This window comes from Duganella sp. sic0402 (genome assembly GCF_019219065.1).
Taxonomy (GTDB): domain Bacteria; phylum Pseudomonadota; class Gammaproteobacteria; order Burkholderiales; family Burkholderiaceae_D; genus Rugamonas.
The window spans coordinates 170,654-284,520 of sequence record NZ_JAHUWK010000006.1 but is presented as its reverse complement, the minus strand read 5'-3'; the positions used below and the strand labels follow the sequence as shown (position 1 = coordinate 284,520).

Sequence of the window (113,867 nt, the reverse complement as noted above, 5' to 3'; positions counted from 1 at the left end):
TGCGCGCGCTGCTGAGCGCAATGGACAAGGTGCAGCGCCGTCCGCGCATCGTGCTGGGCGATTTCAACGATACCGTGGACGCGGTCACCACCCACATCGTCATGGGCGCCGGCGCGGCCTGCGAGCCGGGCGAGGAATTGCACGGCCAATTGTTCGACTGCCGCCAGATCCAGTCCGGCCGCGAGCGACGCCGCGACGCCGGCTACACCATCGCCCATGACGGCCGCCACGCCACCATCGACCATGTGCTGGTGTCCGAGGAATTCCATCCCGCCTCGCGCCACGCCATCGGCGAGGTGGTCGATGTGGCCTACCTCAACCAGCACCTGGTCGACAGCACGCCGGCCGCCTCCGACCACGGGCAAGTGCTGGTGACGCTGCGCCTCGCCCCCCGCCATGCCGGCGCAGGCCAGCATCCATAGAAAGTCCCGCACACGTTCTATAGGTTCCGGCCTGCGCCGGAACGACACCTGTTTTCTACACTTCAGGCGCGGTTTTGCGCCGACTATCGCATTTCTCTGGCCGTGACGCTTGGAACTTCCTAAAGTGTCACCATGCGCATCCCTTCAGGCTAGAAAAACGATATGAAACTGGAAACTTTACCCCCTATCTCGCACCCGACCACGCGCGCCCCGCGCTGGCGCCTGCCGGCCGCCGCGCTGGTGGTGGTGGCCATTGCCGGTGGTAGCTGGACTGTGCTCCGCAGCAAGCCTGCGTCCGCCCCAACCTCTGCCCCTGCTGCTGCAGCAGCTGAGAAAAAGGATGTCTTTGAATTATCGAGCGGCGACATTGCCGCCGTCGACGCCCGTTCGCTGGCGGTCAGCCTGCCCTTTTCCGGCTCGCTGGCGCCACTGAGTTCCGCCACGATCAAGTCCAAAGTCTCTGGCGTGGTGGAAGCCACCACGCTACAGGAAGGCATGGCGGTGCAAGCCGGCCAGGTGCTGGCGCGCATCGACCAGGCCGACCTGCGCGCGCGCCTGCAACAGCAGCACGCCATGCTGGACGAAGCGCAGGCCAAGCTGGCCATGGCCAGCAAAAACGCAGCCAACAGCCAGGCGCTGCTGAGCCAGAAATACATCTCGCAAAACGCCTATGACGCAACGCAGAACACGGTCGACCTGGCGCGCGCCAACGTCAAGTCGGCGTCGGCCATGGTCGAGCTGGCGCGGATTGCGCTCAACGATGGCGTGATCAAGGCGCCGATCGACGGTGTGGTCAGCAAGCGCCATGTGCAGGCCGGTGAAAAGCTGGCGCTGGACATGCCGGTGTACAGCATCGTCAACCTGTCGCAACTGATCCTGGAAGCGCAGGTGCCGGCCTCGGAAATCCCGCGCGTGAAAGTCGGCCAGGATGTGAAGTTCCGCGTTGACGGCTTTGCGCAACGCGATTTCCACGGCCAGGTGGCGCGCATCAACCCGTCCACCGAAGCCGGCTCGCGCGCCATGCTGGTCTACATCGCCGTGAAGAACGAAGACAGCGCGCTGCGCGCCGGCATGTTCGCCAAGGGCAGCATCGTCACCGACCGTTCGGCGGTCGCGCCGATAGTGCCGCTGGCCGCACTGCGCAATGACAAGCAGGGCCGGCCGATTGTCTACAAAGTCGAACAGGGCAAGCTGGTGGCGCAGCCGGTCAAGGTCGGGCTGCGCAACGAGGACGAGGGCTACGCCGAAGTCAGCGAAGGGCTGACGCAAGGCGCGCACGTCATCGTCTCGCGGCTGGACAGCCTGAAGCCCGGCGCCGCCGTCAAGCTGCCGCCGTCGGCGCAGGCCAAAGCCGTTGAACCGTCGAAGGGCTGAGCATGTGGATCACTAAAGTCAGCATCCAGAATCCGGTCTTCGCCACCATGGTGATGGTGGCGCTGATGGTGCTGGGCCTGTTCTCGTACCGCGGCCTGGGGCTGGAAGCCATGCCCAATGTCGACATTCCCGGCGCCGCCATCGAAGTGCAGTATCCGGGCGCCTCGCCGGAGGCGGTGGAAAACGATATTACCCGCCCGATCGAGGAAGCGGTCAACACCGTCAGCGGCATCAAGACGCTGCGCGCCAACTCGTGGGAAGGCCGCGCCGGCGTCTATGTCGACTTTGAACTGTCGACCGATATGGACCGCGCCATGCAGGACTTGCGCGACAAGGTGGCGCAGGTGCGGCCGCGCTTCCCGCGCGAAGCCAAGGACCCGTTCATCGTCCGCTTCGAGGGCGAGAACGCGCAGCCCATCGCCACCATCGGCCTGACCGCCAGCGAGCACTCGCTGCGCGACCTGTCGACCATGGCCGACCAGATTATCGCCAAGCGCTTCCAGGGCGTGGCCGGCGTCGGCCAGGTGCGCGTCAACGGCATGGCGGCGCGCCAGATCCTGATCCAGCTGCGCCCCAACGACCTGACCGCGCAGGCGGTCGGCGTGGACGAGGTGCTGGCCGCGATCCAGAACACCAACACCAACCTGCCGGCCGGCTTCATCAGCTACGGCGCCAGCGAGCGGCTGGTGCGCGTCGAAGGCAAGATGAAAGACCCGCGCGACTTCAACAAGATCATCGTGGCGCGCCGCGCCAACGGCCCGGTCTACCTGGAACAGGTGGCGACAGTGGAAGACGGCGCGCAGGAGGAGCTGTCGATCTCGCGCATCGACGGCGTGCGTTCGGTCACGCTGGACATCACCAAGGTGCAGGACGCCAATGTGGTCGAAGTCGGCCGGCGCATCCAGCAGGTGGCCGCCGATTTGAAGAAAACGCTGCCGGCAGATATCAAGGTCGAGGTGCTGAACGACGAATCGGTCAAGGTACAGGCGCAGCTGGACAACGTCAAAAAGACCATCATCGAAGGCGCGGTGCTGACCATGGTGATCGTGTTCTTCTTCCTGCACTCGTGGCGCTCGACCATCATCACCGGCCTGACGCTGCCGATCTCGGTGCTGGCCAGCTTCATCGCCATGAAGGCCTTCGGCTTCACGCTGAACTTCCTGACCTTGATGGCGCTGTCGCTGTGCATCGGCCTGCTGATCGACGACGCCATCGTGGTGCGCGAGAACATCGTGCGCCACCTCGGCATGGGCAAGAACCACCGCAAGGCGGCCGCAGACGGCACCAATGAAATCGGCCTGGCGGTAATGGCCACCACCTTCGCGATTGTGGCGGTGTTCATACCGGTGGCCTTCATGGACGGCATCATCGGCCGCTTCTTCCTGCAGTTCGGGATTACGGTGGCGGTGGCGGTGCTGGTGTCGCTGTTCGTCTCGTTTACGCTGGACCCGATGCTGTCCTCGGTGTGGCCCGATCCTGAACAGGACCGCTTCAAATACCTGCCGTGGCTGGGCCGCGTGATGCACTGGCTGGAAGGCGGCGTCGAATGGCTGCACGTGGTCTACGGCAAGGTGCTGGCGCTGGCGCTGCGCTGGAAAAAGATGACGCTGCTGCTGGCCTTTGCGCTGTTCGCCGGCAGCATCCTGCTGGTGCCGAAAATCGGCGGCGAGATGATGCCGGAGCAGGATAACGGCTGGGTGCATTTCATGATCAAGACGCCGGTCGGCTCCAGCCTGGAATACACCGACAACAAGATCCACCAGGTGGAAGCGGCGCTCAAGGAATTCCCGGAAATCGCCAGCGTGATTACCGTGGTCGGCACCTGGGATGGCCGCAACACCGCGCAGCTGGACATGAAGCTGCTGGACCGCCAGCATCACAAGCGCCGCAGCCAGCAGCAGATGGAGGCGGCGATCCGCGCGCGCCTGAACCAGATTGCCGGCATCACGCTCAGCATGGGCCAGAAACCGATCTTCATCGCCATCCTTGGCACCGACGAAGCCAAGCTGGATGACGTGGCGCACCGGCTGATGGACAAGATGCGCAAGATCAAGGGCGTCGCCGACCTGGAATACAGCCAGGAAGGCGCCAATCCGTCGACCAATATCAAGATCAACAACGAACTGGCCAGCGACCTGGGACTGACCACGCAGCAGATCGGCAACGCGCTGCGGCCTTTCGTGGCGGGTGACACCACCTCGCACTTCCTGGCCGCCGATGGCCAGAACTACGAAGTCAATGTGCAGCTGCCGAAGTCGGGCCGGCAGAAGGTAACCGACCTGGCCGACCTGTCGCTGGCATCCAGCAAGCCGGGGCCGGACGGCCGGCCGATCATGGTGCCGCTGCGCCAGGTAGTGGAATTCGTGCCGGCGTTCAGCCCGCAGGTGCTGAAGCGCCAGGCGCTGCAGCGGCGGGTGGCGGTGTATGCCAGTACCGAAGGCCGTCCGGGCGGCGACGTCGACAGCGACGTGAAGAAGGCCATGAAGGAAATCGAGCTGCCGGCTGGCGTGCGTTTCGATGTCGGCGGCAATGCGCAGGAAATGCAGGCGTCGATGACCTCGGCCATGATCGCACTGGGCATCGCGGTGATCTTCATCTACCTGGTGCTGGCCTCGCAGTTCGGCAGCTTCCTGCAGCCGGTGGCGATCATGATGTCGCTGCCGCTGTCGCTGATCGGCGTGCTGGTGGCGCTGCTGGTGACCGGCAGCACGCTGAACATCTTCTCGGTGATCGGCTTCATCATGCTGATGGGCCTGGTGACCAAGAACGCGATCCTGCTGGTCGACTTCACCAACCACGCGCAGCAACAAGGCCAGGGCCAGCTGGAAGCCATCATGAACGCTGGCCAGGTGCGGCTACGGCCTATCCTGATGACCACGCTGGCGATGGTGTTCGGCATGCTGCCGATGGCGATTGGCATGGGCGAAGGCGGCGAGACGCAGGCGCCGATGGGCCGTGCGGTGATCGGCGGCGTGATCACCTCCACCCTGCTGACGCTGGTGGTGGTGCCGGTGGCTTACACCTACCTCGACAACTGGGGCCGCCGCGCCGCCCGCTGGTTCAAGCGCGGCCACGCCGAAGAGGAGCACTCGCTGCGCGAGGTGGCCTAGCTAGCGTCGCTCCCGCGCAAGCGGGAGTCCATGCACGGCCAGCTCAGCCCGGATTCCGGCGTACGCCGGAATGACGATTACTCGTCGTCGGCGGCGAGGCCGGAGGGCTCGCCGTCGGCGATGTCGGCCTCGCCCTCCTCGGCCAGGCCGGGGTTATTCTTCAGCTCGGCCTTGCGCCGATTTTTCTCTTCCTGCTTTTTCTTCTTTTCCAACTCGCGCTGCCGCTTTTCATATGCAAAGTTTGTTTTTGCCATTTGTTGCTCCTTTAAAGCGTTGCACTGCACAAGCTGCATTATGAACCAAGTTGCTCATCCACGAGGGTGATGTTGCGCATGCAAATGCTTTAAACGCTCACGCGCCACGTGCGTATAGATCTGCGTGGTGGAAATATCCGTATGCCCCAATAGCAATTGAACAACACGCAAGTCGGCGCCATGGTTCAGCAAGTGGGTGGCAAATGCATGGCGCATGGTGTGCGGCGACAACGGCGCCGTAATCTCCGCCTTCAGCGCATGCTTTTTAATTAACACCCAGAACATCTGCCGCGTCATGGCCGAACCGCGCCCGGTGACAAACAAGGCGTCGTCCTGCTGGCCGTTCAGAATGATGCCACGCGCGTCCTTGACGTAGCGCTCGATCCACAGCCGCGCCTGCTGGCCAAACGGCACCAGCCGGGTCTTGCTGCCCTTGCCGGTGACGCGCAGCACGCCATCGTTCAGGCTCAGCTCCAGCATCTTCAGGTCCACCAGTTCCGACACCCGCAGGCCGCTGGCATACATCAGTTCCAGCATGGTGCGGTCGCGCAACCCTAAGGGGGTATTGACATCCGGCGCGGCCAGCAAGGCCTCGACCTGGGCTTCGCTGAGCGTATGCACAAAGCGCTGCGGCTGCTTGGCCGAGGCCAGCTTCAGGCTAGGGTCTTCGCTGATGCGCCGCTGCCGCAGCAGCATCTGGTAGAAGCGCTTGATCACCGACAGCCGCCGGTTGGACGAGGTGGCCTTGCCGCTGTCCTGGTGGCGCGCGGCGATATAGCCCTGGATGTCGTGCGCCGCCACCGCCAGCAGGCCGGCCACGCCGGGCCGCATCTGCTCCAGCCATTTGGCGAACAGACGCATGTCGCGCCGGTAGGCTTCCAGCGTGTTCTTCGACAGCCCGTCCTCCAGCCACAGGCTGTCACAGAACTCGTCGATCAGAGCAAGGTTGTCTGCTGCCATGCGTATTCGCTCGAACCTTCGTGCGCCAGCAGCCAGCGCTTGATACCTAGCAGGTAGCCGTTCGGATCATCGCTGTTGGAGAAGCCGCCCAGGCCGCTGGCGGCGGTCACCCGGTGGCATGGCACCACCACCGGGAACCAGTTGGCGCCGCAGGCCTGGCCGACCGCGCGTGCCGCCGAGCCGAGGTGCTTGGCCAGCTCGCCATAGGTACGGGTGCTGCCGCGCGGAATCGCGCACAGCTCGTCCCAGACCTTTTGCTGGAACGCGGTCCCAGCCCGTTTCAATGGCAGCGTGAACTGGTAATCGGCGTCCTCGCAATATTTCTGCACCTGCAACACCGCCAGCTCAGCCGTCGCGTCCTGCGGCTGCTTCGCCTCAAAATGGGGCGGCAGGTAGCACAGCTCGGTAATCACGCCGGCCGCCGTGCGCACCCCGAGCTTCCCAAACGGCAACTCCGCCACTGCGCTGAACAGCTCACTGCCTTGTTGTATTTTCATCACAGTTACTTGCACCAAAAAAGGACTAATCCGGCTTTTTAGTTGTTGGGATGCACCATTTTGTTGCATCGCTACTACAGCAAAAAACCACGCTGTCCGCATTGTAAATGGCCCCGGCAAAAAAAAACGCACCCGAAGGTGCGTTTTCAAATCCTGCTTCACGTTCCCGGTCACTTGCCTGGTTCCGTAGCGCGCTTGTGGCGGCCTGCAGACCCTATAACAGCGACATTCTGTAAAACGTGTGTCTCCTCGATCTATTGCCGGTATTCGTTACCGTTTCTATACACACTCCCCACTTACAATTCTGGGCTCTTGCTACCGGGTCGCATATCGTTATGCATGTTTCCCTGAGAGCGACGCCATCATAACGTATTCGTTAAGCTTTTTCTCAACTTTTTTCTGGCGTCGCGCGGAACTACTTTAAGAGTAAATCAAATTTGGCAGCCACAGCGAAATTTGTGGTATGTAGGTGACCGCCACCAAAAACGCCAGCATGGTAAGCAGCCATGGCCACACCGCGATGGTCAGTTCGGTGATACCCATCTTGGTGATGCCGGAGGCGACATACAGGTTCAGGCCCACCGGTGGATGGCACATGCCGACCTCCATATTCACCACGATCAGGATGCCGAAGTGGATGGGGTCGATGCCCAGCTTCATCGCCACCGGGAACAGGATGGGTGCCATGATCAGCACGATCGACGACGGCTCCATCACATTGCCCGCCAACAGCAGCAGGATATTCACCACCAGCAGGAAGCTGATCACGCCCAGGCCCTGGCCGGTGATCCATTCCGCCATCATCTGCGGGATGTTCTCGCTGGTCATCAGGAATGAGAACAGCACGGCGTTGGTGATGATGTACAGCAGCATCGCCGACATCGCCGCCGAATCCAGCAGCACCTTGCCCACCTGCTTCAGCTTCAGGTCCTTGTAGACGAACACCGCGATGACGAAGGCGTACACCGCCGACACCGCCGCCGCCTCGGTCGGCGTGAACATGCCGGTGTAAATACCGCCCATGACGATGACGATCAGGATCAGGCCCCAGGCGCTCTTGCGGAAGGTGCCCCAGCGCTCGCCCCAGCTGGCCCTGGCCATGCGCGGGTAGCCATGCTTGCGCGCCAGATACCAGGTGGTCAGTCCGAGCAGGAAGGCCAGCATCAGTCCCGGCACCACGCCGGCCATGAACAGCTTGCCGACCGAGGTGTTGGTGGTCACCGAATACATCACCATCACAATCGACGGCGGGATCAGGATGCCCAGCGCACCCGAGGTGGTGATGACGCCGGCGCCGAAGCGCTTGGGATAACCCTGGCGCACCATCGCCGGCAGGATGATCGAGCCGATCGCCACCACCGTCGCCGGCGACGAGCCGGACACCGCCGCAAACAGCGCGCACGCCATCACCCCGGCCAGCGCCAGCCCGCCGTGCCAGTGCCCCACCATCGAGCTGGCGAAGTTGATCATGCGCCGCGCCACCCCGCCGTGGGTCAGGAAATTCCCCGCCAGGATGAAGAACGGAATCGCCATGATCTCGAACTTCTCGATGCCGGTGAACAGCTTCAGCGCCACCGATTCAATCGGCACCGTGGTCATGGTGAACAGGAAGGTCAGCACCGTCAGGCCGAGCGAGATCGAGATCGGCATCCCGGTCAGCATCAGCGCCAGCAGCAGCACAAAGATAATCAGCGCGTTCATGCCTTGGCTCCTTGCTTGATTTCCTCATCCAGGCCCTCAACGTGGGCGTGGTCATGCTTGGGCAGGTCGCCGGTGCGCAGGAAGTGCACCATCACCTGCAGGAAGCGGAAGCACATCAGGTAGGAGCCGGCCGGCACCGCCAGGTAGACGATCCACATCGGCATTTCCAGGTCGGCCGAGGTCTGCTCGGTATGGCCGATCTCCCAGACGAAGCTGGCGCCCAGCGTACCGACGATGCCGGTGAACAGTGCGCCGGCCAGCAGGCCGAAGACGATAAACTTGTTGCGCAGCGGGGTGTTCATGCGGTTGATCAGCACGTCCACGCCGACGTGGATGCCGGTGCGCACGCCGTAGGCCGCGCCAAACTTGGCCATCCACACAAACATATAGATGCAGGCTTCCTGGGTCCAGCTTAGATTCATTTGCAGCAGGTAGTCCTGCAAGCCGGGGATGGGGAATCCGGACAGATAGCGGTGGATCACCGCGACAAAAATCAGAAGTGTCGCTGCGGCCATCAGGGACGCAATAAGCCACTCTTCGAGATGATCGAGGAATTTCATGGTTTGTCTCCAGATTATAAGTAACGGGGCGATCTGGCGCCGCCCCGTGGCAAGCTGATTACTTTGCTGCTTCTTTATTGATGGCCGAAATCAGGCCAGCGCCGATACGGCTTTCCATCTGCTGCTGCACCGGCAGCATGGCCTTGCGCCATTCGGCCTGCTCTTTCACGCTAAGCGTGTAGATTTCAGTCTTGCCGGTTTTCTTGATCGCTTCCAGCGCCTGGTCGTTGTCGCGCTGGGCGATGGCTTTCTCAAAGGTAGTGGCTTCCTTCATGGCCTTGTCCAGCGCCGTGCGGATATCGGCCGGCAGGCCGTCCCAGAACTTCTTGTTGACGATCACCGCATAGCCCAGGTAGCCGTGGTTGGACACGGTCACATACTTCTGCACCTCGTGCATCTTCTGGGTGTACATATTCGATGGCGGATTCTCGGTGCCGTCCACCACGCCGGTCTGCAGTGCCTGATACACCTCGGAGAAGGCCAGCACCTGCGGATTGGCGCCCAGCGAGCGCATCTGCGCGTCCAGCACCTTGGACGACTGGATGCGCATCTTCAGGCCCTTGAAATCGGCCGGGTTGCGCAGCGGCTTGTTGGCCGACATCACCTTGAAGCCGTTATCCCAGTAGGCCAGGCCGGTGATGCCTTTCGACTCCAGCTTCTTCAGCAGCGACTTGCCGATCTCGCCTTCGGTCACGTTGTACAGCGCGGTCTTCGACGGGAAAATATACGGCAGGTCGAAGGCTTCGAATTCTTTGACGCCCAGCGGGCCGAACTTGGCCAGCGACGGCGCCAGCATTTGCACCGCACCCAGCTGCAGCGCTTCCAGTTCTTCCTTGTCCTTGTACAGCTGGCTGTTAGGATAGACCTCGACCTTGACGCGGCCGTTGGTGGCCTTCTCCGCCAACTGCTTGAAGCGCTCCGCCGCCTGGCCTTTCGGCGTGTCGGTGGCGACCACATGGCTGAATTTGATGACGATGGGCGCTTGGGCGCAGGCGTTGAAGCTCAAGGCGGCGCTCAGGACGAGCAAAACGTGTTTCAGTTTCATGAAGTCTCCTATTGAGTTTAAAGTTAAACTTATTCTATTTTGAACGATTCTTATAAAGCAGTGCAAGAGTGGCAATTGTGGTTAACCACAATGACCGCGTTGCCGCGACCCGCTACCCTGACCGCCCATGACGTCATCCCACTCTAACACCAGCGCGCCGCAGCGCCGCCCGTTTTCCAGCACCTCGCTGCGCTGGCTGCTGCCCATCATGCTGGTGTTGTTTTTTCTGGCGATCCTGATCTGGCTGCCATGGCAGGCGCGCCAGATGGAGAGCAACGAGCGCCAGGAACAGCTGATCGCCGACACGCTGTGGGTCGAGCAAACCATCCGCTTCCAGATGGCGCGCGACGAGGAAAGCCTGCGCACGCTGGGCGTGGAAATCTCCACCGGCCACCTCGGCACCAAGGAGCTGCACAACCGCATGGCGCGGCTGCTGAAGAACGGCCATGAACTGGTGCGGGTGATCTGGCTCAAGCCCGGCGGCGAACTGGGCGCCACCAGCGATCCGCTGCCGAATCCGGTGCAGCTGTCGCCAGCTTCGCAGAACACCGCCGATATCACCCGCAAGACGCGCCGGCCGATGTACACCCAGCCGGAAGTACAGGCGCAGAACGCCAGCGCCGCGCCGTCCGCCGTGCTGATGGATTATCACGTGCCACTGTTCCGCGGCGACGAGTACCTGGGCGACCTGGTGGCCACCTTCCAGACCAGCGCGCTGCTGGACGAGATGGTGCCGTGGTGGTTCGCGCAGGACAACCAGGTGTCGCTGGTGGACCGCGACGACAAGGTGCTGGCGCGCCGCGCCGCCGCCGGCCCTGGCCACGGCGTCTACACCCACAAGCGCGCGCTCGATCTGCCGGGCGCCTCGGTCACGCTGGTGACCGACAGCGTCAAGAGCGAACCCAAGCTGCTGCCCAATCTGCTGGTCGGCTCGGTGATCGTGCTGTCGCTTGGCCTGCTATGGAGCTTGCTGGCGCTGTGGGGACACATTTCCAAGCGGCTGGCGGCAGAAGGCGCGCTGCGCCAGCAGATGTCGTTCCGCACCGCGATGGAAAACTCGCTGGTGACCGGCTTGCGTGCGCGCGACCTGGAAGGCCGCATCACCTATGTCAATCCGGCCTTCTGCCAGATCGTCGGCTATCCGGCCGAGGAAATCGTCGGCAAGCTGCCGCCCATGCCTTACTGGGCCACCGAGGCGATGTCGGAATACGAGGCGCGCTTCGCCTCGGTCCTGGCGGGCAAGGTGACGCCGCAGTTTGAAACCTTCTTCCAGCGGCCCAACGGCGAGCGGGTGCCGGTGCTGGTGTTCGAGGCGCCGCTGGTGGACAACAACGGCAAGCAGACCGGCTGGATGGGTTCCATCCTCGACATCTCCGACCGCAAGCGCATCGAGGAAGTCAACCGCCAGCAGCAGGAAAAGCTGCAGGCGTCGGCGCGGCTGGCGACCATGGGCGAGATCGCGTCGATGCTGGCGCATGAGCTGAACCAGCCGCTGGCCGCCATTTCCAGCTACACCACCGGCGCGCTGAATGTGCTGGACCGTGCGCCGGACGACAAGCCGCTCGACCGCGCCATCCTCAAGCCGGCGCTGGAACAGGCCAGCGCGCAGGCACAGCGGGCCGGCCAGATCATCCGCAGCGTGCACGAATTCGTCAAGAAGCGCGAGCCGCTGCGGCAGGCGGTGGCCATCCCATCGCTGCTGGACGGTATCCGCGCGCTGATCGAACTGCAGGCGCGGCAGAGCTATGTCTCGTTCCGCACCGAGATCCCGGCCGACCTGCCGCCGGTACGCGCCGACCGGGTGATGATCGAACAGGTGCTGCTCAACCTGACCCGCAACGGCATCGAAGCGATGCAGCATGTGCAGCCGCAGCGGCGCATCCTGAAGGTGGTGGCGGCCTATGACGCCGATACCGCCCAGGTCAGCGTGGCAGTGATCGACCAGGGGCACGGCATACCGGAGGAAGTGGCGGCGCGGCTATTCTCCCCCTTCTTCTCGACCAAAGCGGAAGGCATGGGAATGGGCCTCAACATCTGCCGGACTGCGATAGAATTCCATGGCGGCGCACTGACATTCCGCGCCAACCCGCAAGGCGGGACTATATTTACCTTCGTGCTGCCGGCAGCCACGGATCAGGAGACTTCATAAATGCTGCATATCGTCGACGATGAAGCGGTCGTGCGCGACGCGCTGACCTGGCTGGCCACTTCCCGTGGGATTCCGGCGCGCGCCTACGAATCGGGCACCGCTTTCCTGCAACAGATCGATAAAGGCGAATTCGACGCCGATGGCGACTGCGTGCTGCTGGACGTGCGCATGCCGGACATGAACGGCGTGGCCGTATTCGACCAGCTGCTGGCGCGCGGCGTGGCGCAGCGCATGCCGGTAATTTTCCTGACCGGCCACGGCGACGTGCCGATGGCGGTGGACACGCTGAAACGCGGCGCCTTCGATTTCTGCGAAAAGCCGTTCAACGACAACCAGCTGATGGACCGCGTGCAGGAAGCGCTGGCCAACTCGCGCAGCGCCGGCGAAACCGCCGCCGTCCACGCCCGCCTGGCGACACTGTCAACCCGCGAACGCGAAGTGCTGGACCTGATCCTGGCCGGCAAAATGAACAAGGTGGTGGCCGATCAGCTGGGCATCAGCATGCGCACCGTCGAAGTCCACCGCGCCCACATCTTCGACAAAATGCAAGTCAAAACCGCCGTCGAGCTGGCCGGTTTGCTGAAGTAGACGATCATCACTCACCGTGATGGCGCGATTAAAAAATATGCAAGAAAAATTTCGCTCGGACATACTCAGCAACGATAACAACCGGGTAATTCTTGAGCGTTGGGAGGCTTTAGCGCTTCCGGATGGTTGGTTGGTCGCTGGCTGCTTATTTCAGACGGTGTGGAATATACAAGCCGGGCGCGCTCCTGATGCGGATATCAAGGACTACGATTTATTTTATTTCGACGCCAGTGACCTGAGCGAAAAAGGTGAACGTCGCGTGCAAGAACGGGTTGAGGAAGTATTGGCCGACCTGATGGTGCCGATTGAAGTTAGCAACCAGGCCCGGGTACATACGTGGTACGAGTCATACTTCGGCCATCCATACCCGCCGCTTCGCAGTGCGCGTGATGGAATCGACAGGTTCCTCATCCCCGCCACTTGTGTAGGGGCGAGACCCGATGCCATCTATGCCCCGAATGGGCTGCAACTGCTTTACGACGGCATGCTGAGCATGAACTCGCTGACTCCGCATTCAGCGCTTTTTGAAGCCAAGGTGGCCTCGTATCGTTCTCGCTGGCCATGGCTTCTAACCAAGGAGGCCAGTGCGCTACCAGCGTCCAGGACAGCTTAGATGTTGTGTTCACTGATCGTTACAGATTGGCCGTGTTCGGCGGCGGATTCAACCGGTCGGCGCAACATATCGTTCAAATCGTTGAGCCGGCGTGTCGAGCGCTCCCTGAGATACATTCGACAAATCGCGCCCCTTTGGAAAATACTGCCTCAACAATCCGTTCGTGTTCTGGCCGCGCCACACCGGCACCCGCTGTGGCGAACTAAAGCGAAGAAGTAATTAGCCCTTCTGCGTAGCAATCCATTCATCGATCACCTTTTCCAGCACCGACAGCGGCACGTTGCCGGTTTCCAGCACGGTGTTGTGGAAGGCTTTGATGTTGAACTTGGCGCCCAGCGCCTGCTGTGCCTTGGCGCGCAGATCGAGGATGCGGATCATGCCGATCTTGTACGAGCAGGCCTGTCCCGGCATCACCACATAACGGTCCACCTCCGCCGGCGCGATGCCGTAGTCGATACCCTGCTGGCGCGTCCACTTCATCGCGTGCAGGCCGGTGTCCACTACCAGCCGGCGCGCGCGGAACAGTTCCGCGTCCAGCTGGCCCAGACGGCCAACCACATCATCGCCATACCAGCCGTTTTCTGCCGCCAGCTGCTCGGCATACAGCGCCCAGCCTTCGCCATAAGCCGAGCCGACGCCGAACACGCGGTCACGGCGATAGCGCGGCAAGCCGGTGTTTTCCTGCTGTAGCGCGACCTGGAAGTGGTGGCCCGGCACGCCTTCGTGGTACACCAGCGTGCGCATGCCAACGATGCGGAACACCGGTCCCGGCATCGGCGCCCAGAAGATGCCAGGCCGCGTGCCATCCTTGGCCGGACCAGTGTAATGCGCGGCTGCCGTCTTCTCGGTGAACAGCGGCTCGCGGCGCACTTCCACCGGCGCTTTCGGCGTGATGTCGAACAGGTCTTTCGCGCGCACTTCGGAATCGCGCAGCAGCTCGGCATAGCGCGCCAGCAACTGCGGACGCGGGTCCGCTTCCTTCGGCTGCTGGTCCTGCTCCAGCTTCTCCATGCGCTGCTTGATCGTGCCGTCGGTGTAGCCAATCGACACCAGCAGACCATTCATCTCCTTCTCGATGCGCGCCACTTCACGCAGGCCGATCTCGTGGATCTGCTGCGGCGTGTAATCGGTGGATGTCATTTGGCGCAGCAGCACCGCGTAGGCCTTGTCGCCGTTCGGTAAACGCCACAGGCCTGCATCGTTATTGGTCTTCGGCAGCTGCTCCTGCAGCAGCGCGCGGGTGCGCTGGAACACCGGAATGATGGCGCGCGTGACGATGGTGGTGGCCTCCGCCGCAAACCTGGCCTGCTGATCGGCCGGCAGATCCTTCACGTTCGCCATGCGCTGCACCAGCGACGCCACAAACACATTCTTCTCCGGCGCGCCGTCCAGGAAGCGGTCCAGCTGGCCGATCGACGCCTGGGTGATAAAGGTCGGCATCAGGATGCCATTGGCCGCCGCACCGCGCGCCTGCACGATGCCGGTATCGATCTTGCCCGCCACCGCGTTCAGCCGCACCAGGTAGTTCTCGATGTCGCGGCGGTTGCGGATCGGATGCTGCTGCGACAGGAAGTTCACGATCTGCACATGCAGGCCGGTGAACTGGTTGAACACAAAGTTGTAGTCGCGGTAAGGATAGCCATCTACCGTGCCCTGCAAGCTCCAGGCGATGGTCGCCGCGCTGGCGCGCTGCTGCGGCGTCAGCCTGGACTGGTCGATCCTGGACAGCTGCGCCAGCGACTTCTTCGCCTCCGCCACTTCGGCCGCGCGGAACACCACCGTGTTCGGCGTCAGCTTGCGGTCCAGGCCATCCTGCTCGGCGGCGCCGAAGTACTGCTTCAGCGTCGCCTGCTCCGGATCATTGCGCACCTTGGCGGCGGCGACCTTGTCGGCCCAGCCGTCGAAGTCCACGCCATGCGCGGCCAGGCTCAGGGATGCGCCCGCCAGCAGCGCGAAGAGTTTTGCATTCATTGTGCCTCCTGATTGATGTGTGGCGATTATACAAAGCAGGCGAAAAAATAAATACATAAGCGCTTATGTATTGTGTTACAGTTAAACCATGAGACAAGGACTTGGAACCCAATTGCGCCATCTGATCGACTTGCTGGACGGCGCCGTCAGCGCCTCCTACGAGGAAGCCGGCATCGATTACCGCCCGCGCTACACGCCGGTCATGCGGGCGCTGGAAGGCGGCCAGCCGCATACCGTCAGCCAGATCGCGGTAGCGGCCGGCATCACCCAGCCGGCCGCCACGCAAACGGTGGCGCTGATGATCAAGGAAGGCCTGCTGGACGCCGCCCCCGGCGAACGCGACGCGCGCCAGAAGGTGATCCGCCTCAGCGCGCGCGGCCAGCAACTGCTGCCGCAGCTGCGCCTGTGCTGGCAAGCCACGCGCGCCGCCGCCGACAGCCTCGATGGCGACCTGCCCTACCCTTTGTCCGAAGCCCTGGCGGCGGCCATCACCGCGCTGCAGAACCAACCATTCGGCGAACGCATACGCAGCGCGCGTACCGCCATCACCAGCAATAAGGAGGCATCATGAGCATCGCCCACGCTGTTCGCCCCTTCCCTTCGTTCTTTTCGCGCCTGTTCGCGCATCCCGCCGCCCGCGTGGTGCTGGGCATCCTCGCCACGGTGCTGCCGATCACGCTGACCATGCTGCTGGCGGATATCCTGGTCCCCAAGCCACTGCGCGTCGTATGGCCGATGCTGCTGGCGACCGTGCTGAGCGTGGCCGCCTACCGCTGGTTCGTCATCACCACTGAAAAACGCCAGCCCAGCGAATTGTCGCTGCATGGCGCGGCGCGGGAAACCGGCATCGGCGTGGCGCTCGGCGCGGCACTGGGCCTGACGGTGGCCGGCATGCTTGCCGCCGCCGGCGCCTTCACCATCACCGGCAGCAGCGACAGCTTTGGCTTCTTGCTGAAGTCCGTGCCGGAGCAAATCATGGTGGCATTTTTTGAAGAGATCATGTTCCGCGCGGTGGCGTTCCGCATCGTCGAACAACGCTGGGGCACGCGCGCCGCACTGGTCGCCTCGATGCTGCTGTTCGCGCTGGCCCACCTGTCGAACGACAATGTCAGCGTGATGGGCATCGCCATGACCTGCATCGCTTCGCTGGTGTTCAGCGCCTGCTATATGAAAACGCGCCGCGTGTGGCTGCCGATCGGCGCACACTTCGCCTGGAACTCCACCTACGACGGCCTGTTTGCGGCGCCGGTGTCGGGCCACGCAGCGCGCGGCTGGCTGCAAGTGAGCACCTCCGGCCCGGAATGGCTGACCGGCGGCAGCTACGGCGTGGAAGCCTCGGTGGTGACCTTAGTCGTGTGGGGCGTGGTCGCCGTGCTGATGCTGCGCCAGCGCCCAGCCAACGTGCTCGCGCACTAACTCGGATGGATGCTCGCGGCGCGCCTCCAGCGCCGCGATGATCGCCGCATCGCCCCTGGCGCCCGCCGCCGCCGCATTTCCCAGCCCGACCGCGATATTGCGCAGCCAGCGCTCATGGCCGATGCGGCGTATCGGGCTGCCTTCCATATTGCGGTTGAATTCTTCCTCAGTCCACGCAAACAATTCGATCATCGAAGCGCTGCCCAGGCCATGGCGCTCGTCAAAGTCCGGCAGCACGGCACGCTGCGCGAACTTATTCCACGGGCAGGCGGTCTGGCAATCGTCGCAGCCGTAGACGCGGTTGCCGATCAGCGGACGGAACTCCAGCGGGATCGCATTCTTCAATTCGATGGTCAGGTAGGAGATGCAGCGCCGCGCATCCATGCGCCCCGGCCCGAGGATGGCTTGCGTCGGGCAGGCGGTAATGCAAGAGCTGCACTGGCCGCAGTGCGCGCCGGTCGGCTGGTCCACCGGCAGCGGCAGGTCGACCAGGAATTCGCCCATGAAGAACATCGACCCGGCAGTGCGCGACAGCAGCAAGGTGTGCTTGCCGCGCCACCCCAGACCGGCCTTCTCGGCCAGCGGCAGCTCCATCACCGGCGCCGAATCGGTGAACACGCGGTAGCCGAAATCGCCGATCTCGGCCTTCACCTTGTCGGCCAGCTGCTGCAGGCGCGCGCGCAGCACCTTGTGATAGTCGCGGCCGCGCGCGTAGACTGAAATCACCGCCGCATTGGGATCGGCCAGGCGGGCCGCCTCGCGGTCGCGCCAGTCATGTTCGCCCTCGGTTTGCGTGTCCCTCGGCAGATAGTTCATGCGTGCGCTGACCACGCGGATGGTGCCCGGCACCAGCTCGGCGGGACGCGCGCGTTTCATGCCGTGGCTTGCCATATAGTCCATTTCGCCGTGCATGCCGGCGTCCAGCCAGGCCTGCAGGCCGGCTTCGGCGTGACTCAGGTCGACGTCGGTGATACGGATTTCGGCGAAGCCCAGCTCCACACCCCAGCGCTTGATGCTGAGGGCAAGTTCGGCTAAATTGGTTTCAGACAGGGACATCTTGGCGTAGCTAGCGGTTAAAATGGCTGGCGATCCAACCAACATGACATTTTAATTGATGCAGCACTTTACAGCCCATCTACACGACGAAGCAGGCACCGCCGCCCTTGGCACGGCGCTGTCGCGCGCGCTCTTGCCCGGCCTGGCGATCCATCTGCACGGCGATCTGGGCGCCGGCAAAACCGCCCTCACCCGCGCACTATTGCACGCCGCCGGCCACGTGGGCACGGTCAAAAGCCCTACCTACACGCTGTCCGAACCATACAGCATCCAGCTCGACAGCCGCGCTGTCAGCGTGATCCACTTCGACCTGTACCGCATGGGCAGCCCGGAAGAATTCCTCGATGCCGGCTTCCGTGAAGACTTCAACGGGGATAACATCTGCATCGTCGAATGGCCGGAAAAAGCCGAAGGCGTACTGCCGCCGCCGGACCTGAATGTGTTTTTGACTGTGTCAGGCCACGGTCGTGATGTAGAATTGCAGGCGTCTACCGCCTTGGGTAACTCATGCCTTCAACGCCTCAAATTCGCTCCCAACATGTGAGCCGCCGCACCGTCCTGAAGGCCGGCGCAACCCTGCTGCTCTCCGTCACTGCCGCGTCGCGCGCGCATGCCGCGCAAATTCTCGCCGTGCGCGTCTGGCCGGCCGACGACTATACCCGCGTCACGCTGGAAAACGATACCGACCTCAAAGCCACGCACTTCATCGTCAAAGACCCGGAACGCATGGTGGTCGACATCGAAGGCCTGGACCTGAATCCGACGCTGAAAAGCCTGGTCGCCAAGATCCAGTCCAACGATCCCTACATCAAGCAGGTGCGCGTGGGCCAGAACCGGCCCAACGTGGTGCGGCTGGTGTTCGACCTGAAAGAAGAAATCAAGCCGCAGGTGTTCACGCTGCCGCCAGCTGGCACTTACAAGCACCGGCTGATCTTCGACCTGTATCCGGTGAAGGAAGTCGATCCTATCGCCGCCATGATCGAAAAAGGCGACTGGACCACGCCACCGGCCGATGGGGCGGCCGTGCCAACGCCAAAAGAACAGCTGGCGGAACTCAAGCCGGACCTGAAGGCCGAGCCGCGCGAGGAGCTGAAGGCCCAGGTCAAGATCGCCGAAGCACAGACCAAGGCCGCTGAAAAAATCGAGAAGCCGGGCAAGATGGTGCGCATGATTACCATCGCGCTCGACCCCGGCCACGGCGGCGAAGATCCGGGTGCCTCGGGCCGCAACGGCAGCCGCGAAAAAGACATCGTGCTGTCCATCGCCAAGCGCCTCAAGACCAAGCTGGAAGACCTGCCCAACATCCGCGTGATGCTGACCCGCGACGGCGACTACTTCGTCCCGCTCGGCACACGCGTGGAAAAAGCCCGCAAGGTGCAGGCCGATTTGTTCGTGTCTATCCACGCCGACGCCTTTGTGCAGCCGACCGCGCGCGGCTCGTCGGTGTTTGTGCTGTCGGAAAAAGGTGCGACCTCCACCGCCGCGCGCTGGCTGGCGGACAAGGAGAACGCGGCCGACGCCATCGGCGGCGTCAACCTGAAGAATCACGACAAGCAACTGGCCAGCGTGCTGCTCGACCTGTCCACCACCGCACAGATCAACGACAGCATGAAAGTAGGCCGCGCCGTGCTGGGCGAAATCGGCGGCATCAACCGCCTGCACAAAGGCTCGGTCGAGCAGGCCGGCTTTGCGGTGCTGAAAGCGCCGGACATTCCATCGATCCTGATCGAGACCGCCTTCATCTCCAACCCGGAGGAAGAAGCCAAGCTGCGCGATGAGGATTACCAGAACAAACTGGCGGACGCCATCGTCACCGGCATCCGCCGCTACTTCGCAAAAAATCCACCGCTGGCAAAAAACCGGCTGACCTGAAAGAGAGATCCATGGCTGTAGTGAAGATGACCGAATACGGCGCGCTGCCGGCAGTACAACTCACCGCCGCCGATGGCGCGCAGGCGATCGTGTCGCTGTTTGGTGCGCATCTGCTGTCGTGGAAGACCGCCGATGGCAAGCAGCGCCTGTTCGTCAGCGCGCAAACGCCGCTGGACGGCAGCAAGGCGATACGCGGCGGCGTGCCGGTCATCTTCCCGCAGTTTAATGTGCGTGGCCCCGGCCTGCGTCACGGCTTCGCGCGCGTCAGCAACTGGCGCCTGACCGGCCAGGGCGGCGACGGCGGCAGCTCTTTCCTCGAATTCAGCCTGGCGCCCGGCGACATCTCGGCTGAACACGCGCAGGCGTGGCCGCATGATTTCGCCCTGACCCTGCGCTTCACGCTGCAAGGCGATGCGCTGGAGATGGACTTCCGCGCCCACAATCCGGGGGCGGAGGCTTATCCATTTGGCGTGGCGCTGCACACTTACTACGATGTCGGCCAGCTGGACGCGACCAGCATCAGCGGCCTGCAAAACCAATCCTTCCTTGACCATCACAACAACACCCGCGTGCAGGATACGCCGGCGCTGCATTTCACCGAGAAGCACGATCGCATGTACGACGCCACGCCGGGCGTGACGCTGAACACGGCCGACGCCACACTGCGTCTGGAGCAGACCGGCTTTGAACAATGGGTGGTGTGGAATCCGGGCCAGGAAGATGCGCAAGCCCTGGTCGACCTGGCCGATGAGGAATATCAGCGCTTCATCTGCATCGAGCCGGCGCGCATCTACCAGCAGCCGCTGGCGGCCGGCGCCACCTGGACCGGCAAGCACCGCATCACAGTGTAATTACTGCGATTCCTTGATGATGCGGCCGTTGCTCGGCTGCGTCGGGCGCGCGTTCAGCGGATACAGGCGGCTGAACAGCGCCATCTGCGCCGGGGATGCCTGCACCGGCTCCTTCATCACCAGCCACAGCACGCCTTCCTGGCATGGCGGCGTCGACATCGAACCCATGAAGGTGTAGTAGTCGCGCCGCGCCGGTATCAGGTCCATCGGATCCAGCGTGATCGACGGTGCAGCCGTATCGAATTTTTCCAGCGGCAGATTATTCCACACCGTCTGTATCACCGGCTGCTGCTTGCCACGTTCCAGCAGCAGCGCCAGCATGGCAATGCGGCCCTCGCCGTCCTTGTGCACCAGGTGCATCACCATCTCGAAGCCCTTGCCGTTGATGCGCTCCTCGGACGGACGATGGAAGTGGAACTGGATCAGCTCATAAGTGCGGTTGCCAACCGTGATGAAATTGCCATTGCCGACCATGACCTGCACGGTATGGCCGTTGTCGGTCACATTGAATGACGACGGGTGATAGTCAAAGGTGATCTGCTCCAGATCCACCTTCATGCCGTCGCGGATATCGATCGGCGACTGGCGGTTGCCATTGCCGCACTTGGCCCAGGCAGGATTGATCTTGCCCCAGTTGGCCGGGCCAGCCTCGCCCTCGTATGACCAGACATTGCTGTACACCTTGGGCGCAGCGGCGACTGCGGCCGCCTTGGCTTCCGCTGCTTTCTTGGCCTTGGCGGCAGCGGCGACGCGCGCCTGCTGATTGGCGCGCATGGCGGCCAGGCGCTCCTGAATGCGTGCCGACAGGTCGGCCTCGGCCTGCTGCTCTTCTTCGCGCTTGCTCAGCTTGCGCGCAGGTGCGCTGGAAGACGAGGAAGCCGATGCAGCGGACGCGGACGAGCCCGAGCTACCGCTCGCACCACCTGGAAGCGCGGTTTTCGTCGATGGCGAAATCAGCGGATCTTTTTCAGCGCTAACGGCTGCGGAAACGACGCAGCAGCAGGCCAACAGGGTGAGGAGGGTACGCATGGGCTATCCAGAAGTGACATTACACTCTGGTATACGGATGCATTTGGGCAAAACTTGAGGGTAAGGCAGGACAGTCGCTGGAGAAAAGTAGCAAAACGTCACGCTGCGGCGGCCGCGCAGCATGACTTGATGCGGGTTTCAGCGGCTTTGCAGGCGGCGGGTTAGTTTATACAGGCCGCCGATAATCATCGGCACAATCGCCAGGCCCACGCCGACCAGCACGATTTCGGTCAGGTGCTCGCGCACGATAGGGATGTTGCCGAAGAAGTAGCCGGCCATGGTCAGCAGCACCACCCACAGGATGGCGCCAGCGAAGTTATACAGCTGGAAGCGGGCAAACGTCATGTCCGACACGCCGGCCACGAACGGCGCGAAGGTACGCACCACCGGCACGAAGCGCGCCAGCACGATGGTCTTGCCGCCGTGCTTTTCGAAGAATTCATGGGTCTTTTTCAGTGCATCTTTGTTCAGCCAGCGGTAATCGTGGGTGAACATGCGCTGGCCGACCTTCTCGCCTATCCAGTAATTACAGGTGTTGCCGGTGATGGCGGCGGTGGTCAGCAGGAACATCAACAGCGGCAGATTCATTTCGCCGACTGCGCACAGCGCGCCAGCAATGAACAACAGGGTATCGCCAGGGAAGAAGAACAGGACCACCAGGCCGGTCTCTGCGAAGATAATGGCAAACAGCACCACGTAGATCAGCGTCCCGTATTGCTGGATCAGCACATCCAGGGTTCTATCGACATGAAGAATCATGTCAAAAAATTGCATAAAATCCATATTCTTCCCATAAAGTAAGCGCCGGAATCATACACCACCCAAAGGCCACATGGGCTTGGCAGAGCGCTTTCCTGACGATTAATATCCAGTTTACAATCGGCACTGGTCCCGCAGCAAGCGGGTTCGCTCAACCAAGGAGATCTGGATGGCTTTGTCACGTACTTTCCGCGTTTTATCCCTGCCTGTTCTGGCATTTGGCCTGCAAGTCGCGCACGCGGCAGAGCTGCCGGTGCGCCCTAGCGCCAGCGAGGTGATCAAAACCTCCAAGCCATCCGACTGGCGCCCGACCGATCCTGCCAACACGCTGTACCTGGACCTGCCGACCGGCCGCGTGGTGATCGAGCTGGCGCCGGACTTCGCGCCGCAGAACATCGCCAACATCAAGACGCTGGTGAAAGAACATTATTTTGATGGCCTGTCGATCAACCGCTCGCAGGAAAACTATGTGGCGCAGTGGGGCGATCCGAATGGCGAGACTGACAAGCCCAAGTCGCTGGGCACGGCCAAAGCCAAGGTGACCGGCGAATTCACAGTACCGATGTCGAACGATAAACATTTCGTGCAGCAGAAGGACGCCGACGGCTATGCCCCGCAAATTGGCCACTCCAACGGCTTCCCGGTCGGCCGCGACCCGCAGGCCAGGACCACCTGGCTGACGCACTGCTACAGCGCGGTGGGCGTGGCACGCGGCAATGAGACCGACAGCGGCAGCGGCGTCGAACTGTATGCGGTGACCGGCCACGCGCCGCGCCAGCTGGACCGCAACATCACCGTAGTTGGCCGCGTGCTGTCCGGCATGCCGCTGCTGACCACCCTGCCGCGCGGCAGCGAGACCCTGGGCTTCTACGGCGCGAACGAAGCGCGCATGCCGATCGTCTCGGTGCGCCTGGAGGCGGACGTACCGGAAGCGGAGCGCAGCCACTATGAAGTGATGCGCAGCGAGGCGCCGATCTACCAGCAAGTGCTGGAAGCGCAGCGCAATCGCGGCGGCCCATGGAGCAAATTCGCGGCCAATTACCTGGAACTGTGCAACGCCATGCTGCCGGTGCGGGAACGCGGCAAGTTATAATCCCGTGATGAACGCCCCTGACCTCCGCCCGCCACGCCCCATCCAGGCCCTGCCTGACCAGCTGATTTCCCAGATCGCCGCCGGCGAGGTGGTGGAGCGGCCGTCGGCGGTGGTCAAGGAACTGCTGGAGAACGCGCTGGACGCCGGTTCCACGCAGATCACCGTGCGGCTGGAGGAAGGCGGCGTCAAACGCATTTGCATCACCGACAATGGCCGCGGCATCCCGCACGAGCAGATGCCGCTGGCGCTGGCGCGCCACGCCACCTCCAAAATCAGCTCGCTGGACGATCTGGAGAACGTCGGCACGCTGGGCTTCCGTGGCGAGGCGCTGGCGTCGATCGCCTCGGTGGCGCAGGTGAGCATCACCTCGCGCACCGCCGACGCCGCACACGCGTGGGAAATCGAAGGCTCGCATAATGCGACGCCGACCCCCTCTTCCGGCGCGCTGGGCACCACCATCGACGTCAAGGACCTGTACTACAACACGCCGGCGCGGCGCAAATTCCTCAAGTCCGAGCAGACCGAATTTGGCCACTGCGCCGAAGTCGTGCGCCGCATCGCGCTGGCGCGGCCGGATGTATCGTTCTCGCTGACCCACAACGGCCGCACCGTCGATCACTGGAACACCAGCGAAATCGCGCGCCGCAGTGCGCAGATCCTCGGCGACGGCTTTGCCGAGGCGCGCCTGCCGGTGGATGAAACCATCGGCCCGCTGCGCCTGCACGGCTACATCGGCCTGCCAACCGCCTCCAAGGCGCGCGCCGACGGCCAGTTCTTCTACGTGAATGGCCGCTTCGTGCGCGACAAGGTGCTGGTGCATGCAGTGAAAGCCGCCTACCAGGACGTGCTGCACGGCGACCGCTTCCCGTCGTATGTGCTGTCGCTGGACATGGACCCGGCGCTGGTGGACGTCAACGTCCACCCATCGAAAATCGAAGTGCGCTTCCGCGACGGCCGCGCCGTGCACCAGTGCGTATTCCACGCAGTGCAGCGCGCGCTGGCGCAAACCTCGGCCACGGCGCACGGCAGCGTGCCATCGCCGCTGCCCGCTGCCGACAGCTTGAACGCCACGCCAGCCTGGCGCGGCGAACAGACCTCGTTCGGTCCCTTGCTGGCGCCGGACTATGCACCGACCTTTTCGCCTTCGCCGTTCGGCGCGCGCAGTGCGGATGCTTCCGCCAGCAGCAGCGCTTACGTGACGCCGCGTTTCGGCGCGGATCAGGGCGGTGTGGCGCAAAGCATGGAGAACTACGGCGCCATGTTCCGCGACAGCGACCGCCCCGCTGCTACTGCCACTGCGCGCAGCGAGTCCGACATGACGCTGCCGCAAGCCAGCTCGTTTACCGTCTCCTCCTCCGCCATGGCGCAGGAAGAATTCCCACTCGGCTTCGCGCTGGCGCAGCTGCACGGCATCTACGTGCTGGCGCAAAACGCCAAGGGCCTGGTGCTGGTCGATATGCATGCGGCGCATGAACGCATCCTGTACGAGCAGCTGAAAAATGCGCTGGACAGCCGCGTCGCCGGCGAGGAAATGCAGGTACAGCCGCTGCTAATCCCGATCACCTTCTACGCGGACGCGGTGGAAGTCGGCACCGCCGAAGAACACCAGGAGACCTTGCAGACGCTGGGCTTCGACATCGCCGTGCTGTCGCCCAGCACGCTGGCGGTGCGCTCGGTGCCGGTGCTACTGAAGAACGCCGACGCGCAAACGCTGGCGCGCGATGTGCTGCGCGACGTGCGTGAATTCGGCGGTTCGCGCGTGCTGATCGAACGCCAGAACGAACTGCTGGGCACCCTCGCCTGCCACACGGCGGTGCGCGCCAACCGCATCCTGTCGGTACAGGAGATGAACGCGCTGCTGCGGCAGATGGAAGTCACCGAACGCGCGGACCAGTGCAACCACGGCCGCCCGACCTGGGTGCAGGTGGAAATCGGCGCGCTCGACAAGCTTTTCCTGCGCGGTCAATAAACATGGGCAGCAAACCACTGGCCGTCGCCATCATGGGCCCGACGGCGTCGGGCAAAACCGCCTCCGCATTGGCGATCGCCGCACGCATTCAGTCTGAAATTATCTCTGTCGATTCGGCGCTGGTGTATCGCGGCATGGACATCGGCACCGCCAAGCCCAGCAAGCAAGAACTGGCGGCCGTGCCGCATCACCTGATCGACATCATCGACCCGTTGGACTCTTACTCGGTGGCGCAGTTCAGGAAAGACACGCTCCGGCTGGTGGACGAGATCAGCGCGCGCGGCAAGCTGCCGCTGCTGGTCGGCGGCACCATGCTGTACTTCAAAGGGCTGGCCGATGGACTGGATGATCTGCCTGGCGCCGATCCCGCCGTGCGCGCCGCGCTGGATGAGGAAGCGGCGCGCCTCGGCTGGCCGGCGATGCACGCACGCCTGGCCGCCATCGATCCGGAAACGGCTGCGCGGCTGGCGCCGGCCGATTCGCAACGCATCCAGCGTGCGCTGGAGATTTACACGCTGAGCGGCAAGGCGATGTCCGAGCTGCTGGCCTTGCGCGACAAGACCGAGCTGCCGTTTGATTTGCTGTCGTTTGCGCTGGAGCCGTCCGACCGCGCGGTGCTGCACCAGCGCATCGCACGTCGTTTCGACATCATGCTGGAAGAAAGCCCGCACGGTAATCTGATTACCGAAGTGGAAGCGCTGCGGCGGCGCGGCGACCTGCATCCGGGGCTGCCGTCGATACGCTGCGTCGGCTATCGCCAGGCGTGGGAATATCTGGATGGCACGATTGATTATTCAACCATGCGCGAGACCGGCATCATCGCCACACGCCAGCTGGCCAAGCGGCAGCTAACCTGGCTGCGGTCGATGCCGGAGCGGGTGGTGATCGATTGCCTAGGCGCCGATCCGGCGCCCATCATGCTGGCGCAGATCGCCGAACGGCTGGGCTAACTCTTGGGCGGCTCGCCGCTCATGTAGACCAGCTCCCACAAGTGGCCGTCCAGGTCCTGATAGCCGTGACCGTACATAAAGCCGTGGTCCTGTGGCTCCTTGTACGCACTGCCGCCAGCTTCAATCGCCTTGTTGACCAGCGACGTCACCGCCTCGCGCGAGGCCACCTGCAAGCACAGCAGCACCTCGGTTGAAGTGCGCGCGTCGCTGACTGGCTTTGGCGTAAACTCCTTGAAACGGGCTTCGGTCAGCAACATCACGAAAATATTCTCGGCCACGATCATGCAGGTGGCGGACTCATCGGTGTAATGCTGATTGAAGCTGTAGCCGAGGTGGGTAAAGAACTGGATCGACTTCTGCAGATCGCGCACCGGCAGGTTCACGAAAATATTGGTCGCCATATTGCCTCCGTTAGAAAATACCAATATGCCAATGTTTTGACGGCCGCGACACGCCAGACGTCACTTTTTTCAAAAAAATTTGGGGTCAGCCTTGACAGTCAGAGGCCCATCCCCGATAATGCTTCGCGTTGCAGGTGATATAGCTCAGTTGGTTAGAGCACAGCATTCATAATGCTGGGGTCGGTGGTTCAAGTCCACCTATCACCACCAAGAATTCGATAAGCCGTTGATCCGAAAGGTTCAGCGGCTTTTTCATGTCCGCTCTACTCGCGTGGTGTTGCACAAGGGTGCCACACATGGCAGGTAAATTCCTAATAAAATCGCGGCACGGAACCATCTATTATTTTCGGCGACGCATTCCCGAAGCGGCTCGGCACGCCATTGGTCGGCAAGTGTTTGTGCAATCGCTAGAAACGAGCGACCGCCGCTTGGCAGTCGTTCGAGGACGGGCGCTTGCCGCTCAAACCGACTCAATTTTCCAACGTATAGCAATGGCAACAAATTCAAACGACTCCGACGGCTTCACCTTCAACTACGAAATGAAGCTCGACTTCAACGAGCTTGGGTTGCCGTCGTCGCTTTACGTTAAGGCCGAGCCGCACGAAGAAGGCGCAGTCAATTCCGCGATTAGAACGGCACTGGCGGGCAAACGCGGGCACAGTAGTATTGGACATCGCCCCCGCCGCCCAAAAGCCCTTCAGCGACGCCATACCCGAATATTTCAGCAAGTCCCAGACCAAGGCTCAAACCAAGGCGACCTATCGCAGTAAACTCGATCACGCGAGGAAGTTTTTTGGCGACTCGAAGTGTGCGCTGGAGATCGACCAGGCGGACTTCGTAGCCTACTGTGATCACGTGTCGGCCACTGTGCCGAACATCACATCGCAGGGTCACTATATGACCACCGTCGCGACAGTCCTGAATTGGTTTCGGGTCCGGGAAGCGGGCCTGCCAGCGCTCACGACAAAAACGCTAGCGCCGAAAAGGGACTCGCCAGAATCTGATGACCGCGACGCGTTTACCCTGGAACAACTTGGGATGCTATTCGAAAATGCCAAACAATATCGGCTGAGGAACCCGCACAATTCTGGGCCTCGGTTGCCCCAGCTTTCCTTGGCTGTCGGATAGAGGAGCTTTGCCAAATTCATTTGAAAACTGACCTTGTCAACGACGCGGAGGCTGGCGTTTGGTATCTGGTTTTCGACGGTCGCCCCGACCCAGACGGCGTGGTGCGGAAGTCGATGAAAAAGGTGTCGAGTTGGCGGCACGCGCCGATACACGCGTCGCTGATCAAGCACGGCTTCGTCGAATTCCTGCACAGTCAGCAACAAACAGGCTTCCAGCGCCCCTTCCAAAAAGAGTGGGAGCCCCGTGAAGTCACGTCCGAACTCGGCCAAATCGTCAAGTGGAGCCACAACGTCAGCGAATGGGGTGGTCGGGAGCTTAAAGCGGTTGCCGCTCGCCAAGGATTCGATTGCGAGCGCCTTGCCTACTTTCACTCGATGCGGCACACCTTCAAAGTTACGCTAGGTGACGCAGGAGTTTCCAGCGAAATTTCGGAAGCACTGTCTGGTCGCCGATACGCTGGCGCTGACGCCGAGCGATATGAGAAATTGAAGCAGAACCACCGCCGCCTAGCCGCCGACGGCATCGACCGTGGCTTGGATGCGCTCGCAGCATTACTCGACAAAGCATTGGATTCTTAACAGATTGCGAGTCCAGCGACCTCGGTAAATTCATGGTGGAGACGGCAGGAATCTATGATCTCACCATCGAAAAACGTAAGCTATAGATCTATGGGGCCACCGGCGTCCGTTTCAGCTCAAAGGCACGCCCAATCTGGCGTGCGAGGTCGCGGCATTTAGCAAAAATCGAGGCAGTAGAGCCAGTGGCCATGCCTATTCCTTATTAATTTCCTCTATTACCTCAGGAGTAGAATATAACCAAGTTGGAGAGAGGAACTCTTCGATCATAAGTAACCTAGCGCTGTCGATAACTTTCCTGACTTGCAACGTAACCTGATGCTCATTCCCATCCGAAAGGATTTCCATTAGATCGCGGTGTGTTTGCGTTCCCCGCCTCACATATCCATGAATGTTGGAACCGAGGTCTATTGATTGAAAAGCCTGCCTGTTGTGATCTGCTCCAAAATCATAGTTATAGTAGTCGGACAATTGCGCGTTTGCCCGCGCGATAATGGCCTCAGTAGGACCAACCGCAATCACCGTTTTCGGCGGAATACTCCACAGTCCGACACTTGCCTCCCATTCTATTAATACAGACCGATCCTTGATCATTACATACAAAATATCAAATTCCGAACCGCTAATATCAACGGCCCAATGATCCGCATCGATCTGCTTCATGCTCACAACTCGAACGCTCCTCACTGTGCGGTGCATCGACGATCTATAGTATTTTTCCATTGCACCCTTGGCAGCCTCACCTGTTGTAGTAAACGTAGAGCGCTCAGCGAAAGGACTGTTGCAAAACGCGTATACAGTCCTTTCTATCTCTGGAACTAGAGCGCTATAGGACAAGGTAACCGGCTGCAAGCGCGCTCCTGTCATGAACACAGGGACATCGGAATCCTGCATATTATTTAAATCAAGTGCGGTGCACCCTAGATCAAATGCTGTTCTAAAATCGGTTCCTGCAAATACAGCATCATAAAAAGAAACCGAAAATTTGGTAGCGGACGCATCACTTACGGCCGCGTTCATTCCGATAACATAGTCGATCTCGTTGCGTATAAAATCAGCTTGGACCTCCGAGTAGCAAGCATTCAGGACTACGCATTTAAGTTGACTCTTGAAATGATGCAGAAGCCTTGCAAGTGGCTCGGCCTGAGCCAGATTGGATGTGCCGTTAGCGTCTTCAAAGCAAAGCCCGCCCTTTCCCCCACCGTGACCAGAAAAATGAAGCACTGTTGGCGAGTGATCAAGCAAGGCACGCCGGAGGTCGTCAACAGTAATCGCCTCGTTGCTCTCTATCTTCCAGTTCTCCCGGTTGCGTGATCGCTGTAGAGCATGGCGAATATCCCTCACCTCGGCACCCAGCCGAAGACGATCTTGATCTAGAGGGCTAGCAGAAACGATTAAAATTGTCGGCATAAGTATTTCGAAAGTTTAAAGTTATGCTTTTCAGCATACAATCATAAATCATCGTCTTGCGCTATCGAAATTGACGACGCGTTGTGTAGGCAAAAACAACACCAATAAGTTAGTAAAACGAAATTATTAGGATATTATGTAGTTCCCAATCGCTACGCCTATTGCCAAATGACAGCCGAGCCGAAAGTAGTAAGAACAGATTGCAGAACCTGCAAAAGCGTTACTAGAAATGAAATTCTATGCGAACACATCGCCGAGACTGATCCAGAAACTTACCATGAAAAGGACTCTTGGCAGATTGTCCGGTGCCTCGGCTGTCACACAACCGGATTCCGTCATCGGAACGATGACTACGAACAGGTTTGGGAAGATTCTGATGGCGATGTCCGCCACACAATTACGACAATAGTATATCCACGCTTGGTGCGTAACCACAGCGGTCTAAAAGGAACTGCTTGGATTCCAGCACTAATTAGAAAGGTTTATCGCCAAACGTTATCTGCATACAGCGATACAGCTTACGTTTTGGCGAGTATAGGCCTTCGAGCCACAATTGAAGCCGTATGCAATCATCTTGAGATTTCCGGCAGCAACTTGGAAAAGCGCATCGATCAGTTGTATAAAACCGGCAACGTATCAAATTCTGACAAAAAGAGACTGCATGCTATTCGCTTTTTAGGTAACGATGCAGCCCATGAAGTGAAGGAGCCTAAAGAGTCTGATCTGCGCGTAGCCCTAGAGATTGTTGAACATTTGCTCAATTCTGTGTTCATTCTTGAAAAGAAGTCAAAATCTCTCGAAACTGTCATTGAGAACTATGAAGAATTTTCGAAGTTAATGGAAAGTTGCATTAAGTCAAGTGATGCAGCACAAGCAGCAAGTCTGGGAGCTATCTTGGGCACAAAACGACGCTTAGTCGGCAATAACTTAGACAACTTTGAAACACAGCTGAAGTCATCTATTGACGCAGGCACTATGAAATATCTTACCCTTGCACAAGTCGAGAACATAGGTGGCAAAGACGTTCAACTATATTCGATTGGCGACGTCAGCGATCTGACTAAATCAGAAGATGACGATTTCCCGTTTTAAGGGTAGTCAGCTCCAGCTCGGTAGTCGCATCCATTGCAAAGGGGAGCTACCCACCAGCGCCAGCGGCCAACGTAGTAAAGAATACAACATGAAGGCATCGCTAGCAATATCTGATTTTTTCATACACTTGCATTTAGTTGTCTAAACGTGCATTACTAGGGTGATGCACATTGATTGAATCTCGACACCAAGCGCTAGAGTAACGGCTTATGAATCAATTAGTTACGTGTTCATGATGATGATCGGTGCGATTTCACCTATCACCACCAAGATTCTGAAAGCCGTAAATCATGATAAATGATTTACGGCTTTTTCCGTTTTGGCGCGCGAAAAATCAAACTTCGCACCAACAATCGACCTCACAATCACCTACACTGTCTGACAGGAGGTGCCCCATGAACGACCGCCCACCCAAACCAGTCCAGGAAACGATGTCCGACGAGGACTTCGCGATGATCGTCCAGGAAATGGCCCGCAGCCCCGGCTACCGGGAAGAATACGCACACCGGAAAGCGCGGCTCAACGAACTTCGTGAACATATCCTCAGCCGCCAAAACGATCCTCCGGAACCTGAAGAACCCGAACCCGAGCCCGTCCAGGAAATGATGTCCGATGAGGACTTCTCGATGATCGTCCAGGAAATGGCAAAGAGTCCTGGATATGCTGACGGCTGTGCAAGAAGAATGGCGGCAATAATGGAATTTCACGAGCTTTTACGTGACAGCACCGGAATCCCCGCCGACGGCCTTAAATTCATGCGTGATGACGAGGCAGAGGAAGAGTGAAAGCTGCGCTCTTCGATACCAATATTCTTATTGATGCCATCAATGGCTATCAAGAGGCATTTGTCGAATTCAGATGCTGGCAACGGCCAATGATCAGTGCAATCACGCTGATAGAACTGCACGCCGGTGTATCGCTTAAAGGCAAGCAAGATGTGAGGGATGTACTGGCACGCGTTGGTTTCGAGATCATCCAGATAGATACTGCCATCATCAACATCGCTGCGCGCATCCGCAGCAGCAGCATCCGCAAGCGGGCCAAAATGGCGTTGGCGGACGCGCTCATTTTGGCTACCGCGCAGGCGCACGGGCTGATTGTCGTGACGCGGAACAAGAAGGACTTCAAAGGTCCCAACATTCGTATCCCCTACGAACTGGAAACCATCACCACCACGCGCGTGATCAACGTCCGTCCAGCGCCGCTGGTTTGATATGGCTCGTGGGTTTTTCCCCACAAAACCATATAGAAAATTTGCATTCGTCTATACGAAGTGGGCATACCAGCCACCTGAAATAATCACCATGTTGATTGTTCTCACTTTATACACATGGTCAAAAACACCCTTTTCATAGATAAACCGCGCAATTTCCTGCGCTGATGCAGCGCAATAAATCGTTTACTGCTCAAGTTGCTGCAAAAAGCCGAAGTGATTAGTCTTGTTTGTGACAGGTCATCAGACAACCTGCGCCATCCCAGAACGAATTACTGAGGAATATATGAAAAAGAAAATACTGGAGACCTTGGTTCCGCTTGCTTTAGCGGCCATGTATGCGCCTGCGGCCCTGGCCCAGGAGACACCGGCAGCGCCTGCCGCCAGCGCCACCGAACCACCGGCCGATCCCGCCACCACCACCGTGGTGGTTACCGGCTTCCGCTCCAGCCTGCAAAAAGCGCTGAACCTGAAACAGCAAGCGATCGGCGTGCGCGATTCCATCGTCGCTGAAGACATCGGCAAATTCCCGGAAGCGAATATCGCCGAATCGCTGCAACGCGTGCCAGGCGTGATCCTGAACCGCGACGAAGCCTCCGGCGAAGGCCAGCGCATCTCGGTGCGCGGCCTGCCAACCGAATACGTGGTCACCACGCTCAACGGTGCGCCAGTCAACACCACCTCCACCTCGACCATCGGCTCGGCCGCGCGCGGCTTCAACTACGACGTGTTCGCGTCCGAACTGTTCGGCCGCGTCGACTTCTACAAATCGCCGCTGGCGGAACTGACCGAAGGCGGCCTCGGTGGCGTAGTCGACCTGCAAACCCCGCGCCCGTTCGACAATCCCAAGCGCACCATCCGCTACGGCCTGACCGACACCTACAACACCGCGTCCAAGCACAATGACCCGAACGGCTTTGTGCTGTACTCGAACACCTGGGACAATCTCGGCTTCCTGATCGGCGCCTCGCACTCAGGCAGCGTCAACACCCGCTCCGGCTTTGAAGCGACCGGCGGCTACAACAGCTCCGCCAACGGCAGTGCCAGCCCGGTCAAGGGCAACTTCGCACTGGCGCTGGACTTCGACAGCCCACGTGCGAATCTCGGCAGCTACACCCGCGCCCAGGTCGCGAACGCGCTGCTGCCACGCATCTACCGCTTCTACGGCTCGGAAAACGAGCGCACGCGTGACGGCCTGGTCTCATCGCTGCAATGGAAAACGCCGACCCTCAACGTCAGCCTCGACACCATGTATTCGAAGCTGAAGAACACCCGCACGGAACAGCTGTTCGGCATCCTGATCCGCAGCACCGCCACCACCAACCGCAACGCACCGGTTGGCGCCTCCGGCAACAACGGCCTGATCCCGTTGAACGTGAAGATCGATCCGGCCACCAATCTGCTGACCGGCACCTTCGGCAACACCACCTACAACGCGGGCGCCGGCTACAACGAGGACGAAACCAAATTCGGCTACGGCGCGTTGAACGCCAGCTGGAAGGCCAGTCCCAAGCTGACCCTGAGCGGCCAGGCCAGCCTGAATCAGAGTACCGCCACCAGCGCCGGTGGCCAGCTGTCCGGCTACATCTACGGCGCCGATTCGACCATCGACTACGGCAGCGATCACGTCTACCCATCGATCTCCTCGCCAACCAGCTACACCGATCCGAATAACTGGAGCGGCTTCACCATCAGCAGCGCCAAGACCAAGGAAACCGACAAGGGCAAGCAGGCGCGCGTCGCCGCCGATTACGACTATGACCTGCCTGGCGGCTGGACCGGCCACCTGAAGTCCGGCCTGACCTTCGTGTCCACCCTCAAGGGCGTCGACAAGCGTAACGGCACCGCGCTGGCCACCGCAAAGCTGAACAGCATCGGCACGGCCGGCCTGCGCAACGCCATGACCTCGCAACTGCCGATCGATAATCTCGACTTTGGCGCTGGCTGGCCGCATAGCTGGGCTACCTGGGACAGCAGCTATTTCTATTCGCAGTTCGATCCGGCGGTGTACAACCCGGATTCCACCTTCCAGCCGAATCAGAGCTTCGAAGCACAGGAAGACGTCAAGACCGCCTACGTGCAGTCGGACTTCAAGGGCGAGGTTGCGGGCCGCGAGCTGCGCATCAACGCCGGTGTGCGCTACTCGAAGACCGACACCAAGATCAACAACTTCAAGCAGCAAGGCACCTCTCTGGCCTACGCGCCCAATCACGAACAGGGCTCTTACCACAATGTGTTGCCAGCACTGAGCGCCGCGCTGGATGTGACGGACAACCTGATGTGGCGCGCCTCGTGGGGCAAGACCATCACCCGCGCCTCGCTGTCGATCATCGCGGCACAGACGGTGATCCCGAACCAGTTCGACACCAGCGCCACCTCGGGCAATCCTAACCTGCGTCCGCAGCAATCGAAGAACCTGGACACCAGCCTGGAATGGTACTTCCAGCCGGGCAGCCTGCTGTCGGCCGGCATCTTCCACAAGACCCTGACCGACGCCACCGTGGCCAACACCCGCGTGGTGACCTTCGGCTCGCTGGGCCTGCCGGATACTGCCCTGGGCCCACTGTTCCAGGACGCCAGCGGCCGCGTCGATCCTAACCTGCCAATGACGCTGCGCACCTACACCAACGCCGGCGAGCAAAAGCTGAAAGGCTATGAGCTGTCCTACCAGCAGGCCTTCACCTTCCTGCCTGCGCCATTCAACGGCATGGGTGCGCTGGCCAGCTACACCCACATCGATCCGTTCAACAGCGCCAAGTGGATCACCAATGCGGGCAAGGAGATCGAGGTCAATTCGGTGCCGAAGTACGCCTACAGCGGCACGGTGTACTACGAACAGGGCAAGTGGGCGGCGCGCATGTCCTATAACTACAAGGGTAAATCGCTGCACGGCGATAATCCACGCAACAACGGCGATGACCTGATCCGCTGGCGCGCCGGCCGTGGCTACCTCGACGCCAACATCAGCTACAAGTTCAACGACAACCTGGAGTTCCGTATCGATGCGCTCAACCTGAGCAACACGCTGGCGTATGATTACTTCGAAGACGCGAGCGGCCAGTACGGCAGCGGCAAGAAGACGCGCATGGACTATGCGAAGTATGATGGCCGCACCATCAAATTCGGCATCCGGGGGAAACTGTAAGCATGATGAAACGACTCTACGCCGTGACGCTGATGGCCGCCAGCGTCACCGTATTGGCCGGCTGCGCTTCGGCGCCGCCGGCAGTCGACACCTCCGAACAGGAGGTGGTCGGCATTATCAACAAGGTCAACGATTACTGGCAGCAGCGCGAGAAACCGCAGCAATGGTCGTTCTGGGATATCGCCGCGTATCACACCGGGAATATGGAAGCCTACCAGCTCACCAAAAATCCGGCATGGCGCAAGTATTCGGAAGACTGGGCCATCCACAACCAGTGGCAAGGCGCCAAGTCCACCAGCAAGGCGGTGTGGAAGTACCAGTACGGCGAGACTGACGAACACGTACTGTTCGGCGACTGGCAGATCTGCTTCCAGACCTATGTGGACCTGTACAAGCTCGATCCCGATCCGGAAAAGATCGCCCGCGCACGCGAGGTGATGGAATACCAGATGAGCACCCCCAACCAGGACTACTGGTGGTGGTCGGACGGTCTGTACATGGTGATGCCGGTGATGACCAAACTATATGGCGTGACCGGCAATCGCCAGTACCTCGACAAGCTTTACCAATACTTCAGCTACGCCAACAGCATCATGTACGACAGCGATGAAAAGCTGTACTACCGCGATGCGCGCTATGTCTACCCGAAACACAAGAGCGCCAACGGCAAGAAGGACTTCTGGTCGCGCGGCGATGGCTGGGTGTTCGCCGGCCTGGCCAAGGTGCTGCAAGACCTGCCCAAGGACGACCCGCACCGCAACGAATACATCGCCAAATATCAGGGCATGGCGCAGGCGCTGAAAAAAGCACAAACCGCCGACGGCTACTGGACCCGCAGTCTGCTCGACGCAGAACATGCACCGGGGCCTGAAACCAGCGGCACCGCTTTCTTCGTCTACGGCTACCTTTGGGGCATCAACAACGGCCTGCTGGAACGCGATGAATACCTGCCGGTGGTACGCAAGGGCTGGCATTATCTGAGCAAGGTGGCCTTGCAACCGGACGGCAAAGTCGGCTACATCCAGCCGATCGGCGAACGCGCGATACCAGGCCAGGTGGTCAACCAGAATTCGACCTCGCCTTTCGGTGTGGGTGCTTATCTGCTGGCCTCCACCGAAATGGTGCGCCTGCTGCGTCAATAATAACGGAGACTGAATGGAACGACGTAATTTTATCCAGAGCCTGGCCGCCGCCGCTGGCGGCATCGCAGCGACCGCAACCCAGGGCGCGGTTGCTGCCACCGCAACTGCATCATCCGCTACGGATGCCAGCGGCGCCACAGCGCGCGCGCAACTGGCCGCGCTGGCGCAGAAAATGTCGGAGCCGGTGCTGGCCAATATGGCGGCCGGCACGCTGAAGAAAAACTTCGCGCTGGAAGTCAGCCCAACCTGGGATGGCCGCGACAAAGGCGTCACCTATCTCGAATGCTTCGGCCGGCTGATCGCCGGCATCGCGCCCTGGCTGGCGCTGCCGGATGACGGCACACCAGAAGGCGCCACCCGCAAGCGCCTGCATCAACTGGCGCTGCAAAGCTACACCAACTCGGTCGATCCGGCCAATCCGGACTACTTGCTATGGAAAGGCCCCGGCCAGACGCTGGTGGATTCCGCCTACTTCACCAACGCCCTGATCCGCGCGCCGAAAGCGCTGTGGGAACCGCTGGACGCCAAAACCAAGCAGCGCATCATCGCCGAAATCAAGTCGCTGCGCCGCATCGAACCGCCTTACATCAACTGGATGCTGTTCGCCGCCATGAACGAAGCCTGGCTGATGTCGATCGGCGAGGAATTCGATCCGATGCGCATGAACGTCGCCATCCGCAAAATCAACGAGTGGTATGTCGGCGATGGCTGGATCAAGGATGGCGACGCCTTCCACTTTGACTACTACAACGCCTTCGTCATGCATCCAATGCTGGTCGAAATCCTCGACGTGCTGGATGCGGAAAAAGGCGCGTTCTGGAACGGCAAACCGGAAGAACTGCGCGCGCAGGCCATCAAGCGCATGCAGCGCTACAGCGAACATCTGGAGCGTTTCATCTCCACCGACGGCAGCTTCCCACCGATCGGCCGCTCGCTGACCTACCGCACCGCCGCCTTCCAGCCGCTGGCGCTGCTGGCGCTGCGCAAGCAGCTGCCGCAAAGCCTGCCCGAAGGCCAGGTGCGCGCCGCGCTGCAGGCGGTGCACAAGGCCGTGTGGTCGGCGCCCTCCAACTTCACCAAGGACAGCTACCTGACCATCGGTTTCGTCGGCCACCAGCCGGAGCTGGGCGACTGGTACTCCAACAACGGCAGCATGTACATCGCTTCCGCCAGCCTGCTGCCGCTTGGCCTGCCGGCCAGCGACAGCTACTGGACCGCCGCACCGCAGGACTGGACGCAGAAGAAAGCCTTCTCCGGCGCCCGCTTCCCTAAAGACTACCCGGTAAATTACTAATGACGATCACATCAGCATCCCGACGCCGCGTACTGCGCGGCGCTGGCGTAGCGGCCGCAGCGACCTCGGTCGGCAGCATGCTGCTGCCGCTGTCGGCGCAAGCCGCCACCCGCTTCAGCATCTCCGACACCGACTTCATGCTCGACGGCCAGCGCCTGCAAATCCGCTGCGGCGAAATGCACTTCGCCCGCGTGCCGCGCGAATACTGGCAGCACCGCCTGAAAGCCATCAAGGCGATGGGCCTGAACACCGTCTGCGCCTACCTGTTCTGGAATTACCATGAATGGCGCGAAGGCCGCTTCGACTGGCAAGGCCAGCGCGATGCGGCGGAGTTCTGCAAGCTTGCGCAGCAAGAGGGCCTGTGGGTCATCCTGCGTCCCGGCCCTTATGCGTGCGCCGAATGGGAAATGGGTGGTCTGCCGTGGTGGCTGCTGAAGAAACCGGGCGACGCTTTCCTGCGTACGCGCGATCCCAACTTCGTGCAGCCTGCGCGCCGCTACATGAAGGAAGTCGGCCGCGTACTTGGGCCGCAGCAGATCACCCACGGCGGCCCGATCCTGATGGTACAGGTCGAGAATGAATACGGCTTCTTCGGCGAAGACCTGGACTATATGCGCGACATGAAAAGCATGTTGCAGGACGCTGGCTTCGACGTGCCGCTATTCCAGTGCAATCCGACCAATGCGGTGGTCAAGACGCACATCGACGGCCTGTTCAACGTGGTCAACTTCGGCAGCGATCCGCTGACCGGTTTCAAGGCACTGGACCAGGTACAGAAAGGCCCGCGCATGTGCGGCGAATACTACTCCGGCTGGTTCGACACCTGGGGCGCGCCGCACCGCCGCGGTTCGGCCAACGGCGCCGTGGCCGACATCCAGACCATGTTGAAGATGAACGGCTCCTTCAGCCTGTACATGGCGCATGGCGGCACCAGCTTCGGCCTGTGGGGCGGCTGCGACCGCCCCTTCCGTCCCGACACCAGCAGCTACGACTACGACGCGCCAATCAGCGAAGCCGGATGGACCGGCGAAAAATTCCAGGCCTACCGCGAGGGCATCAAGCCCTTCCTGCATGCAGGCGAAACGCTGCCGCCAGCGCCAGCGCCGAATCCGGTCATCGCCATCAAGCCGTTTGCACTGAAAGAATCGTGCACGGTAGCCGCTGCACTGCCGGCGAAAGCGATACGCGCCGTGTCGCCGCAGCCGATCGAGCAGTACGACATCAGCCGCGGTCTGGTCGCGTACCGGGTCACGCTGCCCGCCGGCCCGGCCGGCACACTGGAAGCCGCCAAGGTACGCGACCTGGCCTGGGTCAGCATCGACGGCAAGCAGATCGGCACCATGGATACCCGCCACCGCCGTTTCAGCGTCGACCTGCCCGCGCGCAGCAAACCGGCGACGCTGGAGATCCTGCTGTACACCATCGCCCGCGTCAACTTCGGCGTCGAAATCCATGACCGCAAAGGCCTGCACGGGCCGGTGCTGCTGAACGGCCAGCCATTGGAAAACTGGGAAATCCGCGCCATCGACTTTGACGCCGACGCCGTACTGCCGCCACTGACGTGGAAGACCGGACGCTCACAAGGCGCCGCCTTCTGGCGTGGCAGCTTCGATGTCGCGCAAAGCGGCGACACCTTCCTCGACATGTCCGGCTGGGGCCAGGGCGTGGTCTGGGTCAATGGCCGCTGCCTGGGACGCTACTGGAGCATCGGCCCGACGCAGACCATGTACCTGCCCGGCCCATGGCTACAGCGCGGCAAGAACGAAGTGGTGGTGCTGGACCTGACCGGTCCGCGCAGCGCCCGCATCGAGGGCCTGAAAACGCCGATCCTCGACAAGCTGCGTCCGGAGCTGGACCTGCCGCGTCCACCGAGCAAAGTGAAGCCAGCCCTGGACGGTGTGAAGCCGGCGCATGCAGGCGAATTCGCGCAAGGCTCCGCCGTGCAGGATGTGAAGTTCGCACAGCCGCTCAAAGGCCGCCAGTTCTGCCTTGAGTCGCTCGACGCCTTCGACGGCAAGCAATACGCCGCCGTGGCCGAACTGGCGCTGCTGGGCGTTGACGGCAAGCCGCTCAACCAGTCCAGCTGGACCATCGCCTGGGTCAGCAGCGAAGAGTTCACCAAGGAAGACGGCGGCGCGCTCAACGCCATCAACGGCCAGGCCTCGGACTTCTGGCACACCGCCTACAGCGGCAAGGCGGCGACGGCGCCGGGCGCAAAACACCCGCACCGCCTGATCATCGACCTGGGCAAGGAGGATGTGGTGGCCGGCCTGCGCTACACGCCGCGCCAGGGCCCGGAAGGCGTTACCGGCCGCATCAAGCGCTATCGCGCCTACGTCGGTACGCTGGTGACGGGTTCCTGAACTCAGTAGCGGATGTACTCGATACCCAGGGAAATATCCGGCGCAACTTGCTGGCGATTTTCCTGGCTTGCCGCAAAGGCGAGTAGCATGGATTCCGTCGACAAGCCATTGCTCAACAAGTTGAGCCAGTAACGATAGCCTGCCGGTTCCGGCTCACGATGCAGCGTATTGCGATACATGGCTTTCACCAGTTCGTCGCTGGTCGGGTTGGCGCCATACACCCGCTTGAATTCCGGCGAATTCACAAAGCCCGCAGCCAATTCCTGCGCAGTCAACCCGGCATCCATCCGCTTAATCCAGAAACCAAGTCCGACCAGATCAGGCTTGCGGTTAAACGCCGCCTGATACATGAGATAAGCCGTGCCGGCGTTGCCGTCCGCATCGAAGGCCAGGCTGGTATCAGTGAAATCGAGCCGGAATGGATTGCGCACTACCTGCACACCATCGCTACCGACATTGTCGGTGAAAACATAGCCGGTCTCTTTTTTCTCCACGCTGTAGTTGGCGCGCTTGCCGCTGAACTTCGCACCATCCACGTACATCGCAGCGACCGGTCCCCATTCGCCGTAGAACAGCGACTGATATTGGGTGCGGCCAAACAGCGCGTAGTCGCCGGCTTGCGCCCAGCTTGCCGAGAGTACGCCGCTGGCCGGCAGCGCAAAAGTCTGCTCGTTCAGCAGTTCGCTGGTGTCGCTGAGCGACACGTCACTCAAGGTCCAGCCGCAGGCGTCGCAGGTGGAGATAGCGCCGTTCTGCGTTTCCAGGAAGCGCACACTGATCTTGCGGCCGGCGTAGGCTGCCAGGCTAACCTTCACCTCGCTGGCACTGGTCGGCGTACTAAAGCCAGTCTCCGAGTAGACACTGTTCCAGCTGGCGCCATCGTCGTCCGAAATCTGCACATGCAAGGACTCCTGCGGCGCCAGATAATAGGTCGAGCGCGTGAACGTCATGGCCGCCTTGCTCCCGGCCAGCAGCTTCTTGGCCAGCGTCAGCGTCTGGTCATTGAAGTCGCCGTGGCGCAGGAAGAAACCAGGGCCAGCCAGGCTGTTGTAGCTGCCAGTGGTCTTCGGCACCCACACCCCGGCCGCATTGCCGGCGTTGTATGGCGTCTCGTCCAGGGCGCGGCGCTGGTACTGCTTGAGCTGATAGCCGGTGGCGTTGAGCATGGACTGCACCGCCAATTGCGCCTGCGCGCCCAGCGCCACCGTCGCCGGCGGCAGCACCGTGGTGCGCGCCGCGCCGGCGGTTGGCTTGGCGGGATCGAATACCGTCACGTCATACGCATAGGTCACCGGTTTGCCTTGTACCAGCACGTTGGAGACCGTCACGCTGTAGCGCTGGTCCGTCGCCGGCTTACCCATCAGGCCATATTCGGGAATATTGGTAATCTTCCAGACCAGCGTGTTTTCACCATAGCCATCGTGGACCTCTTCCTGCGTCAAGGGCACGTTGGCGCCGTTCAGCGTCACCACCACTTTCGCCTGCTTGAAGTCGGCGTCGGGATAGGAGATCGACCAGCGCTTGTAAGTCACCTGGTACGGCACATAGCCGCGCGGCGGCCAGGCCACATAATCATCGCGCACCTTGGGCCGTGCGGTGCCGAAATCGCTGGACACAGTCCACAGCGCATTGGCTGGCCAATAGGTGACACCGTTATAGGTCCCACCCGGCACGCTGCCGGAGCCGAAGTGGCTGTTCTGCGGATAGAGCAGCCAGCGCCGGTGCCCGACCGGGAAATTACTGTCGCCGAAATCATTGATATAGGAGTCGACCGCCTGCACGCCGGCGTACAGCGCCAGGTTGGAATGGCTGGCGCCATCATAGCCATCGGCGGTGTAATTCTTCCAGGTGGCCGGCGGATAGTGCGACAACTGGCCGTTGGTACTCATGATCATCGCCGCCTGCTGGTCCTTGGCGTTGTACTCGTCCACCAGCACCGTATTCGACGACAGGCCGGCCATCGCGCGGAACCAGTTGATGCGCAACAGCGTCGAGTCCTGATAAGCCTTGCTGACCGTGCCGGCGGCACCGCTGGCATAGCTGCCGGTCCAGTTCATCGGCGCTTCCGGAATGCCGGCGTAAATGCCATTAAAGAACACCCGCACCGCTTCGCGATCCTGCACATCCACTTGCAGGCCCGGTCCGGCGGCGCCCTGGCGTGCACGCCCATCGCGGCCGGCGGCGCGCAGTTGCTCCAGGTCGCGCACCTGGCCGACATTCAATGCGGGTCCAAGCCGTTCAGCCGGAAGCTGTTCCTGGGCCTGGGCCACCGGCGCGCCGCCCTGCACTTTCTGACTGGTGGACACCGCTGTTGGCGGCTCGGAGCTGCCGCAAGCGGCCAGCAAGGCACTGACGGTCAGCGCGCTCCATTTCAACTGATGTTTCACCGGCTTATCCTTATAAATTTCCATATGGAAATTATATATGAGATAAGTAGCAAATAGATCATTTTTCCAATTGGCGGTATTGGCTGGGAGTCAGGCCGGTGGTGGCCTTGAATTGCCGCGTGAAGGCCGAGTGGTCGCCGTAGCCGCAGGCCTGGGCGATCTCCGCCACGCTGGCGTCGCCGTTCAGCATGCGCGAGGCGGCGTCGACACGGGTCTGGATAATCATCTGGCGCGGTGTCAGGTGGAAGATGCGCAGGAAATAGCGCTCGATCTGCGCCACCGACATATGGGCGATGCGCGCCAGTTCCGGCAGTTGCAGGGGCTGGCCGTATTGCTCATGGATCACCTGCACCGCCGCCGCCACCTTGCGGTAGGCGGGGTTCTTCTTGTCGGCCATCGCCAGGTCGCGCGAGATGCCGGTCAAGCCGACGATACGGCCGTGCGCATCGCGCAGCGCGGTCTTGCGGGTCAGGCACCAGCCGGGATCGCGGCTGGGGTACAGGTGCAGCTCCAGCTGATCTTCGATCTCGGCTTCGCCGGCCAGCACCAGCATGTCCTGCGCCTGATACGTCTGGCCGAAGGGATGGGCAAACACCTCCGCCGGGGTACGCCCGATCAGCGCCGACTTGTGCCGCTGGCCGCAACGCTGCACCAGCGTTTGATTGACCACCACATAGCGTCCCGCCACGTCCTTGACGAAAAACACCACGTCCGGCAAGGCGTCGAACAGGCCTTCCGCAAAGAAGGCGTCGGCAATCGTTGCGCCCAGGGTGCGGCGCGCGGCCAGATTGTTGTCAGATTCGGTATGCATGCGCTTCATTATTTCCCATTGTGCAGATTTCGTCACCCATCGTGCGCAGCCCGAGCAAGACAGCCAGGATGGCCGCGCCTAAGATTTATAGCATGAAAACCATCTCGATTATCGACTCCCATACCGGCGGCGAACCTACCCGTCTGGTCACCGAAGGCGGCCCGGACCTGGGCAACGGCCCGCTTGGCGAGCGCGTGGCGCGGCTGCGCGCTGCCCATGACAACTTCCGCTCCGCCGTGGTGTGCGAGCCACGCGGCTCGGACGTGCTGGTGGGCGCCCTGCTGTGCCAACCGCATGCGCCGGACTGCGTGGCGGGCGTGATCTTCTTTAACAACGTCGGCTACCTGGGCATGTGCGGCCACGGCACCATCGGCCTGGTGGCGTCGCTGGCCTTCATGGGCCGCATTGGCCCTGGCCGGCATCGCATCGATACGCCGGTCGGCGTGGTGGAGGCGGAACTGCACGCCGACGGCAGCGTCACCGTCGACAACGTGGCCTCCTACCGCAGCCGCGCCGGCGTCACCGTCGACGTGCCCGGCATCGGCCCGGTCACCGGCGACATTGCCTACGGCGGCAACTGGTTCTTCCTGGTGGCCGAGCACGGCCTGGAACTTGGCGTACGCAACGTCGACGCACTGACCAGCTACAGCATGGCAGTGGCCCAGGCGCTGGCCGACCAGGACATTACTGGCGACAACGGCGCGCTGATCGACCACATCGAATTGTTTGCCGATTCCCGCACCGGCGCCGACAGCCAGAGCTTTGTGCTGTGCCCCGGCAAAGCCTACGACCGCTCGCCTTGCGGCACCGGCACCAGCGCCAAACTGGCCTGCCTGGCGGCCGATGGCAAGCTGGCGGAAGGCGCGATCTGGAAACAGGAAAGCGTGATCGGCAGCGTATTCGACGGCTCGTACCGCGTGCGCGACGGCCAACTGCTGCCCAGCATACGTGGCAAGGCCTGGGTCAACGCGCAGGCGCAGCTGATACTCGATCCAACCGATCCCTTTGTCTGGGGCATACGGTGAATAATGCCGAAGTGATCGTCGTCGGCGCCGGCATCGTCGGCGCCGCATGCGCCGACGCGCTCAGCGAGCGCGGACTGCGCGTGGCGGTCATCGAACAGGATATCGCCGGCGGCGGCGCCACGGCGGCAGGCATGGGCCACCTGGTGGTCATGGACGACAATGCGGCCGAACTGGCGCTGTCGGCCTATTCGCTGGCGCTGTGGAAGGACCTGGTGGGCGAACGCCCGCAGCGCCATGAATACAGCGGCTGCGGCACCATCTGGGTCGCCGCCGACGATGAAGAAATGGAAGCGGCGCTGGCCAAGGCGCAGACACTGTCCGGACACGGCCTGCTGTGTGAAGTGCTGACGCCGGCCGCGCTGTACGCGCGTGAACCGCAGCTGCGCGCCGGCCTGGCCGGCGGCCTGCTGGTGCGCGGCGACGGCCTGGTGTATCCACCCAAGACCACCCGCATCCTGCTGGACCGCGCCATGCGTCGCGGCACCATCACCAAGCGGGCCACTGTCACGGCAATCGAAGACCACGGCGTGGTGCTGAGCGACGGCACGCGCCATCAGGCGCCGCACATTGTGCTGGCGGCCGGCGCGCGTTCCAGCAAGCTGCTGCCGGAACTGCCGATCGAACCGAAGAAGGGACACCTGGCCATCACCGACCGCTATCCAGGCTTTGTCCGGCATCAACTGGTGGAGCTGGGCTACATCAAAAGCGCGCACGCCGCCAGCGGCGACTCGGTGGCCTTCAACCTGCAGCCGCGTCCCACCGGGCAAATCCTGATCGGCTCATCGCGCCAGTTCGACACTACCGATCCGGCGGTGGAACCGGAGATGCTAAAGCGCATGCTGCGCCACGCCGCCAGCTTCACGCCGCAACTGGCGCAGCTGAACGTGGTGCGCACCTGGACCGGCTTCCGCGCCGCCACGCCGGACGGCCTGCCGCTGATCGGCCCTTGCGCCGCACGGCGCGGCCTGTGGCTGGCCACCGGCCACGAAGGGCTGGGCATCACCACCTCGCTGGCGACGGCGCAGCTGCTGGCCGCCCAGATACAGAACCAGAAAACGCGCATCCCGTTTGCGCCCTACCTGCCGGGACGCTTCCATGCCTGACGCCCACAGCCAGCACATCACCATCAGCATCAACGCCAGCGACATCAGCGTCGTGCCCGGCGTGACCGTGGCCGCCGCCATCGCCATGGCCGGCAACATCGTCACCCGCCGCGCGGTTGGCGGCGCGGCGCGTGCGCCCTTGTGCGGCATGGGCGTCTGCCAGGAATGCCGGGTCACCATCGACGGCAATCCGCACCAGCTGTCATGCCAGACCTTATGCGTCGACGGCATGCATGTGGTCACCGCCAGCGAGGCGGCAATATGAAACAGTACCAGGTATTGGTGGTCGGCGCCGGTCCGGCCGGGCTGGCGGCGGCGCACGCGGCGGCAACGCGCGGCGCGCAGGTTGGCGTCATTGATGACAACCCTTATCCCGGTGGCCAGATCTGGCGCGGCGCGGCGGGCTCGCAATCGGACCCGCGCGCGGCGCAACTGCTGGACGCGCTGCGCACGCTGGAGAATGTCGAATTCCTGCAACAAACGCGGGTGATGTATGCGCCGCAGCCGCAACAGCTGCTGGTACAGACAGCCGGCGGCTCGGCCACGCTGCACTATCACCAGCTGATCCTGGCGACCGGCGCGCGCGAACGGCTGCTGCCCTTCCCCGGCTGGACGCTGCCCGGCGTAACCGGCGCCGGCGGCCTGCAAGCGCTGTCCAAAGGCGGCTATCCACTGGAGGGCAAGCGGGTGGTGGTGGCGGGCAGTGGGCCGCTGCTGCTGGCCGCTGCGGCCACCTTGAAAAGCAAAGGCGCGCACATCGTCGCCATCATCGAGCAGGCGGCCACGCCGTCGCTGCTGCGCTTTGTATTCGGCCTGCTGGCGACGCCCGCCAAAATCACGCAAGCGCTGCAACTGCGCGCACAGCTGGGCGGCGTGCCTTATTGGCACAACAGCTATGTACATTCGGCGCACGGCGACGGCACGCTGCAATCGGTGCAGGTGCAGCGTGGCTACGAACATGAACTCGACCTGCTGCAATGCGACTACCTGGCCTGCGGCTACGGTCTGCTGCCGAATGTGGAACTGGCGCAGGCGCTGGGCTGCGCCACCACCGTGCGCAATGCGCAAACCGTGGTGCAGGTCGATGAATGGCAGCACACCTCGCAGCCGGGCGTCTACTGCGCCGGCGAAGGCACAGGTATCGGCGGGGTCGATCTGGCGCTGGCCGAAGGCCGCATCGCCGGACTGGTCGCCAGCGGCCAGCAAGCGCAGGCGCGCACGCACTTCGCCACACGCACACGCTGGAGCAAGTTCGCCGAGCGGCTGGCGCACGCCTTTGCGCTGCGCTCCGAGCTGCGCACGCTGGCCGGCGATGACACCATCGTCTGCCGTTGCGAAGACGTGTGCCACGCCGACCTACGTACGCAAACCTCATGGCGCAGCGCCAAGCTGCAAACCCGCTGCGGCATGGGACCGTGCCAGGGCCGCATCTGTGGCGGCGCCACCGAAGTGCTTTATGGCTGGCGGCCGGATGCGGTGCGGCTGCCGATTTCGCCGACGCGCATTTCCAGCATCATCGACTAGGCCAGGATCAGTTGCGCTTGATGGTCGAGCCGCGCAGGATCAGCTGCGGCTCGATCATGGTGGTGGTCGGCGGCTCCTTGCCGTCGATGGTGGCAATCAGTTTTTCCATCGCGGCGGAACCCATGCGCTCACTTTGCAAATCGACCGTGGTCAGCGCCGGCGAGGTGTATAAGCCGTACTGAATATTATCGAAGCCCGCCACCGACATATCTTCCGGCAGGTTGAAGCCCAGCGTCTGTGCCGCCTTCATGAAGCCCAGCGCGATCAGGTCGTTATAGCAGATCAGCGCATCCGGATGCTCGGCGCCCAGCATGATCGACGAGCAGACGCGTTCCCCTTCCGCCGCCGTCGGCGCGCTGCCTTCATGCACCACCAGCTCCAGGCCATGCGCGGCCATGCATTCGCGGATGCCGCCCAAACGCTCCTCGTCGCGGCGCGAGCGCGGGAAGCTCAGATAGGCAATCCGCTTGTGGCCAAGTGAAATCAGGTGGCGTGTCAGCATATAGGCGCCGCGATGATCGTCGCTGATCACCCACGGAATCTCCAGCCGGTCCAGGCGGCCGAAGAACACCAGCGGCTTACCCAGCTCGGTCATCCAGTCCATTTCGTTTTCCAGCATGCGCGAGAACACGATCATGCCGTCCACGCGGCGGCTCAGCGCTTCCAGCAACTGCCGTTCACGGCCCGGATTTTCTTCCGTGTCCACCAGCAGCAGCGTGTAGCCGTGCGCCTGCGCGACCCGGTTGGCGCCCTTGACGATGCTGGTGAAGTGGGGATTGCCGACGTCCAGCACCGACAGGCCGATGCTCTTGGTACGGCCGGTGATCATCGACGCGGCCAAAGGATTGGAACGGTAGCCCAGTTTCGCAATCACTTCCGTGATGGTCGCTTCCACCGCCGGAGAAAAGCGCTGCGCGCCGTTCACAAACTTGGAGACGGTCGCGGTCGAGACGCCGGCGGCGGCAGCGACGTCACGGATGGTTGCTACGTTTTTTTTCATTTTCAGACTGTCGGAAAGCGTGGCGGCGGCTGCGCCAAAGGGACAATCTTAGCATGACGGCATGCTTTGCCGACCCGGACTCAGTCGGCGCTGAAGCGGAAACTGGTGCGCGAGCGGAATACCTGACCCGGATACAACGCCGTGCCGGGGAAGCTGGCGTGATTCGGGCTGTCCGGGAAATGCTGGGTCTCGAACGCGAACGCGCCATAGCGCTGATAGCCAACGCCCTCGCTACCGATCTCTGTGCCGTTAAAGCCGTTGACGGTGTACAGCTGCACCGACGGCTCGCTGGTGCTGACGATCATGCGGCGCCCGCCGCCAGTCACCACCGCCACCTGCGCATACTCGCCCACCGGTTTGGAGAACACCAGGCTGTGGTCATAGCCGCCGGGGACGGACGGCAACCGCTGGTGCACGCTGGCGGCCGTGCGGAAATCAAATGGCGTGCCTTTTACCTCCAGCAGCTTGCCGGACGGGATACGCACGGCGTCGGTTTCCAGGTAGCGGTCGGCGGCGATCTGGAACTGGTGGCCTTCCAGCGTGTTGGCGGCCGCACCGGCCAGGTTCAGATACAGGTGATTGGTCAGATTGTGCACCGTCGGCGCACTGGTCGTGGCCTGGTACTCGATGCGGAATTCGTCGCTGTCGCGCAGCAGCCGGTAGGTGACGCTGATCTCCATCGCGCCGGGGAAGTTCTGGTCGCCGTCCGGACTATGCAGGCGGTAGATGGAACCCAGCGATTCCTGATCGCTGAAATCCTTGCGCCGCCAAACGCGCTTGTCGTAGGGATCAGGATCGCCGTGGATGGCCATGCCCTTGCTGTTGGCGGTCAGCTGCACGGTCTTGCCATCCAGCGTGTAGCGCGCGTTGGCGATGCGGCCGGCATAGCGGCCGATGATGGCGCCATAACGGCCGCGCGTGCGTTCAAACGCCGCCAGGTCCGGCAGGCTGAGGATGACGTTGCGGCGTTCACCGCTGGCGTCGGCCACATCGGCCTGCACCAGCGTGGCGCCGTAGTCGATATAGGACAGCTTCATGCCGCGCGCGTTTTCCAGCACCACCTTCTCGACCTTCTGGCCTGCCTGCGTAACGCCGTACGCCTCCACCTGGATGCCCGGAGCAGCCAGCGCGGAAGCGGAGGCCGCGAACAGCGCGGCCGTTAGCGCAGAACGCATCACAGGTCGGTGATTTCCTTGTGATGCGGCACCAGCGCCTTCATCACGGCCCACGCAGCCAGATAAGCCACAGCACAGATCGCGAACATGATCATATAGCCGGTGTGGATATCATTGATGGATTTGTAGTAGTCGAATACCCAGCCACCCAGCTTGGTCAGCGTGACGCCACCGATGCCGCCGGCCATGCCGCCGATACCCACCACCGACGCCACCGATTTTTGCGGGAACATATCCGACACGGTGGTGAAGATATTCGCCGACCAAGCCTGGTGCGCCGAGGCGCCGATGCCGATCAGCAGCACTGGAATCCAGTAGCTGATGGCGCCCAGCGGCTGCGCCAGCAATACCACCAGTGGAATGAAGGCGATCAGCAGCATGGCTTTCATGCGGCCGTCATACGGTGCATAACCGCGCGCCATGAAATAGCTGGGGAACCAGCCGCCACCGATAGAGCCGACCATGGTCATGCTGTACAACACCGCCAGCGGCAGCACGATGGCCTCGCCCTTCATGCCATATTGCGCCGACAGATAGGTCGGCAGCCAGAACAGGAAGAACCACCACACGCCGTCGGTCATGAATTTGCCGAAGGCGAAGGCCCAGGTCTGGCGATATTTCAGCAGCTGGAACCAGGAGACTTTCTTGGCGGCGGCAAGCGATGCCGCGTCGCTCTTTTCAACCGGTGCGACTGAGTCGCTGCGGATGTAAGCCAGTTCGCCGGCCGACAGGCGCTTCTGCTGTTCCGGCTTGTCGTACAGCCACAGCCAGAAGCCCATCCAGATGAAACCGATCCCGCCGATGACGATAAAGGCGGCCTGCCAGCCCCAGATCGCCGCCAGCAGCGGCACGGTGATCGGCGCCAGAATCGCACCGACGTTGGCGCCGGAGTTGAAGATGCCGGTGGCGAAAGCGCGTTCCTTTTTCGGGAAGTATTCGGCGGTGGCCTTAATCGCTGCCGGGAAGTTGCCGGCCTCGCCGACCGCCAGCACCGCACGCGAAATCATGAAGCCGGCAATCGACGGCACCGCCGCCACGCCGAAGATGGCGAGGAAGGCCACGGCCAGCTCGCCCATCGGCACCGAGAAGGCGTGCAGCAGCGCACCCAGCGACCAGATCACGATCGCCACCACGTAGGCGGCCTTGGTGCCGATCTTGTCGACCACGCGGCCGGCGAACAGCATCGAAATAGCATAGACAAACTGGAAGGCGGCGGCGATGTTGGCGTAATCGGTATTACTCCAGCCAAATTCCGTCGATAAGGCGGGGGCCAGCAGACTCAATACCTGGCGGTCCAGATAGTTGACGGTGGTGGCAAAAAACAACAGGGCGCAGATGGTCCAGCGGTACTTACCGACGGATTGGGCCACCGCTTGCGCATTGACAGGCTCGCTCAGGTTCATGGCATCACTTATATTGTGTTTATGGTGATGATCTCTCGGTCTCCAGCGAGATCATGCTTTTAGTCGTATGTCATCGTACAACCATAAAACGGCCGAGGCAAGCAGAAAGATGCGCTGGCCGTCAAATGTTGTATGACAACTTACTTGGTCTTTACCATGAGCAACGCAGCCAGGCTGATCAGCGCGGCGGCTGACAAATAGTAGCCCACGTATTGCAATCCATAGTTGGTCGCCAGCCAGGTGGCGGCATACGGCGCCAGCGATGCGCCCAGGATGCCGGCCAGGTTGAAGGTCAGCGATGCGCCGGTGTAGCGCACTTCGGCCGGGAACAGTTCCGACAGGATGGTGCCCAGCGGGCCGTAAGTCAGGCCCATCAGGCCCAGGCCTAGCGACAGGAACACCGTAACCTGTACCGCACTGCCGGAACCGAACATCGGCCCCAGCGCCAGACCGAATACGGCGATTGCAGCAGACACCCAGATCAGCGTTGAGCGGCGCCCCTTGCGGTCGGCCCAGATCGCCGAGAACGGGATCGTCAGCGCGAAGAACAGCACCGCGAACAGCTGCAGTATCAGGAAGTTCTGACGCGAGAATTTCAGCGCGGTCGTGCCCCAGCTCAGCGCGAACACGGTCATCAGATAGAACAGCACGAAGGTGGCCAGCGCGATCAGCGTGCCCAGCACCAGCACGCGGCGATGCTCGCGCCACACCGTCAGCACCGGTACTTTGACGCGCTCATTCTTGTCCAGCACTTTCTGGAAGTCCGGCGTCTCATGGATTTTCAGGCGGATGTACAGGCCGACAATCACCAGCAGCGAGCTGGCCAGGAAAGGAATCCGCCAGCCGTAGCTGAAAAATTCGGCGTCGCTGAGCGTCTCGCTGAGCAGCAGGAAAATGCCGCCCGACAGGAAGAAGCCTATCGGCGCCCCCAGCTGCGGGAACATGCCATACCAGGCGCGCTTGCCGGGCGGCGCGTTCTCGGTGGCCAGCAGCACCGCGCCGCCCCACTCGCCGCCCAGGCCCAGGCCCTGGCCGAAGCGGCACAGCGCCAGCAGCGCCGGCGCCAGCGTGCCAATCGAGGCGTAAGTCGGCAGCAGGCCGATGACGATGGTCGAGACGCCCATGGTCAGCAGCGCCGCCACCAGCGTCGCCTTGCGGCCGATGCGGTCGCCGAAGTGGCCGAACACCGCCGAGCCTACCGGCCGCGCGAAAAAGGCGATGGCGAAGGTCGCCAGCGATTGCAGCGTCGCGGCGGCGGGATCACTGGCGGGGAAGAATAGCTTGGGGAACACCAGCACCGCAGCGGTGGCATAGATGTAGAAATCGAAGAACTCGATGGTGGTGCCGATCAGACTGGCAAACAACACGGTGCCGGCCGAATTGGTCTTGGGCTGACTCATGCTTGGCGCTCCTGCAGTGGGTGTGCGGGCCATCATACACACCACCTTGCCGGATTGCCAAGCCAGCTCAGGGATCTATTTGCGCAAAGCCGACCGACAGGTCGTCCGAGCGTAGCGGCCTTACCACGCGCGCTTTTTCCTCGCCGTCCAGCAGGAAGACAAAGGTCGGCCACAGCTTGACGCGGAAGGAGCGTCCCAGCGGCCGGCCAGGACCGTCCTCGACCTTGTAATGGCTCACGGCGTCATTGCCGGCAAAAGCCTGCTGCAACGGCACCTGCGCAGCCATGCAATGGCCGCACCAGTTGGCACCGAATTCCAGCAACACCGGCCCCTTCATAGCGTCCAGCTCGGCGCGCTGCGGCGCCTCGGCAACATAGTGTGTTTTCATCGCACCTTTCACTTGGTTTTCTTCACCTGCTTGCACGGATCGTCGCGCTGCTGCGGCGCCAGCGTTTGCAGGCTGTCGTAGCGGCCGCCGTTGTCGCTGCTCTCCGCAAAGCCGACGCTGCGCACGGTCAGCGCCGGCGCTACCTGGTTCAGCCAGTAGCCGACACCGATGTCCTTGCGCACATGGCCATTCCCGGCGATCAGCACCACATCCCTGGGCTGCTGGTCGCGCACGATCTTGGCCATCCAGATATCCCGCGCCACCTGGGCGTTGACCATGCCGCCGACCATCATCTCCGGCAGCATATTGCAATGGCCGGCGATGATCTCCTGCTGCTGCGCGTTGCTGACCGCCTGCGGCAAGGGCTGCTCCAGCCTGTAATCCTTGACGCTCTGCGGATCGAAACTCGATTTCACGCCGTCGCGCACCACCCGCGACGCATCGGCACGCGACAGATTGCCGGCCACCAGCGGCAGTTGGTAAGTCAGCGCCAGCTGGATCACAGGATAATACAATTGCCAATCCCAGCGCGCACCACCGGCTACCTGAATCACGCATTGCGCGTCCACGCAGCCCTTTTGCGCCTTGTCCAGCAGATCCTGGTTCTCACGGTCGAACTGTTCCATGACGATGCTGGGCCGCCAGCCGGCTTCCACCCGCTGCCGTAGCAACTCAGCGCGCAGCTTATGGCCCTGGACGTTGTCATGCACTTCGCCCAGCAGCAGCACTTGCGGATTGGCCGGCCCCAGCAGGTCCGCTGCCGGCGCCGACGCGGACTTGCCGCCACTGGCGCAAGCCGCCAGCAAGGCCGCCGCGGACAGGCCTAAAGTCAATTGAACGCTTCGATGTATGGCAATCCGAGGTATGGAAATCATGTGATATGCACCCTATGCAGCAAATATTTTTTAAAAAGTACGGTACCTGGCGCCAATATCGCAGTCGCAACAATCACAGCCGCCCCATGCGCCGTTGCTGATGGCGCAAAATGTAAAACCGATGCATTAACGGCAGGCTCAACGCCGAGGCAGCCAGCAATCCCGTCCGATGGCGGATTTTTTTACGCGTGCAAACGGCTGTCAGCGTGCAAGCCGCCATCATCGGTGGGCGTCACGCAAGGCATGCGCAGCACAAAACTGGCGCCCTGCCCCAGCACGCTGGACACGGTAATGCTGCCGCCAAACTGCTTGGCGATCAGATTGAACACGATATTCAGCCCCAGGCCGGTGCCGCCCTGGCCGCGCCGCGTGGTGACGAAAGGATCGAACACCTTGTCCAGCATATCCGGCGCGATGCCCTTGCCGTTGTCGGTGACCTGCATCTCGATCCAGTCGCCCTGCAGCTGCGCCACGCCGATCACAATCCGCCCCTCGTCTTCCGCATCGAACGCGTGCTCGACGCAATTGAGCGTCAGATTGGTGATCACCTGCGCCAGCGCGCCCGGATAGCTGTCCAGCATGATATCGGGCGGGCAGGAAATGTCGACCGTGATATGCGTCTTCTTCAGCTTGGGCTGCAGGCTGGACACCACCTCGTTGATGTAATCGCGCAGCTCGAAGCGGCGCCGCGCCTCGCTGACCTGGTCGACCGCGATCTGCTTGAAGCTGTGGATCAGGTGCGCCGCTCGGTAGGCGTTATTCATGATCAGCCGCGTGCTTTCGGACGCCGTCTCCAGATAGCGGGTGATGTCGGATTTCTTGATATTGCCGCCCTCGACCGAGGCCTGCACCTTCTCGGTGGCCTCCATCAGCACCGAGGCGCTGGTCAGTGCGATACCGACCGGCGTATTGATCTCGTGCGCGACGCCGGCCACCAGCCCGCCCAGCGACGCCAGCCGCTCGGCCTGCAACAGCGATTCCTGGGTACGGCGCAAATCGTCCATGGCCTTGGCGGTGGTGGCGGCCGACTTGCGCGCCTCGTCCTCGGCCTCGCGGATGCGCTGGATATTCGATTTGATCTTGCGCTGGATGGCGTTGAAGCCGCGTATCACCTCGCCCAGCTCATCCTGGCGGTTGTCCGGCAATTCTTCCACTTCGTCGCTGCCGCGCGTGGCTAGGTCAAACAGGCCGTCGCGCAGCCGCTTCAGCGGATCGAACACGATGCGCAGCGACAGCGCCAGCGCCGCCACCAGGATCAGGTCCAGCAGCAGCACCTCGGTGACCTTGCGCCGCACCTCGGCCGCCAGCGTGGCGTCGATCTGCGCGCGGCTGAAATTGACCACCACCCGGCCGACGATGACCGGCTTCAGCGCCGCCCCGGCCGCGCCGGAATCGCGGTAAGCCAGGTCGGCCACCACCGGCGTGCCGCCAACGGCAGCATCGTTTTCAAGCGAAGAAATGGCGCCATTCTCGGCACGCAGCTTGCCGGAAAACAGGCCGACCGAGGTATCGTAGACGCGGATCGACACCAGCTCCGGCGGCATCATCTCGGCCGCCACGATGTTGTCGACCTTGGCCTTGTCCAGGTCCCACAGCGCCGACGGCAGGCTGGTTTGCAGCCGGGTCAGCACGCCCTGGCGCAGGCGCTGGCTGCTGACTTCCAGTTCATGGCCGAGGCTATACTGGGCATAGGTGCCGGAAATGCCCAGCACCAGCGTAACGATGACCACAAAAAGCAGCGTCAAGCGGCCTTGAATACCAAACATCGAGCAATCTCCCGGCAACACGATTGAACGGCGACGCCCCAATGTACGGTATGGGCTGCATCTTGGCAAGACAATGGTAAGATCGGCAAATAGCGTTCAAAGAGCAAGCGGGGAGGCGGCATGACAGGCAATTATCAGCAACTGACATTGGCGGAGGTGCGGCCGGGCATGGTCCTGTCCGACGTGCTGCTGGATGTGCAAGGCCAGGTGCTACTGCCGCAGGGCGCGGTGCTGACCGACGCCATGCTGGCACTGATGCCGCGCCACGGCATCGCGGTGCTGCCCATCCTGCGTGATGAGGTAACGCCGGAAATGGTGGCGGCCACGCAGCAGCATCACGAGGCGCGCATCGCCACGCTGTTCCGCAAGAGCGATCCGGACAGCGACAGCGACTGGGCCACCGCCACGCTGCGCCGTTTTGTCAGCGACTTCCGCCTGGGTGTAGAGGAGACGCCGGAAAATGACTAACACGCTGAGCTACGACGACGTGGTGCGCACGCTGGACGACCTGCCGTCGCTGCCGGCGGTGGTGATGGAACTGCTGAACAGCATCGACCAGGACGATGTCGACATTTCCGTGCTGGCCAAGAAAGTCAGCTACGACCAGGCACTGACCGCCAAGACGCTGCGGCTGGCCAACTCCTCGCTGTACGGCTTGCAGGTCAAGGTGACCACCATCCAGCAGGCGATCACCTACCTGGGCTTCCAGACCACGCGCAACCTGATCACGGCGGCGGCGGTCACCGGCTGCTTCGCCGAGGGCCACTGCCCCGGCTTCGACCACAAGGCCTTCTGGCGCCACTCGATCGCCACCGCCGCCTGCGCCAAGGTGCTGGCACGGCAGATGCGTTTCAATCAGGATTATGCGTTCACTGCCGGGCTGCTGCATGATATCGGCCGGCTGGTGCTGGTGTCGTGCTTCCCGAATCATTATTCGGAAACGATTGCTTACCGCGAGCAGCACGACTGCTATCTGCTGGAGGCGGAACGCACGGTGCTGGGCGTCGACCATGTGGACGCGGGACTGGCGCTGGCCGAACACTGGAATTTTTCAGACACGATGCGGCTGGCCATCGGCGGCCACCACGACCCGGAAGCGCCGGGCGCGGGCTTTCTTGCCGCCATCATTCATGTGGCTGATGCGATAGTCCATGCGCTCGATCTGGCGCAGGTGGCGGATGATCTGGTGCCGCCGGTATCCACCGTGGCCTGGACTGCGCTGGGCCTCGATGAAGAAGTGTATCTGCAGATCTTCCGCGAGACGGAGTTGCAGTATGAAGAGATTTCCATGGTGCTGCTGAGCTGAACTGCGATCCTGCCGGAACGGCTTAGCCGTGCTCCGGCAGGCGCATGCGCTGGGCGCGCATCAGTGATGGGCCGCGCTTCCTGCCAGGGCTTTCTCAGCGGCTGCACGATCTTCCGGCTTTGGACGGCCTTGCGCATCGGACAGGCGGTACTTGGTGCGGCGGTCGCCCATCAGGTCGCGCAGATCGCGGATACTCATGCCGGTCACTTCGTGCATGCGGATCAGCAGCGAGGCGCCGACTGGCAAACGGTGGTGACGGATTTTGCTGATGACCGGCGGCGCGACTTCCAGCAGGCGCGACAGCGCGGCATCGTTCTTCAGCTGCATCTTGCCGAGCAAGATATCCAGCAGGTGGTTGGGATTGTAGCTTTCCTGAGAAGCGAGAGCATGATGTGCCATGATGATTTTCCTCGTTGGTTGGGGTGAACAAATAGTGCTGGTTCGAACTTAAGCAAAACTTAGAAACTTTCAACAAAGTTTCATGGCGGTTGATTGCCTTTCAAGCAAGATACCAGTGCACACCGCGCTAAGATTGTTCGACATCAATCACTGGCTAGAAACCTTAGCAACAATGCTATTTCATCACATGGGCCCGGAGGATGGCGCACGCAAGAACTTGTAGGAAACTGTTACAAAGCAATTCAGGCGGTGGTGTCGATGTTGCGGCCGAGGGTGCGCTGGTTGTCGCGGCGCTGGGTGTCGGCTTTTTTGTCGGCTTGCTGTGCGGCGCGGCGGTCGGCTGCCGCTGCTTCGTCGTTGGCGCGCGCCTGGTTGCGGCTGGCTTCGCGATTTTCTTTTACCTGCTGGCGGGTGATGGCGTCGTCTTTCTCGGTGCGGCTGCTTTGCTGGGTGCGGCGGGTCTCCGCCGTCTGCTCGCTACGCTGCTCGACGCGGTTGGCGCGAGTTTCGCGCAGGTTGAGCTGCACGGCGTCCGGCCTGGAGGTGGAAGTAACATTGATTGCCATGACTCCACTTTAGCGCAAAGGCAAGCAAAATCAAGTTCGCGTTTCGGCAAATACGATAAACTATCGCCTGTGCCGTTTCTGCGGCTCTTCCCTGCTAAAAGTACCCATTGAAAACCAATACTCCAGTTCAGCCGCACTACTTCGTCCCGGAGCCGCTCGATAACGCGCGCCTGGCTCATTTATGCGGCCCACTCGACGAAAACCTGCGCCAGATTTCCGCTGCGCTGGACGTCACCATTTTCCGGCGCGGCGAGAAGTTCATCGTCAGCGGCCACAACGCCGCGCGCGCGGTCGAGATCCTCGAACACTTCTACGCCATCGCCAACAAAATCGTGCCGATCGAAGAGGTGCAGCTGGCGCTGGTCGAGCAGCGCGCCACTATGCATGCCGGTAACGCGGCAGCCATCGAGGAGCCAGCCGCAACGCCAAGCGCGCCCGCCGCGCGCACCAGCAAGCCGCGCAAGGTGGAGCCGGTGCCGGCTGTCGAAATCGACATCAACAGCCCGGTGCTGAAAACCCGCCGCGCCGATCTGCGCGGCCGCACGCCGCACCAGATCCGCTATCTGCGCAACATCCTGGAACACGACATCAGCTTCGGTGTCGGCCCGGCAGGTACCGGCAAGACTTATCTGGCCGTGGCCTGCGCGGTCGATGCGCTGGAGCGCGATGCGGTCAAGCGCATCATCCTGACCCGTCCTGCGGTGGAAGCCGGTGAGCGCCTCGGCTTCCTGCCCGGTGATATGTCACAGAAGGTCGATCCCTACCTGCGTCCGCTGTACGACGCGCTGTACGACCTGCTGGGCTTCGACCGCACGCAGAAAATGTTTGAGAAGCAGGTGATCGAGATCGCCCCGCTGGCCTATATGCGTGGCCGCACGCTGAACCACGCTTTCGTGATTCTGGACGAGGCGCAAAACACCACGGTCGAGCAGATGAAGATGTTCCTGACCCGCATCGGCTTCGGCAGCAAGGCAGTGATCACCGGCGACGTCACCCAGGTCGACCTGCACAAGAGCCAGAAGAGCGGGCTGGTGGACGCCATCCAGGTGCTGAAGGAAGTGCGCGGCATCGCCTTCAGCCACTTCAACAGCGAAGACGTGGTGCGCCATCCGCTGGTGGCGCGCATCGTCGACGCCTACGAAACCGCCCACAACCACGAAGCGGAAATCGCTCCCTTACTTAAAGCCACGGCGCTCAAAAATGTCCGCAAAAAATAAACTGACGCTGTCGGTGCAATACGCCGATCCACGCCTGCAAGAAAGCATCACCCGTCCGAAAATCCGCAAATGGGTGCAAGCCGCGCTGTTCGCGCCGGCCGAACTGACCATCCGCTTTGTCGACGCCGAAGAAGGCCAGGCGCTGAACCGCGAATACCGCGGCAAGGACTACGCCACCAACGTGCTCACCTTCGCCTACAACGAAGGCGAGGAAGAACTGCCCGACGACGCCCCCACCCAGGCCGACATCATCCTGTGCACCGACGTGCTGCAGAAGGAAGCAGCCGAGCAAAAGAAAACGGTGGAGGAACACACCGCCCACCTGATCGTCCACGGCGTGCTGCACGCCCAGGGCTACGACCACATGGACGACGAGGAAGCTACCGAAATGGAAGGCATCGAAACCGAGATCCTGGCAGAACTCGGCTATGCCGATCCTTACGCCGATTAAGGTCCTGCGGGGCTGTCTTTTTGACAAAATCGGCCCCGGGTTCCCATTTGGTGTATCCTATACCCCTTCGTAACAACCGGCTCACGCCAACTATGCAAGAGCACTCTAGTAGCGTCAAGACTGACGCTAAACCTCACAGGTCGCTGTTTGAACGGCTGACCGCCCTGATTTCCCCCGAGCCCGAGAACCGATCGGAGCTGCTCGAAGTTCTGCACGACGCCCACGAACGCAATCTGATCGACGCCGACGCCCTGTCGATGATCGAAGGCGTGTTCCAGGTGTCCGACTTGTCTGCCCGCGATATCATGATCCCGCGTTCGCAGATGGATGTCATCGACATTTCCAAGCCCATTGAAGAGTGGATGCCGCTGGTGCTGCAAACCGCCCACTCGCGCTTCCCCGCCATTGAGGGTGAACGCGACAAGGTGATCGGCATCCTGCTGGCCAAGGACCTGCTGCGCTACTACGCCGAAGAATCCTTCGACGTGCGCGACATGCTGCGCCCGGCCATCTTCATCCCGGAATCCAAGCGCCTGAACGTGCTGCTGCGCGATTTCCGCGCCAACCACAATCACATGGCCATCGTCGTCGATGAGTACAGCGGCGTCGCCGGCCTGATCACCATCGAAGACGTGCTGGAACAAATCGTCGGCGATATCGAAGACGAATACGATTTCGATGAAGAAGAGGACAATATCCTCTCCATCCGCGAAGGCCAGTTCGGCCCGCGCTGGCGCGTCAAGGCGCTGACCGAGATCGAACAGTTCAACGAAGAGCTGGACACCGCGCTGCCGGACGACGACGTCGACACCATCGGCGGCCTGGTCGCCAAGCACCTCGGCCGCATGCCGCACAAGGGCGACACCTTCGACTTCGAAGGCCTGCGCTTTGAAGTGCTGCGTGCCGACGCCCGCCAGATCCATGTGCTGACAGTGGAAAAGCTGCCGCCAGCGCCTGTTCACGACGCCGACGCATAATGCGCTTTCGCCGCGCCAATCCCAACGATCCACCCAAGCCGCAACGCTCGACCCAAGGCCGGATGATCATCACCGGCCTGGCCGGCGCGCTGTGCGTGCTGGCGTTCGAGCCGTTCGGCTGGTGGCCGGTCGAAATTCTCGGCCTGGCGACGCTGTTCTACCAGGTACTGCGCAGCAGCAGCGTCAAGGCTGCCGCGTTGATCGGCTGGGCCTTCGTCACTGGCTGGACCGCCGCCGGCGTGCACTGGCTGTACGTGTCGATGCATACCTACGGCGCCATGCCGGCCCCGCTGGCCGCGCTGGCAGTGCTGCTGCTGGGCGCCGCCATGGGCTTGTACGGCGCCGGCGCCATGGGTGGCGCGGCCTGGCTGCGCAAGCGCTGGGCGCTGCCGCTGCCGGCCGCCAACCTGCTGGTGTTTCCTGCCATGTGGGCACTGTTTGAATGGGTGCGCGGCTGGCTGTTCACCGGCTTCCCGTGGCTGTCGGCCGGCTACGCCCACAACCACGGTCCGCTGGCAGGTTACGCGCCGGTGATCGGCATGTATGGCCTGGGCTGGCTGGCGGCGGTGATTGCCGGCGCGCTGCTATTGCTGCTGCACCGCAGCCGCCTGCGTGCAGCCGGACTGGTGGTCGCCATCTCGGCGCTGGGCGTCGGCCTGAGCTTCATCCAGTGGACCCATCCCGAGGGCAAGCCGATTTCGGTACGCCTGCTGCAAGGGAATATCCCGCAGGAAGAGAAATTCAATGGCAACAAGGTGCTGTCGACGCTGAAACTGTATCAGGACGCCATCACCGCCGCTCCGGCCGACCTGATCGCCACGCCGGAAACCGCCATCGTGATGCTGCCGCAGCAGCTGCCGCCGGACTACCTGCCCGGCATCGCCCAGTTTCTGAACAAGACCAGCAGCAATCTGATACTCGGCATTCCACTGGCCGACAGCCAGACCGCCTACTTCAACAGCGCGATCGGCATGACGCCGCGCCAGACCGACGGCTACTACCGCTACGACAAGCACCACCTGGTGCCTTACGGCGAGTTCATCCCCTACGGCTTCCGCTGGTTCGTCAACCTGATGTCGATTCCGCTGGGCGACCAGACCAGTGGCCGCGATATCCAGCCGGCGTTCCCGATCAAGGACCAGCGCGTGCTGCCGAATATCTGCTACGAAGACTTGTTTGGCGAAGAAATCGCCGCCCAGCTGAATCGCCCGGCGCAAGGCCAGCAGGCAGCCACGCTGCTGCTGAATATCTCCAACCTGGCCTGGTTCGGCGACACCATCGCCATCCCGCAGCATTTGCAGATCTCGCAGATGCGCAGCCTGGAGACCGGCCGCCCCATGCTGCGGGCGACCAATACCGGGGCCACCGCCATCATCAATGGCGAAGGCAAAGTGGTCGAGCAGCTGCCTGTGAATACCTTCGGCACACTGGCCGCCAATGTCCAGGGCATGGCCGGCAGCACGCCCTACATCATCTGGGGAAATAAACTATTCCTGGCGCTGGCCGCACTGTCCCTGGCGGGCGCCTGGTTTTGGGCAAAACGCTCAAAAAATCAGCCAAAAGCCGCTTAACCCGCTAAAATCATCCCTTTAGCGAAACTGCAACCGCGCGCCCGCCGGCCCTTGCCAGGGCGCGCCACCGACGATACAAGATGCTGACATTTCAACAAATTATCCTGACCTTGCAAACCTACTGGGACAAGCAAGGCTGCGCCCTGCTCCAGCCCTACGACATGGAAGTCGGCGCCGGGACCTTCCACACCGGCACCTTCCTGCGCGCGATCGGCCCTGAGCCTTGGCGCGCCGCCTACGTCCAGCCATCGCGCCGCCCGAAAGATGGCCGCTATGGCGAGAACCCGAACCGCGGCCAGCACTACTACCAGTACCAGGTGGTGATGAAGCCTGCGCCGGAAAACATCCTCGACCTGTATCTGGGTTCGCTGGAAGCGCTGGGCCTGGACCTGAAGCAGAACGACGTGCGTTTCGTCGAAGACGACTGGGAATCGCCAACGCTGGGCGCCTGGGGCCTGGGTTGGGAAGTCTGGCTGAACGGTATGGAGGTGACGCAGTTCACATACTTCCAGCAGGTCGGCGGTCTGGATTGCAAACCGGTGCTGGGTGAGATCACCTACGGCGTCGAGCGTCTGGCCATGTACCTGCAAGGCGTCGAGAATATGTATGACCTGGTGTGGACCACCTGGGAAGAAAATGGTGCGGCCGGCGAACCGGAGACTAAAGTCCTGAAGTACGGCGACGTATTCCACCAGAACGAAGTGGAACAATCGGCCTACAACTTCGAGCACTCGAACACCGAACTGCTGTTCTCGCAGTTTAACAACCACGAATCGGAAGCCAAGCGCCTGATCGAAGCGCAGCTGACGCTGCCGGCCTATGAGCAGATCATGAAGGCCTCGCACAGCTTCAACCTGCTGGACGCGCGCGGCGCCATCTCCGTGACCGAGCGCGCCGCCTACATCGGCCGTGTGCGCGCCCTGTCGCGCCTGGTTGCGCAGGCTTACTACGAATCGCGTGAGCGCCTCGGCTTCCCGATGGCCCCCGCCCTGGCCACCGCTGCTGCCGCCGCTGAATAAACCGTATACATAATATGACTCAAACTCTGCTCATCGAACTGCTGACCGAAGAACTGCCGCCGAAGGCGCTCGCCAAACTGGGCAAGGCTTTCGCGGACGGCATCGTCAACGGCCTGAAATCGCGCGACTTCCTGGAAGCCGACAGCGTCGCCACCGCCTACGCCACGCCGCGCCGCCTGGCCGTCTCCATCACCAAAGTGCGCGCCGTGTCGCCGGACAAATCGATCCGCGAAAAAGTGCTGCCGGTATCGGTAGCGCTGGACGCCGCCGGCAACGGCACGCCGCCGCTGGCCAAGAAGCTGGCCGCACTGGGCTTCCCTGACCTGAGCGTGGCCGATCTGGAACGCGCGCAGGACGGCAAGGCCGAAAGCTTCTTCTACACCTACACCGCCGCCGGCAGCGCGCTGCAAGGCGGCCTGCAAGCGGCACTGGAAGACTCGGTCGCCAAGCTGCCGATTCCTAAAGTGATGAGCTACCAGCGTCCGGACGGCGCCACCGTGCAGTTCGTGCGCCCTGCGCACGCGCTGGTCGCGCTGCATGGCGACGCAGTGTTGCCACTGACGCTGCTGGGCCTGACCGCCGCCAACGTCACCGAAGGCCACCGCTTCCTGACCGCACCGGGCCAACGCGCCGTCACCATTGCCAACGCCGATGCCTACGCCGCCACGCTGAAAGCTGACGGCAAGGTGCTGGCCTCGGTCGAAGAGCGCAAGGAACAGATCCGCGCCGAACTGCTGGCCAAAGCCGGCGCCGACCAGGTGCTGATGCCTGAATCATTGCTGGACGAAGTGTCCGCGCTGGTCGAATGGCCAGTCGTCTACGAATGCAAATTCGAAGACGAATTCCTGGCCGTGCCGCAGGAATGCCTGATCCTGACCATGCAGACCAACCAGAAATACTTCGCGCTGACCGACAGCAACGGCAAGCTGCGCTCACGCTTCCTGATCGTCTCCAACATCGCCACCGACACGCCAGCAGCCATCATCGGCGGCAACGAGCGCGTGGTACGTCCGCGCCTGTCCGACGCCAAATTCTTCTTCGAGCAAGACAAGAAGAAAACCCTGGAATCGCGCCTGCCGCTGCTGAAGAACGTGGTCTACCACAACAAGCTGGGCACCCAGGCCGAACGCAGCGACCGCGTCACCGCACTGGCCGGCGCCATCGCCGCCAAGCTGGGCGCCGACGTGGCACTGGCCGAGCGCGCCGCCAAGCTGTCTAAAGCCGACCTGCTGACCGATATGGTCGGCGAGTTCCCTGAGCTGCAAGGCATCATGGGCACCTATTACGCCCGCAACGACGGCGAACCAGAAGACGTCGCGCTGGCCGCTTCGGAACACTATCAGCCGCGCTTTGCCGGCGACGCCCTGCCTTCGACCGTGACCGGCACCGCCGTCGCGCTGGCCGATAAGCTGGAAACCCTGGTCGGCATCTGGGCCATCGGCCTGGCGCCAACCGGCGACAAAGACCCATTCGCACTGCGCCGTCACGCGCTGGGCGTGCTGCGCATGCTGATCGAGAAGCGCCTGTCGCTGTCGATCACCGGCCTGCTGCAAGATGCGGCCAAGCAGTTCACCAGCGTTGCCGGCTTCAAGGACCCAAGCGCCGACGTGGCCACCTTTATGTTCGACCGCCTGCGCGGCATCCTGCGTGAGCGCGGCTTCTCGGTCAACGAGATCGAAGCCGTGGTGGCACAGAACCCGGACCGCCTGGACGACATCGTGCAGCGCCTGGAAGCCGTGCAAGCCTTCGCCGCCCTGCCGGAGTCAAGCTCGCTGGCCGCCGCCAACAAGCGCATCACCAACATCCTGAAGAAGAACGAAGAAGCCCTGGCCGCCGTCGGCGAACATGGCGTCAACGTCGCGCTGCTGAAAGATGTGGCGGAAGTCAATCTGAACGCCGCCGTGGTGCGCGTGCTGCCGGAAATCGATGCAGCCTTCAACAACGGTGACTTCGCCGGCACGCTGAAAACGCTGGCGCAGCTGAAGAACGAAGTCGATGCCTTCTTCAACGACGTGATGGTCATGGCCGAAGATGTCGCCCTGCGCAACAACCGTCTGGCGCTGCTGTCCTCCCTGCACGGGATGATGAACCGCGTGGCCGACATCTCCAAGCTGGCGGCTTAAATGGGTACGCCGTCCTTGAAACTGATCATTCTTGATCGCGACGGCGTTATCAATCACGATTCGCCCGACTTCATCAAATCGCCAGCCGAATGGATACCCATCCCCGGCTCGATGGAGGCGATCGCCAAGTTGAATCAGGCCGGCTACCGGGTGGTGGTGGCGTCGAACCAGTCGGGCATCGCCCGCGAATTCTTCGACATGACCATCCTCAACGCCATCCACCAGAAGATGCACAACCTGGCGCAGCAAGTAGGCGCCGATATCGACGCGGTGTTCTTCTGCCCGCACGCGGCGGCCGACAACTGCGACTGCCGCAAGCCCAAGCCCGGCATGTTCACGGAAATCTCGCAGCGCTATAAAATCAGCCTGAAGGGCGTGCCGGTGGTAGGCGATTCCTTGCGCGACCTGCAGGCCGGCTACGTCAGCGGCTGCGTGCCTTACCTGGTCCTCACCGGTAAAGGCGAGAAGACCCAGGCCACCGGCGGCCTGCCGCCTGGAACCATGACCTTCCCCGATCTGGCGGCGATGGTCACGCATCTGCTGAAAACCAGTACCCCGCCGGCGCTGCACGTCGTCAGCTAACAGTTTTTGGAGTCTGCTCTTGGGTCATCCCATTTTATTTTTGCGTTCCCTGATTTTCACCATCGTCATGGTGGTATCAACCGTCCTCTGGTCGCTGGTGTGCTTCCTGGTGGCGCCATTGCCTTATGCGAAGCGCTTCTTCGTCACCTCCCGCTGGAATGTCTTTATGATCTGGTGCCTCAAGGTGATCTGCGGCATCCGCTATGAAATCCGTGGCCAGGAAAACCTGCCGGATGCGCCGGCCATCGTGCTGTCCAAGCACCAGTCGGCGTGGGAAACCATTTTCCTGCTGCCGAACATGCCGCGCCCATTGGTATTCGTGTTCAAGAAAGAGATCCTGTACATTCCCTTCTTCGGCTGGGCGATGGCGCTGCTGCGCATGATCCCGATCGACCGCAAGCAGGGCAAGCACGCCTTCAAGCACGTGGTCAATCACGGCAAGCGCCGCCTGGCGCAGGGCCTGTGGATCATCATGTTCCCGGAAGGGACGCGGATTCCGGTCGGCCAGGCCGGCAAGTACAAGAGCGGCGGCACGCGTCTGGCCATCGACACCGGCGCGGTGGTGGTGCCGATTGCCCACAATTCCGGCGAGTGCTGGCCAAAAAACTCTTTCATCAAGCGCCCTGGTCTTGTTACAGTATCGATAGGTAAGCCAATTTCGCCCGAAGGCCAGACGCCGGACGGCATGATGCAACAGGTGGAAACTTGGATCGAATCAGAAATGCGCGTCATTTCGCCCCACGCCTACAGCGCTGGTTAGACGATCTGGCGACTGCGGTCAAACCCGCGGCGCCCGATCCGAATCAGCCAGACCTGTTTAGTCGGGAGGGGCCCAAGCCGGTGTACACAGCACCGGTATGGTCTATTCCACCTGCACAAAAAACGCCTCCCGCCTCGCCTTACGTCACTCCGCCGGAAACGGCAGTCCCGGTCAAAACCCGGCCACTGGTCGCCCCGCCTTCGGACCAGCCACCGCGCCGCCAGTTGCTGGTTGGTGAATTCATCCTCGAATACGAATTGCGCCGTTCGACGCGACGCTCGATCGGCTTCATGATCGATGACGACGGCCTGCGGGTGACGGCGCCGAAGCGCATCAGCATCGCCGAAATCGACGAGGCGATTCGCACCAAGCAGCACTGGATTTTAAGTAAGCTGAAAGAGCGGCGCGAACGCCGTGCGACCCGGCTGCAAAAGCCACCTGTGGAATGGACCGACGGCGCTCAGATTCCTTATCTGGGCGCGGACATCACCTTGCGCCTGCTGGTGGGCGGCCGCAATCGCAGCATCTACAATCCGAACACGCGCGAGCTGTGGATGACACTGCTGCCCGGCGCCAGCGAGAACCTGCTGAAAGAGCGTGTTAAAGTGTGGTATCAGCAGCAAGCCAAAGAACTGTTCGAGCAGCGGCTGGACTTGTATGCAGGCCGCCTCGGCGTGCAGTATCACTCGTTCGGTCTGTCATCGGCCGGCACGCGCTGGGGCTCCTGCACCGCCGACCGCAAGATCCGCCTGAACTGGAAACTAATCCACTTCTCGCTGCCACTGATCGATTATGTCATCGCCCACGAACTGTCGCACATCCTGGAAATGAACCACAGCCAGCAATTCTGGGACACCGTCGGCCTGATCTACCCGGAATACGAAGACGCCAAAAACCTCCTCCGCAAACGCTCGCAGGAACTGCCGGTCCTATTCCCTTGATGCCGTGACGTAACGCGTGGCGGTACGCCAGCACAGCGTGCCACAATCGCTTATCACCCATAGCGAGGCGACCATGACAAATACTCCCGACACCCCACTCAATCCGGGTGATGAAGCGCCCGAAGACACACCTGGCACAGGCGAAGATGTCTGCCCAGTTTGCCAAGGTACTGGTCACGCTCCGGACACCGATGAAGACAAGCCCTGCACCAACTGCGGCGGCACGGGCGTGATTAACGAAGGGATAGGCGGCGGTTAGTGCTGCTTGCCGATCAGGTCTGGCAGCAGGGCCAGTGTGCGGCGGGTGGCGCCGCGGTGCTGGTTGGCGAAGGATTGGGCTTTCAGGCCCATCGTGGTGCGGGCGGTGCTGTCGGTTAGCAGACGGCCGGCGGTGGCGATCAGGTCGGCAGCGTCGCTGATGCGTTGGGCGCCGCCGGCGGCAAGCGCATCTTCCGTGACCAGCTCGAAGTTGAAGGTGTGCCGGCCGATCAGGATCGGCTTGCCCAGGGCTGCTGGTTCGATCAGGTTCTGGCCACCCAGCGCTTGCAGGCTGCCGCCGACGAAGGCCACATCGCACGCCGAGTAGTAGGCGAACATTTCGCCCATCGAATCGCCGAGCAGTACGTCGACGCCGTGCGGCATTGCGCTGCCGTCCAGCGCCAGCCGGCTGCGGCGTTCGACCGTGAGGCCGTGTGCGGCGACCATGCTTTCCACTTCGTCGAAACGTTGCGGATGGCGTGGCACGATCAGCAGCAGCACGCCTTGCGGCAAAGCGGAGCGGGCGCTCACATACGCTTGCAGTATCAGTTCTTCTTCGCCTTCGCGGGTGGAAGCGCACAGCAGTACCGGACGTGCACCGATGGCGGCGCGCAGCGAAGCGCCAATCAGCAGCGCTGCTTCCGGCACCATTACGTCGAATTTAATGCTGCCGGTGACTTCTACGCGCTGCACGCCGAGCGAGCGGATGCGCTGCGCGTCGGCCTCAGTCTGTGCGGCGACCAGTGTGATGCCGCGCGCGGCGTCGGTCATCAGCGCGCCAAAACGGCCGGCCTTGCGCAGCGAGCGCTCTGACAAACGGGCATTGGCCAGCACCACCGGCACGCCCTTGGCACCGCAGACGGCGATCAGGTTCGGCCAGACTTCAGTCTCCATCAGGATGCAGACGCTGGGTTTGAAATGGCGGATGAAGCGCGACACCATGCTGCCGGTGTCGTACGGCAGATAGGATTGCACCAAGCGCTCGCCGTGCTTGGCGAATAGCGACTTACCGGTGGCGCGGCCAGTAGGCGTCATGTGGGTGAGGATGATGCGGCTCGTCGGGTACTCTGCCATCAAGCCATCGACCAGCGGTTCGGCAGCGCGCGTCTCGCCGACCGAGACGGCGTGGACCCACAGCACCGGGCCGGCGGCCGGCGCGGTGCTGCGGCCATAGAAGCCCAGCCGCTCAGACCAATGCTGGCGATAGCCTGGCTCCTGGCGTCCACGCAACCACAGTCGCGTCAGCACCAGCGGCAACGCCATCCACCACATCAAGGAATAAAACAAACGCATAAATCAGCCCAGTAGACTCCGGGCCGCAGCCAGCACGTCCGCCACCGATGGCGGCGTGCCCTGATCGCCCAGATTGATAATGCGCGGCGACCAGTTACCCTCGGTCTTCCAGCGCGGCGAATCGGCATAAATCTCCACCGTCGGCCGCACGAAGGCAGCCGCGATGTGCACCAGTCCCGTATCGACGCCAATCACCAGCGACGCGCGGCGCGCCACCATGATCGCATCAGCCATCGACAGCTTGGGCAACACGCGTGCATTCGGCAGGCCAGCGGCGATCAGCTCGGCCTCGGCTTTTTCTTTCGGTGAGCCCCAAGGCAGCAAGATCGGCATCGGCGCCAGCTCACGGCCCAGCGCGATCCAGTTTTCAATCGACCACTTCTTGGCGTCGCGCGCCGTGCCATGGAAATAGACCGCGTACGATTCCGGCATCCACTCCGGACGCGGCGTATCGTCCGGCACTTCCGGCAGACCGAAATCGGCCGGCGTATCGACCGCATAGCCCAGCGCCGCGCCAGCGACGATGCGTCCGCGCGCCACCGCATGCGTGCGCGGATCAGTCGGAATACTCAGATGATGGAAAATCCGCGAGATACCCTCATAGCCCGAACCCTCACTGCCATTGGCCAGGCCCACCTTGCGCCCCCCCTTCACCACGCGCGCGGCGCCCATGATGATGCCGCTCTTCAGCAAGCCCTGGGTATCGAACACAAAGTCATATTCCTGCTCACGCAGCGTGCGGAAGAACTGCTTGATCTCGGCGCGCGTCTCCGGCTTGCCGAGGCTCTTGCGCCAGCGCCGCAAGGCGAACGGTATCACCTTGCGCACGCGGGTATTCATCCGTACCAGGCTGACAAAGCCCTCCTCCACCACCCAGTCGATTTGCGCGTCCGGGTAGTGGCGGGCGATGTCGGCCACCATCGGCATGTTATGCAGCACGTCGCCCATCGACGACACGCGCACCAGCAGGATATTCAGCGGCTTTTGCTTAACCATCAGACACTTAGAAAGGCAGCTCCGCGTCCGGCTTGGCAGCCAGGATCACGCTCTTGAACTGGCCCTGGATGCGTTCCAGCGCGGCCGGCGTTTCCGCTTCAAAGCGCATCACGATCACCGGCGTGGTGTTGGACGAACGCGCCAGGCCGAAGCCGTCTTCATACTCCACACGCAGGCCATCGATGGTGATGATCTGCTTATTGCCAGGGAATTTGGCGTCGGCGCGCAGCTTGTCCATCACGGCGAAATTCTCGCCTTCTTTCAGGTGCAGGTGCAGTTCCGGCGTGCTGTCCGATTGCGGCAGCGCGTTCAGCAGCGCCGACGGATCTGTTTCCTTGGTCAGAATTTCCAGCATGCGCGCGCCGGCGTACAGGCCATCGTCGAAACCGTACCAGCGGTCCTTGAAGAAGATGTGGCCGCTCATCTCGCCGCCCAGCGGCGAACCGGTTTCCTTCAGCTTGGCCTTGACCAGCGAATGGCCGGTCTTGTACATCAGCGGCTTGCCGCCAGCCTTCTCGATATACGGCGCCAGGTGGCGGGTACACTTCACGTCGTACAGGATCTCCGCGCCAGGATTACGCGACAGCACATCGCCGGCAAAAAGCATCATCTGGCGGTCCGGATAAATGATCTGGCCATCTTTGGTGACCAGGCCCAGGCGGTCGCCGTCGCCGTCGAAGGCCAGGCCGATCTCGGCGTCGCTCTCTTGCAGCGCGCGGATCAGGTCTTGCAGGTTTTCCGGATGGGCAGGATCAGGGTGGTGATTCGGGAAGTTGCCATCCACTTCGCAGAACAGCTCGATCACTTCGCAGCCCATGCCGCGATACAGGTCGCCGGCAAACGCGCCAGCCACGCCGTTGCCGCAGTCGACCGCGATCTTGATCGGGCGCGAGATTTTCACGTCGCCGATGATGCGCTGCAGGTACTGCTCGCGGATGTCGTGGGTGCTGTAAGCGCCCGGCGTGGCCGATGGCTTGCCGTCATGCGCCAGGATGCTGTCATACAGGCCGGTGATCGCTTCACCGTGGATGGCCTCGCCGGCCAGCACCATTTTGAAGCCGTTATAGTCCGGTGGATTGTGGCTGCCGGTCACCATGATGCCCGACGCCGCACCCAGCACATTGGTGCCGAAGTACACCATCGGCGTGGCCACCACGCCCAAGTCGATCACATCGACGCCGGAGGCTTGCAGGCCTTCCGCCAGCGCCCTGGCCAGGAACGGGCCTGACAAACGGCCGTCACGGCCGATGACGACTTTTTTCTCGCCCTTGGCCAGGGCTGCGCGACCGAAGGCGGCGCCGATCTGGTGCGCCACACCGGCGTCCAGGGTTTTATCGATGATGCCGCGAATATCGTAAGCTTTGAAGATGGTTTTGGATAAGGAGACCATGGAGATTGAGCTTGAGTGCGCAAGCGGCGCTGCGAACCAGCGACGCGCGGGATTAGTCGAATGAAGGCTGGCCTGCGTTGCAGCAGACCTCACTTTCATAGTGTAATTGTGATAATGGTGGCGCGCAAGCATCGCCGCGCGCGTGCCAGGTAAATCCGATTAAAGCTTGAGGCCGGCAATGTCCTTGCCCGCATCCAGCCAATCCTTGACCCACTGCGGCTGGCGGCCACGGCCGGTCCATTGCTGGCTGGCGTCGGCCGGATTGCGGTAGCGTGGCGCGACCGTACCGGTCTTGGCGCGGACGGCGCCGCTGCCGCTGCCGCTGCCGACCAGCTCCTGCACCGGCACGCCGACGCTTTTGGCAATGGCCAGAATTTCCTCGCGCGCTTTGGCCAGGTCCTGGCTTTCACGCTGTTTCAATTCCTGTTTTACGCTTTCCTGCAGCTGGCGCAATTCAGCAGAAGACAATTTAGTCAAATCCATTGCGATTCCCTTTAAGTTATGACGGCTAAAACCTTGGCGGGAATAGTCTACATCAAGCTAAAAAAATCAGTGTTTCTTATGGCGTATCATCCAGCGCGGCGCTTTAAAACGCACTATGCGGACATAAATCCAGATATAACTGGCGATAAATAAAAGGCAGAACAGCATTAATACCCAGGTGTGGCGCCAGAACACGGTGGCCGGTATCACGGCGGTCAGCGAGAACAGCCACAGATAAGGCGAAGTCAGCGAATTGCGGCGCATCAGCGCGCGCGCTTCCTTGCGCCCCACCGCCCATTGCACGATGCGGCGGAAAATCAGGCTATGCAAATGGATACCGTCCGGCATCGCCGGCGACTTGCCGCGCACAAACATGCGGCGATAAACAGAAAATAAAGTTTCAAAGGCGGGATAAATCAGCAACAAGGCCGCATACCAGGTCGATACCTGAGGATTGCGCATCACCAGCAATAAAGCCAATTCGCCCAGCATAAAGCCGATGAAATAAGCGCCGCCATCGCCGAGGAAAATCAGGCCGACCGGGTAATTCCAGATCAGGAAACCAGCGGTGGCGCCGGCCACCATCAGCGCGGCGACCAGCACAAACATATCATTGACCTGCAAGGCGACATAACCGAGCGACAGCAGCATGCAAATACACACCACGCTGGCCAGGCCATTAAACCCGTCGATGATATTGACTGCATTGGCAATACCGGCCACCGCCAGCACCGTCAGCGGCAGCGTGATCCACATATACGGCAGCGCCCAGGCGGAGAACATCCAGTCGAGCCGGTCGATGCGGGCGTCCAGCAGGAAATAGCCGAGCGCGGCGGCAGCCATGGTCAGCAGCAAACGGCGCGCCGGGCTGACGCGGCCGGTGTAATCTTCCAGAATGCCGCCGGCAAAAGCCACGGAGGCGCAGGCCAGCAGCGCCAGCAGCAGGTCGCTGAGCACCGGCACACGCCAGATCGAAATCGCCGAACTGAGCGCCACTGCCACGAAAATCGGCAAGCCCCCGATCCGCGCCACATGGTGCAAATGGACTTTCTGCACGCCGTCAAAATTTGTGTCGAGCGCCGGACCATGCAGCCGGGCTTCTTTAATGACCAGCAAAGTCAGTAGCGCGGAAGCGATAAAGCTCAGGAGGAAGGAAAACATATTATTTTATTATCTGCGTTGTATCGCAACACGCGGCATTATCAACGTGCCAACAGCTGATTGTACAGGATTACACCAGGCAATCCTTGCTTGCTTACCAAACGATACAACTGCAAGATTTCAGCGTGGAACGACTTTGTCTTCCAGGATTTGCAGCAGATATTGGCCGTATTGGTTTTTTTTCAACGGCTCAGCCAGCTTGCGCAACTGCTCGGCGTTGATATAGCCCTTGCGATAGGCAATCTCCTCCGGGCAAGCCACTTTCAGTCCCTGGCGTTTTTCGATGGTGGCGATGAACTGGCCTGCCTCCAGCAGCGACTCGTGGGTACCCGTGTCCAGCCAGGCCATGCCGCGCCCCATCACTTCGACGCTCAGCCTGCCCTGCTCCAGATACACTTTGTTGACATCGGTGATCTCCAGCTCGCCGCGGGCGGACGGCTTGATGCTGGCGGCGATATCGCATACCTTGTTATCGTAGAAGTACAGGCCGGTAACAGCGTAGTTGGACTTCGGCTGCGTCGGCTTTTCCTCGATCGACACGGCGGTGCGCTGCTCGTCAAACTCGACCACACCATAACGTTCCGGGTCCTGCACGTGATAGGCGAACACGGTGGCGCCCTCGGTATGCTCGGTAGCGCTGCGCAACAGCGCATCCAGATCGTTGCCGTAGTAGATGTTATCGCCGAGGATCAGCGCGGACGGCGAATCGCCAACGAATTCCTTGCCGATGATGAAGGCTTGCGCCAGGCCGTCCGGCGATGGCTGCACCGCGTAGCTGATGCTGATGCCCCACTGGCTGCCATCACCGAGCAGGTCCTTGAAGCGCGGCGTGTCCTGCGGCGTGGAAATCAGCAGAATTTCCCTCATGCCGGCCAGCATCAGCACGGTCAGCGGATGATAAATCATCGGCTTGTCGTAGATTGGCAGCAGTTGCTTGGAGACGCTCATCGTCACCGGATACAAACGGGTGCCGGAGCCGCCCGCCAGAATAATGCCTTTGCGTTTAGCTGCGCTCATGATCAACCCTCGCGATTGAAGTAATTGGTTTCCACCCATTTGGCGTAGCTGCCCGACTGCACGTCGGCCACCCAGGCCTGGTTGTCCAGATACCACTGCACAGTCTTGGCGATGCCGCTCTGGAAAGTCTCGGCCGGCTTCCAGCCCAGCTCGCGTTCCAGCTTGCGCGCGTCGATGGCGTAGCGGCGGTCGTGGCCCGGACGGTCTTTGACGAAGGTGATCTGGTCGCGGTAGCTGCCTTCGGCCTTGGGCTTCAGCTGATCCAGCATGTCGCACAGCGTATGCACCACGTCCAGGTTGGCCATTTCGTTCCAGCCGCCGACGTTGTAGGTTTCGCCCAGCCGGCCCGCTTCCAGCACGCGGCGGATCGCGGCGGCGTGGTCGGTGACGTACAGCCAGTCGCGCACTTGCTGGCCATCGCCGTAGATCGGCAGCGGCTTGCCGGCTTGCGCGTTGGCGATGATCAGCGGGATCAGCTTCTCAGGGAAGTGATACGGGCCGTAGTTGTTGGAGCAGTTGGTGGTCAGCACCGGCAGGCCGTAAGTGTGGAAGTAGGAGCGCACCAGGTGGTCCGAAGCCGCTTTCGATGCCGAGTAAGGGCTGTTCGGGGCAAACGCGGTGGTTTCGGTGAATGGCGCATCGTCCGGGCCCAGCGTGCCATACACCTCGTCGGTGGAGACGTGCAGGAAGCGGAAGGCCGCTTTTTCGTCTTCCGGCAGCGCCGACCAGTAGGCGCGCGCGGCTTCCAGCAGGCTAAAAGTGCCATTGATGTTGGTGTTGATGAATTCGCCTGGGCCGAGGATGGAACGGTCGACGTGGCTTTCCGCCGCGAAGTGCACGACCGCGCGCGGTTTGTGTTGCTGGAACAGCGCCAGCACCTGCGCCTGATCGCAGATATCGCCGCGCACAAAGGTATGACGCGTATCCTGCTTCAGCGAGGCCAGATTGTTCAGATTGCCGGCGTAGGTCAGCTTATCGAAGTTCAGGACAGGCTCGTCCGACTGGGCCAGCCAGTCGAGGACAAAATTCGAGCCGATGAAACCAGCACCACCCGTAACAAAAATCATTTAGTATCCCGCAGCAAGCGTCAAATTAGTCATGTGCATGATTTTATGTGAAGTCCTCACATCCGGGCAAAAAAATGGTGAGAGTATCAATATGAAAACCTATGTCATTGGGGACCTGCAAGGCTGCCACGAGCAGGCGCTGGCCATTCTCGACCGCATACGCGCGCATGCGGCGGAGAGCGGCGTGGCCGAACCAGCCATCCTGTTTGCCGGCGATTTGATCAACCGCGGGCCAGATTCGCTGTCCACGCTGCGCCATGTGCGCAAGCTGGCGATGGCCAGCGGCGGCCTGATCGACAGCGTGCTGGGCAACCACGACCTGCACATGCTGGCGGTGGCGTATGGCATCCGTCCCGAGCACAAGTCCGACACGCTGGCCGAGATCCTGCATGCGCCCGACCGCGATGAGCTGGTCGACTGGGTACGCCGCCGTCCGCTGGCGATCCGCTCCGGCGCGCACATCCTGGTGCATGCCGGCCTGCTGCCGCAATGGACCGGCGCGCAGGCCATGGCGCTGGCCGGCGAGGTACAAGACATGCTGCGCGGCGATGGCATCGCGGAATTCCTGGCCGAGATGTACGGCAACGAGCCGGCGCAATGGTCGGACGGCTTGCAGGGCGCCGACCGGCTGCGCTGCATCATCAACGCGATGACGCGGCTGCGCTTCTGCACGGCCGACGGCGTGATGGATTTCAAGATGAAGGAAAGCGGCACGGCCGATCCCTCGACCGGCCTGATGCCGTGGTTTGATGTACCGGGCCGCCGCAGTGCGCGCGACACGGTGGTGTTCGGCCACTGGTCGGCGCTGGGCTTGAAGATGGAAGCAAACCTGCTGGCCTTGGACAGCGGCTGCGTATGGGGCGGCCAGCTATCCGCCGTCTGCCTGGAAGACCGGACACTGCTGCAAGAGCAATGCCCGCAGTTCAAGCAGCCCAAGCAGGCTTAGACCATCACACCCAGCGCGGACGCCACCACCTTGTGAGAGGCTTCCGCGAGATCGCGCCGGTGTGCGCCGTCGGTGCTCATTGGTGGCAGAATCGCCAGCTTGGCTTTCACCGGCGGCCCGTTCAGGATCAGCATGATGCTCTCGGCAAAGCTGGTGTCGCCGATGAAGTCCACCGAGGGATGCGAACCGCCGCCCACATCTTCATAGGTCAGCGCAAACGGCTGCACCGGCACTTTCGCATCGATGGCTGCCTCGAACAGGTTGGCGTGGAACGGCAGCAGATTACCTTGCGCCGCCGTGGTCCCCTCCGGGAAGAAGGCCACCCGCTCGCCCCTCTCCAGGCTGGTGACCAGCCCTTTGAAAATCTGCCGCAAGTCCTTGCGGTTGCCGCGCGAGATGAACACCGTGCCAGCCTTCTCCGCCAGCCAGCCGGCCAGCGGCCAGGAACGGATCTCGGCCTTGGCCACGAAATGGCTGGGGTACAGGCTGTGCACCACAAAGATGTCCAGCCACGAGACGTGATTGGCCACCACCATGGAGCACGGCAGCACCGGCGCGCTGCCCGGCGCCAGCGACACCGTCACATTGCACAGCCCCAGCAAGCGGGTGGACCAGCGGCGGATATGCGCATTGCGCCGCTCCTGGCCTATCCACGGAAACACCGTGGCGCAGATCGCCATACCCTTGAACACATGCAGCAGCACCCGCAGCATGCGGAAGATCGTCAACAGTTTCATACGGCGGTATCAGCGTTGATAAGCGACGTGGCCGGCCACGATGGTGGTTTTCACTTGTCCCGCCAGGTTATAACCGAGGAACGGGGTGTGCTTGCCCTGGCTGGCCAGCGCCGACGCTTCCACCGTCCAGTGCGCACCAGCGTCGAACAGCACCACGTCCGCCACCGCGCCCGGCGACAGGGTGCCGGCGTCCAGGCCTGCCACGCGCGCCGCTTCCGAGGTGATGCGCGCCAGCGCGCGCGACAAAGCGCCCTGCTTGCCGGTGTCCTGTTGCGACGCGTAGTCGTCGGCCCATTTCAGGGTCAGCGACAGCAGCAGCTCCAGGCCGGTCGCGCCTGGCGAGGCTTCGCCGAACGGCAGCAGCTTCTCATCGTCGTCCACTGGCGTATGGTCCGAGCACAGCGCGTCGATGGTGCCGTCCAGCAGGCCGAGGCGGATCGCGTCGCGGTCGCGCTGGCTGCGGAACGGCGGCGTCATGCGCGCGTTCGAATCGAAGAAACCGATATCGGCGTCGGTGAGGTGGATGTGGTGCGCGCCGACGTCGCAACTGACCGGCAAGCCTTGCTGCTTGGCGTCGCGGATCAGCTCCAGACTGGCGGCGGCCGAAATACGGCACAGGTGCACGCGCGCACCAGTGGCGCGCATCAGTTCAAAGATGGTATGCAGGGCGATGGTTTCCGACATCACAGGCACGCCGGACAAGCCCAGGCGCGACGCCAGCGGACCGGATGCGGCCACGCCGCCACGGCCGATGTACGCATCCTGCGGACGCAGCCAGACGGTGTAGCCAAAGGTCTTGGCGTACTGCATGGCGCGCAGCAGCACGTTGGTGTCTTCGATAGGTTCCTCGGCGTGCGAAAAACCGATGCAGCCGGATTCGGTCAGCGCCGACATTTCCGTCAGCGCTTTGCCCTTCAGGCCCACCGTCAGCGCGCCCAGCGGATGCACGTGCGCCTGGTTCAGCTTTTGCGCGCGGTGCTTCAGCATTTCCACCAGACCCGGTTCATCCAGCACCGGATCGGTGTCCGGCGGGCAGATCAGGCTGGTGACGCCGCCTTGCACGGCCGCCTGCATTTCCGATTCCAGCGTGGCCTTGTATTCAAAGCCCGGCTCGCGCAGCCGCGCCGACAGGTCGACAAAGCCGGGCGCCACGATCAGGCCGATGGCGTCGATGGTTTCGTCAGCGGTAAAGCCGCTTGGCGCGGCGCCAATTGCCAGCACCTTGCCATCGGCGAGGTAAACGTCGTGAAGGCCGTCGATGCCGTTGGCTGGATCGATGACGTGGCCGTTTTTGATGTGAATGTTCTTCATGCTTGCGTTCCTGCTACGATACTCATCACCGCCATGCGCACGGCGATACCAAACGTCACCTGCGGCAGGATCACCGCCTGCGCGCCATCCGCCACGGCGGAATCGATTTCCACGCCACGGTTCATCGGACCTGGGTGCATGACGATGGCGTCCGGCTTGGCCAGCGCCAGGCGCTCCGGCGTCAGGCCGTAGCTCTTGAAGTATTCGCCCGCCGATGGCAGCAGCGCGCCGCTCATGCGCTCGTTCTGCAGGCGCAGCATGATGATCACGTCCACGTCCTTCAAGCCTTCATCCATATTGGTGAAGGTGCGCACGCCCATTTGTTCCAGGCCGCCCGGCAGCAGCGTGTGCGGGCCGATGGCGCGCACTTCCGGCACGCCCAGCGTGGTCAGCGCGTGGATATCCGAACGCGCCACGCGGCTGTGCAGGATGTCGCCCACGATCGCCACGCGCAGGTTGGTGAAGTCTTTCTTGTAGTGGCGGATGGTGTACATGTCCAGCAGGCCCTGGGTCGGGTGCGCGTGGCGGCCATCGCCGGCGTTGACTACGTGGACGTGGTTCTGCTTGGTCTCCATCAGGTGCTTGGCGATCAGGTACGGTGCGCCCGATTGCGCGTGGCGCACCACGAACATATCGGCGTGCATCGCCGCCAGGTTGTCGATGGTGTCCAGCAGCGACTCGCCCTTGCTGGTCGAGGAGGCCTGGATGTTCAGGTTGATCACGTCGGCCGACAGGCGCTTGGCGGCGATTTCAAACGTCGTGCGCGTGCGGGTCGAGTTTTCGAAGAACAGATTGAACACCGATTTGCCGCGCATCAGCGGCACTTTTTTCACGTCGCGGTCGGAGATGCCGACGAAGGACGAGGCGGTGTCCAGAATATGATTGAGGATGCCCTTGGGCAGGCCCTCGATCGACAGCAAGTGCTGCAGCTCGCCGTGTTTGTTCAGTTGCGGATTAAGCATGGTCTTTTTATTCGATGGTTAGCGTGAATGTGTCATCGGCTGCGCGTTTCAGCACCAGCGCCTTGCCCTTCTCGACGGCGACATGGCCGGCCACGAAGTCGGCCGCCACCGGCAGCTGGCGCTCGCCACGGTCGACCAGCGCCGCCAGCATGATGCGCGCCGGGCGGCCGTAGTCGAACAGTTCATTGATCGCGGCGCGGGTGGTGCGGCCGGTGTACAGCACGTCGTCCACCAGCAGGATGTTGGCGGCCGCCACCTCGAAGGTGATGTTGGTCGGCTTGACTTCGGCAGGCAGGCCCTTCTTGGCGTAGTCGTCTCGGTAAAAGGACACATCCAGCACGCCGCAGCGCGCGGACAGGCCGAGGTCCGCTGCCAGGCGTTCGGCGATCCACGCGCCGCCGGAATGGATGCCGACAATCGCGACATCCGGCACGCCGGCCAGGCCGGCTTTCACATCGGCCAGCAGCGTCGCGTACAGCGCTTCGGCGTCGAGTTGGTTGGGATTCAGAGTCATAAGGAGTCGAAGTATTGTTGCAGAATGATGGCGGCGGCGCGGTCGTCAATGACCTCGCCGCGTTTGGCCGAGATCACGGCCGAGGAGTAGCGCTCGTCGACCAGCGCCACCGGCAGGTTGAAGCGGCCGTTCAATTGATTGGCAAAACGGCGCGCCCGCGCCGTCATTTCGTGTTCGTTGCCGTCCGGGTGCATGGGCAGCCCGACCACCAGGCGGGCCGGCTTCCATTCATCCAGCAGTTTCTGGATATCGTTAAAGCGGGTGGCGTTGTCTTCCGCCTTGATCACCTTCAACGGTTCCGCTTGGCACAGCATGGTATTGCCCATCGCCACGCCGATTCGTTTTACGCCGAAATCGAAAGCAAAAATGGTTTCAATACTGCTCATTTAAGCGTGGCCCGCCTCGGAAGTCAGCATCAGCGGATCGATACCGAGCAGGCGCATGGCGGCGGTATAGCGTTCTTCGATCGGCAGCTTGAACAGGATGTCGGGATCGGCGCCGACGGTCAGCCAGCCGTTGCGGCCGATTTCATCTTCCAGCTGGCCGGGACTCCAGCCCGAATAGCCGATCGACACCAGGATCTGTGGCGGGCCTTCGCCGGCAGCCACTGCCTCCAGCACATCGATCGAGGTGGTGAAGGCCACTTCATCGGTCACCGTCAGCGACGACGAATAGCGATGGCCGGGCGTGTGCAGCACGAAGCCGCGGTCGTCCTGCACCGGACCGCCAAACATCACCGGCTCTTCGTCATGGCCTTCCAGGCCGGATTCCACCTTGAGGTCGATGCGCTCGAACAGCGTCTGCATGGTCATATCGGTCGGCTTGTTGATGACCACGCCCAGCACGCCGTTTTCATTGTGTTCGCACACATACACCACCGTGCCGCCGAAAACCGGATCTTGCATCGATGGCATTGCAATAAGGAAATGATTCGCCAGATTGAGGGCCGACGCCGATACGGCGCCCGAGGCCTCCAAAGGATCGCCAGCCTCCTGCAAGAGGCCGGGTACAGCCAGAGTTTTGTCTATTTTGCTCTTCTTCATACAAGTTGCTCTCTCTGCTGGGGTGCGTGGTGTTTCTGTGCTGCTGACAATTACTGTAGTATTCGCGCGGCTAGCAACTCTGTTTACCCTGTAGTTTACACTGAAACGCGGGTGCGGCCATGATTGCGTCCACCACAAGATTGATACAGACCGAATGAAACTGACTTCCTCCCTGGTATGGCTGCGCCGCGACCTGCGTGTTTTCGACCATGTGGCCTTACAACAGGCATTGCTGGCAAGCGAGAAGGTATATTGTGTTTTTGTCTATGACACCACGATTCTGGACGCCTTGCCGCGCCGCGACCGCCGGGTCGACTTCATCCACGCCAGCATTGCCGAGGTAGCGGCGGAACTGGCGCAGCTTGGCGGCCACCTGATCACCCGCCATGGCGATCCGCTGGCCGAGATTCCGGCGCTGGCGGCCGAGCTGGGCGTGCAGGCGGTGTTCTGCAACCACGATTATGAACCGCAAGCTATGGCGCGCGACGCCACGGTGGCGCACACGCTGGAAGCGGCGGGCTGCAAGTTCTACAGCTACAAAGATCAGGTGATTTTTGAGCGCAGCGAGGTGCTGTCGCAGACCGGCGGCGTTTTCTCAGTGTTCACCCCGTACAAGAACGCCTGGCTGAAGAAGCTGGCGGCCGATCCTTCGGTGCTGGCGCCGTACAACATCGAGCCGCATGCCGCGCGCCTGGCGCCTGCACCGGCCGGTGCGCCGCCGCTACCGACGCTGGCCGATCTCGGTTTCGAGCCGAGCAACCTGGCCGAGCTGAAAATCCCGACCGGCATGTCCGGCGCGGCGCAGCTGTTTGAGGATTTTTTGCCGCGCATCGCCGACTACAATGTGGCGCGCGACTTCCCGGCCGTGAAAGGGCCGTCGTATCTGTCCATCCATTTCCGCTTCGGTACGCTATCGGTGCGCCATCTGGTGCGTACGGTGCTGGACCTGCAAGAGCGCGGCGGTGGCGGCGAGGGTGCGGCGGTGTGGCTGTCGGAACTGATCTGGCGCGAGTTCTACGCGATGATCCTGTACCACCATCCGCATGTGGCGGCTTCCGCCTTCAAGCCGGCCTATGACGCCATCGCATGGGAAACCGGCCCGGAAGCTGATGAACTGTTTGCCGCCTGGTGCGAGGGCCGCACCGGCTATCCGCTGGTGGACGCCGCCATGCTGCAACTGAACCAGACCGGCTATATGCACAACCGCCTGCGCATGGTCACCGCCTGCTTCCTGATCAAGGACCTGGGCATCGACTGGCGTCGCGGCGAGGCCTATTTCGCGCTGCAACTCAACGACTTCGACCTGGCGTCCAACAACGGCGGCTGGCAGTGGGCGTCATCGTCGGGCTGCGATGCACAGCCTTACTTCCGCATCTTCAATCCGGTGACGCAGTCGCAGAAGTTTGACGCGCAGGGTAAATTCATCCGCCGCTACCTGCCGCAGCTGAAATCGCTGAGCGACAAGGAAATCCACGCGCCATGGGACGCGCCGCGCATGCTGGCGCCGGACTACTGGCCGCCGGTGGTGATGCACGACGCAGCGCGCAAACTCACGCTTGAGCGCTACGAAGTGGTCAAGAAGCCAGTGGCGTAAGCAGCTCACTGATCGTTTCCAGCAGCACCGGCTCCTGGAACGGCTTGCCGAAGTAGGCGTGGACGCCCAGCTCCAGCGCCACATTGCGGTGCTTGTCCGCGCTGCGCGAGGTGATCATGATGATCGGGATGTCCCGCGTGCGCTCGCCGCTGCGCACATTGCGCGTCAGGTCAAAGCCATCCATGCGCGGCATCTCGATATCGACCAGCATCAGGTCCGGCAGCGTATCCTTCAACTGCTCCAGCGCATCCACGCCATCCTTGGCCAGCAGTACCTGATAGCCTTCGCGCTCCAGCAGGCGCTGTGTCACGCGGCGCACGGTCATCGAATCGTCCACCACCATGATGGTATGGCCCTGCGCCGGCAAAGCCGCCGGGCTGTCCGCCGCCACCTGCGCGTAATGTGCCTTCAGCTCGGGATGATGCGCCAGATGCTGCGCCAGCGCCACCGGGTTCAGTATCAGCACGATGTCGCCGCTGCCCAGCACGGTGGCGCCGGCGATACCGACCATGCGCGCCAGCTGCGGGCCGATGTTCTTGATCACCACCTCGCGGTTGCCCAGCACCGCGTCCACTTGTAGCGCCAGGCGCTCGTTGCCGTTCTTGAGCATCATCACCGGCGATGAGCGTTGCAGCGGCGGCTGCGCGGCGTCGCCGAGCAGCGTGGGCAGGTATTGCATGCCGCTGTCGCGCGCCTCGGCCAGCGCGGTGTCCTTCATCTGCTGCACCTGTTCCACCAGGATGGCCGGCAGCGCATAGGTCTTGCCGCCAGCGGCCAGCAGCACCACTTGCGTGACGGCCAGCGTCAGCGGCAAACGGATGGTGAAGCGCGTGCCTTTGCCTGGCTCCGAGTACATATCGACACGGCCGCCCAGCGCCTGCGCTTCGGACTGCACCACGTCCATGCCGACGCCACGCCCGGACAGTTCAGTCAGCGTGTCGGCGGTGGAGAAGCCTGGTTCGAAAATCAGGTCGGCGATTTGCGTATCGGTGGCTTGCCCGTCTTCGTCCAGCATGCCGAGGCTGATGGCTTTGGCCTTGATGCGCTCCAGGTCGAGTCCACCGCCATCGTCGCTGAATTCGATGACCACTTCATTGCCCTCTTGCGCGGCTTGCACCAGCAGTTCGCCGGTTTCGCTCTTGCCTGCGGCCGCGCGCGCGTCACGTGCTTCGACGCCGTGCGCGATGGCGTTGCGCAGCAGGTGTTCGAATGGTGCGGACATGCGCTCCAGTACACTGCGGTCCAGCTCCACACCGCCGCCACGGATATCCAGGTTGACGCGCTTGTCGACATCCTTGGCGCTCTGGCGGGCGACGCGGAACAGGCGTTCGGCGATGCTGGCAAAGGGCACCATGCGCACGCGCATCAGGTCATGTTGCAAGTCGCGCGTGAGGCGGGCTTGCTGCGCCAGGTCGTTGTGCGCGTTGTCCACGCTGCGGGTCAGGCTTTCATGGAAGCTGGCGACGTCGTTGACGCTTTCGGCCATCATGCGCGTCAGTTCCTGCAAGCGGGTAAAGCGGTCGAATTCCAGTGGATCGAATTCGCGCTCGCTGGATACCGCCATGCGCGAGGCGATTTGCGATTCGGCCTGCATTTCGACTTCGCGCAGCTGGCGGCGCAAGCGCGCCAGGTTGTCGGAGAAGTCGGTCAATGAGGTGCGCAGGGTTCCAACTTCGTTTTCCAGCTTGGAGCGGGAGATCGACACTTCGCCGGCCTGGTTGACCAGACGGTCGAGTATGTCGGCGCGCACGCGGACCAGCGGGGTTTTGGTGCTGGCTTGCTGCTCGGCGCCGGCTGGCTGTGGTGCTGTCGGCTCGCCCCCGGTTTGCTGTTGTTCGGGATGCTGCAATTGTTCGAACAGCAGCAGCGCGTGATCGTAATGCGCCAGCAGCTCCTCGAATGCCTGGGGCGTGGTAGCGCCGGTGTGCACCATGTTTTCGACGTACGTTTCGATTTCGTGGCAGTGCTGGCCAAGGCGCATTGCACCGGCCATGCGCGCGCTGCCTTTTACGGTATGCAGCAGGCGCAGCAGGCTTTGCGCCTGCGCCAGGTCGGCAGGGTGATGCTGCCACGCGCGCAGCGACTCGCCAACCTGCGGCAACAGATCCGCGCCTTCTTCCAGGAAGACCGGCAGCAGATCAGCATCCAGCTCATCGTTGAAGATGGCCGGCGCGACAGGGAGGGTTTCCGCCTCACCCGCCGCCATGATCGGTTCAACGACGGGCGCGGCTTCCAGTTCAGCTACGGCGGGCAGTTCGGCGCCGGCATCAGCCTCCGGCTGAGATTCGGTGGCGGCTGGCGGCTCAGCTGCTGGCGCGGCGGGCGATGGCAGCGGTGCTTGCGGCCCGGCGATTTTCAGCGGCGGCTCGGCGAACGCATCGTCAAACGCGGCGTTGAACAGATCGTCAATGCCATCATCCACATGCACTTCCGGCTTTTTCTTCGGTGGCGGCGCAACCGGCGCTTCGGACTCCGGCACGGTGCCACTGATGGCGTTGTACGTCTCGCGGAACAGCTTATCCAGCGCAGACTCCTGCTGTTGTTCCGCCGCCGGCGCGCTCAAGCCATCCATGGTCTCGGCCACCAGATCATCCAGCCGCGACTCGATCTCGTTGCTGGCCGCTGCCGGCGTGGCCGCCAGCTCCTCACGCAAGCCTTGCAATGCACTGATCAACTCCGGCTGCTCATCCGGCATCGTCCCCGCTGCAAAAGCTTGCAGCATCTGGCGGATACGCTCCATGGTAAAGTCCAGCAGGTCATGCTGCACCTGATCCAGATGCGGCGCAGGCGGCAACAGCGCCTCCAGCGTCGACTCCAGCACCAGCGCCAGCTCGCGCAGCGCCGTGAAGCCAACCGTGCCCGAAGTTCCCGCCAGCGTATGCGCTGCCGCCAATGCGTCCGGATTCACCGGACGGCGCGCCTCATGGCGCCACTCGCCGAAATCCTGCACCAGCTTGCGTACCAGATCATCCGACTCGTGCAGGTAAATGTTAAACAGCGGCAGCGGGATCTCCAGGCCACCGACATGCTTCACATTATCATCACGCGGCACGGACGGCGTAATGGATGGGAAATCGATGACGTTGCCATGCGCGACCAGCGGCGCAGCAGTTGGCTGCACCACCGTTGCCGGCACCTCGTCTGGTGGCGCTTCGGACGGTGGCACGTCGGGCAGCGTGGCTTCGGGCGGGACAGCTTCCGCCGGTGTGAATTTGCCCTCGCCGCCATCCAGCACGCGCGCGGCGGCGGCTGACAGCGCATCCGCGCTGCGCTGCGAGACGCCACGCGTAATCAGCTCGTCCACCCAGCCACGCAACTCCCTGGTAGCGCTGTTCAGCAAATCAAACAAGGCCTCGGTAACCGCATGCTGCTCCGCCAGCCAGACATTCATCACCTTCTCAATCGCATGCGCGGCGTCAGCGAACTGATTCAAGCCCACCATACGCCCACTGCCTTTCAGCGTATGGAAAGAACGACGCAGCATGGTCAGGTTTTCTTCGGTGCGCGCCTGTGGCAAGAGCTCATCAACAAACACCAGTACTTCCTGCGCCTCGGCGATAAAGACTTCCAACAGCCCCGCCTCCACCGTGGCATCGCTTGCGGCAGGCGGTTGCTGTGGCATGGATACCGGCGCCGGTGCAGGCACCTGCTCGTCCAGCACCGGTATCGACTCCGACGAAGCCATCTTCTTGAACGGCACCGAACGGAAACTGCCCTGCTCCGCATCAAACGCAAAGCGCTCGCGCGCCCCCGCCGCATTCTGCGCCAGCATATCGACGAAGAATCCCAGCGCCCCCACATTCCGCGCAATCTCATCCAGCGCCTTCGCATCGGCAGCGGCATCCTCTTGGCCGTCCCCATGCGCCAACGCCTGCACTGCCGACTTCACCTGCAACACCGCCTGCGTCGCATCCTCCTGATCCAGCACCGACAAAGCGCCCTGCAACTGATGCAGCACCGGTTCCAGCGCCAGCAACGACGGCCGGCTGGCTGGATCGGCATAGTATTCATCCAGCACTTTCTCCACCTGGCGCAAGCCGTTCTTCATCTCCATCGCCAACGCGACGGCGGTGTCTTCCTGCTGCATCTGCCATGGAGCCGGCTCCGGCGGCGTGTCGCCGGACACCAGCGCCACCAGTCGCGCACCGATGGTGTCCGCATGCGCGGCAAAGTCACCGGGCAGATGGCGGATATGCCGCAAGCCATGCTCCGAAAACAGCAAGGCCGTGGCAATTTCCATCGTCAGCGCCTCGCTGCGCCCGGCAGTAACCGCCTTGCGCGCCACAAAGGCCAACTGACGCAACAAGGCAGCCAGCGCCGGCAGGCTCAGTTTCTCCGACTGCGCCGAGGCCTCACTGAGCGCAGCGTCAAAATCGGCATCCAGCGCCGGATCGATTTCCGCATTCGCAAGCCGATCCCAGCACACCTTGGCCTGTCCCACAGCGGCCCTGGCGCTCTCCAGCACGTCAGGATCGACCTGGCCGTAGCGGCGCGTATCGTAATCGGCCGGCGCCAGGCCATCCAGCGCATAGGCAGTGCGCAGCTGACGGACCGTTTCGGATGAAGAGTCTGCACCTGCCGTGGCCAGGAAAAACAAGGCGTCGCGCAGCATCGCTTCCGGCTGCGCCGCCGCGCCCTGGCTCAGACGGCGGATCTGCAAATTGATCATGCCAAACAGCTGCTTCACATACAGGCTGGCCATCAATTCGCCGCCAGCCACCAGCTCCGCGAAGCCCTGCATCGTCAGCCAGAAGGCGCGCGCCTGGCCGTCCTGCTGCGCATCGGCCACCTGCCTGATGGCGGCCAGCAGCGCCTCCGCATCGCCCGCGCCTTTCAGATAAGGCAGCAGCGCACGTTCAAAGCGCTGGCGATAGGCGGCGTAATCCACCGCGCCGCCGCTGCTATCCACATCCAGCGCCAGTGGCAGGCTGACCGGCTGCGCCAGATCCGGGAAAAACAGATCGGCAGGATGCACCCGCTCCGCGCCTGTCATTTCCAGCACCGCACGGTAGTAAGGGAACAGCCGCGCCGGTTGCGACGGCGCACCTTGCAGCAGCTCTTCCAGGTATTCCACCAGTGCCTGATACAGCTGCGCCACCGCCTGCGCGTTATCGGTGCTGCACTTCAGCGTGCCGGCCTTGAAGCGGTCCAGCGCCGCCTCGGCCACCTCGGTCATCAGGCTGACGCCATCCAGGTCCACCATCTGCAACGCGCCGTGCGCCTGATGCAAATGCGATTTCGCATGCTGCAGCTGCGTGGCCTGATCTTCCGGCTCCCTGCCGCCCGCCTCAAACAGCGCAGTGCGCGAACGGCCCAGCGACTCGCGGATCTCCACCATGACCCATGACAGGGGCCCGGTGTCCAGTTGCGATGGCTGTGGAAGCGAAAAATCAGTCTTGGTCATGCTAATCTCGGCCTTTCAATATCGGCTAACTAAGCGATCCGGAACCGCGCGACCGAGTTTTTCAACTCCTGCGCCAGCACGGATAACTTGTGAATCGATTGAGCGGTTTGCTGGGTGCCATCCTGCGTCTGCTGGGTCACCGTCAAAATATGTTGGATGTTTTGCGCTACGCCGTTCGCCGACGTGGCCTGCTGCCCGGTTGCCTGCGACATGCCGGAAATCAGCTCGGCCAGGTGATTCGACACCTGCGAAATATCATGCAGCGCGGCGCCGGCCGCATCCGACAGGCGCGCGCCTTCGACCACGCCCTGGGTCGATTTTTCCATCGCCGCCACCGCATCATGGGTGTCGGTCTGGATCGCGCGCACCAGCGCGCCGATCTGCTTGGCCGCTTCGGCAGAGCGCTCCGCCAGCCGCTGCACCTCTTCCGCCACCACCGAGAAGCCACGCCCAGCCTCGCCCGCCGATGCAGCCTGAATGGCGGCGTTCAGCGCCAGCACATTGGTCTGCTCGGTGATGTCGGAAATCAGCTCGGTGATCTCGCCGATCTCCTGCGACGACTCGCCCAGCCGCTTGATGCGCTTGGAGGTATCCTGAATCTGCTCGCGGATTTCATGCATGCCCTTGATGGCGTTTTCCACCGCCATCGAACCCTGACGCGCCGCCGCCACCGACTGCCTTGCCACGTCCGCCGATTCACTGGCGGAACGCGACACATCGGTAATTTCGCTGGCCATCTGCATCACCGTCGATGAAGCTTCCTGAATTTCGCGCGACTGCTGCTGCGACGCGTGCAGCAGGTCGCTGGAAATGCTCTGCGCCTGCGTTGACGCCTTGGTCACCTGCTCGGCGGTCGCGGTCACCCGTCCCACCAGGCCGCGCAATTCCTCCACCGTGTAATTGACCGAATCGGCAATCGCGCCAGTGATGTCCTCGGATACCGTAGCCTGCACCGTAAGGTCGCCGTCCGCCACTTCCTGCAACTCGTTCATCAGACGCAGAATCGCCGCCTGATTCTGGTCATTCATGGCCTTGGCTTCTTCCTCCAGCCGCTTCGACTCCTGGCGCATCGACTCCGCTTCCTGCCGGCGCCGTTCCGCGCCGCGCGTGCGATTGTAGGAATCTACCAGCAGCACGCGGCCGATCAGCGCCGCAGCCACCAGCGTCAGCATGCCGCCGCTGACCATCAGCCAGAAGGTCAGGCCGAGCGAATCCTGCTCTTCGCGATAGGTCGCCTGCAAGGTGCCCAGGCGCTGGCGCAGCGCTTCGTTGTCGTTGAAGATCAGCTGCTCGGCCGCTTTGGCGGCGGTGAATTTATCCAGCTTGTCCAAGACCGCCGTGACCAGTTGTTGATATGCCTCGAATTCCTGCTGCAAGGCGGTGAACTTGGCGCGCTGTTCCGCTTCACGCACCGGGGCCAGGCCGAGTGGCACGCTGCCATTCAAAAAGCCGTCGATGGTATTGCGGAACACGGTGGTGTCGCGGCCCAGCTGGAACGCCGTCTCCGAGCTGATGCCGCCGGCGCTCAGGAATTCGGCCGCGCCACGGTTCATGCGCTGGGTCAGCATGGTCAGCTTGCCCAGCGCCGCGATCTCGCGCGCCGAGCTGCCACGCTGCAGCCGCAGACCGATGATGTCCTCGGTGCGCACCAGCAGTTCGGGCGACATCTCGTTGAGCTTTTGCAGCGTCTTGTCCATGCCGCTCAGGTCCGCCTTCAGCGCCAGGATGGTGCCGGCGGCAAGGTCGGTTGCGGTCCACTGCTTGCGCGCGGCCGCCACCACCAATGCGATGTCGGAACGCGGCTCGCCGATTGAACGGCCCTGGTATTTGCCGCCGCGCGTCATCAGGTTGATGTCTTCGGTCAGCTGCTTGCGGCTTTCCTCCAGCTGGCGGAAGCCCTCGGCGCTGCCCTGCACCGCATTGGGCGCGGCCTTGCCGATGCGCTGCGAGTGCATCAGCGCATCGCTGGCGACCTGGGTCTGCGCCGAGCGGTTGGCGCTATGGATGTTGTTCAGCGCGACAAACACCGCGCTCATGCCCAGGCAGACACCCAGCGCGGACGAGAGGATGCTCAGCTGGCGCTGCGCCGGCAGGTGGCCGATCAGCGGCAGCTTGAAGGCAGTGGCGGGTTCGGGAATGGCGGCGCCACGGCGGCGGCCCAGCGCATCGCGCAGGCGCAGCGGGGCATCGCCATCCTCGGCGGCGGGCGGCAGCCGCGTGTCGCCAGACCCCGCGTCTGCGGCGGCATCCTGAGCGGCATTCCGGCTGCCGCGCGAGAAAAAGCCCAAGTTGAAAGCCATACACCCTCTCCGGATTCGTGTTTGCCTGCCTTATTGGCCCTACATCAGCCCTACTTGCGAAAAACGGGATTCCTCCACCAGCAGCGCCAGGTCGAGCCGCGTCCATTGCTGGCCCTCGGCGTCGCGGAACTGCTGCTGGCGCCAGGCCGGTGCATTCTCTTCGATGTCTGGCGCCGCCGTCATCTCGTCCAGCTTGCGCAAGCCCAGCACGCGCTCGGCCAGCAGCGCGCAGTTGAAGCCCAGGCCGGGCGCGAACGTAATCAGGCGGCGTTCCGCCGGTGCGCTGTCTCCCGCCACCTGTCCCTGATAGCGCGCCAGGTCGATAACGCCCGTCAGATGGCCTCGAATATTGACCAGTCCCAGATACCAGTCCTGCGTCAGCGGCACCAGCGCGACGCTTTGCAGCGGCGCGATTTCGCTGATCTGGGTCAGGTCCAGCAGGCATAAGCGGCCGCCTATCAGCACGCCCAGCTCGCGCCCACCCACTGCCGCACCGCTCTTGGCAGCCTGCATGCGCTCCAGCAGTTGCACCTGATACTGGCGCAAACGGCTGCGGCGTTCGGTGGGAGCCGGGCTGCTCATGCCTTAGCCGAGGGCTGCGATCTTGTCCAGCAGCTGGCCCGGATCGACCGGCTTTACCAGATAGTCGCGCGCGCCCTGGCGCAGCGCCCAGATGCGGTCCGTCTCCTGGCTCTTGCTGGAGCAGATAATCACCGGCACGTCCTTCAATTCCGGATCACGCGCGATCGAGCGCGTCACCTGGAAACCGTTCGCGCCGGGCATCACTACATCCATCAGGATCAGCTGCGGCTTTTCTTGCTTGATCTTGGCCAGCGCTTCCTCGCCGCTTTCCGCCACCGACACGTTATAGCCGTTTTTCGACAGGATATCGCTCAGGTAGTAGCGTTCCGTGGGCGAATCGTCGACGATCAGGATTCTTTGTATGGCCATATTTCCCTCTGCGGCTTTGCTATTCTGGTGAGGCGACAGCGCCGCCGGTATGCTCGCGTACTGCGGCCAGCAGGCTGTCCTTGGTAAAAGGTTTGGTCAGGTAAGCCACCGCCCCGACCATGGTGCCGCGCGCGCGGTCGAACAAGCCGTCCTTGGAGGACAGCATCAGCACCGGCGTGGCGTGGAATTTTGCACTTTTTTTAATCAGTGCGCAGGTCTGGTAGCCGTCCAGGCGCGGCATCAGGATGTCGCAGAAGACCAGCGCCGGATGGTGGTCGCTGATCTTGGCCAGCGCGTCGAAGCCGTCTTCGGCCAGCACCACCTCATAACCGGCCTGGCTCAGGAAGATCTCGGCGGAGCGGCGGATAGTGCTGCTATCGTCGATCACCATGATTTTCAGGGGCGTGGAGGTCATAATCAATCCGCTAAGATGAGCCTACACCATAGCATACGCCGCCTTTTCGCTGGCGCGACGGTGCCGCCTGGCCACGGGATCAGATGGCTACCATCTCGAAATCGTCCTTGCGGGCGCCGCACTCCGGGCAGCTCCAGTTCATTGGAACGTCAGCCCAACGGGTGCCGGGAGCGATGCCTTCGTCCGGCAGACCGGCTTCCTCATCGTAGATCCAGCCGCAGATCAGGCACATCCAGGTCTGAAAAGCCTGCGTTGTTTCGTTGCTACTCACGTTTTGCCACCCTCAAGTAAAATGCTGAATTAGGTATCTTAATCTACCCGCCGTGCAAAACCAAACTTCTCCCCTCATTCTCAGCTTTGGCGCAGCCGATCCGGCCGGCGCCACCGGTGTCCAGGCCGACCTGGCAGTTTTCTCGGCGCTGTCCTGCACCGGGCTGGCGGCCACCACCGCGTTGCTGATCAGCGACAGTGCGCGCGTCGAAGACCTGCAGGATATCGATCCTGACTGGGTAGCCGACCAGGCCCGCGTGGTGCTGGAAGACATGACCATGGCCGCTTTCAAAGTCGGCGCCATCACCAATATCGAACAAGTGGCGGCAATCGCCGAAATCCTGTCCGACTACCCGGATGCGCCGCTGATACTCGATCCCTTCAGCTCGCGCCTGCCGGCGCTGCCCGACGATGACGCCGAAGAGCTGCTGACCGCCATCCGCCAGCTGCTGGTGCCGCAGGCGACCCTGCTGATGCTGTCGCAGGTGGAACTGGGCCGGCTGGCCGAAACCTGGCGCGAAGGCGGCGAAGGCGGCGAAAACATTGACGGCCACGGCGCCGACACGCTGGAATCGGATGTCGAGCATCTGCTGGCCCTGGGCTGCGAATTCGTGCTGGTAACCGGCACCCCGGCCGGCGGCGCGACCGGCGACGCGGCCGCGCCGAACACCCTGGCCAACACCCTGTACGGCGCCGACGGCGTGATCCTGCACGACGCCTGGCAGCATCTGGCCGGACCGTTTATCGGCGCCGGCGGCACGCTGTCGGCGGCGCTGACCGCCTTCATGGCGCGCGGCGCCGACGTCCCAGAAGCAGCTGCGGCCGCACAGGAGTACACTGTCGGCGCGCTGGCGCACGCGCAGCGCTACGGCATGGGCAAGTTTGTGCCCAACCGTTTTTTCCATTTGCAGTCCGCAGCGGACATGCAGTAGCAAAGAAAGATGCCATCATGACCACGATTTCCAAGAACGACCAGCTGTTTGAGCGCGCCCAGAAAACCACGCCGGGCGGCGTCAACTCGCCGGTGCGCGCCTTCCGTTCGGTGGGCGGCACGCCGCGCTTCATCACCCGCGCCGAAGGGCCGTATTTCTGGGACGCGGACGGCAAGCGCTATATCGACTACATCGGCTCGTGGGGCCCGGCGATTGTCGGCCACGCCCATCCGGAGGTGGTGAAGGCGGTGCAGGAAGCCGCCACGCGCGGCCTGTCGTTTGGCGCGCCGACCGAAGGCGAAATCGAGATGGCCGAGGAACTGGTGCGGCTGGTGCCGTCACTGGAGCAGGTGCGCCTGGTATCGTCGGGCACCGAGGCGACCATGAGCGCGCTGCGCCTGGCACGCGGTGCCACCGGCCGCGACAAGATCGTCAAATTCGAAGGCTGCTACCACGGCCACGCCGATTCGCTGCTGGTGAAAGCAGGCAGCGGTCTGCTGACCTTCGGCAATCCGACCTCGGCCGGCGTGCCGGAAGATTTCGTCAAGCACACGCTGGTGCTGGACTATAACAATGTGCAGCAAATCGAAGAGGCGTTCGCCAACTTCGGCGATGAAATCGCCTGCGTGATCGTTGAGCCAGTGGCTGGCAATATGAATCTGATCAAGGCGTCGGCAGCCTTCCTGCAAGCGCTGCGTGCGCTGTGCACCAAACATGGTGCAGTGCTGATCTTCGATGAAGTGATGTGCGGCTTCCGCGTGGCGCTGGGCGGCGCGCAAGAACTGTACGGCATCAAGCCGGACCTGACCGCGCTCGGCAAAGTGATCGGCGGCGGCCTGCCGGTAGCGGCCTTCGGCGGCAGCGCCGCGTTGATGAGCAAAATGTCGCCAGTGGGCGCGGTGTACCAGGCTGGCACGCTGTCGGGCAATCCGGTGGCGGTGGCGGCGGGCATGACCACGCTGAAGCTGATTCAGCAGCCGGGCTTCTACGCGCAGTTGGGCGCGACCGCCAAGCGACTGGCCGACGGCCTGACCGCTGCGGCCAAAGAAGCCAACATCCCGTTCTGCGCCGATTCCGTGGGCGGCATGTTCGGCCTGTACTTCAGCGTGACGCCGCCAAACAACTACGCTGAAATGATGGCCGGTAACCGCGAGCGCTTCAACGTGTTCTTCCACGCGATGCTGGACGAAGGCGTGTACTTCGCGCCGGCCGCCTTCGAAGCCGGCTTCGTCTCCGCGCAGCACAGCGACGCCGTCATCGACGAAACCATCGCTGCCGCCCGCCGCGTATTCAAAACGCTGGCTGCCTGAGCGATGGCGCCAACCCCGCAGATCACCTTGCGGGGTAAAGCATGCCTTACCTCTACGCCACCTCCGGGAGGCCGTCGTCGGAGCGCTGTATCACCCCGGTGTTGAAGTTGTATTCGAACAGGTCGCCGTAGCGGCCCCATTCGATCGCCACGCGCAGGGCACGCTCGGCCTCCTCTTCGCTGAGCGTGAAGCGCAGCAGCTTGAGGAACAGATCCTCCGGCAAGTCACCCGACTTGTCCTGCTGTAGTCCGTGGCAGATGTAGGCGATCAGCGGCACATGCTCCAGCAACTGCTTGCCGAACAATTCCTGCCGTTCGGTGTTGGCAGCTTTTACATAGCGCGCCCCCAGCTCGGTGATCAGGATGTCGCCATTGGTCAGATAGGCGTATCCCAGCAGGATCAGCGCGTTCAGCACTTCCAGCAGTTCGACGTCAGTCAGCTCCGTCTCTTCAGCGATCTTCGGCAAATCGGCACGGCCGTGGAACGGTTCCTCGGCCAGGAGCTCCAGAATCCCCTCCATGTGCGCGATGCCCGCCTGCGGCAGACGATCCCCCAATTGCAGCTTGACCTCCTTCTCGCTGATCAACCCACCACGGCGCGAACTGGCCGTCATCAGTTCGTAGACCTTGTCGATCAGCTGGCGCACCTCGTTGCTCTCCGCCTTGCGCGGCTGCGGCAGCGAAATCGGCAGCTCGGCGCGCACCCGGCCCGGATCGCTGGCGAAGATCAGCACCCGGTCGGCCATCATCACCGCTTCTTCGATATTGTGCGACACCACCAGAATCGCCTTGGTCGGAATCTGGCCTGACTGCCACAGCTCCAGAATCTCTTCGCGCAGGCGCTCGCCAGTCAGCACATCCAGTGCGGAAAACGCCTCGTCCATCAGCAGCACTTCCGGCTCCATCACCAGCGCGCGGGCGATGCCGACCCGCTGCCGCATACCGCCCGACAACTCGCGCGGCAGCGCGCCTTCGAAGCCCGACAGGCCAATCAGGTCGATGACTTTTTCAGCGCGGCGCGCGCGCTCCTCCGGCGCCATGCCCTGCGCCTCCAGACCCAGTTCCACATTCTTCTGCACCGTCAGCCACGGGAACAGCGCAAACGACTGGAACACCATGCGGATGCCGCGCGCGGTGCCGTACAAGGGCATGCCGCGATACAGCACCTGCCCTGCATCAGCCTGGATCAACCCCGCCATGATGCGCAGCATGGTCGATTTGCCGGAGCCGGACTGTCCCAGCAGCGCGACGATCTCGCCTTCGCGCAGCGTGAAGTCGACGCCTTCCAGCACCGAGCGCGCGGAGCCGTCCGCACCACGAAAATGTTTGCCGACGGCTTTCAGTTCAACGATAGGAGTGTTCATGGTTCTGTTCCTAGAAATGCAGCCGGCTTTCGGCCATGGTGTACAAACGGCGCCAGACGAAATGGTTAAAGCCCATCACGAAAATGCACATGATGCCGATGCCCAGCGCAATGCGCGGGAAGTCGCCGCTGGCGGTCATCTCGGCGATATAGCTGCCGATGCCGTGCGCCTTGAGCGTGGTCGGTCCCCAGCTGACAAATTCGGCGACGATGGCGGCGTTCCACGAACCGCCGGATGCGGTGATCGCCCCGGTGACAAAGCTCGGGAAAATCGCCGGCAGCAGATAGCGGCGCCATTTCAGCCAGCCGCTCAGGCCGAAATTTTTGGCCGCGTGGCGCAACTCGGTGGGGATGGTCGAGGCGCCGGCGATCACGTTAAACAGCAGATACCACTGCGTCCCGAGTATCATCAGCGGTGACAGCCAGATGTCCGGGTTCAGCTGATAGCGCATGATGATAATCACCGCCACCGGGAACACCAGGTTGGCCGGAAACGCCGCCAGGAACTGCGCCACCGCCTGCGTGCGGGAAGCCCAGCGAGGGTTCATGCCGATCCAGATGCCGACCGGCACCCAGATGACGGCCGCCAGCGCCAGCAACACCACCACCCGCAGCATGGTGTATACGCCCAGCATCGCCACATGCGCCACTTCGCTCCAGCCAACTTCGGTGCGGATGAAATGGATCAGGCTCCACAGCGCATAGAACACCACGGCCGCGATCACCGCGTCCCACACCCGCTGCGGCACCACCGATGGCTGGTCCTTGCGCGCACGGATCGAGGTGCCATCGTGCGACAGCCGGAACACGGCGATGGAACGCGACAGCTGGTGTGCAAACCAGGCCACCAGTTGCTGCGTGCGCTCGGTGCGGCGCAGCCAGGTCAGCAGCCATGAAGACTGGGCGGTATCGCCGCCGGTTTCCTCGAAGCGGAATTTGTCGGCCCACGCCAGCAGCGGCCGGAAGAACAGCTGGTCGTACAGCAGCACCGCGATCAGCATCGCAAAGATGGCCCAGCCAATCGCGCCCAGGTCGCTCTGCTCGATCGCCAGCGCGATGTAGGAGCCCATGCCCGGCAGCTTGATGGTCTGGTTGGACACCATGATGGCCTCCGAGGCCACCACGAAGAACCAGCCGCCCGACATCGACATCATCATATTCCACAGCAGGCCGGGCATGGCGAACGGCAGTTCCAGCCGCCAGAAACGCTGCCAGCCGGACAACTGGAACACCTGCGCAGCCTCCGACAATTCAGCCGGCACCGAGCGGAAGCCCTGATAAGCGGAGAACGCCATATTCCACGCCTGCGAGGTAAAGATGGCGAAGATGGCGGCACACTCCACGCCCAGCAGATTGCCGGGGAAGAGCGCGATAAACGCCGTCACGGTAATCGACAGGAAGCCGAGAATCGGGATCGATTGCAGGATGTCGAGCAAGGGCACCAGCACTTTTTCGGCCAGCCGGTATTTGGTGGTCAGCGCGGCAAACACGCAGCTGAATACCACCGAGGCGGCCATGGCGATGAACATCCGCAGCGTGGTGCGCAACAAGTAGTAAGGCAGGTTGGATGGGTCGAGCGACAGCGGTAGCGCCTGGCCGAGTTCATATGGGCGCGCCATCTGCTGGCTGCCATACGCCATCAGCACGAAGATGGCCAGCACGATGGGCAGCAGGGCCCAGTCCCAGCGGTTACCGCCGGCTTCCACCACCTGGCGGGGGAAAAATTGCCGTTTCTTGTTCATAGTATGTCTTTCTCTGGCGCGGCAAGGAGAGGCCGCGTGGAGCGAAGGGAGGGAGCGTGACGACGCCGACCGCCATTCTAATAGCTTAACGTTCACGACTTCATTACGGTCGTGAAAGTTACCTAAGAAGCAATACTGTGTTTGGCTGTTATTTGAGCCAGCCGCGATGGCGGAAATACAGGAAGGGGGCGATGGCGCTGGCCAGCATCAGGCCGATGGCGAAGGGGTAGCCCAGCTGCCACTCCAGTTCCGGCAGCCACTTGAAGTTCATGCCGTAGATCGAGGCGATCAGCGTCGGCGGCAGGAAGGCGACCGAGGCCACCGAGAAGATCTTGATGATCTTGTTCTGGTTAATGTTGATGAAGCCGACCGTGGCGTCCATCAGGAAGTTGATCTTATCGAACAGGAAGGAGGTGTGGCCGTCCAGCGATTCGATATCGCGCAGAATCTGGCGCGCCTCTTCAAACTGCTCCGAATTCAGCAGGCGGCCGCGCATCAGGAAGCTGACCGCGCGGCGCGTGTCCATCATGTTGCGGCGGATGCGGCCGTTCAAGTCTTCCTCGTGGGCGATGGCGTTCAGCGCGGCGGCCGCGTCCTGGTCGGTGAAGGTTTCCTGCAGCACCCGGCCGCTGACCTCTTCCAGCTGCTGGTAAATGCCCTCCAGCGCATCCGCCGAATACTCGGCATCGGTGGCGTACAGGTCCAGCAGCACGTCCATGTAGTCGGCGATCGATCCCGGACGCGAACGCGCGCGCATCCGCACCAGGCGGAACACCGGCAGGTCGTCGGTGTGCACCGAGAACAGGATCTTGCGCGCCAGGATAAACGCCACCGTCACGATGCGCGACGGGCCGTCCTCTTCTTCCAGCAGGAAGTCGGTGCGCAGGTGCAGGTCGCCGTTTTCCGCTTCGTAATAGCGGGCCGACGCCTCGATGTCCTTGACTTCGTCCTCGCCCGGCAGAATCACGCCGTAGATGGTGCGCACCCAGGCGCGCTCCTCATCGGTCGGATCGGTCAGGTCCACCCAGACAGGCTCAACCTTGACCAGGTCTTCGCGCGTGTCGATAGGAACCTGGTTGAGACGGCCATTCTGGAGAACGAAAACATTAATCATGGGTAAACGCACCTTTGGAAACAGCGCAAGTGTACCCGCAAAGCCCGGTTTAAGGTAGATCGGCCGAGTTCATGCGGCGCAAAATGACGCCGGTGCGGCGGGCCAGATAGTTGGAATCGCGGTGTTTGTCGAAATAGCGGGGATTGGGCAGCATCACCGCCAGCTTGGCCGCCTGCATCGCGCTCAGGTTGGCCGCGCTGACGCCGTAGTAATGCCGCGCCGCCGCCTCGGCGCCAAAGGTGCCGGTGCCGAACTCCACCACGTTCAGGTAGATCTCGAAAATGCGCTCCTTGTCCATCAGGGTTTCCAGCATATAGGTGATGATCAGCTCCTGGCCCTTGCGCAGATAGCTGCGCGAGCCGGACAGGAACAGATTCTTGGCCAGCTGCTGGGTGATGGTGGAACCGCCCGACACCACTTTTTTCTTCTTGTTGTTTTTCTCGTAGGCCTTCTGCATGGCTTCCCAGTCCACCCCCTCGTGCTCGGAGAAGTTGGCATCCTCGGAAGCGATGATGGCCCGCTTCAGATTGCTGGAGATGCGCTTGTACGGCACCCACATCTGCTGGATATTCGCCTTCGGATTCTTCTCCTGGATGGCCGCCTGCTGCTGGCGCATAAAGCTGGTCATCGACGGGTTATGCCCCACCCACCACCAGATCTGCACGAAGAAATACAGCTGCACCACCAGGAACAGCAGGACCGGCAGGATGAAGATCCACTTCACCCAGCGCCATTTCCCCGATTTGCCGGATGATTTGCTCATAGCTTGGCGCGCAGCTGCTGCAGCACTTCGCCGGTGGCAGGCTGCACGCCGCGCCACAGATTGAACGCTTCGGCCGCCTGCTCGACCAGCATGCCCAGGCCGTCACGCAACTGTGCGCCATGCTGGCCGGCGAACTGCAAGAATACTGTGGGGGTAGCTGCGTACATCATGTCCAAAGCTAAAGATCCTGGTGCGAATACCGACGGCGAAATCGGCGGCAGCTCCGCACTCAGGCTGGCCGCCGTGCCGTTGATGATAATGTCGTACTCGCCTTCGATGCCATCGAAGCCGCAGGCAGACACCACGCCCTCGCCGCCCAGTGCGGCAAATTGTTCAACCAGTTCTTCCGCCTTGGCCACAGTGCGGTTGGCGATCACCAATTTCGCCGGACGATGCTCAAGTATCGGCAACACCACGCCGCGCACCGCGCCGCCCGCGCCCAGCAACAGCACGCGCTTGCCGGTGATCGGAACGACGGCGTTCTGCACGATATCCGCCACCAGGCCGGCGCCGTCGGTGTTGTCGCCGATGATGCCTTCATCGCTGAACACCAGCGTGTTGACCGCGCCAGCCGCGCGCGCGCGGATAGTCAGCGCCTGCGCCAGCTTGACCGCTTCCAGCTTGAACGGCACCGTCACATTGGCGCCCTTGCCGCCTTCGGCGATGAAGGACCGCACCGCTTCGGCAAAGCCGTCCAGCGGCGCCAGACGGCGCTCGTATTGCAGGTCCTGGCCGGTCTGCGCCGCGTACGCGGCATGAATTTCCGGCGACTTGCTATGGGCAATCGGGTTGCCGAACACGCAGTAGCGATCCATATTCTTAACGTCCTCCGCCGCTCATATCGGCTTGTAATTTATCGTCGCGGGTGAACTTGAAGGTGGTGATGATCACCCACAGGTCATCCCGGTCGTTAGACAGCATATTCGGCGGGAATTTGCCGAACGGCGCCGAGCGGCGCACGATGCGCATCGCCGCCTCGTCCAGCGCCGGGTTGCCGGAGCTGCGCTCGACCTTGATGCCGCCATCCCGTTCATAGATGGTGCCGTCCTGGAATACCGGGATCGACAGCATCAGCTGGCCATACAGCTTGCGCCCGTTCACGTTCGGGAAATTCAGCGTGCCGATGTCCTCGATGCGCTTCTGCATGGTCTTGTAATAGATCGCGTAGCCGGCTTCGCGCGTGCTCGGCGTGATCATGGTTTTCTTCGGCCGCTTGTTCTGGTCCTCGATGGTTTCGCTGATTTCCGCCACGCGGCGGGCGATCGCCTTGCTCGATTCCAGCAGGTCGGCGCCGGTGGGCGCCGGGTCCGGCTTCAGCTGCTCGGTGATTGGCGGAGCGGCCACCTTGGAGGACGAGTTCACCTGCGTCAGCAGCTGCTTCTGGCGTTCTTCCAGCTCGGCGATGCGGCGCTTGTTGGCCTTGACGCTGTCGCCCATCTCGGTCTTGCGCATGTCCGGCATCGGCGACTTGGCGCGGCCCTGGTCGACCGTGCCGCCGCCGTCCAGGTTGGCTTGGGCCACCGCATCGGCCTTCAGCGGCGCCTTGTTGTGCTTGGCGTTGACCAGGATGACTTCCAGCCCCGGATCGGCGGCCTGCACTGGCGCAGGCACCGGCGCCACAAAGCGCACCGCCAGCATGGCGGCATGCGCCGCCAGCGACAGGCCGATGGCAAGGTACAGCAAGCGATTTTCTTTAAAAGACTTCACTCGATGGCCGGACTAAAGAGATGTGGCTGATTTTACACCGCCGGCGGTGGCTCGGCGGCAGCTTCGGCAGCCACCTCGACCGCCACTTCCGGCGCGTCGACCGATTCTTCCGGCGCGTCTTCCACGTCGTCCTCGAAGTCGACATCGGCTGGCGCCGCATCGGTCGGGATTTCCAGGATGCGCGCTTCGATGGTCAGATCCACCTCGTCCCAGCGCAGGATATCCAGCTTGACCTGCGCCCCGCGCGCCACGGAAGGCATGCCCGGCAGGCGGATGATCAGCGGAATATCGGTCAGGCGCAGCACTTCGTCCTTCAGCACCACCGCCTCGACCTGGCGCGCATTCTCCTGGCCCAGCCAGCGCAGGCACCAGTAGCGTTCCATATTCGACTGGTGGTCCGCATACGCAGAATACGCCGCATCAAACTGCGACACGATCGCAAACAGCCCCGCATCCTTGTGCTTGAAGTGCGCGACCAGCGGCGCCATCACGCCCTTCTCGGCGCAGGCGAGAATCTGCCACTGGTTCACCAGGTCGGTATAACGGCGCAGCGGCGAGGTGCTCCATGCGTACTGATCGACGCCCAGGCCCTCGTGCGGCGCGGCGTGGGTCAGCATACGCACCTGCATCTTGGCGTTCCAGCCGCCGACGCCACGGCCCTGGCTGCGGTAAATGCCCGGCACGCCGTTGTCGTGCATCAGCTTGCCCCAGGTGCTGTTGGCGAAGATCATCAGCTCGGCGACGATCTTGTCCAGCGGCGCACCGCGCTTGCGGCGGGACACGGTAACCACATCGTCTTCCACATAGAAGTTGAAATCGACGCGGTTGTTCTGCTCCGGCTTCAGGCCGAAACCTTCACGCTTGACCATGCGCGCTGCTTCCAGCACTTGCGCCCATTTCCAGATCAGGCCCAGTTCTTCCTTGCGCGGATAGTCGCCCTCGCCGCTGGCCAGGGTTTCCTCATTGACCAAATCGTCCAGGTCGTTGTGGCGCAGGTTGTTCGCGATGGGCACCATCTCGGCGCGGGTTTCGGTGGCCAGCACCGACCAGTCTTCGGTATTCAAGGTGGCGTACAGCGACAGCGCCGGGCAGGTCTTGCCCTCGGCCAGCGTGAACGCATCAACGATGTTATCCGGCAGCATGGTGATCTTATCGCCCGGCATGTAGACGGTCGACATGCGCGCACGCGCCAGCTTGTCGATCGCGTCATCCGGCTTGATGCCCAGGCCAGGCGCGGCGATGTGGATGCCGATCTTGACCTTGCCATCGTCCAGTTTGGTGATCGAGAAGGCATCGTCAATCTCGGTGGTGGTCACGTCATCGATCGAGAAGGCTTCCACATTCGCCACCGGCAGATTGGCCGGCGCGGATGGCGCAGGCACGTCCGGGAAGCCGGCGCCTTTCGGGAAATTCTCGAACAGGAACTTGGCCATGTGCAGCGCCTTCGGCGACGTCACGCCGCCAACCGCCAGCATCAGGCGTTGCGGATTGGTGTGCAGCTCGGCGCAGGCGGCGTCCAGCGCCTTGTATTCGATGGAATTCTTGTCCGGCTTGAACAGCAGCTGCATGACGATGTTCTGCATCGACTCCGGCAGCTTATTGGCCTTCAGTTCTTCAACATAGCCCTGCTGGACCAGCGCCTGCTGTTTCTTCTTCTCGATACCGGCCAGCGCGGCGCGCAGCGATTGCTCGGGCGCGGCCTTGTAGCGGCCACGGCCCTTCTTATAGAAATACACCGGCGACGAATGCAGGCTCAGGATCAGGCCAGCCGCTTCAGCAGGCTGCGGCGCATGGCCGAAATATTCCGCGCCCAGCTCGGCAAAGCCGAACTCTTCCTCGCCAGCGACTTCCCACAGGAATTCCAGGTCGATCTCGGCGGAGATGGTCTTGGCCTGTTCCATCAGTTCGGCTGGCGCCGGCTTGTCGAATTGCAGCAGCACGTCCTTGGCCTTGACCTTGGTACGCTTGCCGCTGGCCATCTCGACCTGATACGCCTCGCCGGCCTGGGTCATTACGCTGCCGACTTTGAAATCGCCGGATTCTTCAAAAAATACATTCATTGTTTATTCGTGTTCGTTTTAATCAGTTCCAGCACAGACGGCAGGAATACTTCCGTTACCAGCAGCGTACCTTGGCGGCGCTGATATAAACAGCGCCGTGCATATAATATTTGATCCCGTGGCGCGGCCGCCCCGAGCGCCGCGCGCGCGCGTTGCGCCAAAGGATGCCCTTCGCGCAATCTTGCAAATTCCAACACACCGCGTTTGACCAGCGGATCGCCAAACAGCGTGGTGCCCAGCGAACGTTCACCCAAGGTGCTGAACAGCGGCCAATCGCTGGCGTTGGCCGACATCGGCACCACCGTGTGGCCGAATACCGCAGGCGTATTATCACATCTCAGCAGCACTTCCCTTTCCCACACGCGGCCGGGCCGGTGCATGCCGATCGCCACCGCCTCGTCGCTGAGGCAGCGCTCGATGCGCTGATGCAGGCACTGTACGCGGAAATTATGACTGTGTGCTTTCAGCCGCGCAGTCAGCGAACCGCCTGCCGTCAGCCACGGCGCATAGGCTGGCGGCGGGTTCAGCGCCAGCACATGCGGCTGCCACTGCGCCTGCCGCAGCGAGGCGCTTCTTGGCGGCGCGCTCAAGACCGCGCCCCGACGCCGCAGAAGGCCAGTACCTCGTCCACATAGTCCGGGAACTCGGAGATCGCGTGATCGCTGCCCTGAATCAGATGCTGGCGCGCGCCCCGGTAGTGAGCCAGCATGTCGCGGTAGTCCAGCACTTCGTCGCCGGTGGCGGCAACCAGGAAATAGCGTTCCGGCTGGCTGATCTGCGGCACTTCCAGCGCATGCAGCTCATTAATGTATTCGCGTTTAAATTCAAACGGCTCGTCCGAGTGGTACTGGGTGGTGACGCCTACGTGCTGGTCCAGGTTCACGCGCGGCACGATGGCCGGGTTCAGCAGCACCGCTTTGCAGCCAATGCGTTCGGCCAGCCACGTCGCGTAGTAACCGCCCAGCGAGGAGCCGATAATGCTCAGTGCTTCGGCCGGGACATCTTTCACCAGGGACAGCGCCAGTTCGATCGCCAGCTTGGGCGAGGCCGGCAGTTGCGGCGACCTCACCTGATCGGCCAGCCCCAGCGCCGCCATGCGCTCCACCACCACGCGCGCCTTCATCGATTGCGGCGAGGAGCGAAAGCCGTGCAGATACAGAATCATCAGGCCAGCGCTTTCAGGATCTTGTCGTGCACGCCGCCGAAGCCGCCGTTGCTCATCACAATAATCTGGTCGCCCGGCTGCGCGGCCTTGGCCACGGCCGCTACCAGCGCGTCGATATCTTCATAGGCGCTGGCGGTATCGCCGAGCGGCGACAGTGCCTGGCCCAGATTCCAGCCCAGCGCCTGCTCGCTGCCGAAACCGAAGACCAGGTCGGCGTCGCTCAGGCTGCCCGGCAGGGCGTCTTTCATGGTGCCCAGCTTCATGGTGTTGGAGCGTGGCTCCAGCACGGCCAGGATACGTGTGTCCTTGCCTGTCTTCTGGCGCAAGCCACCGACGGTGGTGGCGATGGCGGTTGGATGGTGGGCAAAGTCGTCGTAGACGGTGATATTGTTAACCACGCCGCGCACTTCCATGCGGCGCTTGACGTTCTCAAAGGTGGCCAGCGATTTGGCTGCTTGTGCGATCGGCACGCCGACGTGGCGCGCGGCGGCAATCGCCGCCAGCGCATTGGCGCGGTTGTGCTTGCCGGTCAGCGACCATTCGACGCGGCCGGCCACTTCGCCCTGGAACAGCACCTCGAAGCTGCCGTCATCGAACTCGTTCAGCGCCCAATCCGAGCCGTTCGTGCGGCCAAAACTCTCTTTCTCGCTCCAGCAGCCGCGCTTCAGCACGCGCTGCAAGGGTTCCTCGTCGCCATTGAAGATGACCCGGCCGATGCCCGGCACGGTGCGCACCAGATGGTGAAATTGGGTTTCAATCGCGCCCAGATCAGGGAAGATGTCGGCGTGATCGTATTCCAGGTTGTTCAGGATGGCGGTCTTGGTGTGGTAATGGACGAACTTGCTGCGCTTATCGAAGAAGGCGGTGTCATACTCGTCTGCCTCAATGACGAAGAAGATCGAATCCTTGTCGCCCTGCATGCGCGCCGATACGCCGAAGTTCTTCGGCACGCCGCCGATCAGGAAGCCAGGCGCGTAGCCGGCGTCTTCCAGTATCCAGGTCAGCATGGCGGTGGTGGTGGTCTTGCCGTGCGTGCCGGCCACGGCCAGCACCCATTTATCTCGTAGTATATGTTCGCCTATCCACTGCGGGCCGGAGACATACGGCAGGCCACGGTTCATGATTTCCTCGATCAGCGGGTTGCCGCGCGTGACCACGTTGCCGATCACGTACAGATCCGGGTTCAGCGCGGTCTGCTCCGGGCCGTAGCCGGTGATCAGTTCGATGCCCTGTGCTTCCAGCTGGGTGCTCATCGGAGGATAGACGTTGGCGTCGCAGCCGGTGACGCGGTGGCCCGCTTCTTTCGCCAGGACCGCCAGGCCGCCCATGAAGGTGCCGCAAATACCGAGGATGTGAATGTGCATAGTAAAAAGACGATGACAGCTGACTGAATACGCGATTTTACCTGAGCCGACGCGCTTTTCCCGGTTCAGAGTATTATCTTGTCCATGACTTCCAATGTGAACGAAGAACTCCTGCTCCTGCGCGCCGAAATCGCCGCCGCCGCCGCTCGCCTGATCGCGGAGGATGGCGCCGACTACAACACGGCCAAACGCAAGGCGGCCAGGCAGATCCTCGGCGACACGCAACCACCGCTGAACCTGCTGCCGGACCATGCGCAGATCGAGGCCGAGGTGCGCATCTACCAGTCGCTATTCCATGCCAACACCCAGCTGGCGCGCCTGTTCCGCCTGCGCACGCTGGCGGTTGATATCATGGAAGGCCTGGAAAAGTTCCATCCCTACCTGACCGGCTCGGTATTAAATGGCACGGCCGGCACGCATGACGACATCCATCTGCAATTGTTTGCCGACAGCGCCAAAGAAGTGGAGATCTTCCTGCTCAACCGGAATGTACAAATCGACATCTCGGAAACGCCGCACTTCAAGGGACCGCGCTACGGCATGGTCGAGACAGTCAGCTTCATGTGGCACAAAGAAGGCGTGCACGCTGCCTTATATGAGCTGGACGATTTGCGCGGCGCCGTGAAAACCCGTGGCGACGGCAAACTGGCCCGCGCCGACATCGCCACAGTACGCGCCCTATTAGTTAACAGCACCCATAGCACCCACACCACACCATGAATCCAAAACACCTGAAAGCCTATATTGTTGTCGGCCTGATATTTGCCGCCTCGGGCGCCTATGTCGGCTATCAAAAACAAAATGCCCCGCAGCCGGCCCCTTTGAGCGCCACCCAGCCGGCCGGCGTCACCGGACCGGTCGAGGCACTATATAAAGAGACGCTGCCGGACGCCAAGGGCGTGTCCACGCCGCTGGCCCAGTACAAAGGCAAGGCGATGCTGGTGAATTTCTGGGCAACCTGGTGTGCGCCGTGTGTGCAGGAAATGCCGGAACTGTCCGAGCTGGCCACGGGAGAAGCAGGCAAGAAGCTGCAAGTTATCGGAATTGGCATTGATTCGCCATCCAATATCGCGGAATTTAGCGACAAATATAAGATTACCTACCCGGTCTTCGTGTCCGGCATGAACGGCACCGAGCTGTCACGCCAGTTCGGCAACAGCCAGGGCGGCCTGCCGTTCACGGTACTGATCGGCGCCGACGGCCAAGTCAAGAAGACTTACCTCGGCCGCCTCAAGTTTGATGAGCTGCGCAAAGATTTGGCAACTCTATAAATAGTTTCACAAGTTTTTTTCTCTTGCCAAATGTCAGCAGTTGGCGTCAAAATGCGGATCTTTCGCGGAGAAGGCTCAGGAATCATGGCAAAAAACCTCCTACTGCTCAACGGACCCAACCTGAATTTGCTGGGAAGCCGTGAGCCCGAGGTCTACGGCGCAAGCACTTTGGCCGACATCGAACAAGCTGCCCAGGCACAAGCCCAGGCAGCGGGTGCGAGCTTGTCTTGCTTTCAAAGCAACCACGAAGGTGCACTGATCGATCGCATCCATGCCGCCAAAACGGAAGGCGTGGACGCCATTGTCATCAATCCGGGAGGGCTGACCCATACCAGCGTTGCCTTGCGCGACGCGCTGGCAGGGGTGGCCATCCCGTTTGTGGAAGTGCATATTTCGAATATTTACCAGCGCGAGTCGTTTCGCCACCATTCATTCCTGAGCGCGATCGCAATAGGGACGATCTGCGGACTGGGTATCGATGGATATCGGTTTGCCATCGACTTTGTCCTTAAAAAGCGATAACCTACGCGATCTGCGCTTATTTCAGACCGGTTCCGCCCACAAGGCGCCACCGCAATATCATACAAACAAGACATTCCTGGGGGTTACATGGATCTACGCAAGCTGAAGACCTTGATTGATTTGGTCGCAGAATCGGACATCGCCGAACTCGAAGTGACCGAAGGCGAGAGCAAAGTCCGCATCGTCAAATCGTCGGCCCTGCCGCAAAATCAGATGGTCATGATGCAGCCGCAAGCCATCCCGCAATACAGCGCGCCAGCCCAGGCTGCCGCACCGGCCGCCGCCGCCGCAGTTGCTCCAGCCGCAGCAGAGCCAACCGGCCACATCGTCAAATCGCCGATGGTCGGCACCTTCTACCGCTCGTCGGCGCCAGGCGCGGCAGCGTTCGTGGAAGTTGGCGCTGTCGTCAAGGAAGGCGACACCCTGTGCATCATCGAAGCGATGAAGCTGCTGAATGAAATCGACGCCGACAAATCCGGCACCATCACCCAGATCCTGGTCGAAAACGGCCAGCCGGTCGAATTCGGCCAACCGCTGTTTGTGATCGGCTAAGAACGGCCTGCGCCCTGCCCCGCCGGTACGGGCGCGCCTTCTTGGTCCGCAATCCCTCCTCACCTGACGCAGCCAATCGGCGCTCACAGACCTAGCGAACCTATCATGTTTGAAAAAATCCTTATTGCCAACCGTGGCGAAATTGCCCTCCGTATCCAGCGCGCCTGCCGCGAACTGGGCATCAAGACGGTTGTGGTCCACTCGGAAGCAGACAAAGACGCCAAATACGTAAAGTTGGCGGATGAATCGGTATGTATCGGTCCGGCGCCATCGTCGCTCAGCTACCTGAACATGCCGGCCATCATCAGCGCCGCCGAAGTCACCGACGCTGAAGCCATCCACCCAGGCTACGGCTTCCTGTCGGAAAACGCCGACTTCGCCGAGCGCGTGGAAAAATCCGGCTTCGTCTTCATCGGCCCGCGCTCCGAATCGATCCGCACCATGGGTGACAAAGTCACCGCCAAGCAGACCATGATCAAGGCCGGCGTGCCTTGCGTGCCAGGCTCGGAAGGCGCACTGCCGGACGACCCGAAAGCCATCGTGCAGATCGCCCGCAAGGTCGGCTACCCGGTCATCATCAAGGCGGCTGGCGGCGGCGGCGGTCGCGGCATGCGCGTGGTGCATACGGAAGCAGCGCTGATCAACGCGGTGCAGATGACCAAGACCGAAGCCGGTACGGCCTTCGGCAATCCTGAAGTGTATATGGAGAAGTACCTGGAGAATCCACGCCACGTGGAAATCCAGATCCTCGCCGACGAACACAAAAACGCCGTCTGGCTGGGCGAGCGCGACTGCTCGATGCAGCGCCGTCACCAGAAGGTGATCGAGGAAGCGCCTGCGCCAGGCATTCCACGCAAGCTGATTGAAAAAGTCGGTGAACGCTGCGCTGAAGCCTGCCGCAAGATCGGCTATCGCGGCGCAGGCACCTTCGAGTTCCTGTACGAAAACGGCGAGTTCTACTTCATTGAAATGAACACCCGCGTGCAGGTCGAACACCCGGTCACCGAAATGATCACCGGCATCGACATCGTGCAGGAACAGATCCGCATCGCCGCTGGCGAAAAGCTGCGCTTCCGCCAGCGCGACGTGATGCTGTCCGGCCACGCCATCGAGTGCCGCATCAACGCCGAAGACCCGTTCAAGTTCACCCCGTCGCCAGGCCGCATCACTTCCTGGCACGTGCCGGGCGGTCCGGGCGTGCGCGTCGACTCGCACTCGTATGCGGGTTATTATGTGCCACCACACTACGATTCGATGATCGGCAAGGTCATTTCCTACGGCGCCACCCGCGAGCAGGCGATCCGCCGCATGCAGATCGCGCTGTCGGAAATGGTGGTCGAAGGCATCTCCACCAACATCCCGCTGCACCGCGAGCTGATGGTGGACGCCCGCTTCATCGAAGGCGGCACCAATATTCACTACCTGGAACAGAAGCTGGCCGATATGCCCGACCTGCACAAACTGAGCCTGAGCAACAAAGGTTAAAGAAATGAGCTGGACTGAAATCGTCATCGAAATCGCCCGCGACCACGCGGAAGCACTGTCGGAAGCCCTGATGGACGTGGGCGCGCTGTCGGTGTCCGTGGAAGACGCGGACGAAGGCACCGACGCGGAAAAACCGCTGTTCGGCGAGCCCGGCATGGAGCCGACCGAAGCGGCCTGGGATCATAGCCGCGTGGTCGCCCTGACCGACGAAGAGGACGACCAGGCGGTGATCGTCGCGGCCGCCGCCGGCCAGATCGGCCTGACCACGCTGCCGAAATTCACCACCCGCAAGGTGGAAGAACAGGACTGGGTGCGTCTGACCCAGTCGCAGTTCGCGCCTATCCACATCGGCAAGAACATCTGGGTCGTGCCGTCGTGGCACGAAGCGCCGAATCCGGACGCGCTGATCCTGGAACTGGATCCGGGCCTGGCCTTCGGCACCGGTAGCCATCCGACCACCCGTCTGTGCATGGAGTGGCTGGAAGCCAATCCGAAACCAGGCAAAACCGTGCTGGATTACGGCTGCGGTTCCGGCATCCTGGCCATGGTGGCCAAGAAAACCGGCGCCGGCGAAGTGGTCGGCGTGGACATCGATCCGCAAGCGATCGAGTCGGCTGCCGACAACGCCCAGCGCAACCACTGCGAGATCGGCTACTTCCTGCCGGACAGCTTCGCCGAGTCGCAGCACGCCACGCAGCGTTTCGACACCGTGGTGGCCAACATCCTGTCCAGCCCGCTGAAGCTGATGGCGCCGATGCTGTCCGGCCGCGTCGCCGAAGGCGGTTCGCTGATCCTGTCCGGCGTGCTGGCGCGCCAGGCGGAAGAAGTGGCTGCGGCTTACGCGCCGTTCATCAAGCTGGGCGTATGGGCCGAGCAAGAAGGCTGGGTGGCGCTGCACGGCCGCCTGGGTAGCGACACCGTTCCGGCTGCGCGTTAATCCGCATACATGGCGCTCGCCACTAAATGCCCCCACTGCAACACGGTATTTCGGGTCGCCCATGACCAGTTGAAATTACGTGGGGGCATAGTCCGCTGCGGCTCCTGCAATGAAGTCTTTGATGGCAACGCGGCCCTGCTGGAGCCGCCGACGCCACTCCCTGTAACACCCCTTCCCGACGCGATTCCCTTCGACCAGAAAATGGCCGAACTCGACTCGCACGCCGCTGAAGTGCTGGCAACCGACGACGCCGAGCCGGTGCTGGAACTGGATGCGCCGCCGGTCGAATCCGCACCGGAGCCGGCGCCTGAATCCGAGCCAGACACCGAAGCCGAATTCGACGACGCCGTCAGCTTCACGGCAACGCCCTTCCCACTGCCTGCCGAGCCGGTCATGCTGCCGGCTGAGCGCGAAGCGCTATTCGATCTCGACCTGGACATGGAGTCCGAACCCGACCTGGAAGCCAGCATCGAGCCCGAGGTCGCCGCCGTGCCGCTCAGCGACGACGCACTGATCCCGGCCGACAACCTGAGCGACGAGGAACTGGAAGCCGCGCTGGAAGCTGAACTGCTCGCAATGGAGCAAACGCTGGCCGACATCCAGCACGACGAGGACGGCCAGCCAGTCAGCGAAGACGCCTACGCCGGCATCGCCACCGGCCGCACCGAACCCACATGGGATGACGCCGCGCTGGACGAACCGCAAGCCGGCGCCGGTCCCGGCCTCGACTCCGCACTGGCGGCTGCCGACGCCGCCATCTTCGCGGCCGAAAACGACAGCCCCACGCCCGAGGAAGAGCGCGCCAGCATCGACACCGACCTGGCCAGCTTCAGTGCCGACGCCGACAGCGAGCCCCGCCCACTGCACCACGACGAACTCGATGAAGCTGACGAAGAGGCGCTGGTACAGCTATCGTCGGCCGGCATGTCGCAGGCGCAGGTGGCCAGCGCCCACACCTTCCTGCACGCCGCCAGCGCGCAGGAGGCGCCGGCGCATGAAGACCACGCAGAGCCGGAAGAACCTGGCTTCGTCAAACGCGAGCGGCTGCGCCGCAAATACGGCAAGGCCGCCACCATCGGCATGATCCTCGGCTCGCTGCTGCTGGTGCTGGCCCTGTTGGGCCAGGCCGTGACCACCTTCCGCAACACCTTGGCGGCCGCCATGCCGCCGCTGAAACCGGCGCTGACCGCCGTCTGCAACGCGCTCGGCTGCCAGATCGAGCTGCCGACGCAGATCGACGATCTGGTGATCGAACAGGGCGAACTGCAAACCCTGAGCGAGACCGCCTTCTCCTTCACCACGCTGCTGCGCAACCAGAGCCGCAGCGCGCAAGCCTGGCCATCGATCGAGCTGACGCTGGACGACGCCAACGACAAACGCATTCTGCGCCGCGTGTTCACGCCGCGCGACTACCTGGGCGCCGGCATCGCGATCGACAAAGGATTCGCCCCGCATACGGAGCAAGCCGTTAAACTGTATTTTGAATTACACGATCTGAAAGCATCCGGCTATCACATCGCAGTCTTCTATCCATAAAGACCTATCATGACCCAGACCTCTTTGATTTGCGGTTCGATCGCCATCGACACCATCCTGCAATTCCCGAACCGCTTCGACAGCATCCTGCTGCCGGACCAGCTGCACAAGGTGAACGTCTCGTTCCTGGCGCCGACCATGCGCACCGAATTCGGCGGCTGCGCGCCCAACATCGCCTACAACCTGAAGCTGCTGGGCGGCGAGCCGCGCATCGTCGGCGTCATGGGGCAGGACAATATGGCGTACATGGAGCGCTTCCGCAAACTGGGTCTGTCCACCGACAACATCCTGATCAAACAGGACGCGTACAACGCCCAGTGCTTCGTCACCGCCGACCAGGACAACAACCAGATCAACGCCTTCCACCCTGGCGCCATGTCGTACGCGCATGAGAATGACATCGCCAAAGCCGGTCCTGCGCGCCTGGCGATCATCTCGCCGGATGGCCACCTGGGCATGAAAAAGCACGCCGACGACCTGTCCAAGCTGAACATCCCGTTTATCTTCGATCCAGGCCAGCAGCTGCCGATGTTCAATGGCGAAGAGCTGATTGATTTCATCGACAAAGCCACCTACGTCACCACCAACGATTATGAAATCGAATTGCTGATCGAGCGCACCGGCCTGACGCTGGAAGATATCGCCAGCCGCGTGGAAGCGCTGATCGTCACCCGTGGCGAGCAAGGTTCGGAGATCCACACCAAGGGCCAGCGCATCGAGATCCCGGCCGTGCCGGTGGCGGCGGCGCTGGACCCGACCGGCTGCGGCGACGCCTACCGCGCCGGCCTGCTGTTCGGCATCACCAAGGGCTGGAGCTGGGAAACCACCGGCCGCCTGGCCAGCCTGCTGGGCGCGATCAAGATCGCCCACCAGGGCGCGCAGAACCACAGCTTCAGCACCGCCGAAATCGCCGACCAGTTCGAGGCAGCCTTCGGCTACCGCTACTAAAACCCGCAAGGCGCCCCCGTAAAAAAAAGCAGGCCACCGGCCTGCTTTTGCTTTTGACGCTGGGGTTAGAACTCAATGCCCGGTAAAGGCCACACCAAGCAGCAACAGCGCGATCTGCAGCAGAATAATCGCCACCAGCAGCGACAGATCCAGATTCCCCACCAGTGGCACCACGCGGCGGATCGGCCGCAGCAGCGGCTCGTTCAGCGCGCGCACAAACGGCGCCAGCGGCGCATGCGGATTCACCCAGCTGAAGATCGCCTCAATCACCAGCAAGGCCATAAAGCCATACAAAATCCATTCGAGGAAGCGCTGGCACGCCGCCAGCAGCACGGCAGGCGCCGGCCAGCCGGCCAGGAACAGCACCGAGGTCGCCGCCAGCACAATCAGGAAGGCGCCGATCAGGCTGGCCCAGTCATAGCCGCCCACGCCAGGCACAATCCGGCGCAGCGGACGCACCAGCCAGTCCGATAATTGGAAAGTGAACTGCGCCACCGACGACGGTGGACGCACGCGGATCGCCTGCATCCAGAAGCGCAGCAGCAAGGCGCCGCCCAGCAGGACGGCGATGGCGTCGACAATCAACTTAATAATACTAATCAGCACGGAACCCCTCCAATAAAAAAGCCGCTGTGTGATTGTCTCACACAGCGGCCATTGCGCCTCAACAGGCTAAGCGTTTAAGGCTTAGGAAGGGCGGGTGCTGGTTGGGAACGGCCATGCTGCGGCCGGCGCCAGTACGGTTTTTGCTGCTGGAGCGGCGGCCGGAGCGGCTGGTGCTGCTGCCGGAGCGGCTGCTACTGGTTTAGCTGCTGCTGGTTTAGCGGCTTCCTTTTTTGGAGCTGCTTTTTTCGGCGCAGCTTTTTTCACTGCTGGCTTGGCGGCTGGAGCAGCGGCGGCTGCTGGCGCTGCCGGTGCGGCTGCTGGCTTGGCGGCCGGCTTGGCGGCCGGTTTAGCAGCCGCTTTTTTGGCGACTGGCTTGGCAGCTGCTGGCTTAGCGGCTGCCTTAACTGGCTTTTTTGCTGCTGGCTTAGCCGCTACCTTTGCAGCTGGCTTGGCTGCTGCTTTTGCTACAGGTTTTTTGGCGACAGCTTTTTTGGCTGCTGGCTTGGCGGCTGGTTTAGCAGCGACTTTCTTGGCGGCTGGCTTGGCAGCGACTTTTTTAGCAGCTGGTTTAGCAGCTACTTTTTTGGCGGCTGGTTTAGCGGCGACTTTTTTCGCTGCTGGCTTAGCTGCTGCTTTGGCGACGGTTTTCTTCGCTGCTGGCTTGGCGGCTACTTTTTTCGCTGCTGGTTTAGCGACGACTTTTTTCGCTGCTGGCTTGGCTGCTGCTTTGGCGACAGTCTTTTTCGCGACTGGTTTAGCGGCTACTTTTTTCGCTGCTGGTTTAGCGGCGACTTTTTTCACTGCTGGCTTAGCTGCTGGTTTAGCTGCTGCTTTAGCGACGGTTTTCTTCGCTGCTGGTTTAGCGGCTGCTTTTTTCACAGCTGGTTTTGCTGCTGGTTTAGCGGCAGCTTTTTTCACTGCTGGCTTGGCTGCTGGTTTAGCGGCAGCTTTTTTGACAGCTGGTTTAGCGGCTGGCTTGGCAGCTGCTTTTTTCACTGCTGGCTTGGCGGCTGCTTTCACAGCTGGTTTAGCGGCGGTGGTTTTCTTTGCTGGTGCGGCAGCTTTCTTAGCTGCTGGTTTCTTTGCGGCGGTAGCCATGTTTAGTTCTCCTTCATCGGGGATGGGAAAAAATTCGTTTACAAGATTTAAACCCGTCCGACCCGGAATTGGGCCAGGCGAATTATTCATCGGCGCAAACTAAAGCGGTTTGCGCTAATGAATTCGGCACTAGCTGAACTGCTGCATCTCCTCACAAGTGCAGCGCTTCAGCCATCGATCCACCCGCTTTCCATAGCTGGAACAGCGTGCAGATACAAATCTTGTCGCGACGTTTTGCGGTGGTCCGGGCGTGTACTCAGCTCCTGGAACCTGCGTCGCAGCCACGTCGCGATTTTCGTTTTCAAACAAAAAACCGCCCGGCCTGAACTCAATCAGGCAAGACGGTTGAATAAAAACGACGACGTGGTCTTGTGCATATGGTGTGAATCAGTATCCCGTATTCGGTCTTCACTGCTTGGTCTTCACTACGTGGTGCGTACTTCCGAAATTTCAACGCACTTTTTAAAACACGTATTTTCAAGTTCGTAAAGTACACGAAAACCTTATCGA

The 113,867-nt window shown here is 62.1% G+C and carries 105 protein-coding genes, 1 tRNA gene and 1 pseudogene (1 of these 107 cut by a window edge); 52 read left to right on the top strand and 55 right to left on the bottom strand.

What is annotated here, in order from left to right:
• The 3 genes from KW842_RS16905 to KW842_RS16895 form a co-directional block, all read left to right on the top strand.
• On the top strand, nucleotides 1-422 hold the 3' portion of the coding sequence (locus KW842_RS16905) for an endonuclease/exonuclease/phosphatase family protein (RefSeq protein ID WP_218305267.1). The gene continues 580 nt to the left of window position 1, outside the view; the window shows 422 of its 1,002 coding nt (coding positions 581-1,002); its start codon lies off the left edge, out of view; the stop codon is at nucleotides 420-422.
• 162 nt (nucleotides 423-584) lie between these two features.
• Complete coding sequence (locus KW842_RS16900; protein WP_218305266.1) at nucleotides 585-1,796, top strand: efflux RND transporter periplasmic adaptor subunit; 1,212 nt, start codon at nucleotides 585-587, stop codon at nucleotides 1,794-1,796.
• A gap of 2 nt (nucleotides 1,797-1,798) precedes the next feature.
• Nucleotides 1,799-4,906 carry an efflux RND transporter permease subunit gene (locus KW842_RS16895; RefSeq protein WP_218305265.1) on the top strand — a complete coding sequence of 1,036 codons (3,108 nt, stop codon included), beginning with the start codon at nucleotides 1,799-1,801 and terminating at the stop codon, nucleotides 4,904-4,906.
• Nucleotides 4,907-4,983: 77 nt separating this feature from the next.
• Here the strand turns inward: KW842_RS16895 and KW842_RS16890 are convergent, their stop codons facing one another.
• The 6 genes from KW842_RS16890 to KW842_RS16865 form a co-directional block, all read right to left on the bottom strand.
• Complete coding sequence (locus KW842_RS16890; RefSeq protein ID WP_218305264.1) at nucleotides 4,984-5,160, bottom strand: hypothetical protein; 177 nt, start codon at nucleotides 5,158-5,160, stop codon at nucleotides 4,984-4,986.
• A gap of 54 nt (nucleotides 5,161-5,214) precedes the next feature.
• Complete coding sequence (xerD, locus tag KW842_RS16885; protein ID WP_218305263.1) at nucleotides 5,215-6,120, bottom strand: site-specific tyrosine recombinase XerD; 906 nt, start codon at nucleotides 6,118-6,120, stop codon at nucleotides 5,215-5,217.
• Nucleotides 6,096-6,617, bottom strand: a complete 522-nt coding sequence (locus KW842_RS16880; RefSeq protein ID WP_218305262.1) for a methylated-DNA--[protein]-cysteine S-methyltransferase — start codon at nucleotides 6,615-6,617, stop codon at nucleotides 6,096-6,098. Before KW842_RS16880 ends, xerD begins: the two co-directional genes overlap by 25 nt.
• Nucleotides 6,618-7,037: 420 nt before the next feature.
• On the bottom strand, nucleotides 7,038-8,318 hold the full coding sequence (locus tag KW842_RS16875) for a TRAP transporter large permease (protein ID WP_218305261.1): 1,281 nt from the start codon (nucleotides 8,316-8,318) through the stop codon (nucleotides 7,038-7,040).
• The gene (locus KW842_RS16870) at nucleotides 8,315-8,878 is read right to left on the bottom strand and encodes a TRAP transporter small permease (RefSeq protein WP_218305260.1); all 564 of its coding nucleotides are present in this window, start codon (nucleotides 8,876-8,878) and stop codon (nucleotides 8,315-8,317) included. Before KW842_RS16870 ends, KW842_RS16875 begins: the two co-directional genes overlap by 4 nt.
• Before the next feature lie 58 nt (nucleotides 8,879-8,936).
• Nucleotides 8,937-9,923 carry a TRAP transporter substrate-binding protein gene (locus KW842_RS16865; RefSeq protein ID WP_218305259.1) on the bottom strand — a complete coding sequence of 329 codons (987 nt, stop codon included), beginning with the start codon at nucleotides 9,921-9,923 and terminating at the stop codon, nucleotides 8,937-8,939.
• 127 nt (nucleotides 9,924-10,050) lie between these two features.
• Here KW842_RS16865 and KW842_RS16860 point away from each other — a divergent pair, with 127 nt between their 5' ends.
• The 3 genes from KW842_RS16860 to KW842_RS16850 are packed head-to-tail and all read left to right on the top strand — an operon-like array spanning nucleotide 10,051 to nucleotide 13,273.
• Nucleotides 10,051-12,072 carry a nitrogen regulation protein NR(II) gene (locus tag KW842_RS16860; protein ID WP_218305258.1) on the top strand — a complete coding sequence of 674 codons (2,022 nt, stop codon included), beginning with the start codon at nucleotides 10,051-10,053 and terminating at the stop codon, nucleotides 12,070-12,072.
• On the top strand, nucleotides 12,073-12,660 hold the full coding sequence (locus KW842_RS16855; protein WP_218305257.1) for a response regulator transcription factor: 588 nt from the start codon (nucleotides 12,073-12,075) through the stop codon (nucleotides 12,658-12,660). It begins immediately after the preceding gene.
• A gap of 37 nt (nucleotides 12,661-12,697) precedes the next feature.
• On the top strand, nucleotides 12,698-13,273 hold the full coding sequence (locus KW842_RS16850; protein ID WP_218305256.1) for a nucleotidyltransferase family protein: 576 nt from the start codon (nucleotides 12,698-12,700) through the stop codon (nucleotides 13,271-13,273).
• A 48-nt stretch (nucleotides 13,274-13,321) separates the two neighbouring features.
• Here KW842_RS16850 and KW842_RS16845 read toward each other — a convergent pair.
• A pseudogene (locus tag KW842_RS16845) lies at nucleotides 13,322-13,465 on the bottom strand (IS30 family transposase); the annotation flags it as partial.
• 27 nt (nucleotides 13,466-13,492) lie between these two features.
• Nucleotides 13,493-15,244 carry a DUF885 family protein gene (locus KW842_RS16840; protein WP_218305255.1) on the bottom strand — a complete coding sequence of 584 codons (1,752 nt, stop codon included), beginning with the start codon at nucleotides 15,242-15,244 and terminating at the stop codon, nucleotides 13,493-13,495.
• A 112-nt stretch (nucleotides 15,245-15,356) separates the two neighbouring features.
• On the opposite strand from KW842_RS16840, the gene KW842_RS16835 reads away from it, so the two are divergent.
• Nucleotides 15,357-15,815, top strand: coding sequence for a MarR family winged helix-turn-helix transcriptional regulator (locus tag KW842_RS16835; protein WP_229223743.1), 459 nt, complete (start codon nucleotides 15,357-15,359; stop codon nucleotides 15,813-15,815).
• The gene (locus KW842_RS16830) at nucleotides 15,812-16,660 is read left to right on the top strand and encodes a CPBP family intramembrane glutamic endopeptidase (RefSeq protein WP_218305253.1); all 849 of its coding nucleotides are present in this window, start codon (nucleotides 15,812-15,814) and stop codon (nucleotides 16,658-16,660) included. The genes KW842_RS16835 and KW842_RS16830 overlap by 4 nt, the downstream gene beginning before the upstream one ends.
• On the opposite strand, the gene queG is transcribed toward KW842_RS16830, so the two are convergent.
• On the bottom strand, nucleotides 16,592-17,716 hold the full coding sequence (gene queG, locus KW842_RS16825) for a tRNA epoxyqueuosine(34) reductase QueG (RefSeq protein WP_218305252.1): 1,125 nt from the start codon (nucleotides 17,714-17,716) through the stop codon (nucleotides 16,592-16,594). The two genes, KW842_RS16830 and queG, sit on opposite strands and share 69 nt — an antisense overlap.
• 58 nt (nucleotides 17,717-17,774) lie before the next feature.
• Here queG and tsaE point away from each other — a divergent pair, with 58 nt between their 5' ends.
• From tsaE to KW842_RS16810, 3 genes are read left to right on the top strand one after another with little or no spacing between them, the layout of a single operon-like run.
• Nucleotides 17,775-18,260, top strand: coding sequence for a tRNA (adenosine(37)-N6)-threonylcarbamoyltransferase complex ATPase subunit type 1 TsaE (gene tsaE, locus KW842_RS16820; protein WP_218305251.1), 486 nt, complete (start codon nucleotides 17,775-17,777; stop codon nucleotides 18,258-18,260).
• Nucleotides 18,224-19,588 carry an N-acetylmuramoyl-L-alanine amidase gene (locus KW842_RS16815; protein WP_218305250.1) on the top strand — a complete coding sequence of 455 codons (1,365 nt, stop codon included), beginning with the start codon at nucleotides 18,224-18,226 and terminating at the stop codon, nucleotides 19,586-19,588. Before tsaE ends, KW842_RS16815 begins: the two co-directional genes overlap by 37 nt.
• An 11-nt stretch (nucleotides 19,589-19,599) precedes the next feature.
• On the top strand, nucleotides 19,600-20,439 hold the full coding sequence (locus tag KW842_RS16810) for a D-hexose-6-phosphate mutarotase (RefSeq protein ID WP_218305249.1): 840 nt from the start codon (nucleotides 19,600-19,602) through the stop codon (nucleotides 20,437-20,439).
• Here KW842_RS16810 and KW842_RS16805 read toward each other — a convergent pair whose 3' ends face one another.
• Both KW842_RS16805 and KW842_RS16800 read right to left on the bottom strand, forming a co-directional pair.
• The gene (locus tag KW842_RS16805; protein ID WP_218305248.1) at nucleotides 20,440-21,468 is read right to left on the bottom strand and encodes a carbonic anhydrase; all 1,029 of its coding nucleotides are present in this window, start codon (nucleotides 21,466-21,468) and stop codon (nucleotides 20,440-20,442) included.
• A 138-nt stretch (nucleotides 21,469-21,606) separates the two neighbouring features.
• Nucleotides 21,607-22,251: a VTT domain-containing protein gene (locus KW842_RS16800; RefSeq protein ID WP_218305247.1), complete on the bottom strand. Its 645-nt coding sequence runs from the start codon at nucleotides 22,249-22,251 to the stop codon at nucleotides 21,607-21,609.
• Nucleotides 22,252-22,396: 145 nt separating this feature from the next.
• Here KW842_RS16800 and KW842_RS16795 point away from each other — a divergent pair, with 145 nt between their 5' ends.
• Genes KW842_RS16795 through miaA form a run of 3 tightly spaced genes read left to right on the top strand, consistent with a single transcriptional unit; the run spans nucleotide 22,397 to nucleotide 26,239 of the window.
• On the top strand, nucleotides 22,397-23,320 hold the full coding sequence (locus tag KW842_RS16795) for a peptidylprolyl isomerase (protein WP_218305246.1): 924 nt from the start codon (nucleotides 22,397-22,399) through the stop codon (nucleotides 23,318-23,320).
• 7 nt (nucleotides 23,321-23,327) lie between these two features.
• Nucleotides 23,328-25,289 carry a DNA mismatch repair endonuclease MutL gene (gene mutL / locus KW842_RS16790; RefSeq protein ID WP_218305245.1) on the top strand — a complete coding sequence of 654 codons (1,962 nt, stop codon included), beginning with the start codon at nucleotides 23,328-23,330 and terminating at the stop codon, nucleotides 25,287-25,289.
• Between the two features lie 2 nt (nucleotides 25,290-25,291).
• A complete protein-coding gene (gene miaA, locus KW842_RS16785; protein ID WP_229223742.1) occupies nucleotides 25,292-26,239 on the top strand; it encodes a tRNA (adenosine(37)-N6)-dimethylallyltransferase MiaA in 948 nt (315 codons plus the stop codon).
• Here miaA and KW842_RS16780 read toward each other — a convergent pair.
• The gene (locus tag KW842_RS16780; RefSeq protein WP_218305244.1) at nucleotides 26,236-26,640 is read right to left on the bottom strand and encodes a VOC family protein; all 405 of its coding nucleotides are present in this window, start codon (nucleotides 26,638-26,640) and stop codon (nucleotides 26,236-26,238) included. The two genes, miaA and KW842_RS16780, sit on opposite strands and share 4 nt — an antisense overlap.
• A 133-nt stretch (nucleotides 26,641-26,773) precedes the next feature.
• Here KW842_RS16780 and KW842_RS16775 point away from each other — a divergent pair.
• The 4 genes from KW842_RS16775 to KW842_RS16765 all read left to right on the top strand — a co-directional run bounded on the left by KW842_RS16775 (nucleotide 26,774) and on the right by KW842_RS16765 (nucleotide 28,346).
• Nucleotides 26,774-26,850, top strand: a tRNA-Met gene (locus tag KW842_RS16775).
• Between the two features lie 44 nt (nucleotides 26,851-26,894).
• A complete protein-coding gene (locus KW842_RS27900) occupies nucleotides 26,895-27,410 on the top strand; it encodes a DUF6538 domain-containing protein (protein WP_373925194.1) in 516 nt (171 codons plus the stop codon).
• Complete coding sequence (locus tag KW842_RS16770) at nucleotides 27,307-27,768, top strand: hypothetical protein (RefSeq protein WP_218305243.1); 462 nt, start codon at nucleotides 27,307-27,309, stop codon at nucleotides 27,766-27,768. The genes KW842_RS27900 and KW842_RS16770 overlap by 104 nt, the downstream gene beginning before the upstream one ends.
• Nucleotides 27,769-27,788: 20 nt before the next feature.
• Nucleotides 27,789-28,346: a hypothetical protein gene (locus KW842_RS16765; protein ID WP_218305242.1), complete on the top strand. Its 558-nt coding sequence runs from the start codon at nucleotides 27,789-27,791 to the stop codon at nucleotides 28,344-28,346.
• 192 nt (nucleotides 28,347-28,538) lie between these two features.
• On the opposite strand, the gene KW842_RS16760 is transcribed toward KW842_RS16765, so the two are convergent.
• Entirely contained in the window at nucleotides 28,539-29,753 is a 1,215-nt protein-coding gene (locus tag KW842_RS16760) for a CHAT domain-containing protein (RefSeq protein WP_218305241.1), read from the bottom strand.
• A gap of 423 nt (nucleotides 29,754-30,176) precedes the next feature.
• On the opposite strand from KW842_RS16760, the gene KW842_RS16755 reads away from it, so the two are divergent.
• The 7 genes from KW842_RS16755 to KW842_RS16725 all read left to right on the top strand — a co-directional run bounded on the left by KW842_RS16755 (nucleotide 30,177) and on the right by KW842_RS16725 (nucleotide 40,002).
• Entirely contained in the window at nucleotides 30,177-30,845 is a 669-nt protein-coding gene (locus KW842_RS16755; RefSeq protein ID WP_373925198.1) for a DUF4145 domain-containing protein, read from the top strand.
• A gap of 395 nt (nucleotides 30,846-31,240) precedes the next feature.
• Entirely contained in the window at nucleotides 31,241-31,630 is a 390-nt protein-coding gene (locus KW842_RS16750) for a hypothetical protein (protein ID WP_218305239.1), read from the top strand.
• On the top strand, nucleotides 31,627-32,058 hold the full coding sequence (locus tag KW842_RS16745) for a PIN domain-containing protein (protein WP_218305238.1): 432 nt from the start codon (nucleotides 31,627-31,629) through the stop codon (nucleotides 32,056-32,058). The genes KW842_RS16750 and KW842_RS16745 overlap by 4 nt, the downstream gene beginning before the upstream one ends.
• Nucleotides 32,059-32,344: 286 nt before the next feature.
• Nucleotides 32,345-35,203 (top strand): TonB-dependent receptor, encoded by a 2,859-nt coding sequence (locus tag KW842_RS16740; protein ID WP_218305237.1) that lies wholly within the window; start codon nucleotides 32,345-32,347, stop codon nucleotides 35,201-35,203.
• A gap of 2 nt (nucleotides 35,204-35,205) precedes the next feature.
• Nucleotides 35,206-36,345 (top strand): glycoside hydrolase family 88 protein, encoded by a 1,140-nt coding sequence (locus KW842_RS16735; protein WP_229223741.1) that lies wholly within the window; start codon nucleotides 35,206-35,208, stop codon nucleotides 36,343-36,345.
• Nucleotides 36,346-36,358: 13 nt separating this feature from the next.
• Complete coding sequence (locus KW842_RS16730; protein ID WP_218305236.1) at nucleotides 36,359-37,639, top strand: DUF2264 domain-containing protein; 1,281 nt, start codon at nucleotides 36,359-36,361, stop codon at nucleotides 37,637-37,639.
• Entirely contained in the window at nucleotides 37,639-40,002 is a 2,364-nt protein-coding gene (locus KW842_RS16725; protein ID WP_218305235.1) for a beta-galactosidase, read from the top strand. Before KW842_RS16730 ends, KW842_RS16725 begins: the two co-directional genes overlap by 1 nt.
• A gap of 2 nt (nucleotides 40,003-40,004) precedes the next feature.
• Here KW842_RS16725 and KW842_RS16720 read toward each other — a convergent pair whose 3' ends face one another.
• Complete coding sequence (locus KW842_RS16720; protein WP_218305234.1) at nucleotides 40,005-42,389, bottom strand: DUF4214 domain-containing protein; 2,385 nt, start codon at nucleotides 42,387-42,389, stop codon at nucleotides 40,005-40,007.
• Between the two features lie 58 nt (nucleotides 42,390-42,447).
• A complete protein-coding gene (locus KW842_RS16715; RefSeq protein WP_229223740.1) occupies nucleotides 42,448-43,200 on the bottom strand; it encodes an AraC family transcriptional regulator in 753 nt (250 codons plus the stop codon).
• Nucleotides 43,201-43,292: 92 nt separating this feature from the next.
• Here KW842_RS16715 and KW842_RS16710 point away from each other — a divergent pair, with 92 nt between their 5' ends.
• From KW842_RS16710 to KW842_RS16695, 4 genes are read left to right on the top strand one after another with little or no spacing between them, the layout of a single operon-like run.
• The gene (locus KW842_RS16710) at nucleotides 43,293-44,225 is read left to right on the top strand and encodes a 4-hydroxyproline epimerase (RefSeq protein ID WP_229223739.1); all 933 of its coding nucleotides are present in this window, start codon (nucleotides 43,293-43,295) and stop codon (nucleotides 44,223-44,225) included.
• On the top strand, nucleotides 44,222-45,328 hold the full coding sequence (locus KW842_RS16705; protein ID WP_218305232.1) for an FAD-dependent oxidoreductase: 1,107 nt from the start codon (nucleotides 44,222-44,224) through the stop codon (nucleotides 45,326-45,328). Before KW842_RS16710 ends, KW842_RS16705 begins: the two co-directional genes overlap by 4 nt.
• Entirely contained in the window at nucleotides 45,321-45,593 is a 273-nt protein-coding gene (locus KW842_RS16700) for a (2Fe-2S)-binding protein (RefSeq protein ID WP_218305231.1), read from the top strand. Before KW842_RS16705 ends, KW842_RS16700 begins: the two co-directional genes overlap by 8 nt.
• Nucleotides 45,590-46,852: an FAD/NAD(P)-binding oxidoreductase gene (locus KW842_RS16695; RefSeq protein WP_218305230.1), complete on the top strand. Its 1,263-nt coding sequence runs from the start codon at nucleotides 45,590-45,592 to the stop codon at nucleotides 46,850-46,852. The genes KW842_RS16700 and KW842_RS16695 overlap by 4 nt, the downstream gene beginning before the upstream one ends.
• Before the next feature lie 7 nt (nucleotides 46,853-46,859).
• Here KW842_RS16695 and KW842_RS16690 read toward each other — a convergent pair whose 3' ends face one another.
• From KW842_RS16690 to KW842_RS16660, 7 genes are all read right to left on the bottom strand, one after another.
• Complete coding sequence (locus KW842_RS16690) at nucleotides 46,860-47,852, bottom strand: LacI family DNA-binding transcriptional regulator (protein WP_218305229.1); 993 nt, start codon at nucleotides 47,850-47,852, stop codon at nucleotides 46,860-46,862.
• An 80-nt stretch (nucleotides 47,853-47,932) separates the two neighbouring features.
• Nucleotides 47,933-49,027 carry an aldose epimerase family protein gene (locus KW842_RS16685; protein WP_218305228.1) on the bottom strand — a complete coding sequence of 365 codons (1,095 nt, stop codon included), beginning with the start codon at nucleotides 49,025-49,027 and terminating at the stop codon, nucleotides 47,933-47,935.
• On the bottom strand, nucleotides 49,027-50,430 hold the full coding sequence (locus KW842_RS16680) for an MFS transporter (protein WP_218305227.1): 1,404 nt from the start codon (nucleotides 50,428-50,430) through the stop codon (nucleotides 49,027-49,029). The genes KW842_RS16685 and KW842_RS16680 overlap by 1 nt, the downstream gene beginning before the upstream one ends.
• A gap of 140 nt (nucleotides 50,431-50,570) precedes the next feature.
• Nucleotides 50,571-51,830: an MFS transporter gene (locus KW842_RS16675; protein WP_218305226.1), complete on the bottom strand. Its 1,260-nt coding sequence runs from the start codon at nucleotides 51,828-51,830 to the stop codon at nucleotides 50,571-50,573.
• 67 nt (nucleotides 51,831-51,897) lie between these two features.
• Nucleotides 51,898-52,218 (bottom strand): thioredoxin family protein, encoded by a 321-nt coding sequence (locus KW842_RS16670; RefSeq protein WP_218305225.1) that lies wholly within the window; start codon nucleotides 52,216-52,218, stop codon nucleotides 51,898-51,900.
• Nucleotides 52,219-52,226: 8 nt separating this feature from the next.
• Nucleotides 52,227-53,051, bottom strand: a complete 825-nt coding sequence (locus tag KW842_RS16665) for a ChaN family lipoprotein (protein ID WP_229223738.1) — start codon at nucleotides 53,049-53,051, stop codon at nucleotides 52,227-52,229.
• A 224-nt stretch (nucleotides 53,052-53,275) separates the two neighbouring features.
• A complete protein-coding gene (locus KW842_RS16660) occupies nucleotides 53,276-54,859 on the bottom strand; it encodes a sensor histidine kinase (RefSeq protein ID WP_218305223.1) in 1,584 nt (527 codons plus the stop codon).
• Nucleotides 54,860-54,979: 120 nt separating this feature from the next.
• Here KW842_RS16660 and KW842_RS16655 point away from each other — a divergent pair, with 120 nt between their 5' ends.
• Both KW842_RS16655 and KW842_RS16650 read left to right on the top strand, forming a co-directional pair.
• The gene (locus KW842_RS16655) at nucleotides 54,980-55,327 is read left to right on the top strand and encodes a hypothetical protein (RefSeq protein WP_218305222.1); all 348 of its coding nucleotides are present in this window, start codon (nucleotides 54,980-54,982) and stop codon (nucleotides 55,325-55,327) included.
• Complete coding sequence (locus KW842_RS16650; RefSeq protein ID WP_218305221.1) at nucleotides 55,320-56,165, top strand: HDOD domain-containing protein; 846 nt, start codon at nucleotides 55,320-55,322, stop codon at nucleotides 56,163-56,165. Before KW842_RS16655 ends, KW842_RS16650 begins: the two co-directional genes overlap by 8 nt.
• 60 nt (nucleotides 56,166-56,225) lie before the next feature.
• On the opposite strand, the gene KW842_RS16645 is transcribed toward KW842_RS16650, so the two are convergent.
• Together KW842_RS16645 and KW842_RS16640 are read right to left on the bottom strand one after the other, a co-directional pair.
• A complete protein-coding gene (locus KW842_RS16645) occupies nucleotides 56,226-56,564 on the bottom strand; it encodes a hypothetical protein (protein WP_218305220.1) in 339 nt (112 codons plus the stop codon).
• 242 nt (nucleotides 56,565-56,806) lie between these two features.
• Nucleotides 56,807-57,130, bottom strand: a complete 324-nt coding sequence (locus KW842_RS16640) for a hypothetical protein (RefSeq protein WP_218305219.1) — start codon at nucleotides 57,128-57,130, stop codon at nucleotides 56,807-56,809.
• A gap of 107 nt (nucleotides 57,131-57,237) precedes the next feature.
• On the opposite strand from KW842_RS16640, the gene KW842_RS16635 reads away from it, so the two are divergent.
• The 9 genes from KW842_RS16635 (at nucleotide 57,238) to KW842_RS16595 (ending at nucleotide 66,771) form a co-directional block, all read left to right on the top strand.
• Nucleotides 57,238-58,347, top strand: a complete 1,110-nt coding sequence (locus tag KW842_RS16635) for a PhoH family protein (RefSeq protein ID WP_218305218.1) — start codon at nucleotides 57,238-57,240, stop codon at nucleotides 58,345-58,347.
• Nucleotides 58,331-58,798, top strand: a complete 468-nt coding sequence (gene ybeY, locus KW842_RS16630) for an rRNA maturation RNase YbeY (protein ID WP_218305217.1) — start codon at nucleotides 58,331-58,333, stop codon at nucleotides 58,796-58,798. Before KW842_RS16635 ends, ybeY begins: the two co-directional genes overlap by 17 nt.
• A gap of 92 nt (nucleotides 58,799-58,890) precedes the next feature.
• Nucleotides 58,891-59,775 carry an HlyC/CorC family transporter gene (locus KW842_RS16625; protein WP_218305216.1) on the top strand — a complete coding sequence of 295 codons (885 nt, stop codon included), beginning with the start codon at nucleotides 58,891-58,893 and terminating at the stop codon, nucleotides 59,773-59,775.
• Nucleotides 59,775-61,346: an apolipoprotein N-acyltransferase gene (gene lnt, locus KW842_RS16620; RefSeq protein WP_218305215.1), complete on the top strand. Its 1,572-nt coding sequence runs from the start codon at nucleotides 59,775-59,777 to the stop codon at nucleotides 61,344-61,346. The genes KW842_RS16625 and lnt overlap by 1 nt, the downstream gene beginning before the upstream one ends.
• An 80-nt stretch (nucleotides 61,347-61,426) precedes the next feature.
• Entirely contained in the window at nucleotides 61,427-62,365 is a 939-nt protein-coding gene (gene glyQ / locus KW842_RS16615) for a glycine--tRNA ligase subunit alpha (protein WP_218305214.1), read from the top strand.
• Between the two features lie 14 nt (nucleotides 62,366-62,379).
• Nucleotides 62,380-64,488: a glycine--tRNA ligase subunit beta gene (glyS, locus tag KW842_RS16610; protein WP_218305213.1), complete on the top strand. Its 2,109-nt coding sequence runs from the start codon at nucleotides 62,380-62,382 to the stop codon at nucleotides 64,486-64,488.
• Nucleotides 64,489-65,070: a D-glycero-beta-D-manno-heptose 1,7-bisphosphate 7-phosphatase gene (gmhB, locus tag KW842_RS16605; RefSeq protein WP_229223737.1), complete on the top strand. Its 582-nt coding sequence runs from the start codon at nucleotides 64,489-64,491 to the stop codon at nucleotides 65,068-65,070.
• 67 nt (nucleotides 65,071-65,137) lie between these two features.
• Nucleotides 65,138-65,830, top strand: coding sequence for a lysophospholipid acyltransferase family protein (locus KW842_RS16600; protein WP_373925197.1), 693 nt, complete (start codon nucleotides 65,138-65,140; stop codon nucleotides 65,828-65,830).
• A gap of 5 nt (nucleotides 65,831-65,835) precedes the next feature.
• Nucleotides 65,836-66,771, top strand: coding sequence for a M48 family metallopeptidase (locus KW842_RS16595; RefSeq protein ID WP_218305329.1), 936 nt, complete (start codon nucleotides 65,836-65,838; stop codon nucleotides 66,769-66,771).
• Nucleotides 66,772-67,026: 255 nt separating this feature from the next.
• Here KW842_RS16595 and waaA read toward each other — a convergent pair whose 3' ends face one another.
• The 7 genes from waaA to rfbB all read right to left on the bottom strand — a co-directional run bounded on the left by waaA (nucleotide 67,027) and on the right by rfbB (nucleotide 74,436).
• Entirely contained in the window at nucleotides 67,027-68,322 is a 1,296-nt protein-coding gene (waaA, locus tag KW842_RS16590) for a lipid IV(A) 3-deoxy-D-manno-octulosonic acid transferase (protein WP_218305211.1), read from the bottom strand.
• Between the two features lie 3 nt (nucleotides 68,323-68,325).
• Nucleotides 68,326-69,318, bottom strand: a complete 993-nt coding sequence (gene waaC / locus KW842_RS16585; protein ID WP_218305210.1) for a lipopolysaccharide heptosyltransferase I — start codon at nucleotides 69,316-69,318, stop codon at nucleotides 68,326-68,328.
• A gap of 7 nt (nucleotides 69,319-69,325) precedes the next feature.
• Complete coding sequence (locus KW842_RS16580) at nucleotides 69,326-70,708, bottom strand: phosphomannomutase/phosphoglucomutase (protein ID WP_218305209.1); 1,383 nt, start codon at nucleotides 70,706-70,708, stop codon at nucleotides 69,326-69,328.
• Between the two features lie 159 nt (nucleotides 70,709-70,867).
• On the bottom strand, nucleotides 70,868-71,191 hold the full coding sequence (locus tag KW842_RS16575; protein ID WP_218305208.1) for an H-NS family nucleoid-associated regulatory protein: 324 nt from the start codon (nucleotides 71,189-71,191) through the stop codon (nucleotides 70,868-70,870).
• Between the two features lie 66 nt (nucleotides 71,192-71,257).
• Nucleotides 71,258-72,352 (bottom strand): glycosyltransferase, encoded by a 1,095-nt coding sequence (locus KW842_RS16570; RefSeq protein WP_218305207.1) that lies wholly within the window; start codon nucleotides 72,350-72,352, stop codon nucleotides 71,258-71,260.
• Between the two features lie 120 nt (nucleotides 72,353-72,472).
• Nucleotides 72,473-73,369, bottom strand: a complete 897-nt coding sequence (gene rfbA / locus KW842_RS16565) for a glucose-1-phosphate thymidylyltransferase RfbA (RefSeq protein ID WP_218305206.1) — start codon at nucleotides 73,367-73,369, stop codon at nucleotides 72,473-72,475.
• 2 nt (nucleotides 73,370-73,371) lie between these two features.
• A complete protein-coding gene (gene rfbB, locus KW842_RS16560) occupies nucleotides 73,372-74,436 on the bottom strand; it encodes a dTDP-glucose 4,6-dehydratase (protein ID WP_218305205.1) in 1,065 nt (354 codons plus the stop codon).
• 91 nt (nucleotides 74,437-74,527) lie between these two features.
• Between rfbB and KW842_RS16555 the strand changes: the two genes are divergently transcribed.
• A complete protein-coding gene (locus tag KW842_RS16555) occupies nucleotides 74,528-75,382 on the top strand; it encodes a symmetrical bis(5'-nucleosyl)-tetraphosphatase (RefSeq protein ID WP_218305204.1) in 855 nt (284 codons plus the stop codon).
• Here the strand turns inward: KW842_RS16555 and KW842_RS16550 are convergent.
• From KW842_RS16550 to KW842_RS16525, 6 genes are read right to left on the bottom strand one after another with little or no spacing between them, the layout of a single operon-like run.
• Entirely contained in the window at nucleotides 75,379-76,119 is a 741-nt protein-coding gene (locus tag KW842_RS16550) for a 1-acyl-sn-glycerol-3-phosphate acyltransferase (RefSeq protein WP_218305203.1), read from the bottom strand. The genes KW842_RS16555 and KW842_RS16550 overlap by 4 nt on opposite strands.
• Nucleotides 76,120-76,128: 9 nt before the next feature.
• Nucleotides 76,129-77,430, bottom strand: coding sequence for a dihydroorotase (locus tag KW842_RS16545; protein WP_218305202.1), 1,302 nt, complete (start codon nucleotides 77,428-77,430; stop codon nucleotides 76,129-76,131).
• A complete protein-coding gene (locus KW842_RS16540; RefSeq protein WP_154380404.1) occupies nucleotides 77,427-78,392 on the bottom strand; it encodes an aspartate carbamoyltransferase catalytic subunit in 966 nt (321 codons plus the stop codon). Before KW842_RS16540 ends, KW842_RS16545 begins: the two co-directional genes overlap by 4 nt.
• A 7-nt stretch (nucleotides 78,393-78,399) precedes the next feature.
• Entirely contained in the window at nucleotides 78,400-78,906 is a 507-nt protein-coding gene (pyrR, locus tag KW842_RS16535; RefSeq protein WP_218305201.1) for a bifunctional pyr operon transcriptional regulator/uracil phosphoribosyltransferase PyrR, read from the bottom strand.
• Nucleotides 78,903-79,292 (bottom strand): Holliday junction resolvase RuvX, encoded by a 390-nt coding sequence (ruvX, locus tag KW842_RS16530; RefSeq protein WP_218305200.1) that lies wholly within the window; start codon nucleotides 79,290-79,292, stop codon nucleotides 78,903-78,905. The genes pyrR and ruvX overlap by 4 nt, the downstream gene beginning before the upstream one ends.
• Nucleotides 79,293-79,949, bottom strand: a complete 657-nt coding sequence (locus KW842_RS16525; RefSeq protein ID WP_218305199.1) for a YqgE/AlgH family protein — start codon at nucleotides 79,947-79,949, stop codon at nucleotides 79,293-79,295.
• Nucleotides 79,950-80,103: 154 nt separating this feature from the next.
• On the opposite strand from KW842_RS16525, the gene KW842_RS16520 reads away from it, so the two are divergent.
• Nucleotides 80,104-81,543, top strand: coding sequence for a deoxyribodipyrimidine photo-lyase (locus tag KW842_RS16520; protein WP_218305198.1), 1,440 nt, complete (start codon nucleotides 80,104-80,106; stop codon nucleotides 81,541-81,543).
• On the opposite strand, the gene KW842_RS16515 is transcribed toward KW842_RS16520, so the two are convergent.
• From KW842_RS16515 to KW842_RS16490, 6 genes are all read right to left on the bottom strand, one after another.
• Nucleotides 81,524-86,947 (bottom strand): Hpt domain-containing protein, encoded by a 5,424-nt coding sequence (locus tag KW842_RS16515; RefSeq protein ID WP_218305197.1) that lies wholly within the window; start codon nucleotides 86,945-86,947, stop codon nucleotides 81,524-81,526. The genes KW842_RS16520 and KW842_RS16515 overlap by 20 nt on opposite strands.
• A 29-nt stretch (nucleotides 86,948-86,976) precedes the next feature.
• Nucleotides 86,977-89,247 (bottom strand): methyl-accepting chemotaxis protein, encoded by a 2,271-nt coding sequence (locus KW842_RS16510; protein ID WP_218305196.1) that lies wholly within the window; start codon nucleotides 89,245-89,247, stop codon nucleotides 86,977-86,979.
• A gap of 39 nt (nucleotides 89,248-89,286) precedes the next feature.
• Nucleotides 89,287-89,829, bottom strand: coding sequence for a chemotaxis protein CheW (locus tag KW842_RS16505; protein ID WP_218305195.1), 543 nt, complete (start codon nucleotides 89,827-89,829; stop codon nucleotides 89,287-89,289).
• A gap of 3 nt (nucleotides 89,830-89,832) precedes the next feature.
• Complete coding sequence (locus tag KW842_RS16500) at nucleotides 89,833-90,198, bottom strand: PleD family two-component system response regulator (RefSeq protein WP_218305194.1); 366 nt, start codon at nucleotides 90,196-90,198, stop codon at nucleotides 89,833-89,835.
• Nucleotides 90,199-90,217: 19 nt separating this feature from the next.
• Entirely contained in the window at nucleotides 90,218-90,613 is a 396-nt protein-coding gene (locus KW842_RS16495) for a PleD family two-component system response regulator (RefSeq protein WP_218305193.1), read from the bottom strand.
• 79 nt (nucleotides 90,614-90,692) lie between these two features.
• On the bottom strand, nucleotides 90,693-90,845 hold the full coding sequence (locus tag KW842_RS16490; protein WP_092275808.1) for a rubredoxin: 153 nt from the start codon (nucleotides 90,843-90,845) through the stop codon (nucleotides 90,693-90,695).
• Nucleotides 90,846-90,936: 91 nt separating this feature from the next.
• On the opposite strand from KW842_RS16490, the gene KW842_RS16485 reads away from it, so the two are divergent.
• Both KW842_RS16485 and hemL read left to right on the top strand, forming a co-directional pair.
• Nucleotides 90,937-91,815, top strand: coding sequence for a bifunctional hydroxymethylpyrimidine kinase/phosphomethylpyrimidine kinase (locus tag KW842_RS16485; protein WP_218305192.1), 879 nt, complete (start codon nucleotides 90,937-90,939; stop codon nucleotides 91,813-91,815).
• 17 nt (nucleotides 91,816-91,832) lie between these two features.
• Nucleotides 91,833-93,125, top strand: coding sequence for a glutamate-1-semialdehyde 2,1-aminomutase (hemL, locus tag KW842_RS16480; protein WP_218305191.1), 1,293 nt, complete (start codon nucleotides 91,833-91,835; stop codon nucleotides 93,123-93,125).
• Between the two features lie 52 nt (nucleotides 93,126-93,177).
• On the opposite strand, the gene KW842_RS16475 is transcribed toward hemL, so the two are convergent.
• The 10 genes from KW842_RS16475 to mpl form a co-directional block, all read right to left on the bottom strand.
• Nucleotides 93,178-94,488, bottom strand: coding sequence for a nitrate/sulfonate/bicarbonate ABC transporter ATP-binding protein (locus KW842_RS16475; protein ID WP_218305190.1), 1,311 nt, complete (start codon nucleotides 94,486-94,488; stop codon nucleotides 93,178-93,180).
• A 10-nt stretch (nucleotides 94,489-94,498) separates the two neighbouring features.
• The gene (locus KW842_RS16470; protein ID WP_218305189.1) at nucleotides 94,499-96,229 is read right to left on the bottom strand and encodes an ABC transporter permease subunit; all 1,731 of its coding nucleotides are present in this window, start codon (nucleotides 96,227-96,229) and stop codon (nucleotides 94,499-94,501) included.
• Between the two features lie 148 nt (nucleotides 96,230-96,377).
• Nucleotides 96,378-97,343, bottom strand: a complete 966-nt coding sequence (gene corA / locus KW842_RS16465; protein WP_218305188.1) for a magnesium/cobalt transporter CorA — start codon at nucleotides 97,341-97,343, stop codon at nucleotides 96,378-96,380.
• A 49-nt stretch (nucleotides 97,344-97,392) separates the two neighbouring features.
• On the bottom strand, nucleotides 97,393-98,106 hold the full coding sequence (mtgA, locus tag KW842_RS16460; protein ID WP_218305187.1) for a monofunctional biosynthetic peptidoglycan transglycosylase: 714 nt from the start codon (nucleotides 98,104-98,106) through the stop codon (nucleotides 97,393-97,395).
• Entirely contained in the window at nucleotides 98,103-98,921 is an 819-nt protein-coding gene (gene aroE / locus KW842_RS16455; RefSeq protein WP_218305186.1) for a shikimate dehydrogenase, read from the bottom strand. The genes mtgA and aroE overlap by 4 nt, the downstream gene beginning before the upstream one ends.
• A gap of 4 nt (nucleotides 98,922-98,925) precedes the next feature.
• The gene (locus KW842_RS16450; RefSeq protein WP_229223735.1) at nucleotides 98,926-99,789 is read right to left on the bottom strand and encodes a TonB family protein; all 864 of its coding nucleotides are present in this window, start codon (nucleotides 99,787-99,789) and stop codon (nucleotides 98,926-98,928) included.
• A gap of 56 nt (nucleotides 99,790-99,845) precedes the next feature.
• Nucleotides 99,846-101,873: a ribonuclease catalytic domain-containing protein gene (locus KW842_RS16445; RefSeq protein WP_218305184.1), complete on the bottom strand. Its 2,028-nt coding sequence runs from the start codon at nucleotides 101,871-101,873 to the stop codon at nucleotides 99,846-99,848.
• Nucleotides 101,870-102,463 carry a chorismate lyase gene (locus KW842_RS16440; protein WP_218305183.1) on the bottom strand — a complete coding sequence of 198 codons (594 nt, stop codon included), beginning with the start codon at nucleotides 102,461-102,463 and terminating at the stop codon, nucleotides 101,870-101,872. The genes KW842_RS16445 and KW842_RS16440 overlap by 4 nt, the downstream gene beginning before the upstream one ends.
• Complete coding sequence (locus KW842_RS16435; RefSeq protein ID WP_218305182.1) at nucleotides 102,460-103,038, bottom strand: YqiA/YcfP family alpha/beta fold hydrolase; 579 nt, start codon at nucleotides 103,036-103,038, stop codon at nucleotides 102,460-102,462. The genes KW842_RS16440 and KW842_RS16435 overlap by 4 nt, the downstream gene beginning before the upstream one ends.
• Entirely contained in the window at nucleotides 103,038-104,402 is a 1,365-nt protein-coding gene (gene mpl / locus KW842_RS16430) for a UDP-N-acetylmuramate:L-alanyl-gamma-D-glutamyl-meso-diaminopimelate ligase (protein WP_218305181.1), read from the bottom strand. The genes KW842_RS16435 and mpl overlap by 1 nt, the downstream gene beginning before the upstream one ends.
• An 84-nt stretch (nucleotides 104,403-104,486) precedes the next feature.
• Between mpl and KW842_RS16425 the strand changes: the two genes are divergently transcribed.
• The 8 genes from KW842_RS16425 to KW842_RS16390 all read left to right on the top strand — a co-directional run bounded on the left by KW842_RS16425 (nucleotide 104,487) and on the right by KW842_RS16390 (nucleotide 111,653).
• Nucleotides 104,487-105,122 carry a hypothetical protein gene (locus KW842_RS16425; RefSeq protein ID WP_218305328.1) on the top strand — a complete coding sequence of 212 codons (636 nt, stop codon included), beginning with the start codon at nucleotides 104,487-104,489 and terminating at the stop codon, nucleotides 105,120-105,122.
• Nucleotides 105,119-105,673, top strand: coding sequence for a TlpA disulfide reductase family protein (locus KW842_RS16420; RefSeq protein WP_218305180.1), 555 nt, complete (start codon nucleotides 105,119-105,121; stop codon nucleotides 105,671-105,673). The genes KW842_RS16425 and KW842_RS16420 overlap by 4 nt, the downstream gene beginning before the upstream one ends.
• An 84-nt stretch (nucleotides 105,674-105,757) precedes the next feature.
• The gene (gene aroQ, locus KW842_RS16415; RefSeq protein ID WP_218305179.1) at nucleotides 105,758-106,195 is read left to right on the top strand and encodes a type II 3-dehydroquinate dehydratase; all 438 of its coding nucleotides are present in this window, start codon (nucleotides 105,758-105,760) and stop codon (nucleotides 106,193-106,195) included.
• Nucleotides 106,196-106,282: 87 nt separating this feature from the next.
• A complete protein-coding gene (accB, locus tag KW842_RS16410; protein ID WP_218305178.1) occupies nucleotides 106,283-106,747 on the top strand; it encodes an acetyl-CoA carboxylase biotin carboxyl carrier protein in 465 nt (154 codons plus the stop codon).
• Between the two features lie 105 nt (nucleotides 106,748-106,852).
• A complete protein-coding gene (accC, locus tag KW842_RS16405; protein WP_218305177.1) occupies nucleotides 106,853-108,232 on the top strand; it encodes an acetyl-CoA carboxylase biotin carboxylase subunit in 1,380 nt (459 codons plus the stop codon).
• Between the two features lie 4 nt (nucleotides 108,233-108,236).
• A complete protein-coding gene (gene prmA / locus KW842_RS16400; protein WP_218305176.1) occupies nucleotides 108,237-109,169 on the top strand; it encodes a 50S ribosomal protein L11 methyltransferase in 933 nt (310 codons plus the stop codon).
• 9 nt (nucleotides 109,170-109,178) lie between these two features.
• Nucleotides 109,179-110,705, top strand: a complete 1,527-nt coding sequence (locus KW842_RS16395; RefSeq protein ID WP_218305175.1) for a DUF3426 domain-containing protein — start codon at nucleotides 109,179-109,181, stop codon at nucleotides 110,703-110,705.
• A 9-nt stretch (nucleotides 110,706-110,714) separates the two neighbouring features.
• Nucleotides 110,715-111,653 carry a carbohydrate kinase family protein gene (locus tag KW842_RS16390; protein ID WP_218305174.1) on the top strand — a complete coding sequence of 313 codons (939 nt, stop codon included), beginning with the start codon at nucleotides 110,715-110,717 and terminating at the stop codon, nucleotides 111,651-111,653.
• 72 nt (nucleotides 111,654-111,725) lie between these two features.
• Here KW842_RS16390 and KW842_RS16385 read toward each other — a convergent pair whose 3' ends face one another.
• Entirely contained in the window at nucleotides 111,726-112,259 is a 534-nt protein-coding gene (locus tag KW842_RS16385; RefSeq protein WP_373925193.1) for a YggT family protein, read from the bottom strand.
• An 81-nt stretch (nucleotides 112,260-112,340) separates the two neighbouring features.
• Nucleotides 112,341-113,447: a hypothetical protein gene (locus tag KW842_RS16380; protein WP_218305173.1), complete on the bottom strand. Its 1,107-nt coding sequence runs from the start codon at nucleotides 113,445-113,447 to the stop codon at nucleotides 112,341-112,343.
• Nucleotides 113,448-113,867: the final 420 nt, after the last annotated feature.

What these genes read in the sequence shown, in the direction of transcription:
- KW842_RS16525 (WP_218305199.1), bottom strand. Translation starts at nt 79,949, where the DNA reads ATGAAGAAGAGCAAAATAGACAAAACTCTGGCTGTACCCGGCCTCTTG.
- KW842_RS16685 (WP_218305228.1), bottom strand. Translation starts at nt 49,027, where the DNA reads ATGCGTTCTGCGCTAACGGCCGCGCTGTTCGCGGCCTCCGCTTCCGCG.
- KW842_RS16715 (WP_229223740.1), bottom strand. Translation starts at nt 43,200, where the DNA reads ATGCATACCGAATCTGACAACAATCTGGCCGCGCGCCGCACCCTGGGC.
- KW842_RS16680 (WP_218305227.1), bottom strand. Translation starts at nt 50,430, where the DNA reads ATGAACCTGAGCGAGCCTGTCAATGCGCAAGCGGTGGCCCAATCCGTC.
- KW842_RS16515 (WP_218305197.1), bottom strand. Translation starts at nt 86,947, where the DNA reads ATGACCAAGACTGATTTTTCGCTTCCACAGCCATCGCAACTGGACACC.
- KW842_RS16520 (WP_218305198.1), top strand. Translation starts at nt 80,104, where the DNA reads ATGAAACTGACTTCCTCCCTGGTATGGCTGCGCCGCGACCTGCGTGTT.
- KW842_RS16625 (WP_218305216.1), top strand. Translation starts at nt 58,891, where the DNA reads ATGCAAGAGCACTCTAGTAGCGTCAAGACTGACGCTAAACCTCACAGG.
- KW842_RS16805 (WP_218305248.1), bottom strand. Translation starts at nt 21,468, where the DNA reads ATGCGTACCCTCCTCACCCTGTTGGCCTGCTGCTGCGTCGTTTCCGCA.
- KW842_RS16810 (WP_218305249.1), top strand. Translation starts at nt 19,600, where the DNA reads ATGGCTGTAGTGAAGATGACCGAATACGGCGCGCTGCCGGCAGTACAA.
- KW842_RS16640 (WP_218305219.1), bottom strand. Translation starts at nt 57,130, where the DNA reads ATGGCAATCAATGTTACTTCCACCTCCAGGCCGGACGCCGTGCAGCTC.
- KW842_RS16855 (WP_218305257.1), top strand. Translation starts at nt 12,073, where the DNA reads ATGCTGCATATCGTCGACGATGAAGCGGTCGTGCGCGACGCGCTGACC.
- KW842_RS16395 (WP_218305175.1), top strand. Translation starts at nt 109,179, where the DNA reads ATGGCGCTCGCCACTAAATGCCCCCACTGCAACACGGTATTTCGGGTC.
- lnt (WP_218305215.1), top strand. Translation starts at nt 59,775, where the DNA reads ATGCGCTTTCGCCGCGCCAATCCCAACGATCCACCCAAGCCGCAACGC.
- aroQ (WP_218305179.1), top strand. Translation starts at nt 105,758, where the DNA reads ATGGCAAAAAACCTCCTACTGCTCAACGGACCCAACCTGAATTTGCTG.
- KW842_RS16550 (WP_218305203.1), bottom strand. Translation starts at nt 76,119, where the DNA reads ATGAAACTGTTGACGATCTTCCGCATGCTGCGGGTGCTGCTGCATGTG.
- rfbA (WP_218305206.1), bottom strand. Translation starts at nt 73,369, where the DNA reads ATGAGCGCAGCTAAACGCAAAGGCATTATTCTGGCGGGCGGCTCCGGC.
- aroE (WP_218305186.1), bottom strand. Translation starts at nt 98,921, where the DNA reads ATGGATCGCTACTGCGTGTTCGGCAACCCGATTGCCCATAGCAAGTCG.
- KW842_RS16890 (WP_218305264.1), bottom strand. Translation starts at nt 5,160, where the DNA reads ATGGCAAAAACAAACTTTGCATATGAAAAGCGGCAGCGCGAGTTGGAA.
- KW842_RS16490 (WP_092275808.1), bottom strand. Translation starts at nt 90,845, where the DNA reads ATGTGCCTGATCTGCGGCTGGATCTACGATGAGGAAGCCGGTCTGCCG.
- KW842_RS16740 (WP_218305237.1), top strand. Translation starts at nt 32,345, where the DNA reads ATGAAAAAGAAAATACTGGAGACCTTGGTTCCGCTTGCTTTAGCGGCC.
- KW842_RS16875 (WP_218305261.1), bottom strand. Translation starts at nt 8,318, where the DNA reads ATGAACGCGCTGATTATCTTTGTGCTGCTGCTGGCGCTGATGCTGACC.
- corA (WP_218305188.1), bottom strand. Translation starts at nt 97,343, where the DNA reads ATGATTAATGTTTTCGTTCTCCAGAATGGCCGTCTCAACCAGGTTCCT.
- KW842_RS16800 (WP_218305247.1), bottom strand. Translation starts at nt 22,251, where the DNA reads ATGGATTTTATGCAATTTTTTGACATGATTCTTCATGTCGATAGAACC.
- KW842_RS16840 (WP_218305255.1), bottom strand. Translation starts at nt 15,244, where the DNA reads ATGAATGCAAAACTCTTCGCGCTGCTGGCGGGCGCATCCCTGAGCCTG.
- KW842_RS16880 (WP_218305262.1), bottom strand. Translation starts at nt 6,617, where the DNA reads ATGAAAATACAACAAGGCAGTGAGCTGTTCAGCGCAGTGGCGGAGTTG.
- KW842_RS16815 (WP_218305250.1), top strand. Translation starts at nt 18,224, where the DNA reads ATGCCTTCAACGCCTCAAATTCGCTCCCAACATGTGAGCCGCCGCACC.
- tsaE (WP_218305251.1), top strand. Translation starts at nt 17,775, where the DNA reads ATGCAGCACTTTACAGCCCATCTACACGACGAAGCAGGCACCGCCGCC.
- KW842_RS16645 (WP_218305220.1), bottom strand. Translation starts at nt 56,564, where the DNA reads ATGGCACATCATGCTCTCGCTTCTCAGGAAAGCTACAATCCCAACCAC.
- KW842_RS16850 (WP_218305256.1), top strand. Translation starts at nt 12,698, where the DNA reads ATGCAAGAAAAATTTCGCTCGGACATACTCAGCAACGATAACAACCGG.
- accC (WP_218305177.1), top strand. Translation starts at nt 106,853, where the DNA reads ATGTTTGAAAAAATCCTTATTGCCAACCGTGGCGAAATTGCCCTCCGT.
- ruvX (WP_218305200.1), bottom strand. Translation starts at nt 79,292, where the DNA reads ATGAGCAGTATTGAAACCATTTTTGCTTTCGATTTCGGCGTAAAACGA.
- KW842_RS16735 (WP_229223741.1), top strand. Translation starts at nt 35,206, where the DNA reads ATGATGAAACGACTCTACGCCGTGACGCTGATGGCCGCCAGCGTCACC.
- KW842_RS16730 (WP_218305236.1), top strand. Translation starts at nt 36,359, where the DNA reads ATGGAACGACGTAATTTTATCCAGAGCCTGGCCGCCGCCGCTGGCGGC.
- glyQ (WP_218305214.1), top strand. Translation starts at nt 61,427, where the DNA reads ATGCTGACATTTCAACAAATTATCCTGACCTTGCAAACCTACTGGGAC.
- mtgA (WP_218305187.1), bottom strand. Translation starts at nt 98,106, where the DNA reads ATGAGCAAATCATCCGGCAAATCGGGGAAATGGCGCTGGGTGAAGTGG.
- KW842_RS16865 (WP_218305259.1), bottom strand. Translation starts at nt 9,923, where the DNA reads ATGAAACTGAAACACGTTTTGCTCGTCCTGAGCGCCGCCTTGAGCTTC.
- KW842_RS16390 (WP_218305174.1), top strand. Translation starts at nt 110,715, where the DNA reads ATGACCCAGACCTCTTTGATTTGCGGTTCGATCGCCATCGACACCATC.
- prmA (WP_218305176.1), top strand. Translation starts at nt 108,237, where the DNA reads ATGAGCTGGACTGAAATCGTCATCGAAATCGCCCGCGACCACGCGGAA.
- ybeY (WP_218305217.1), top strand. Translation starts at nt 58,331, where the DNA reads ATGTCCGCAAAAAATAAACTGACGCTGTCGGTGCAATACGCCGATCCA.
- waaA (WP_218305211.1), bottom strand. Translation starts at nt 68,322, where the DNA reads ATGCGTTTGTTTTATTCCTTGATGTGGTGGATGGCGTTGCCGCTGGTG.
- KW842_RS16540 (WP_154380404.1), bottom strand. Translation starts at nt 78,392, where the DNA reads ATGCTTAATCCGCAACTGAACAAACACGGCGAGCTGCAGCACTTGCTG.
- KW842_RS16795 (WP_218305246.1), top strand. Translation starts at nt 22,397, where the DNA reads ATGGCTTTGTCACGTACTTTCCGCGTTTTATCCCTGCCTGTTCTGGCA.
- KW842_RS16600 (WP_373925197.1), top strand. Translation starts at nt 65,138, where the DNA reads ATGGTGGTATCAACCGTCCTCTGGTCGCTGGTGTGCTTCCTGGTGGCG.
- queG (WP_218305252.1), bottom strand. Translation starts at nt 17,716, where the DNA reads ATGTCCCTGTCTGAAACCAATTTAGCCGAACTTGCCCTCAGCATCAAG.
- miaA (WP_229223742.1), top strand. Translation starts at nt 25,292, where the DNA reads ATGGGCAGCAAACCACTGGCCGTCGCCATCATGGGCCCGACGGCGTCG.
- pyrR (WP_218305201.1), bottom strand. Translation starts at nt 78,906, where the DNA reads ATGACTCTGAATCCCAACCAACTCGACGCCGAAGCGCTGTACGCGACG.
- KW842_RS16445 (WP_218305184.1), bottom strand. Translation starts at nt 101,873, where the DNA reads ATGAATGTATTTTTTGAAGAATCCGGCGATTTCAAAGTCGGCAGCGTA.
- KW842_RS16380 (WP_218305173.1), bottom strand. Translation starts at nt 113,447, where the DNA reads ATGAATAATTCGCCTGGCCCAATTCCGGGTCGGACGGGTTTAAATCTT.
- KW842_RS16555 (WP_218305204.1), top strand. Translation starts at nt 74,528, where the DNA reads ATGAAAACCTATGTCATTGGGGACCTGCAAGGCTGCCACGAGCAGGCG.
- KW842_RS16780 (WP_218305244.1), bottom strand. Translation starts at nt 26,640, where the DNA reads ATGGCGACCAATATTTTCGTGAACCTGCCGGTGCGCGATCTGCAGAAG.
- xerD (WP_218305263.1), bottom strand. Translation starts at nt 6,120, where the DNA reads ATGGCAGCAGACAACCTTGCTCTGATCGACGAGTTCTGTGACAGCCTG.
- KW842_RS16580 (WP_218305209.1), bottom strand. Translation starts at nt 70,708, where the DNA reads ATGGTCTCCTTATCCAAAACCATCTTCAAAGCTTACGATATTCGCGGC.
- KW842_RS16695 (WP_218305230.1), top strand. Translation starts at nt 45,590, where the DNA reads ATGAAACAGTACCAGGTATTGGTGGTCGGCGCCGGTCCGGCCGGGCTG.
- KW842_RS16470 (WP_218305189.1), bottom strand. Translation starts at nt 96,229, where the DNA reads ATGAACAAGAAACGGCAATTTTTCCCCCGCCAGGTGGTGGAAGCCGGC.
- KW842_RS16760 (WP_218305241.1), bottom strand. Translation starts at nt 29,753, where the DNA reads ATGCCGACAATTTTAATCGTTTCTGCTAGCCCTCTAGATCAAGATCGT.
- KW842_RS16750 (WP_218305239.1), top strand. Translation starts at nt 31,241, where the DNA reads ATGAACGACCGCCCACCCAAACCAGTCCAGGAAACGATGTCCGACGAG.
- mutL (WP_218305245.1), top strand. Translation starts at nt 23,328, where the DNA reads ATGAACGCCCCTGACCTCCGCCCGCCACGCCCCATCCAGGCCCTGCCT.
- KW842_RS16725 (WP_218305235.1), top strand. Translation starts at nt 37,639, where the DNA reads ATGACGATCACATCAGCATCCCGACGCCGCGTACTGCGCGGCGCTGGC.
- KW842_RS16860 (WP_218305258.1), top strand. Translation starts at nt 10,051, where the DNA reads ATGACGTCATCCCACTCTAACACCAGCGCGCCGCAGCGCCGCCCGTTT.
- KW842_RS16710 (WP_229223739.1), top strand. Translation starts at nt 43,293, where the DNA reads ATGAAAACCATCTCGATTATCGACTCCCATACCGGCGGCGAACCTACC.
- KW842_RS16655 (WP_218305222.1), top strand. Translation starts at nt 54,980, where the DNA reads ATGACAGGCAATTATCAGCAACTGACATTGGCGGAGGTGCGGCCGGGC.
- KW842_RS16870 (WP_218305260.1), bottom strand. Translation starts at nt 8,878, where the DNA reads ATGAAATTCCTCGATCATCTCGAAGAGTGGCTTATTGCGTCCCTGATG.
- hemL (WP_218305191.1), top strand. Translation starts at nt 91,833, where the DNA reads ATGACCACGATTTCCAAGAACGACCAGCTGTTTGAGCGCGCCCAGAAA.
- waaC (WP_218305210.1), bottom strand. Translation starts at nt 69,318, where the DNA reads ATGGTTAAGCAAAAGCCGCTGAATATCCTGCTGGTGCGCGTGTCGTCG.
- KW842_RS16495 (WP_218305193.1), bottom strand. Translation starts at nt 90,613, where the DNA reads ATGACCTCCACGCCCCTGAAAATCATGGTGATCGACGATAGCAGCACT.
- KW842_RS16510 (WP_218305196.1), bottom strand. Translation starts at nt 89,247, where the DNA reads ATGGCTTTCAACTTGGGCTTTTTCTCGCGCGGCAGCCGGAATGCCGCT.
- KW842_RS16575 (WP_218305208.1), bottom strand. Translation starts at nt 71,191, where the DNA reads ATGGATTTGACTAAATTGTCTTCTGCTGAATTGCGCCAGCTGCAGGAA.
- KW842_RS16700 (WP_218305231.1), top strand. Translation starts at nt 45,321, where the DNA reads ATGCCTGACGCCCACAGCCAGCACATCACCATCAGCATCAACGCCAGC.
- KW842_RS16545 (WP_218305202.1), bottom strand. Translation starts at nt 77,430, where the DNA reads ATGAAGAACATTCACATCAAAAACGGCCACGTCATCGATCCAGCCAAC.
- KW842_RS16895 (WP_218305265.1), top strand. Translation starts at nt 1,799, where the DNA reads ATGTGGATCACTAAAGTCAGCATCCAGAATCCGGTCTTCGCCACCATG.
- KW842_RS16900 (WP_218305266.1), top strand. Translation starts at nt 585, where the DNA reads ATGAAACTGGAAACTTTACCCCCTATCTCGCACCCGACCACGCGCGCC.
- glyS (WP_218305213.1), top strand. Translation starts at nt 62,380, where the DNA reads ATGACTCAAACTCTGCTCATCGAACTGCTGACCGAAGAACTGCCGCCG.
- KW842_RS16675 (WP_218305226.1), bottom strand. Translation starts at nt 51,830, where the DNA reads ATGAGTCAGCCCAAGACCAATTCGGCCGGCACCGTGTTGTTTGCCAGT.
- KW842_RS16660 (WP_218305223.1), bottom strand. Translation starts at nt 54,859, where the DNA reads ATGTTTGGTATTCAAGGCCGCTTGACGCTGCTTTTTGTGGTCATCGTT.
- mpl (WP_218305181.1), bottom strand. Translation starts at nt 104,402, where the DNA reads ATGCACATTCACATCCTCGGTATTTGCGGCACCTTCATGGGCGGCCTG.
- KW842_RS16500 (WP_218305194.1), bottom strand. Translation starts at nt 90,198, where the DNA reads ATGGCCATACAAAGAATCCTGATCGTCGACGATTCGCCCACGGAACGC.
- KW842_RS27900 (WP_373925194.1), top strand. Translation starts at nt 26,895, where the DNA reads ATGTCCGCTCTACTCGCGTGGTGTTGCACAAGGGTGCCACACATGGCA.
- gmhB (WP_229223737.1), top strand. Translation starts at nt 64,489, where the DNA reads ATGGGTACGCCGTCCTTGAAACTGATCATTCTTGATCGCGACGGCGTT.
- KW842_RS16830 (WP_218305253.1), top strand. Translation starts at nt 15,812, where the DNA reads ATGAGCATCGCCCACGCTGTTCGCCCCTTCCCTTCGTTCTTTTCGCGC.
- KW842_RS16420 (WP_218305180.1), top strand. Translation starts at nt 105,119, where the DNA reads ATGAATCCAAAACACCTGAAAGCCTATATTGTTGTCGGCCTGATATTT.
- KW842_RS16570 (WP_218305207.1), bottom strand. Translation starts at nt 72,352, where the DNA reads ATGTTTTCCTTCCTCCTGAGCTTTATCGCTTCCGCGCTACTGACTTTG.
- KW842_RS16670 (WP_218305225.1), bottom strand. Translation starts at nt 52,218, where the DNA reads ATGAAAACACACTATGTTGCCGAGGCGCCGCAGCGCGCCGAGCTGGAC.
- rfbB (WP_218305205.1), bottom strand. Translation starts at nt 74,436, where the DNA reads ATGATTTTTGTTACGGGTGGTGCTGGTTTCATCGGCTCGAATTTTGTC.
- KW842_RS16690 (WP_218305229.1), bottom strand. Translation starts at nt 47,852, where the DNA reads ATGAAAAAAAACGTAGCAACCATCCGTGACGTCGCTGCCGCCGCCGGC.
- accB (WP_218305178.1), top strand. Translation starts at nt 106,283, where the DNA reads ATGGATCTACGCAAGCTGAAGACCTTGATTGATTTGGTCGCAGAATCG.
- KW842_RS16475 (WP_218305190.1), bottom strand. Translation starts at nt 94,488, where the DNA reads ATGAACACTCCTATCGTTGAACTGAAAGCCGTCGGCAAACATTTTCGT.
- KW842_RS16650 (WP_218305221.1), top strand. Translation starts at nt 55,320, where the DNA reads ATGACTAACACGCTGAGCTACGACGACGTGGTGCGCACGCTGGACGAC.
- KW842_RS16435 (WP_218305182.1), bottom strand. Translation starts at nt 103,038, where the DNA reads ATGATTCTGTATCTGCACGGCTTTCGCTCCTCGCCGCAATCGATGAAG.
- KW842_RS16425 (WP_218305328.1), top strand. Translation starts at nt 104,487, where the DNA reads ATGACTTCCAATGTGAACGAAGAACTCCTGCTCCTGCGCGCCGAAATC.
- KW842_RS16505 (WP_218305195.1), bottom strand. Translation starts at nt 89,829, where the DNA reads ATGAGCAGCCCGGCTCCCACCGAACGCCGCAGCCGTTTGCGCCAGTAT.